The organism is Streptacidiphilus sp. ASG 303 (assembly GCF_020991365.1).
Taxonomy (GTDB): Bacteria; Actinomycetota; Actinomycetes; order Streptomycetales; family Streptomycetaceae; genus Peterkaempfera.
The window spans coordinates 57,672-154,466 of record NZ_JAJLRA010000014.1 but is presented as its reverse complement, the minus strand read 5'-3'; the positions used below and the strand labels follow the sequence as shown (position 1 = coordinate 154,466).

Annotated in this window: 85 protein-coding genes and 1 pseudogene (1 of these 86 cut by a window edge); 59 read left to right on the top strand and 27 right to left on the bottom strand. The window is 77.9% G+C overall.

Annotation, left to right across the window (positions count from 1 at the left end; all coding sequences use genetic code 11):
* Positions 1 to 352: 352 nt before the first annotated feature.
* The 6 genes from LO771_RS18925 (at position 353) to paaE (ending at position 5,153) form a co-directional block, all read left to right on the top strand.
* A complete protein-coding gene (locus LO771_RS18925; RefSeq protein ID WP_230654022.1) occupies positions 353 to 898 on the top strand; it encodes a MarR family winged helix-turn-helix transcriptional regulator in 546 nt (181 codons plus the stop codon).
* A 311-nt stretch (positions 899 to 1,209) separates the two neighbouring features.
* On the top strand, positions 1,210 to 2,286 hold the full coding sequence (paaA, locus tag LO771_RS18920) for a 1,2-phenylacetyl-CoA epoxidase subunit PaaA (protein WP_230654020.1): 1,077 nt from the start codon (positions 1,210 to 1,212) through the stop codon (positions 2,284 to 2,286).
* Positions 2,283 to 2,585, top strand: coding sequence for a 1,2-phenylacetyl-CoA epoxidase subunit PaaB (gene paaB / locus LO771_RS18915; RefSeq protein ID WP_230654018.1), 303 nt, complete (start codon positions 2,283 to 2,285; stop codon positions 2,583 to 2,585). The genes paaA and paaB overlap by 4 nt, the downstream gene beginning before the upstream one ends.
* Positions 2,586 to 2,641: 56 nt before the next feature.
* The gene (gene paaC, locus LO771_RS18910; protein ID WP_230654016.1) at positions 2,642 to 3,532 is read left to right on the top strand and encodes a 1,2-phenylacetyl-CoA epoxidase subunit PaaC; all 891 of its coding nucleotides are present in this window, start codon (positions 2,642 to 2,644) and stop codon (positions 3,530 to 3,532) included.
* Positions 3,526 to 4,050, top strand: coding sequence for a 1,2-phenylacetyl-CoA epoxidase subunit PaaD (gene paaD, locus LO771_RS18905; RefSeq protein ID WP_374228196.1), 525 nt, complete (start codon positions 3,526 to 3,528; stop codon positions 4,048 to 4,050). The genes paaC and paaD overlap by 7 nt, the downstream gene beginning before the upstream one ends.
* Positions 4,050 to 5,153 carry a 1,2-phenylacetyl-CoA epoxidase subunit PaaE gene (gene paaE, locus LO771_RS18900; RefSeq protein ID WP_230654012.1) on the top strand — a complete coding sequence of 368 codons (1,104 nt, stop codon included), beginning with the start codon at positions 4,050 to 4,052 and terminating at the stop codon, positions 5,151 to 5,153. The genes paaD and paaE overlap by 1 nt, the downstream gene beginning before the upstream one ends.
* A gap of 96 nt (positions 5,154 to 5,249) precedes the next feature.
* On the opposite strand, the gene LO771_RS18895 is transcribed toward paaE, so the two are convergent.
* Entirely contained in the window at positions 5,250 to 6,332 is a 1,083-nt protein-coding gene (locus LO771_RS18895; RefSeq protein WP_230654051.1) for an FAD-dependent oxidoreductase, read from the bottom strand.
* Positions 6,333 to 6,504: 172 nt separating this feature from the next.
* Here LO771_RS18895 and LO771_RS18890 point away from each other — a divergent pair, with 172 nt between their 5' ends.
* On the top strand, positions 6,505 to 7,092 hold the full coding sequence (locus LO771_RS18890; protein ID WP_230654010.1) for a TetR/AcrR family transcriptional regulator: 588 nt from the start codon (positions 6,505 to 6,507) through the stop codon (positions 7,090 to 7,092).
* Between the two features lie 61 nt (positions 7,093 to 7,153).
* Here the strand turns inward: LO771_RS18890 and LO771_RS18885 are convergent, their stop codons facing one another.
* The gene (locus LO771_RS18885) at positions 7,154 to 7,633 is read right to left on the bottom strand and encodes an Lrp/AsnC family transcriptional regulator (protein ID WP_230654008.1); all 480 of its coding nucleotides are present in this window, start codon (positions 7,631 to 7,633) and stop codon (positions 7,154 to 7,156) included.
* A 167-nt stretch (positions 7,634 to 7,800) separates the two neighbouring features.
* Between LO771_RS18885 and LO771_RS18880 the strand changes: the two genes are divergently transcribed.
* Entirely contained in the window at positions 7,801 to 9,090 is a 1,290-nt protein-coding gene (locus LO771_RS18880; RefSeq protein ID WP_230654007.1) for a PLP-dependent aspartate aminotransferase family protein, read from the top strand.
* Here the strand turns inward: LO771_RS18880 and LO771_RS18875 are convergent.
* Entirely contained in the window at positions 9,074 to 9,445 is a 372-nt protein-coding gene (locus LO771_RS18875) for a YbjQ family protein (protein WP_230654006.1), read from the bottom strand. The genes LO771_RS18880 and LO771_RS18875 overlap by 17 nt on opposite strands.
* A gap of 165 nt (positions 9,446 to 9,610) precedes the next feature.
* Between LO771_RS18875 and LO771_RS18870 the strand changes: the two genes are divergently transcribed.
* On the top strand, positions 9,611 to 10,081 hold the full coding sequence (locus LO771_RS18870; protein ID WP_230654005.1) for an SgcJ/EcaC family oxidoreductase: 471 nt from the start codon (positions 9,611 to 9,613) through the stop codon (positions 10,079 to 10,081).
* 54 nt (positions 10,082 to 10,135) lie between these two features.
* On the opposite strand, the gene LO771_RS18865 is transcribed toward LO771_RS18870, so the two are convergent.
* Positions 10,136 to 11,536, bottom strand: coding sequence for a C39 family peptidase (locus LO771_RS18865; protein ID WP_230654004.1), 1,401 nt, complete (start codon positions 11,534 to 11,536; stop codon positions 10,136 to 10,138).
* A 745-nt stretch (positions 11,537 to 12,281) separates the two neighbouring features.
* On the opposite strand from LO771_RS18865, the gene LO771_RS18860 reads away from it, so the two are divergent.
* Positions 12,282 to 14,252 carry a peptidoglycan recognition family protein gene (locus LO771_RS18860; RefSeq protein ID WP_230654003.1) on the top strand — a complete coding sequence of 657 codons (1,971 nt, stop codon included), beginning with the start codon at positions 12,282 to 12,284 and terminating at the stop codon, positions 14,250 to 14,252.
* Between the two features lie 112 nt (positions 14,253 to 14,364).
* On the opposite strand, the gene LO771_RS18855 is transcribed toward LO771_RS18860, so the two are convergent.
* Positions 14,365 to 15,804 carry a S9 family peptidase gene (locus LO771_RS18855; RefSeq protein ID WP_230654001.1) on the bottom strand — a complete coding sequence of 480 codons (1,440 nt, stop codon included), beginning with the start codon at positions 15,802 to 15,804 and terminating at the stop codon, positions 14,365 to 14,367.
* A 135-nt stretch (positions 15,805 to 15,939) separates the two neighbouring features.
* Between LO771_RS18855 and LO771_RS18850 the strand changes: the two genes are divergently transcribed.
* Positions 15,940 to 17,007: a helix-turn-helix domain-containing protein gene (locus tag LO771_RS18850; protein ID WP_230653999.1), complete on the top strand. Its 1,068-nt coding sequence runs from the start codon at positions 15,940 to 15,942 to the stop codon at positions 17,005 to 17,007.
* 26 nt (positions 17,008 to 17,033) lie between these two features.
* On the opposite strand, the gene LO771_RS18845 is transcribed toward LO771_RS18850, so the two are convergent.
* Entirely contained in the window at positions 17,034 to 17,684 is a 651-nt protein-coding gene (locus LO771_RS18845; RefSeq protein WP_230653997.1) for a helix-turn-helix domain-containing protein, read from the bottom strand.
* Between the two features lie 488 nt (positions 17,685 to 18,172).
* Between LO771_RS18845 and LO771_RS31385 the strand changes: the two genes are divergently transcribed.
* The 7 genes from LO771_RS31385 (at position 18,173) to LO771_RS18810 (ending at position 26,101) form a co-directional block, all read left to right on the top strand.
* Positions 18,173 to 19,048, top strand: a complete 876-nt coding sequence (locus tag LO771_RS31385) for a MurR/RpiR family transcriptional regulator (protein WP_230653995.1) — start codon at positions 18,173 to 18,175, stop codon at positions 19,046 to 19,048.
* Between the two features lie 190 nt (positions 19,049 to 19,238).
* On the top strand, positions 19,239 to 20,066 hold the full coding sequence (locus LO771_RS18835; RefSeq protein ID WP_230653994.1) for a M55 family metallopeptidase: 828 nt from the start codon (positions 19,239 to 19,241) through the stop codon (positions 20,064 to 20,066).
* Positions 20,059 to 21,321, top strand: coding sequence for a M20/M25/M40 family metallo-hydrolase (locus tag LO771_RS18830; RefSeq protein ID WP_230653992.1), 1,263 nt, complete (start codon positions 20,059 to 20,061; stop codon positions 21,319 to 21,321). Before LO771_RS18835 ends, LO771_RS18830 begins: the two co-directional genes overlap by 8 nt.
* A 308-nt stretch (positions 21,322 to 21,629) precedes the next feature.
* Complete coding sequence (locus LO771_RS18825) at positions 21,630 to 23,240, top strand: ABC transporter substrate-binding protein (RefSeq protein ID WP_230653990.1); 1,611 nt, start codon at positions 21,630 to 21,632, stop codon at positions 23,238 to 23,240.
* Positions 23,241 to 24,167 carry an ABC transporter permease gene (locus tag LO771_RS18820; protein ID WP_230653988.1) on the top strand — a complete coding sequence of 309 codons (927 nt, stop codon included), beginning with the start codon at positions 23,241 to 23,243 and terminating at the stop codon, positions 24,165 to 24,167.
* Positions 24,160 to 25,080, top strand: coding sequence for an ABC transporter permease (locus LO771_RS18815; protein WP_230653987.1), 921 nt, complete (start codon positions 24,160 to 24,162; stop codon positions 25,078 to 25,080). The genes LO771_RS18820 and LO771_RS18815 overlap by 8 nt, the downstream gene beginning before the upstream one ends.
* A 76-nt stretch (positions 25,081 to 25,156) precedes the next feature.
* Positions 25,157 to 26,101, top strand: coding sequence for a hypothetical protein (locus LO771_RS18810; RefSeq protein ID WP_230653986.1), 945 nt, complete (start codon positions 25,157 to 25,159; stop codon positions 26,099 to 26,101).
* Positions 26,102 to 26,202: 101 nt separating this feature from the next.
* Here the strand turns inward: LO771_RS18810 and LO771_RS18805 are convergent, their stop codons facing one another.
* Positions 26,203 to 26,634 (bottom strand): GNAT family N-acetyltransferase, encoded by a 432-nt coding sequence (locus LO771_RS18805; RefSeq protein ID WP_230653985.1) that lies wholly within the window; start codon positions 26,632 to 26,634, stop codon positions 26,203 to 26,205.
* Positions 26,635 to 26,666: 32 nt separating this feature from the next.
* Between LO771_RS18805 and LO771_RS18800 the strand changes: the two genes are divergently transcribed.
* From LO771_RS18800 to LO771_RS18790, 3 genes are all read left to right on the top strand, one after another.
* Positions 26,667 to 27,479, top strand: a complete 813-nt coding sequence (locus tag LO771_RS18800) for a peptidyl-tRNA hydrolase (protein WP_374228193.1) — start codon at positions 26,667 to 26,669, stop codon at positions 27,477 to 27,479.
* Between the two features lie 237 nt (positions 27,480 to 27,716).
* Positions 27,717 to 28,670 (top strand): GNAT family N-acetyltransferase, encoded by a 954-nt coding sequence (locus tag LO771_RS18795; protein WP_230653981.1) that lies wholly within the window; start codon positions 27,717 to 27,719, stop codon positions 28,668 to 28,670.
* A gap of 40 nt (positions 28,671 to 28,710) precedes the next feature.
* Positions 28,711 to 29,103: a RidA family protein gene (locus LO771_RS18790; RefSeq protein ID WP_230653979.1), complete on the top strand. Its 393-nt coding sequence runs from the start codon at positions 28,711 to 28,713 to the stop codon at positions 29,101 to 29,103.
* A gap of 123 nt (positions 29,104 to 29,226) precedes the next feature.
* Here the strand turns inward: LO771_RS18790 and LO771_RS18785 are convergent, their stop codons facing one another.
* Positions 29,227 to 29,751 carry an ArsR family transcriptional regulator gene (locus tag LO771_RS18785; protein WP_230653977.1) on the bottom strand — a complete coding sequence of 175 codons (525 nt, stop codon included), beginning with the start codon at positions 29,749 to 29,751 and terminating at the stop codon, positions 29,227 to 29,229.
* Positions 29,752 to 29,766: 15 nt separating this feature from the next.
* Complete coding sequence (locus LO771_RS18780) at positions 29,767 to 31,176, bottom strand: MFS transporter (protein WP_230653975.1); 1,410 nt, start codon at positions 31,174 to 31,176, stop codon at positions 29,767 to 29,769.
* 299 nt (positions 31,177 to 31,475) lie between these two features.
* Here LO771_RS18780 and LO771_RS18775 point away from each other — a divergent pair, with 299 nt between their 5' ends.
* Complete coding sequence (locus tag LO771_RS18775) at positions 31,476 to 33,521, top strand: ABC transporter ATP-binding protein (RefSeq protein WP_230653973.1); 2,046 nt, start codon at positions 31,476 to 31,478, stop codon at positions 33,519 to 33,521.
* A gap of 204 nt (positions 33,522 to 33,725) precedes the next feature.
* Positions 33,726 to 34,376 (top strand): maleylpyruvate isomerase N-terminal domain-containing protein, encoded by a 651-nt coding sequence (locus LO771_RS18770; protein ID WP_230653971.1) that lies wholly within the window; start codon positions 33,726 to 33,728, stop codon positions 34,374 to 34,376.
* A gap of 184 nt (positions 34,377 to 34,560) precedes the next feature.
* On the opposite strand, the gene LO771_RS18765 is transcribed toward LO771_RS18770, so the two are convergent.
* The 3 genes from LO771_RS18765 to LO771_RS18755 form a co-directional block, all read right to left on the bottom strand.
* Positions 34,561 to 35,259, bottom strand: a complete 699-nt coding sequence (locus LO771_RS18765) for an aspartate/glutamate racemase family protein (RefSeq protein ID WP_230653969.1) — start codon at positions 35,257 to 35,259, stop codon at positions 34,561 to 34,563.
* 216 nt (positions 35,260 to 35,475) lie between these two features.
* Complete coding sequence (locus LO771_RS18760; protein ID WP_230653968.1) at positions 35,476 to 35,949, bottom strand: VOC family protein; 474 nt, start codon at positions 35,947 to 35,949, stop codon at positions 35,476 to 35,478.
* Positions 35,950 to 36,142: 193 nt separating this feature from the next.
* Complete coding sequence (locus LO771_RS18755) at positions 36,143 to 36,499, bottom strand: DUF962 domain-containing protein (protein WP_230653966.1); 357 nt, start codon at positions 36,497 to 36,499, stop codon at positions 36,143 to 36,145.
* Positions 36,500 to 36,655: 156 nt separating this feature from the next.
* Between LO771_RS18755 and LO771_RS18750 the strand changes: the two genes are divergently transcribed.
* The 7 genes from LO771_RS18750 (at position 36,656) to LO771_RS18720 (ending at position 45,347) form a co-directional block, all read left to right on the top strand.
* Positions 36,656 to 37,930, top strand: a complete 1,275-nt coding sequence (locus tag LO771_RS18750; protein ID WP_230653964.1) for a CdaR family transcriptional regulator — start codon at positions 36,656 to 36,658, stop codon at positions 37,928 to 37,930.
* Positions 37,931 to 38,176: 246 nt separating this feature from the next.
* On the top strand, positions 38,177 to 39,184 hold the full coding sequence (locus LO771_RS18745; protein WP_230653962.1) for a lytic polysaccharide monooxygenase: 1,008 nt from the start codon (positions 38,177 to 38,179) through the stop codon (positions 39,182 to 39,184).
* Positions 39,185 to 39,751: 567 nt separating this feature from the next.
* Positions 39,752 to 40,528 (top strand): MHYT domain-containing protein, encoded by a 777-nt coding sequence (locus LO771_RS18740; RefSeq protein WP_230653960.1) that lies wholly within the window; start codon positions 39,752 to 39,754, stop codon positions 40,526 to 40,528.
* Positions 40,529 to 40,610: 82 nt separating this feature from the next.
* Entirely contained in the window at positions 40,611 to 43,772 is a 3,162-nt protein-coding gene (locus LO771_RS18735) for a nitrate- and nitrite sensing domain-containing protein (RefSeq protein WP_304944837.1), read from the top strand.
* On the top strand, positions 43,769 to 44,191 hold the full coding sequence (locus LO771_RS18730; RefSeq protein ID WP_230653958.1) for a roadblock/LC7 domain-containing protein: 423 nt from the start codon (positions 43,769 to 43,771) through the stop codon (positions 44,189 to 44,191). Before LO771_RS18735 ends, LO771_RS18730 begins: the two co-directional genes overlap by 4 nt.
* A gap of 189 nt (positions 44,192 to 44,380) precedes the next feature.
* Positions 44,381 to 44,710: a DUF742 domain-containing protein gene (locus tag LO771_RS18725; RefSeq protein WP_230654047.1), complete on the top strand. Its 330-nt coding sequence runs from the start codon at positions 44,381 to 44,383 to the stop codon at positions 44,708 to 44,710.
* Complete coding sequence (locus LO771_RS18720) at positions 44,691 to 45,347, top strand: ATP/GTP-binding protein (RefSeq protein ID WP_374228192.1); 657 nt, start codon at positions 44,691 to 44,693, stop codon at positions 45,345 to 45,347. The genes LO771_RS18725 and LO771_RS18720 overlap by 20 nt, the downstream gene beginning before the upstream one ends.
* A gap of 109 nt (positions 45,348 to 45,456) precedes the next feature.
* Here the strand turns inward: LO771_RS18720 and LO771_RS18715 are convergent, their stop codons facing one another.
* Positions 45,457 to 46,839, bottom strand: coding sequence for a cation:dicarboxylate symporter family transporter (locus LO771_RS18715; protein WP_230653956.1), 1,383 nt, complete (start codon positions 46,837 to 46,839; stop codon positions 45,457 to 45,459).
* 320 nt (positions 46,840 to 47,159) lie between these two features.
* On the opposite strand from LO771_RS18715, the gene LO771_RS18710 reads away from it, so the two are divergent.
* From LO771_RS18710 to LO771_RS18700, 3 genes are all read left to right on the top strand, one after another.
* Positions 47,160 to 49,055, top strand: coding sequence for a sensor histidine kinase (locus LO771_RS18710; RefSeq protein ID WP_230653954.1), 1,896 nt, complete (start codon positions 47,160 to 47,162; stop codon positions 49,053 to 49,055).
* Positions 49,052 to 49,801: a response regulator gene (locus LO771_RS18705; protein ID WP_230653952.1), complete on the top strand. Its 750-nt coding sequence runs from the start codon at positions 49,052 to 49,054 to the stop codon at positions 49,799 to 49,801. The genes LO771_RS18710 and LO771_RS18705 overlap by 4 nt, the downstream gene beginning before the upstream one ends.
* A gap of 175 nt (positions 49,802 to 49,976) precedes the next feature.
* The gene (locus tag LO771_RS18700; RefSeq protein WP_230653949.1) at positions 49,977 to 50,495 is read left to right on the top strand and encodes a pyridoxamine 5'-phosphate oxidase family protein; all 519 of its coding nucleotides are present in this window, start codon (positions 49,977 to 49,979) and stop codon (positions 50,493 to 50,495) included.
* Between the two features lie 166 nt (positions 50,496 to 50,661).
* Here LO771_RS18700 and LO771_RS31380 read toward each other — a convergent pair whose 3' ends face one another.
* Together LO771_RS31380 and LO771_RS18685 are read right to left on the bottom strand one after the other, a co-directional pair.
* Entirely contained in the window at positions 50,662 to 51,948 is a 1,287-nt protein-coding gene (locus LO771_RS31380; protein WP_308188942.1) for a methyltransferase domain-containing protein, read from the bottom strand.
* A 264-nt stretch (positions 51,949 to 52,212) separates the two neighbouring features.
* Positions 52,213 to 53,595, bottom strand: a complete 1,383-nt coding sequence (locus tag LO771_RS18685; RefSeq protein WP_230653948.1) for an FAD-dependent oxidoreductase — start codon at positions 53,593 to 53,595, stop codon at positions 52,213 to 52,215.
* Between the two features lie 125 nt (positions 53,596 to 53,720).
* Between LO771_RS18685 and LO771_RS18680 the strand changes: the two genes are divergently transcribed.
* Both LO771_RS18680 and LO771_RS18675 read left to right on the top strand, forming a co-directional pair.
* Entirely contained in the window at positions 53,721 to 54,074 is a 354-nt protein-coding gene (locus LO771_RS18680) for a helix-turn-helix transcriptional regulator (RefSeq protein WP_230653947.1), read from the top strand.
* Positions 54,075 to 54,120: 46 nt separating this feature from the next.
* On the top strand, positions 54,121 to 54,594 hold the full coding sequence (locus tag LO771_RS18675; RefSeq protein ID WP_230654041.1) for a GNAT family N-acetyltransferase: 474 nt from the start codon (positions 54,121 to 54,123) through the stop codon (positions 54,592 to 54,594).
* A gap of 67 nt (positions 54,595 to 54,661) precedes the next feature.
* Here LO771_RS18675 and LO771_RS18670 read toward each other — a convergent pair whose 3' ends face one another.
* The gene (locus tag LO771_RS18670; RefSeq protein WP_230653946.1) at positions 54,662 to 55,450 is read right to left on the bottom strand and encodes an aquaporin; all 789 of its coding nucleotides are present in this window, start codon (positions 55,448 to 55,450) and stop codon (positions 54,662 to 54,664) included.
* 65 nt (positions 55,451 to 55,515) lie between these two features.
* Positions 55,516 to 55,827 carry a helix-turn-helix transcriptional regulator gene (locus LO771_RS18665; protein ID WP_230653945.1) on the bottom strand — a complete coding sequence of 104 codons (312 nt, stop codon included), beginning with the start codon at positions 55,825 to 55,827 and terminating at the stop codon, positions 55,516 to 55,518.
* Between the two features lie 97 nt (positions 55,828 to 55,924).
* On the opposite strand from LO771_RS18665, the gene LO771_RS18660 reads away from it, so the two are divergent.
* Entirely contained in the window at positions 55,925 to 56,347 is a 423-nt protein-coding gene (locus LO771_RS18660) for an arsenate reductase ArsC (RefSeq protein WP_230653943.1), read from the top strand.
* A gap of 122 nt (positions 56,348 to 56,469) precedes the next feature.
* Here the strand turns inward: LO771_RS18660 and LO771_RS18655 are convergent, their stop codons facing one another.
* The 3 genes from LO771_RS18655 to LO771_RS18645 form a co-directional block, all read right to left on the bottom strand.
* Positions 56,470 to 57,069 carry a cation transporter gene (locus LO771_RS18655; RefSeq protein WP_230653941.1) on the bottom strand — a complete coding sequence of 200 codons (600 nt, stop codon included), beginning with the start codon at positions 57,067 to 57,069 and terminating at the stop codon, positions 56,470 to 56,472.
* 79 nt (positions 57,070 to 57,148) lie between these two features.
* A complete protein-coding gene (locus tag LO771_RS18650; protein ID WP_230653938.1) occupies positions 57,149 to 57,919 on the bottom strand; it encodes a hypothetical protein in 771 nt (256 codons plus the stop codon).
* Between the two features lie 165 nt (positions 57,920 to 58,084).
* Positions 58,085 to 59,221, bottom strand: coding sequence for a serine protease (locus LO771_RS18645; protein WP_230653935.1), 1,137 nt, complete (start codon positions 59,219 to 59,221; stop codon positions 58,085 to 58,087).
* Positions 59,222 to 59,854: 633 nt separating this feature from the next.
* On the opposite strand from LO771_RS18645, the gene LO771_RS18640 reads away from it, so the two are divergent.
* The 3 genes from LO771_RS18640 (at position 59,855) to LO771_RS18630 (ending at position 64,522) form a co-directional block, all read left to right on the top strand.
* On the top strand, positions 59,855 to 61,306 hold the full coding sequence (locus tag LO771_RS18640) for a diaminobutyrate--2-oxoglutarate transaminase family protein (RefSeq protein WP_230653934.1): 1,452 nt from the start codon (positions 59,855 to 59,857) through the stop codon (positions 61,304 to 61,306).
* 140 nt (positions 61,307 to 61,446) lie between these two features.
* Positions 61,447 to 63,000, top strand: a complete 1,554-nt coding sequence (locus LO771_RS18635) for a pyridoxal-dependent decarboxylase (RefSeq protein WP_230654039.1) — start codon at positions 61,447 to 61,449, stop codon at positions 62,998 to 63,000.
* 76 nt (positions 63,001 to 63,076) lie between these two features.
* On the top strand, positions 63,077 to 64,522 hold the full coding sequence (locus tag LO771_RS18630; protein WP_308188941.1) for a lysine N(6)-hydroxylase/L-ornithine N(5)-oxygenase family protein: 1,446 nt from the start codon (positions 63,077 to 63,079) through the stop codon (positions 64,520 to 64,522).
* A gap of 70 nt (positions 64,523 to 64,592) precedes the next feature.
* Here LO771_RS18630 and LO771_RS18625 read toward each other — a convergent pair whose 3' ends face one another.
* On the bottom strand, positions 64,593 to 65,396 hold the full coding sequence (locus LO771_RS18625) for an inositol monophosphatase (RefSeq protein WP_230653927.1): 804 nt from the start codon (positions 65,394 to 65,396) through the stop codon (positions 64,593 to 64,595).
* A gap of 204 nt (positions 65,397 to 65,600) precedes the next feature.
* On the opposite strand from LO771_RS18625, the gene LO771_RS18620 reads away from it, so the two are divergent.
* Positions 65,601 to 66,425 carry a hypothetical protein gene (locus LO771_RS18620; protein WP_308188940.1) on the top strand — a complete coding sequence of 275 codons (825 nt, stop codon included), beginning with the start codon at positions 65,601 to 65,603 and terminating at the stop codon, positions 66,423 to 66,425.
* Positions 66,426 to 66,504: 79 nt separating this feature from the next.
* Positions 66,505 to 66,777, top strand: a complete 273-nt coding sequence (locus LO771_RS18615; protein ID WP_230653925.1) for a hypothetical protein — start codon at positions 66,505 to 66,507, stop codon at positions 66,775 to 66,777.
* A 122-nt stretch (positions 66,778 to 66,899) separates the two neighbouring features.
* Here LO771_RS18615 and LO771_RS18610 read toward each other — a convergent pair whose 3' ends face one another.
* Both LO771_RS18610 and LO771_RS18605 read right to left on the bottom strand, forming a co-directional pair.
* The gene (locus tag LO771_RS18610) at positions 66,900 to 69,125 is read right to left on the bottom strand and encodes a prolyl oligopeptidase family protein (RefSeq protein ID WP_230653923.1); all 2,226 of its coding nucleotides are present in this window, start codon (positions 69,123 to 69,125) and stop codon (positions 66,900 to 66,902) included.
* Between the two features lie 99 nt (positions 69,126 to 69,224).
* Entirely contained in the window at positions 69,225 to 70,094 is an 870-nt protein-coding gene (locus LO771_RS18605; RefSeq protein WP_308188939.1) for a MerR family transcriptional regulator, read from the bottom strand.
* A gap of 99 nt (positions 70,095 to 70,193) precedes the next feature.
* On the opposite strand from LO771_RS18605, the gene LO771_RS18600 reads away from it, so the two are divergent.
* From LO771_RS18600 to LO771_RS18580, 5 genes are all read left to right on the top strand, one after another.
* Positions 70,194 to 71,789, top strand: coding sequence for an NAD(P)/FAD-dependent oxidoreductase (locus LO771_RS18600; protein ID WP_230653920.1), 1,596 nt, complete (start codon positions 70,194 to 70,196; stop codon positions 71,787 to 71,789).
* Positions 71,786 to 72,829, top strand: coding sequence for an alpha/beta fold hydrolase (locus LO771_RS18595; protein ID WP_230653917.1), 1,044 nt, complete (start codon positions 71,786 to 71,788; stop codon positions 72,827 to 72,829). The genes LO771_RS18600 and LO771_RS18595 overlap by 4 nt, the downstream gene beginning before the upstream one ends.
* Positions 72,826 to 73,719 (top strand): SDR family oxidoreductase, encoded by an 894-nt coding sequence (locus tag LO771_RS18590; protein WP_230653914.1) that lies wholly within the window; start codon positions 72,826 to 72,828, stop codon positions 73,717 to 73,719. The genes LO771_RS18595 and LO771_RS18590 overlap by 4 nt, the downstream gene beginning before the upstream one ends.
* Positions 73,720 to 73,843: 124 nt before the next feature.
* Positions 73,844 to 74,809: a prolyl aminopeptidase gene (gene pip, locus LO771_RS18585; RefSeq protein WP_230653911.1), complete on the top strand. Its 966-nt coding sequence runs from the start codon at positions 73,844 to 73,846 to the stop codon at positions 74,807 to 74,809.
* A 79-nt stretch (positions 74,810 to 74,888) separates the two neighbouring features.
* Positions 74,889 to 75,689: an ATP-grasp domain-containing protein gene (locus tag LO771_RS18580; protein ID WP_230653908.1), complete on the top strand. Its 801-nt coding sequence runs from the start codon at positions 74,889 to 74,891 to the stop codon at positions 75,687 to 75,689.
* A 24-nt stretch (positions 75,690 to 75,713) separates the two neighbouring features.
* Here the strand turns inward: LO771_RS18580 and LO771_RS18575 are convergent, their stop codons facing one another.
* The gene (locus LO771_RS18575; RefSeq protein ID WP_230653905.1) at positions 75,714 to 76,301 is read right to left on the bottom strand and encodes a YdeI family protein; all 588 of its coding nucleotides are present in this window, start codon (positions 76,299 to 76,301) and stop codon (positions 75,714 to 75,716) included.
* A gap of 567 nt (positions 76,302 to 76,868) precedes the next feature.
* Between LO771_RS18575 and LO771_RS31665 the strand changes: the two are divergent.
* The 6 genes and pseudogenes from LO771_RS31665 to LO771_RS18550 all read left to right on the top strand — a co-directional run.
* Positions 76,869 to 77,177 (top strand): annotated as a pseudogene (locus tag LO771_RS31665) (hypothetical protein); the annotation flags it as partial.
* A gap of 642 nt (positions 77,178 to 77,819) precedes the next feature.
* On the top strand, positions 77,820 to 78,386 hold the full coding sequence (locus LO771_RS18570; protein ID WP_230653903.1) for an RHS repeat-associated core domain-containing protein: 567 nt from the start codon (positions 77,820 to 77,822) through the stop codon (positions 78,384 to 78,386).
* Entirely contained in the window at positions 78,387 to 78,569 is a 183-nt protein-coding gene (locus tag LO771_RS18565; protein ID WP_230653901.1) for a hypothetical protein, read from the top strand.
* Positions 78,570 to 78,655: 86 nt separating this feature from the next.
* Positions 78,656 to 79,030, top strand: coding sequence for a hypothetical protein (locus LO771_RS18560; protein ID WP_230653898.1), 375 nt, complete (start codon positions 78,656 to 78,658; stop codon positions 79,028 to 79,030).
* A 462-nt stretch (positions 79,031 to 79,492) separates the two neighbouring features.
* Positions 79,493 to 80,266 (top strand): SDR family oxidoreductase, encoded by a 774-nt coding sequence (locus LO771_RS18555; RefSeq protein WP_230653896.1) that lies wholly within the window; start codon positions 79,493 to 79,495, stop codon positions 80,264 to 80,266.
* Positions 80,267 to 80,503: 237 nt separating this feature from the next.
* Positions 80,504 to 82,378, top strand: coding sequence for an ABC transporter ATP-binding protein (locus LO771_RS18550; protein ID WP_308188938.1), 1,875 nt, complete (start codon positions 80,504 to 80,506; stop codon positions 82,376 to 82,378).
* 19 nt (positions 82,379 to 82,397) lie between these two features.
* Here LO771_RS18550 and LO771_RS18545 read toward each other — a convergent pair whose 3' ends face one another.
* A complete protein-coding gene (locus tag LO771_RS18545; protein WP_230653893.1) occupies positions 82,398 to 82,751 on the bottom strand; it encodes an ArsC/Spx/MgsR family protein in 354 nt (117 codons plus the stop codon).
* 133 nt (positions 82,752 to 82,884) lie between these two features.
* Here LO771_RS18545 and LO771_RS18540 point away from each other — a divergent pair, with 133 nt between their 5' ends.
* From LO771_RS18540 to LO771_RS18520, 5 genes are all read left to right on the top strand, one after another.
* Entirely contained in the window at positions 82,885 to 85,233 is a 2,349-nt protein-coding gene (locus LO771_RS18540; protein ID WP_230653891.1) for an AMP-binding protein, read from the top strand.
* Positions 85,234 to 85,391: 158 nt separating this feature from the next.
* Positions 85,392 to 86,297: a TIGR02452 family protein gene (locus tag LO771_RS18535; RefSeq protein ID WP_230653889.1), complete on the top strand. Its 906-nt coding sequence runs from the start codon at positions 85,392 to 85,394 to the stop codon at positions 86,295 to 86,297.
* Positions 86,298 to 86,560: 263 nt separating this feature from the next.
* Positions 86,561 to 87,106: a PadR family transcriptional regulator gene (locus LO771_RS18530; RefSeq protein ID WP_230653885.1), complete on the top strand. Its 546-nt coding sequence runs from the start codon at positions 86,561 to 86,563 to the stop codon at positions 87,104 to 87,106.
* A gap of 56 nt (positions 87,107 to 87,162) precedes the next feature.
* A complete protein-coding gene (locus LO771_RS18525) occupies positions 87,163 to 88,884 on the top strand; it encodes an acyl-CoA dehydrogenase family protein (protein ID WP_230653882.1) in 1,722 nt (573 codons plus the stop codon).
* 118 nt (positions 88,885 to 89,002) lie between these two features.
* Positions 89,003 to 90,358, top strand: coding sequence for an amidase (locus LO771_RS18520; RefSeq protein WP_230653879.1), 1,356 nt, complete (start codon positions 89,003 to 89,005; stop codon positions 90,356 to 90,358).
* A gap of 42 nt (positions 90,359 to 90,400) precedes the next feature.
* Here the strand turns inward: LO771_RS18520 and fdhA are convergent, their stop codons facing one another.
* Positions 90,401 to 91,621, bottom strand: a complete 1,221-nt coding sequence (fdhA, locus tag LO771_RS18515) for a formaldehyde dehydrogenase, glutathione-independent (RefSeq protein ID WP_230653876.1) — start codon at positions 91,619 to 91,621, stop codon at positions 90,401 to 90,403.
* A 356-nt stretch (positions 91,622 to 91,977) separates the two neighbouring features.
* Here fdhA and LO771_RS18510 point away from each other — a divergent pair, with 356 nt between their 5' ends.
* Positions 91,978 to 92,529: a hypothetical protein gene (locus tag LO771_RS18510; RefSeq protein WP_230653873.1), complete on the top strand. Its 552-nt coding sequence runs from the start codon at positions 91,978 to 91,980 to the stop codon at positions 92,527 to 92,529.
* 141 nt (positions 92,530 to 92,670) lie between these two features.
* Here the strand turns inward: LO771_RS18510 and LO771_RS18505 are convergent, their stop codons facing one another.
* Positions 92,671 to 93,822: a DUF5925 domain-containing protein gene (locus tag LO771_RS18505; protein ID WP_230653870.1), complete on the bottom strand. Its 1,152-nt coding sequence runs from the start codon at positions 93,820 to 93,822 to the stop codon at positions 92,671 to 92,673.
* 699 nt (positions 93,823 to 94,521) lie between these two features.
* Between LO771_RS18505 and LO771_RS18500 the strand changes: the two genes are divergently transcribed.
* On the top strand, positions 94,522 to 96,795 hold the 5' portion of the coding sequence (locus LO771_RS18500; protein WP_230653867.1) for a molybdopterin-dependent oxidoreductase. 24 nt of this gene lie beyond the right edge of the window; only the first 2,274 of its 2,298 coding nucleotides appear in the window; the start codon lies at positions 94,522 to 94,524; its stop codon lies off the right edge, out of view.

Here is a 96,795-nt window from a genome sequence, read left to right as displayed (position 1 = left end):
GTGGTGGGCGGCGGGGCGGGCCGGGGCGGCGGAGGCGGTGGTGGCCGCGGTGGTGGCCGCGACGGCGGCGGCGCCCAGGGCGGCGGCGGTCAGGACGGCGCGGCGGTGCTTGACGGCGTTGATCATCGTCGTTCCTTCGGAAGGGTGCGGTCTCTCGGGCTCCCCGGCGGGGCGTCCTCCGGAAGGCTATGGCACAAGTTTCGTGCGTGCAAGTGCCTCGTGCACAAGTTAATCGTTGGCGGTAAGATTGCACTCGCTGGAACCTCGGAGGGCGGTGTCCCGCCCCCGGCGGCGCCGGCCCGGCCGCCGCCACCGGCCCCGGAGCCGCACCCCGACCGACCAGGAGGCCCCCATGGACCCCGCACCGCCCCCCGCCCCGGCGACCCCGGAGCAGCCCGACGAGGCGCACCCGGCCGGCCGCGCCGGCGACGGCGGGGACCCGCAGCCGTCCCTGCTCCTCAAGGACCAGTTCTGCTTCACCCTCTACGCCGCCTCGCGCGCCCTGACCGCGGCCTACCGCCCCCTGCTGGAGGACCTCGGCCTGACCTACCCCCAGTACCTGGTCATGCTCGCCCTGTGGGAGCACGGGGCGGTCCCCGTCAAGGACCTGGTCGACGCACTCGGCCTGGACTACGGAACCCTCACCCCCCTGCTCAAGCGGCTGGAGGCCAACCACCTCCTCACCCGCCGCCGCTCGGCCCGCGACGAGCGCCTCGTCGAGGTCGCCCCCACCCCCCGCGGCGTGGAGCTGCGCACCCGCGCCCTGGCCGTCCCCCCGGCGCTCGGGGACGCCATGCGGCTCGGCGCCGACGACATCGCCGCCGCCACCGCCGTCCTCGGCCGCATGACCGCCAATCTCGCCCGGTCCCCCCTGCCGGGGGCGGACGCCCCGCGCTAGCACCCCCGCGCCGGGCGCGGGAGCCCGCCCGGCCGGACCGCCGCCCGGCCTGCGGCGGTCACCGCCCGATGCCGGCCCGCCCTCGCCGAGGGGCCGGCCGCGCGGACCGTCCCCGCGGTGCGAGGGAGGCGGTACGTGGGCATCCCCCGTGTGCGTGCAGGCCGGGCCCGTCGGTCTCCCCGGTGCGGCGGCCCGCCGGGAGTACGGGTCACCCCCGCCTCCGGTGCCCCGTGTCCGCCCTCCCCTTGCCAGGAGAGCCGTCCACCCGCGAGACTGGCTACCGACCGAACGGTCAGTAGGGAGGTGGGCCCGTGTCCAGTACCGGTACCGCAGGCGCCGCGACCGCGGGCGCCGCAGCAGGCGCGGCGGCCGCCGCCGAGCCCGGCACCGACGCGCTCCGGCGGCACTTCGAGGAGGTCGTCGCGGCCGAGCAGCGGATCGAGCCGCGCGACTGGATGCCCGACGGCTACCGCGCGACGCTGATCCGGCAGATCGCCCAGCACGCGCACTCCGAGATCATCGGCATGCAGCCCGAGGGCAACTGGCTCACCCGCGCCCCCTCCCTGCGCCGCAAGGCGATCCTGCTGGCCAAGGTCCAGGACGAGGCCGGCCACGGCCTGTACCTGTACTCCGCCGCCGAGACCCTGGGCGCGGACCGGGCCGAGCTGACCGAGAAGCTGGTCAGCGGCCGGCAGAAGTACTCCTCGATCTTCAACTACCCCACGCTGACCTTCGCCGACGTCGGCGTGATCGGCTGGCTCGTGGACGGCGCCGCCATCTGCAACCAGGTGCCGCTGTGCCGCTGCTCCTACGGCCCCTACGCCCGCGCCATGGTCCGGGTCTGCAAGGAGGAGTCCTTCCACCAGCGGCAGGGCTACGAGCTGCTGATGACCATGATGCGCGGCACCGACGCCCAGCGCCGCATGGTCCAGGACGCCGTGGACCGCTGGTGGTGGCCGTCGCTGATGATGTTCGGGCCGCCGGACGCCGACTCGCCCAACACCGCGCAGTCCATGGCCTGGCGCATCAAGCGCCACACCAACGACGAGCTGCGCCAGCGCTTCGTCGACATGACCGTCCCCCAGGCGGAGCGGCTCGGCGTCACCCTGCCCGACCCCTGCCTGGAGTGGAACGAGGAGCGCGGCCACCACGACTTCGGCGAGCCCGACTGGGAGGAGCTCGGCCGGGTCATCCGCGGCCAGGGCCCGTGCAGCGCCGAGCGCGTCGAGCGCCGCCGCCGCGCCCACGAGGACGGCGCCTGGGTGCGCGAGGCCGCCGCCGCCCACGCCGCGAAGCAGGCCGCCCGCGCCGCGGCGGGCACCCCGGCGGCCCCGGCGCAGGACACCCCGGCGGCCCCGGCCGGGGCAGCACCAGGAGGAGCAGCATGAGCGACACGACCGCCCCCCGGGCCGACTGGCCGCTGTACGAGGTCTTCGTCCGCAGCAAGCGCGGGCTCAACCACGTCCACGTCGGCTCGCTGCACGCCGCCGACGACCGGATGGCCCTGCTGGCCGCCCGCGACCTCTACACCCGCCGCAACGAGGGCGTCTCCCTGTGGGTCGTGCCCTCCGCCGCCATCACCGCCTCCGCGCCGGACGAGAAGGACCCCTTCTTCGCCCCCAGCGGCGACAAGGTCTACCGCCACCCCACCTTCTACGACATCCCCGAGGACGTCCCCCACATCTAGGACGGCCCGGGAGCGTCCCGGACCACCCGGGACCACCCAGAGCAGAGGAGCGCCGCGTGAGCGACGACCACGTCTACCTGTCCCTGGCGGAGACGTCCCCGGAGGGGGAGGCCCGCTGGGCCTACGGCACCGGCTTCACCGACCCGCTGCACGGTGTGGACACCAGCCTGCCCGCCGGTGTGGACGGCGCGGACCTCGGTGCGTACTGCCTGATGCTGGGCGACGACGCGCTGGTCCTCGCCCAGCGGCTCACCGAGTGGTGCACCCGCGCCCCCGAGCTGGAGGACGAGGTCGCGCTCGCCAACACCGGCCTCGACCTGCTCGGCCAGGCCCGCCTGCTGCTCGCGCGCGCCGGGCAGGCCGACGGCAGCGGGCGGAGCGAGGACGACCTGGCGTTCCTCCGCGACGAGCACGAGTTCCGCAACGTCCGCCTGGTGGAGCTGCCCAACGGCGACTTCGCGCACTCCACCGCGCGCCTGCTGCTCTTCTCCTGCGCCCGCCTCGCACTCTTCCGCCGCCTCGCCTCCTCCGCCGACCCGGTGCTGGCCGCCGTCGCCGCCAAGGGCGCCAAGGAGCTCGCCTACCACCGCGAGTACGCCGCCGCCTGGACGGTGCGGCTCGGCGACGGCACCGAGCTGTCCCGCGAGCGCATGCGGCGCGGCCTGGAGCAGGTCGTGCCCTACCTGGACGAGCTCCTCACCCCGCACCCGGTGGAGCTGCGCCTGGCCGCGTCCGGCGCCGCCGTCGACCCGTCCGTGCTGCGCGCCGAGGTCGGGGAGGCGCTCGCCGAGGTCTGCGCCGCCGCCGGGCTCGACGTCCCGCAGGTCCCGCCGCTCGCCGCGGTCGGCGGCCGGGCCGGGCGCGACGGCGTCCACACCGAGGCCATGGGCCGGCTGCTCGCCGAGATGCAGTGCGTGGCCCGCGCCCACCCGGGAGCGGTCTGGTGACCGGCGCCGGCACGCAGGAGCGCCTGGCGGCGGCCGAGGCCGCCGCCGGGGCCGTCCGCGACCCCGAGCTGCCGGTGCTCACCCTCGCCGACCTCGGGGTCCTCGCGGGCGTCGAGGTCGACGACGCCGGCGCGGTGACCGCCTGGATCACCCCCACCTACTCCGGCTGCCCCGCGATGGCCGAGATGGCCTCCGACCTGGACGCGGCCCTGCGCGCGGCGGGCTTCGCCGACGTGCGGGTCCGCACCCGGCTGGACCCGCCGTGGAGCAGCGACCGGATCACCCCCGAGGGCCGCCGCCGCCTCGCCGAGGCCGGCATCGCCCCGCCCGGCCCGGCCCCGGCCCGCACCGCGGGCCCGGTGCCCGTGTCCCTGTCCGTGCGGCGCCCGGCGGTCGCCTGCCCCCGGTGCGGCGCGGCCGACACCGAGGAGCTGTCCCGCTTCGGCTCCACCTCCTGCAAGGCGCTGTGGCGCTGCCGCGCCTGCCTGGAGCCGTTCGAGTACGTCAAGGAGATCTGATGTCCGCTCCCGCCGCGCCCGCCCGGCCCGCCCGCCGGCGGCCCGCCTTCCACCCGCTGCGGATCACCGAGGTGGAGCGGCTGTGCGAGGACGCGGTCGCGGTCCGCTTCGAGGTGCCCGAGGAGCTGGCCGCCGACTACGCCTTCCGCCCGGGGCAGTGCGTGACGCTGCGCCGCACCGACGGCGGCCGCGACGAGCGGCGCTCGTACTCCGTCTGCTCCCCGGCGGGCGGCCCGCTGCGGATCGCCGCCCGGCTGGTGCCCGGCGGCCTGTTCTCCTCCTGGCTGGTGGACGGCGCCCGGCCCGGCGACACCGTCGACGTGCTGCCGCCCAGCGGCTCCTTCACCCCCGAGACCGGGCGGCCCGGCGTGCACGTGCTGCTCGCGGCGGGCTCCGGCATCACGCCGATGCTCTCCATCGCGGCCTCCGTGCTGGCCGCCGACGACTCCTCCGAGGTCGTGCTCCTGTACGGGAACCGGCACACCGGCACCGTGATGTTCGCCGACGAGCTGGCCGACCTCAAGGACCGCTTCCCGGCCCGCTTCCAGCTCCTGCACGTCCTCTCCCGCGAGGCGCGCGACGCCGAGCTGCTCACCGGCCGCCTCGACCGGGACCGGCTCGCGGCGCTGCTGGAGGCGTTCGTCGAGGTGCCCGCCGTCGACCACTGGTGGCTGTGCGGCCCGCACACGATGGTGGACGGCGCCCGGGAGCTGCTCGCCGCGCTCGGCGTGCCGGGGGACCGCGTCCACCGTGAGCTCTTCCACGCCGAGGACGAGCTGCCGCCCGAGCCGCCGGCCCGTACCGGCGACGGCGCCCCGGCCGGGCCGGTGAGCGAGGTGACCGTGGTCCTCGACGGCCGCGCCACGGAGCTGCGCCTGCCCCGCGACCGCACGCTGCTCGACGGGGCGCAGCGCTCCCGGCCCGACCTGCCCTTCGCCTGCAAGGGCGGGGTGTGCGGCACCTGCCGGGCGCTGGTGGTCGACGGCGAGGTGCGGATGCGGCGGAACTTCGCCCTGGAGGAGGCCGAGGTCGAGGCGGGCTACGTCCTCACCTGCCAGTCGCTGCCCGTCTCCGCGCGGGTGACGGTCGACTACGACCGCTGAGCGCCGGACCGGCCGCCGCAGGCCGGTCCGGCCGCGCCGGCCGGTGCGCGGCGGGTCCGGCCGCCCCCGCGGGTACCGCCGCCCCCGCCGGGCCGGTCACACCGCCACGGGCGCCCGCAGCAGTCCGTGCAGCTCACGGGCGGCGGCCCGCCCGGCCCGGGTGGCGCCGACGGTGCTGGCGGACGGCCCGTACCCGACCAGGTGCACCCGGGGGTCGGCCGCCGCCCGGGTGCCCTCCAGCCGGATGCCGCCGCCGGGCTCCCGCAGCCCCAGCGGGGCCAGGTGGCCGACGGCCGGGCGGAAGCCGGTCGCCCACACCACCGCGTCGACGTCCGCCGTGCGCCCGTCGGCCCAGGCCACGCCGGTCGCCGTCATCCGGTCGAACATCGGCTGCCGCTCCAGTGCGCCCAGCTCCCTGGCGCGCCGCAGCGCCGGACTGTCCGTCAGCCCGGTCACGCCCACGACGCTCCGGGCGGGCAGCCCCTCCCGCACCCGCTGCTCGACCAGGGCCACCGCCGCCCGCCCCGCCTCCGGGGTGAAGGGCCCGTCGCGGAAGACGGGCGGCCGCCGGGTCACCCAGAGGGTCTCCGCGACCGCCGCCGTCTCGGCCAGCACCTGCACCGCCGACGCCCCGCCGCCGACCACCGCCACCCGCAGGCCGCGGAAGTCCTCCGGGCCGCGGTACTCCGCGTAGTGCAGCAGGCGGCCCCGGAACAGCTCCGCGCCGGGGACGTACGGCACGAACGGCCGGGTCCAGGTGCCGGTGGCGTTCACCAGCGCCCGCGCCGACCAGGCGCCCGCGTCCGTCTCCACGAGCAGCCGGCCGCCGGGCCGCCCGCCGGGACCGGCCGTCCCGTCCGGCTCCGGCCGCACGGCCCGCACCCGCACCGGCCGCAGCACGGGCAGGCCGTGGGTGCGCTCGTACGCGGCGAAGTACTCCGGCACCGCCTCGCGCGCCGGGCGGTCCGGGGCGGAGGGCGGCAGCGGCAGGCCCGGCAGGTTGTGGAATCCGTGGACCGCCGCCATGGTGAGGCTGGGGGAGCGGTGGCGCCACGCCCCCCCGGGGGCGTCGTCGGCGTCCAGCACCACGAAGCCGTCCCCGGGCGCGAAGCCCCGCCGCAGCAGGTGGTACGCGGCCGACAGCCCGGCCTGCCCGGCGCCGACCACGACCACGTCCACCGGGGCGGCGGCGGCCGCCGCGGGGTCCGTCCCGTCGGAGCCCGCCCCGGCGGCGTCCGGCCGCGCGGGGGCCGTCCCGGGCCTGTTCTCTTCTGCGGAAGCGGTCACGCCCCTGCAACACCGGCGCCGGGCGGTGTCTTCCGTCCGCCCCCGGGGCGCCTATCCTGCGGGGATGCGCGAGACGAAGACCGGGCGGGGCGCCGGGCGTCCCAGGTCGGCGGCCAAGGACGAGGCGATCCTGCGGGCCGCCCTGGAACTCCTGGCCTCCCAGGGGTACGTCCGGATGACCCTCGACCAGGTCGCCGCCGCCGCCGGGGTGAGCAAGTCCACCATCCACCTGCGCTGGAGGACCAAGGCCGACCTGCTGACCGCGGCCCTCGCCGGCGCCCGGATGGCCGACGCGCCGCCGCCGCGCGGGGAAGTCCGCGAGGACCTGGTCGCCGTGCTGCGGGACTTCGCCGCGACCGTGGAGCGGGTCCGCGGCATGGCGCTCATCGGGACCTGCCTCGCCGAGGAGGCCCATACCCCCGAACTGCTCGCCCTGCTGCGCGAGCGCACCGTGCTGCCCCGCCGGGCGCTGCTGCGCGAGCTGCTGGAGCGGGCCCGGGACGCCGGCGCGGTCCGCGCCGACGCCGACCTCGAGGGCGCGGTATCCGCCCTCCTCGGCCCGTTCTACGCCGACTACCTCGCCGCGGGCCGCGCCCGCCCGGACTGGGCCGAGCACGCCGTCGACCTCGTCCTCGCCGCCCTGCGGCCCTGACCCCCGCACCCGGGGAGCGGCGGGCCGGGACGGGCGGGCGCGGCCCTGCTCCGGCGCGGCCCTACTCCACCGCGTCGGCCGCCGCGCCCCGGACCTGGCCGAAGATGAGGCTCGTCCGGGCCTGCTGCACCGCCGGATGGGCCGTGAGGTGCTGCAGGACGAAGTCGCGCAGCGCCGCCGTGTCCGCCGCCGCCACGTGCAGCAGGTAGTCGTCGGGCCCCGAGACGTGGAAGACGGCCAGCACGCCGGGCAGGGCGGGCGCGCCGCGGACGAAGGCGTCCACGTGCCGGGGCGCGTGCGAGTGCAGCCGCACCGCGATCATCGCCTGGACGCCCAGGCCCAGCGCCCCCGGGTCCACCTCCGTGCGGAAGCCCCGGATGACCCCGCGCTTGCACAGCGACCGGATCCGGGTCAGGCAGGTCGACGGCGCGATGCCGACCGCCTCCGCCACGGCCTTGTTCGGGGTGCGGGCGTTCTCGCTGAGCACCCGGAGGATGGCCCGGTCGACGGGGGCCAGCTCGGGGTGTCGTTCGTTCGGCACGGGCACGATGGTGACCCGGTGCACCGAAGAAGAGCAAGAGCCGGACGCCTTCTGCCGAACATCGTGCGGCGCGGTCCCGGGGAGGGCCGGAAGTCCTCCACCCTGTGAGGCGCGCCACCCGCGCCGGCCGCACCCCGCCGGCCGCGCCCCCACCGGGAGGACCCGCCATGCCGCAGCGCCGCCGCCCCGACACCGCCGCCGTCCACGCAGGCCGCACCGGCCTGCACGACGCGGGCGTCCACGTGCCGTCCATCGACCTCTCCACCACCAACCCGCTGCCCGGCGTCGGCCCCGGCGGCGATGCCTACGAGGTGCTGGCGACCGGCGGCCGCCCCGGCCCGGACCACAGCCACGTCTACCAGCGGCTGTGGAACCCCACCACCGCCCGCTTCGAGGACGCCCTCGCCGAGCTGGAGGAGCTGCCCGAGGCCGTCGCCTTCGCCTCCGGCATGGCCGCCCTCGCCGCCTGCCTCACCGCCGCCCGCGCCGCCGGGCAGGGCCACGTCGTCGCGGTCCGCCCCCTGTACGGCGGCACCGACCACCTCCTCGCCACCGGCCTGCTCGGCACCGGGGTCACCTGGGCCGAGCCGCACACCGTCGCCGCCGCGCTGCGCCCCGACACCGGCCTGGTCGTCCTGGAGACCCCCGCCAACCCCACCCTGGAACTGGTCGACATCGCCGCCGTCGCCGCGCAGTGCGACCGCCCCGGCGGCGGGCGCGTGCCGCTGCTGGTCGACAACACCTTCGCCACGCCCGTGCTGCAGAAGCCGGGCCGCCACGGCGCCGACCTCGTGCTGCACAGTGCCACGAAGTACCTCGGCGGCCACGGGGACGTCCTGGCCGGCGCCGTCGCCTGCGGCCCCGAGTGGGCCGCCCGCCTGCGCTCGGTGCGCGCCGTCACCGGCGGCATCCTGCACCCGCTCTCCGCCTACCTCCTCCACCGCGGCCTGCAGACCCTGCCGCTGCGGGTGCGCCACCAGAGCGCGGGCGCGCAGGTGCTCGCCGAGCGGCTCGCCGCCCTGCCCGGCGTGGTCCGGGTGCACTTCCCCGGACTGCCGGGCACCGACCCGGCGGGTGTGCTGGGCCGCCAGATGGAGCTGCCCGGCTCGGTCCTCGCCTTCTCCGTCGAGGGCGGCGCGGCTGCGGCCGGCCGGGTGGCGGCGGGCTGCCGCCTGGTCACCCACGCGGTCTCGCTCGGCGGCGTCTCCAGCCTCATCCAGGTCCCGGCCGCGCTCACCCACCGGCCGGTCGAGGCCGGGGCGCGGCCCGACCCGGGGCTGCTGCGCCTCTCGGTGGGCCTGGAGGACCCGCAGGACCTGCTGGACGACCTCGCGGCGGCCCTCGGCGCGGCCCTCGCGGCGGACGGCCCCGCCCCGGCGGCCGTCCCGGCCGTGCCGGCTCCGGCGGCGCCCGCCCCCGGGGCCGTCGCGCCCGACCTGGTCAGCTCGTCCGGCTGACCACCACGGCGGTGCCGTAGGCGCAGATCTCGGTCCCCAGGTCGGCCGCCTCGGTCACGTCGAACCGCATGGCCAGGACCGCGTTCGCACCCCGGGCGCGGGCCTGCTCCTCCAGCCTGGCCATGGCCTCGTTGCGGCTCTCCACCAGGGTCTTGGTCAGACCCCGCAGCTCGCCGCCGACCAGCGACTTGAGGCTCGCGCCGAGCTGGCTGCCGAGGTGCCGGGAGCGCACGGTGAGGCCGAACACCTCGCCCAGCACCCGGTCGACCCGGCAGCCCGGGATGCCGTTGGTCGTCACCACCAGCACGTCGGCCGACGGGCCCTGCCCGCCGCCGTACTCGTCGATGCTGCCCATACCGCCATCCTCGCCCCGCCCCGGCCGGCGCGCCCCCGGAGCGCTCCCCGGACCGCCCCCGGACCGCGTCCGGGGGCGGTCCGCGGGGCCCTGCGGCCCGCCACGCGCCGCAGCCAGGGCGGGGCTAGGCTGACCGGCAGGCGCACACCGCGAGGAGGACCGGCCATGGCCACCGACGAGGACGCCCGGGCGGTCCGCGAGCTCTACCGGGCGCTGCTGGAGGGCTGGGACGCGCGCGACGCGGACGCGATGGCCGCCCCCTTCGCCGAGGACGGCGAGGTGATCGGCTTCGACGGCAGCCGCCACTGCGGGCGGGCCGGGATCGCCGCCGACATGGCCCACCTCTTCGCCCACCACACCACGCCCTCCTACGTCGCCAAGGTGCGGGACGTGCGGCTGCTCGGCCCGGACACCGCGCTCCTCCACGCCGTCGCCGGGCTCGTCCCGGCGGGCGAGTCCGACCTCAAGCCGGAGCTCAACGCCCTCCAGACGGTCGTCGCCGCCCGGACCGGCGGGCAGTGGCGGATCGTGCTCCTGCAGAACACCCCCGCCCAGTTCCACGGCCGTCCCGAGCTGCGCGACGCGCTCACCGCCGAGCTGCGGGACCTGCTGCTGCCCTCGTACCGGGACGAGTGACGCCCGGCCCCGCACAGGGGGCCCGGCCCGCGGCGGAGGACGCCCGCGCGGACGTCAGCCGAGGCCGAGGCCGGCGGGCCACGGCACCTGCGGCGGCCTGGACAGGTAGACGACCCCGCCGGAGCCGCCGCGGACCTTCCCCGCGGCGTCGTACCGCTTCGTCCGGAGCCAGACGTTCTCGAACTGCCGCCTCCGGTACACGCGCCGCACGGCGGCGTCGTCCGGCGCGGCCGGGTCGTGGGCGACGACGTCGCCGTCGGCGGTGAAGCCGACCACGGCCATCAGGTGCCCGGCCGTGCCGTAGCCGGCGCCGTCCAGCTCCGCGGCGAGGAAGGACTGCGAGGTGATCACCGGGATGCCCGCGCGGACCAGCCGCTCGGCGTCGTTCAGCGACCGCAGCCGGGTGACCAGCGCGTCCAGGCCGCAGGACGCGGCGTAGGCGGCGTTGAAGGGCCAGTTGCCGCACCCGGCGTACTGGGCGTCGTAGGTCGAGCGGGCCGCGTGGCAGACGGACGGGTCGGCGTACGAGGGGTCCACCCAGGCCAGGTCGGCGGGGGAGGGGCGCCGGCCCCAGGACTCGACCACCATCTCGGAGGAGGTCGGGCTGCACCAGGCCTCGCCGCCGTTGTCGTACTGCGGGTACTGCCCCTTGTGGACCTCCTGGGAGTAGCGGGGCACCGCCAGCTCGACCGCGCGGCGCTCCAGCGGCGCGGACGCGGGCACGGTGAACCGGTCGGGGACGTCCGAGGCCAGGGCGCCGATCCGCCGCACCAGGGGCGTGGCGGCGCTGCCGGGCCTGCGGCGCAGGGTGGCCCGCAGCCGGTACGCGGTGAGGCGCAGGCCCGTCGACCGGTCGGTGATCCCCAGGGTGTCGGTGGAGACGCCGCTGCGCCCGTCGGACTGCCCGTCGACCGAGGTGCGGCGGATGTCGCCGTCGCCGGACGCCCAGCGGCCCATCACGTACCAGGGGGTGGTGCCGCCGCTGCCGTAGCGGCCCTGGAGCTCCACCTCGATCCAGGTGCCGGGCGGGGTGTCGGCGTTCCAGGAGGCGACGATCTCGCTCGCGCCGAAGCCGGGGCGGTGCTCGGGGGAGGTCCAGACCGCGTACTCCCAGTCGGCGGTGGTGCCGGTGTGCGGGTCGGTGTAGGGGGCGGTGCCGGCCGGGCGGTCCAGGACGATCCCGGGGAACCCCTCGCGGTGGACGTGCTCCACCCGCACGCCCGCCGAGGTGCCCGACTGCCAGTCGGCGCGCTTCGTCCAGGCGTGGTAGTCCACCGGGGCGTCCTCCGGGGTCCGCGGACGTGCGCCGGACCGCCCGGCCGGGGCGGGCCGGGCGGCGGCGGACGCGGGGCGGGCACCGCCGGCGGCGACGGCTGCGGCGAGCGCGCCGGCCAGGGCGGCGCGGCGGGTGAGCGGGGGCTGCTCCACGGGCGCTCCACGGGTGGGCGGGTTCATGACGGACCTTCACTCTCCCCGCCGACCGGCGCACTTGTCAGCCACTGCGGCCGCGTGTCCGCCCCCACCGAACACCGGACATCGGACGGCGCACGCGGCGCCGTGCGCCGTACCGGACGGCCGGGCGGCACGCCGCCGCCCGGCCCGTCCCCCGCCGGGCCGGACGGCCTCGCCTCGGGCCGGGCCGCGTCGGACCACCTCGGACCGCCTCGCGTCGGACAGGGCTGCGTCGTGCCGCCTCGCGTTGCACCGGGCCGGGCGGCCGGAGGGCGGGCCGCGGTCCCGGGTCCGCTGTCAGCGAACGGAGGCTGGCCCGGCCCGGGCGCCCGGCGGTACGGTCCTCCGGCCATGCGCATGCCATGCCGACCCCGGGGGACCGCCGTGCCCGCTCGCCGCCGCACCGCCCGCGCCGCCGTGCGCCGCCGTCCGGCCCCCGGCGCGGCGCGCGGCCCGTGCGGCGGGACGGTTCCCGGCCCCGGCCGCGCGGCGTGGTAAGTCGGCTCCGCGGGGCCGGGGGAGGAGCCTGCGGCCGCACGGTGAGGCGCGCCCCGCCGCCGACGCGCCCGTTCCCGCCGGCCCGGCGGCCCCGACCCGCGCCCCCGGCCCGGGGCGCCGTTCCGCCCCGGCCGACCGGGACGCGGGAGAGGATGCGGACCGCGCCTGCCCGCACCGCACCACCGCACCACCGTCCCGCGCCCCCCGCGTCCCCGGCACCACCACAGCTGTCGAACCGTCAGGAGAGCACATGCCCCTCGCCCGACCGGCCCGCCGCCACCGGCGCGCCCTGACCGCCGCGGCCGCCGCGGCGGCCCTGCTGCCCGCCGTCGGCGTCCTGCCGCAGGCCCACGCGGCGCAGGCCCCGGACGGCGGGTCCCCCGCCGCCCCGGCCGCCGCCGACCGGCAGGGCGCCTACCGCGCCGCCGCCGAGCGCTACGGCGTCCCGGAGGAGGTGCTCCTGGCCGTCTCCTACCTGGAGTCCCGCTGGGACACCCATGCGGGCCTGCCCAGCACCGACGCCGGCTACGGCCCCATGCACCTCACCGACGCCCCCGCCGCCCTCGCCTCCCTCCCGCGCCAGGCCGGCGACGGCGCGGGCGACCCGCGCGGCGACGACGCCCGCCCGTTCACGGCCGCCGCCCCGGTCCCCGCCGTGCCGGCCGCCGTCCCGGCCCGGCTGCGGACCGCGGAGCGGGCCGCCGCGCTCACCGGCCTCCCCGCGCAGACCCTGCGCACCGACCCGGCCGCCAACATCGCCGGCGGCGCCGCCCTCCTCGCCGACCTCCAGCGCGGGCTGCACCGCGCCCCGAGCGCCGACCCGGCCGACTGGTACGGCGCCGTCGCCGGCTACGCGGGCGACGACGACCCGGCGGCCGCCGGCCGGTTCGCCGACGACGTCTACGACGTGCTGCGCAGCGGCGCCGCCCGCACCACCGACGACGGGCAGCCGGTCGCCCTGGCCGCCACGCGGGTCCGGGCCGTCGGCACGCCCGCGCACAGCGACCCGCGGACCGAGTGCCCGCACGACCTCGGCTGCGCCTGGCTGCCCGCCCCCTACCAGCAGCTCTCCGACAACCCCACCGACTACGGCAACCACGACGTCGCCGACCGCCCGGCCACCGAGCACGTCGACTACATCGTCGTCCACGACACCGAGGCGAGCTGGGACACCACCCTCAAGCTCGTGCAGGACCCGTCCTACCTCGGCTGGCACTACAGCGTCCGCTCCGCCGACGGCCAGGTCGACCAGCACATCGCCACCAAGGACATCGGCTGGCACGCGGGCAACTGGGACGTCAACGCCCGGTCCGTCGGCATCGAGCACGAGGGCTTCCTCGCCGCGGGCGGCACCTGGTACACGGAGGCCATGTACCGCAGCTCGGCGCGGCTGGTCCGGTACCTCGCCCACCGCTACGACATCCCGCTCGACCGGCAGCACGTCCTCGGCCACGACAACGTCCCCGGGCCCACCGCCGCCACCACGGCGGGCATGCACCTCGACCCCGGCCCGTACTGGGACTGGGCCCACTACTTCGCGCTGCTCGGCCGGCCGCTGCACCCGACCGCCGGCCCGCGCTCCGGCCTCGTCGAGATCCTGCCCGACTACGCCGCCAACCGCCCCGCCTACACCGGCTGCACCGCCCCCGGCGAGCCGTGCCCGCCGCAGGGGTCCTCCGCCGTCACCCTGCACACCGCGCCCGCCGACGACGCCCCGCTCGTCACCGACATCGGCCGCAGCGCGAACCCCGCCACCGACGACGTGTACGACATGGGCGCCCGCGCCTCCACCGGCCAGCGGTACGCCGTCGCCGGGCGGCAGGGGGACTGGACCGCCGTCTGGTACCTCGGGCAGCGGGCCTGGTTCCACGACCCGGCGGACCGTCCCGCGGAGGTCCCCGTCCGGGGCGACGTGGTGACGCCCCGCGCGGGCCTCGCCGACATCCCCGTCTACGGCCGCGCCTACCCGGAGGCCGGGGCGTACCCGGCGGGCGTCCCGGTCCAGCCGGTCAGCCCCCTGAAGTACCGGCTGCCCGCGGGCCAGTCGTACGCGGTCGGGGGCTCCTTTCCCGGCCAGTACACCTGGTCCACCACCTTCGACCCCTCCACGCACCGGGTGGTGACCGGGACGACCCGGTACTACCAGATCCAGTTCGGCCACCGGATCGCCTTCGTCAAGGCCGACGACGTCGACCTGGTCCGCCTCCGGGACGCCGGGTAGCGGACGCGGCCGCCCCGGTCCGCCCGTGCTCGGCACGGGCGGACCGGGGCGGACGCGCGGACGGCCGCGCGGACCGGGCGGGCGCCACCCCCGTGGACGCCCGCCCGGCCGGTCACGGGAGGGGGAGGGGCAGGGGCGACCGGGGGAACGGGCCCGGCCGGTACTCCTCGAAGGCCGGCGCGACGTCCCGCACCCCGTCCTGGTAGTAGCTGGTCATCGCGTCGTACCCGGGGCCGAACCCGGCCGCCGCCGCGTTCAGCGAGGCCGCGTCGGACGGACCCCAGCTGCCCGTCGCCACGCGGTCCAGCAGGACCCGCAGCGCCGTCAGCTCCTCCGCCCCCGTGAAGAAGCAGTGGTTCCCCCGGGCCGTGTACAGCTGCCGCAGCAGCCCCGACCGGCCCTGCACCGCCGCCAGGTCCCCGTACCGGCGCTCGTTCTCCACCGGCGCCGTGACGTCGCCCGTGCTGTGCAGGGTCACCGTCGGCACCGCCACCCGGCCCGTCACCGACGCCTGCGCCGCCAGCCGGAGCACGGCCCCCGGGTCGGGGGAGACGCGGGGGGCCGCGGCGAGGGTGCCCAGGTCGGCGTCCAGGTCCAGGCCGGCCCGCCGGTAGGCCTCGTCCACGGCGGCGCGCCGCCCCGACCGGTCCAGCTGCGCCGCGTAGTCCACGCCCGCGTTCCAGGACGGGTTCCCGCCGACCAGCCGCTCCAGCTCCGCCCGGCCCGGCCCCCAGAGGAACGAGCCGTTCTGGTACAGGGTGGCCAGGACCTGACCCAGCACCTCCTCGTCCGGGTCGGCGGGGGCGGGCGCCAGCGAGTCCGCCCAGCCGGGCACGTCCGCCAGGGCCGCGGCGAGCGCGATCCTGGCCCGCCCCTGCGGCCCGGACCGGTAGGCGGTGCGCAGCAGGCCCAGCGCCCGGTCCAGGTTCGCCGCCGGGTCGGCGATGCGGGCCGTCCGCACGTCCGCGTCCGGCCACAGCAACGCCCCCAGCGCGAAGGCCATGTCCAGCTGGGCGTTGGCGCCGGCCACCGCGCCCGCCACCTCGCCGCACATCGGCAGCGCGCCCGCGAACCGCCGCGGGTGCCGCTCCGCGAGCACCGCCGTCAGCTGCCCGCCCAGCGAACGCCCCCACGCCACCGTGGAGCGGGGCGCCCCCACGTGCTCCCGGAACCAGTCCAGCAGGGCCAGCTGGCCGTCCGCCGCCTCCCGGGTCGCGAACGGCGCGTACGGGTACGAGGACCCGGCCAGGGCGTACCCGTGGTCCAGCAGCCAGGTCCGCACCTCCGGGTGCGCCGGGTCGGCGTCCTCCGGCGGGGGCGCCCCGCCGCCCTGCTCGTAGGCGTGGCTCCACAGCAGCAGCGTGCCGTTCCAGTGCTCCGGCACGTCGGCGAGGAACGGCACGCCCCCCGCCGTGCCGGTGAGGGTGCGCACCCCCTCCGCCGCCCCTGCCGTCCCGCCGTCCGCCGCCCGCGCCGCCGGGGCGCCCGTGCCGAGTGCCGCCGCGGCCAGCGCGGCGGCCGCCACCACTCCTGGTATCCGTCTCTTCCGCATGGCCGCAGGCTCGCCGCCCGGGACCGGCCGCCGCCAGCCTTTCGGCCTCCGCCGAAGGGCGGGAGGGGCGCCCGGGTCCCGAAAAGCCCGTCCCGGACGGCGACGCGCCCCCGCCGCTCCTGCCACGATGGCGGCATGCTGCGCATCCGCCTGGCCCCGGAGGACGTCGCCCGCCTGCGTCTCGCCCCCGCCGGGGTGGCCTCGCCCATCGAGGCCATGTACAGCGTCATCGCGCTGCGGGACGGCGCCGGGGGCCCGCAGGACCCGGGCGCCCGCGCGGACCTGCGCCGCTGGCGCGCCCGGATGCGGCCGCGCACCGGGCCCGGGACCGCGCCGCTGCTGGACCTCCTGGGGCCGGGCACCGCGGACCTGCCGGCCTTCCTGCTGCGGCGCACCGGGGACATGGACGCCTACCTGGACGCGGTGGCGTCCGCGCCCGCCGCCGACGTGGCCGACCAGGTCCGCGCCCTCTACGCGGGCCGCCGCCCCAGCCCCTACGTCCGCGACCTCGCCGGGGGCGACCGGGCGGCCCGCACCGCGCTCACCGCCGCCGTCGGCGCCTACTACCGCGGCTTCGCCGCCGACTGGCCCGCCCTGCGCGAGACCGCCGCCGCCGACCTCGCGGAGCGCTCCGCCCTGCTGGCCCGGGAGGGCGTGGGCGCCGTCCTGGACTCGCTGCACCCGGCGGTCCGCTGGCGCCCGCCCGTCCTGGAGATCCACCGCCCCGGACCGGACCGCGACCTCGACCCGGGGGGCCGGCCGGTCGTCCTGGTGCCCGCGCTCTTCCTGCGCGGCCGCCCCCGGGTGCTGGCCGAGCCGGACGGCCCCGTCTTCGTCACCTACCCCGCCCGCGGCGCCCTGCGGCCGGACCCCGGCGGCCCCCCGGGCCCCGCCCCGCAGCCCGACCCGCTGGCCGACGCCCTGGGCCGCACCCGCGCCGAGGCGCTGCGCGCCCTGCGGCACGGCCGCACCACCACCGAGCTCGCCGCCGTGCTCGCGGTCAGCCCCGCCTCGGCGTCCGAGCACGCCGCGGTCCTGCGCCGGGCCGGCCTGGCCGCCACCCGGCGCGAGGGCCGCTCGGTGCGGCACACGGCCACGCCGCTGGGCCTCGCCCTGCTGGGCGCGGACCCGTCCGCGGCCCTCCCGGGGCCGCGGCCCGCGTCCGGGCCTGCGTCCGGGCCTGCGTCCGGGGAGCGGCCGTGACGGGCGGCGTCCTTACCGGCGCAGCGTCAGATGACCAGCAGGAAGCGGGTGGTGCCGGTCTGCGCCGCTATCCGGTGCGGCACCCCGCCGTCGTAGTGCAGCGACTCGCCCGCGTGCAGCAGGCGGCTCTGCGACCCCACCTCCACCCGCACGGCGCCCGCCAGCACGTGGCAGAACTCCGCGCCCGCATGGCGCACCGCCCGCTCGTGGTGGCGGGGCGTGCCGTCACACAGCACCACCTCGAAGCGGTGGGCGCCCGGCGCGGTCAGCGGGTAGGTGCGGCCGGTGCCCGCGGGCCAGTTGGCCTTCGGGCGGGCCGGCCGGAGTGTGGTGACCGGGGGAGCGGCGTCGGCGGCGCCGTCCCCCGCGGCGGACGGCGCCGGACCGCCGAACAGGGCCGCCGGGGTGGCGCCCAGCGCCAGCGACAGCCGGGTCAGGGTGCCCAGCGTGGGGTTGGTGCGCCCGGACTCGACCTGGCTGAGGAAGCTCTTCGACAGCCCGGTGCGCCTGCCGACCGCCTCCAGGGTCAGCCCCAGCGAGCGGCGCCGGGCCCGGACGGCCGTGCCCACCTGCTCGGCGACGCGCCTCTCGGCCTCCTGCGCCGCCCCGTCCTGCGCCGTCCGGTCCTGCGCCGTCCGGTCCTGCGCCGCCCGGTCCTGAACGGGTCCGCCCTGCACCGCCCCGCCCCGGGCCCGGCCGTCCTGGCCGTCCTGGCCGTCCTGTGCGGCCCCTCCGGCCTGCGGCCCCCCGGCCGCCCGCGGCGGGACGGTCCCCCCGCCCGCCGGCCCCCGCACCGCCCGTGCCCCCGCCGTGCCGGTCGAACCCACAACGCCTCCCGCGGCCGCATCCGACGTCCTGTTCGCCGCCAGCAAACTACAGTGCGTCCACGGAGGGCATCCCTTGACGGGCAATTTCTCCGTGGGAAAACATCGGGCCCTGCAACGGCACCGGTACGGCGGCGCCGCCGCCGCACGCCGCCCCGCACACCGGGCAGCGCGGGGAGCAGACCGACGGGCGCGGGAGGCCACGTGCAGGCACACACGCCGCCGGTGCGGCGCGGCCGCCCGCCGGCCCCCGGCGGGGCCGCCCGGCAGCCGCGGCGCGGACGCGTCCCGGCCCCCGGCGCGGACCTCCCCGCCGCCCCCGTCCCCCGCCGGAGGAACCGGTGAACGGTCTCGCCTCGCAGTGGTCCGACCCCCGCCAGCTGATCCAGGACGCCGCCGACGCCCTCGGCGACGAGGGCCGCAGCCTCGCCCGGCTCCTCCTCGACGACTACCCCGCCTCCGCGCTGCGCCCCGCCGCGGAGCTGCTCCGCGCCTCCGGCCTGCCGTACCGGGCGCTCGCCGACCTGGCGGCCGCCGCCGGCTTCGACGGCCTCGCCGAGCTCCAGTGGCGGGTGCGCGAGGAGCAGGACCGGGAGCTGCGCACCCCCCGGCAGCGCTACACCGCCCGGATCGGCGCCGGCGGTGCGGGCCCCCTGGTGGAGCGTGCCGCCGGGCACGAGGCCGAGAACGTCCGCCGCACCCTGCGGGAACTGGCGGCCGGCGACGACCTGGAGCGGGCCGCGTCCGCCATCGCCGCCGCCCGCACCCGCTACCTGGTGGGCGAGCGCAAGTCGCACGCCTTCGCCCTGCTGCTGGCCGCCGACCTGTCGGCGGTCCTGCCGGACGTCCACGTCCTCGGCGACCGCGGGGGACGGGACGTGGACGCGCTGCTGGACGCCGGTCCCGCCGACGTCGCCGTCGCCTTCGGGATGCGCCGCTACAGCACCGGCACGCTGGACCTGGTGCGGGCGCTGCGCGGGCGGGGCGTCCCGGTGGTCGGCGTCACGGACGCGCCCGACAGCCCGCTGGCCGGGCTCAGCGACCACGTCCTGGTCGCGGCCACCGCCTCCACCTCCTTCACCGACTCGCCGACCGCGGTCGCCGCCACCGTGCACGCCCTGTCGCTGGTGGTCGCCGCGCGGACCAAGGGCGCCCGGCGCCGGCTGGCGCGCCGCGAGGAGGCCGCCCGCGCCCTGTCCGTCTACCGGGAGCCGTGACGCCGTGCCCGTGCCCGCGTCCGCACCGACGGCCGCGCCCGGCCCCGGCCGCCCGCGCCGCCGCCCCGGGCCCGCCCCCGTCCCCCCTTCCCGCGCCCGCCGTCCACCGGACGGGCGCACCCCCTGACCCCCGGCGGGCGCCGCGCCCGCCGGTCGGAGAACCTGCAGGCAGAGCTGAGGAGAGCAGCGGATGCGCATTCTGGTCTCGGCGGACATGGAGGGCGCCACCGGCGTCACCTGTCCGGAGGACGTCGCCCCGGGGAGCGAGCAGTGGCAGCGCTTCCGCCGGATGCTGACCTCCGACACCAACGCCGCCGTCGAGGGCTTCCTCGCCGCCGGCGCCGACGAGGTGCTGGTCAACGAGGCGCACTGCACCATGCGCAACATCCTGCTGGAGGAGCTGGACCCGCGCGCCGCCATGCTGACGGGACGCCACAAGCCGCTGGGCATGATGGAGGGCGTGCTGGAGGCCGACGCGGTGGCCTTCGTCGGCTACCACACCGGCGCCGGCGAGACCGGGGTGCTGGCCCACACCTACATGGCCACCGGCCTGCTCCAGCTGCGCATCAACGGCGAGCCCGCCTCCGAGGGCCGGCTCAACGCCCTGCTGGCCGCCGAGGCGGGCGTCCCGGTGGTGCTGGTCACCGGGGACGACCTCACCTGCAAGGAGGCGGCGGGCTGGGCCCCGCACGCCCGCACCGTCGCCGTGAAGACCTGCGTCAGCCGCTACGCCGCGGTCTGCCTGCCGCCGGTGCGCACCGCCGCGCTGATCCGGGAGGCGGCCGCCGCGTCCCTGGAGGCGGTGGGGCGCCCGCAGAGCGTGCCGCGCGGCCCCTGGCGCTTCGAGCTGGAGTTCGACGCGACCCAGCTGGCGGACGCCTGCACGGCGGTGCCCACGATCACCGCGACCGGGCCGCGCACCGTGGCCTTCACCAGCGACCGGATGTACGACGGCATGCGGTGCTTCCGTGCCCTCACCCACGTGGCGTCGGCGGCGCGGGAGCCCGACTTTGACTGAGTCCGCGGGCGGCGGGCCCGGGGCCGGTCCACCCGGTGCCGGGCCCGCCTCCGCCCCCACGCCCGTACGGTCCCGCGACAACGGGCCCGGGCGGACCCGTCCCGCGGGCGGCGGCCTCACCGCCCGGCTGCGGGCCGCCGCCCGCGCCCGGGAGGGCGGCATGCGGCGGCGGCTCGCCGAACTCGTCGCCCTGGAGTCGCCCTCCGGCGACGCCGCCCGCCTGGACCGGCTCGCCGCCGAGCTGGCCCGCGGCCTGGAGGCGTCCGGCGCCAAGGTCGAGCAGGTGCCCGGCGTGCACGGCGACCACCTGGTCGCCCGCCTGGACGGCCGGGCGGAGGCGGGCCACCTGCTGCTGCTGGCCCACCACGACACCGTCTGGCCGGCCGGCAGCCTCGCCGCCATGCCGTACCGCGAGCACCCCGACGGCACCGCCACCGGCGCCGGCGTCCTCGACATGAAGGGCGGCCTGGTGGTGCTGGAGACGGCCCTGGCGCTCCTCGCCGAACTGGCCGTGCCCTGCGCGGTGCCGGTGGTGGCCCTGGTCGTCTCCGACGAGGAGGTGGGCAGCCCCGACGGCGGCCGACTGGTCGCCGAGCACCTGGACGGGGCCCGCGCCGCCCTCGGCCTGGAGCCTCCGCACCCCGACGGCGCCCTGAAGACCGCCCGGCGCGGCTCCGCCCGGGTCCGGCTGGAGGTCGCCGGGCGCGAGTCCCACGCGGGCATCGCCCCGGAGGCGGGCGTCTCCGCCGTCGACGAGCTCACCGACCAGCTGCTGCTCCTGCGGCGGCGGATCGGCGAGCGTCCCGGCAACGCCTTCAACGTGGGCCGGATCTCCGGCGGCACCCGCGCCAACGTCGTCGCCGGGCACGCCGAGGCCGAGCTGGGGCTGCGGTTCACCGAGCCCGACGCCGAACGGGAGGCGCTGCGCCTGCTGGCGGCGCTGCCCCCGTACCGGTCCGGCGCCCGCATCCGGACGGAGGTCCTCTCCCGGCGGCCCGCCTGGCGGGCCTCCCCCGACACGGCGCTGCTGGACCACGTCCGGCGGACCGGCGCCGCCCAGGGCCTGCGGATCGCCGGGCGCCCCGCGGGAGGCTCCGGGGACGCCAACACGCCGGGCGCGGCCGGGGTCCCCACCCTCGACGGCCTCGGGCCGCCCGGCGGCGGCGCCCACGCCCGCACCGAGCACCTGCGCCTCGACGGGCTCGCCCCACGCGCCGCGCTGCTGGCCGCGCTGCTCGCCGCCCCGCCGCCGTGACGCCCCTCCCCGGCGGCGCGGCGGCGGGGCGCCCCCGCTGATCCGCCGTCCCGCTGATCCGCCGGTCCGTCAACCCGCCGCCCCGCTGATCCGCCGTCCCGCCGCCCCGCCGTCCGTCACCCGGCGGGGTGACGGACGGTCGGACGGACACGGCCGGGGGAGGGACGCGGGGCCCCGGAGCGCTTCCGCGGTGTTCGGTGAGGGAAAACATCGCCGACGAAGCGTTGCCCCGCCCCCGCGCCGGTGGTGTCCTGTGGCACCGGACCGGTTCGACGGTACGCGAACAAGCCGGACCCCGTGGAGGATGCATGACCAGGCTCGTCCGCCCCGCCCGCTGGGGCGCCGCCGCGCTCGCCGCGCTCCTCGCCTCGACCGCCTGCGGCGGCACGGGCGGCGGGGGCAGGGGGGACTCCGCGGCGCCGGACGGCTCCTACAGCGTCGCCCTCACCGAGCCCGACCACCTCACCCCGGGCAACACCACCAGCAGCTACTCCATCGACGTGCTCAACGGCGTCTTCGACACCCTCGTCACCCTCGACCCCGCCGACGGCCACCCCGTGATGCAGGCCGCGCAGTCCGTCACCTCCACCGACCAGCGCACCTGGACGGTGCGGCTGCGGCCCGGGCAGACCTTCCAGAACGGCGAGAAGGTCACCGCGCGGAGCTTCGTCGACGCCTGGAACGCCGCCGCCTACGGGCCCAACGGCTGGGCGAACAACTACTACTTCGCGAACGTCGAGGGCTACAAGGAGCTCAACCCGGAGGACGGCGGGCCCGCCCCGAGGACGAAGGCCCTCTCCGGCCTGAGGGTGGTCGACGACCTCACCTTCACGGTGCGGCTCACCGCGCCCTTCAGCCCGTTCCCGATGACGCTCGCCTACACCGGCTTCGCGCCGCTGCCCCGGGCCGCCTTCACCGACCCGAGGAGGTTCGACGTCCACCCGATCGGCAACGGCCCCTTCGCCATGGACGGCGACTGGCAGCACAACCAGCGGATCACGCTGAAGAAGTACGCCGGCTACAGGGGGCCCCGCCCGGCGAAGGGGGCCGGCGTGGTGTTCCGGATCTACGCGAGCAAGGACACCGCCTGGACCGACTTCCAGGCCGGCCGGGTCGACCTCGTGCTCAACGTGCCGCCCGCCCACCTCCCGCAGGCCCGGCGCCTGCTCGGCGACCGCCTCCGGGGCACCCCCAGCGGCACCATGGACTACCTCGGCTTCCCCGTCTACGACAAGCGGTTCGCCGACCCGCGGCTGCGGAAGGCCTTCTCCATGGCGATCGACCGCAGGGCCGTCGTCGACGCGGTCTTCAACGGCGCCTACCAGCCGATGGCCTCGCTCCTCGCCCCCAACGTCCCCGGCTACCGCAAGGACGCCTGCGGCGAGGCCTGCACCTACGACCCCGCGAAGGCGAAGCAGCTGCTCGCGCAGGCCGGGGGCTTCCACGGCCCGCTGGAGCTCTGGTTCTCCAACGCCGACTCCTCCTACGAGCAGTGGATGACCGCCGTCGCCAACCAGCTCCGGCAGAACCTCGGCATCGACCGGGTCGCCTTCCGCAAGGTGCCCGCCTCCGACTACCTCTCCGCCCTCTCCGGCAGGAAGGAGACCGGCCCCTACCGCAACAACTGGGTCATGGACTACCCGAGCGCCCAGGACTACCTCGAGTACATGTGGGGCGACGGCAACCGCATGGGCTGGCACAACCAGCGGTTCCTCGACCTGCTGAAGCGGGCGAACTCCGCCCCCGGCCTCGACGCCGCCACCCCGCTCTACCAGCAGGCCGAGGACATCGCCCTGGCCGAGCTGCCGATGGCGCCGCTGTGGAACTGGACCGACTACTCCGCCTGGTCCGAGCGGCTCCGGGGCGTCCGCCCCGACCCCTACGTCTCCCTCCGCCTCGACCAGATCACCGTCAAGTAGATGGGCCGGTACACCGCGCGCCGGCTGCTCCAGGCGGTACCCGTCTTCCTGGGCACCACCTTCCTCATCTACGCCCTGGTCTTCGCCCTGCCCGGCGACCCCGTCCGGGCGCTGGCCGGCGACAAGCCGGTCTCCCCGTCGGCGCTCGCCGCCCTCCACGCCCGCTACCACCTCGACGACCCGCTCGTGGTCCAGTACGGGAAGTACCTGGCCGGGCTGGTCCGCGGCGACCTCGGGGAGACCTTCACCGGGCAGCGCGTCTCCGACCTGCTCGCCGACCGCTGGACGGTGACCGCGCAGCTCGCGGTCACCGCGTGGGTCTTCGAGCTGGTCCTCGGCGTCACCCTCGGCGTCATCGCCGGGCTGCGGCGCGGGAAGGCCGTGGACACCGCGGTCCTCGCCGGCACCACGCTGGTGATCGCGGTGCCGGTCTTCGTGGTCGGGTACACCGCGCAGCTGCTGGTCGGACTGGAGTGGGGGCTGCTGCCCACCGCGGGCACCGAGGAGGGCTGGCCCACCTCCTACCTGCTGCCCGGCATGGTGCTGGGCTCCTTCGGCCTCGCGTACGTCGCCCGGCTCACCCGCACCACCCTGGTGGAGAACCTCCGCTCGGACTACGTCCGCACCGCCGCCGCCAAGGGCCTGGGCCGCACCCGGACCGTGGTGGTGCACACCCTGCGCAACTCGCTGATCCCGGTGGTCACCTACCTCGGCGTCGACTTCGGCGCGCTGATGGCGGGCGCGGTGGTGACCGAGGGCATCTTCAACCTGCCCGGCGTCGGCCAGCAGGTGTTCCAGTCCATCCAGCTGAAGGAGGGGCCGGTGGTGGTCGGCGCCACCACCGCGCTCGTGCTGGTCTTCCTGCTGGTGAACCTCGCCGTCGACCTGCTCTACGGAGTCCTGGACCCGAGGATCCGCCATGACTGAGCCCACCACCCTCGACCCGCCCGCCGCCCCGCTCCCGGAGGCGGCGGCGGACGGGGGCGTGCCGCCGGTGCGGCGGCGCGGCGGCGACGCCTGGTACGAGCTGCGCCGCAGGCCGCTGTTCTGGTGCTCGGCGGCGGTCCTGCTGCTGGCCGGGGTGATGGCCGCGGTGCCCTCGCTCTTCGCCCGGCTCGGCCCGAACGAGCAGTGCGACCTGCTGCGCGCCAAGCAGGGGCCGGCCGGCGGCCACCCCTTCGGCTGGGACGTGCAGGGCTGCGACTACTGGTCCCAGGTGGTCCACGGCGCGCGGCCCAGCCTGCTGGTGGGCACCGCCGTGACCCTCTTCGCGCTCGCGGTCTCGGTGGTGCTCGGCTCCCTCGCCGGGTACTTCGGCGGCGCCGTCGACGCCGTGCTCTCCCGGGTCACCGACGTCTTCTTCGGGCTGCCGTTCGTGCTCGGCGCCACCGTGGTCCTCACCGCCTTCCCCGGCCACGGGATCTGGGCGGTCACCCTGGTGCTGGTGGCGCTCGGCTGGACCACCATGACCAGGATCATGCGCTCCCAGGTCATCGCGGTCCGGGAGTCCGACCACGTGCTCGCGGCGCGGGCGCTGGGCGCCGGGCACCTGCGGGTGATGACCCGCCACATCCTGCCCAACGCCTTCGCCCCGGTCTTCGTGGTCGCCATGCTCAACGTCGGCAACGTCATCGCCGGCGAGGCCACCCTGGACTACCTGGGCGTCGGCCTGCAGTACCCCACGGTCTCCTGGGGGCTGCAGCTGAACATGGCGCAGGACTTCTACGCCGACCACCCGCACCTGCTGGTCTTCCCGGCGCTCTTCCTGTCGGTGACGGTGCTGAGCTTCCTGCTGCTGGGCGACGCGGTGCGCGACGCCCTGGACCCGCGGCTGAGGTGACCACCGGGGTGAATGGTTGATGTGATGAAACATTCACCCTATGCTCGGTCGCACCCTCCCACCCAAGGAGCAGAGCGTGACCGAGCCGACCACCGCCCCCGGCGGCCCCCGCACGGCCGGGCCCCGCCCGGACCGCCCCCGCCCCGCCGGGCTGCGCCTCGCCCGGTCGCTGCGGGACGTCCTGGAGCCGTACCACGTCGTCGCCATCCTCGCCCCGCAGGCGCACGCCCCCTTCCACGCCCACGGCATCACCCACCCCTGGGCCGTGTACTTCGCCGGGCGCACCGCCCCGATGGGCGCCGCGCCCGCCTCCGTGGTGGACGCCGTCTTCTACCACTTCCACCCCGCCCTGACCGGCCGCTCCATCCCCGGCGTGTGGGAGAAGGCCGCCCCCGAGAAGGTCCTCGCCGCCCGGCTCGCCGGCGCCGACGCGGCCCTGCGCGCCCTGCTCCCCGACGCCGTCGGCTCGCCCGAGGTGGCCGAGGCCGCCGACCTCGCCGCCGAGGCGGCCGCCGCCTGCACGCCCGCCGGGCGCCCCCTCGGCGCCGCCAACGCGGCCCTCCCGCTCCCCGACGAGCCCCACCTCAGGCTCTGGCAGGCCGCCACCACGCTGCGCGAGTGGCGCGGCGACGGGCACAACGCGGCCCTGCTCCGCTCCGGACTGGACGCGGTCGAGGCCCTGGTCGCCATCACGGCGGAGGGCGGGGAGGTCCGCGGCTCCATCCAGCCCCGGCGCGGCTGGTCCGACGCCGACTGGGAGGCCGCCGAGGGCCGCCTCGCCGCCCGCGGGCTGCTCGACGCCGACGGCGCGCTCACCGACGCCGGCCGCGCCCTGCGGCGCGAGGTCGAGGACCTCACCGACCACCTCGCCCTCGCCCCCTGGCAGGCCCTGGGCACCGAGCGGAGCGTCCGGCTGCGGGAACTGGTCCGGCCGCTCTCCGACCGCCTCGCGGACGCCATGAAGCTGCCCCGGCCCGAGCCCGAGCCCGAGCCCGAGCCCGGGCCCGAGTCCGCGGCCTGACCGGTCCGTCTGCCCCGGCCGTCCCCGTCCGAACGCCCCGTCCGGCGTTCGGGCGGGGGCGGCCGGGCGCGGGGCGTCCCGGGGGCGGAAGGGGCCGGGCCTCACGCCTCGCGGCCCAGCACCATCCACTTGTGCGGGTCCGGCAGCGGCCGGAACCCCACCTGCGCGTACACCCCGTGGGCGTCCCCCGTGGCCAGCAGCACCCGCCGCAGCCCGTACGGCGCCAGGTGGTCCCGCACCGCCGCGGCCAGCGCCACGCCGAGGCCCCGGCCCCGGTGCGCCCGGTCCACGTACACGTCGCACAGCCACGCGAAGGTCGCCAGGTCGGTCACCACCCGGGCGTAGCCGCACTGCGCGCCGGAGGCGTCGAAGACGCCGAAGTTCACCGACGCCGCCACCGACCGCTCCACCGTCCCCCGGCTGCGCCCCAGCGCCCAGTAGGCGTCCGTGGACAGCCAGCGGTGGACCGCGTCCACGTCGATCCTGGCCGGGTCGGTGTCGATCGCGTAGCCCTCGGGCACGGTGCCGGTCATGGCCGGTCAGCCTACCGGCGGGGGCTGCTGGCATGCTGGGAGCCGTGACCGACCCGTTCGACGCCCCCGATCCCGCGGCCTCCCGCGACGCCGCCCCCCAGTACGTGCTGCCGCTCGTCGTCCGCGTGGAGCGGGCAGCCCCGCCCGGACGCACCGACGCGATGGAGACCGCCGCCCGCGCCGTGCTCACCCTCCTCGCCGACCCCCGCTCAGCCGACGGCGGGGAGTGGGCGCAGGCGGTCGCGGCCTGGGAGGACGCCCGCATCCGCAAGGTGGTGCGGCGGGCCCGCGGCGCGGAGTGGCGGCGGGCGGAGGCGCTGCCCGGCATCACGGTGCACGGGAGCGGCGCGCCCGGGGCCGCGGGGTCCGGGGCCGCCGGGGCCGCGGCTGCCGGGGAGGCCGCCGCCGGGGAGGCGGCCGCCGCGCCCCGGCCCGCCGCCGAGGTCCGGGTGTACCCGCCGGTGCCGCTGGACGGCTGGCCCAAGGACCTCGCCCGGCTCCAGGTCTCCGGCACCGACCTGGACGACCCCGCCGAGCCGCCCGCGCCGGAGCCGGGCACGCCGGTCCTGTGGGTCAACCCGGACCTGGGCATGAGCGCGGGCAAGGCCATGGCGCAGGCCGGGCACGCCGCCCAGCTCGCCTGGTGGGAGCTGGACGCCGCCGAGCGCGCCGCCTGGGCGGAGCGCGGCTTCGCCCTGGCCGTGCGCACCGCCCCGGCGGCGGCCTGGGCGGAGCTGGCCGGCAGCGGCCTGCCGGTCGTCCGCGACGCGGGCTTCACCGAGATCGCCCCCGGCTCCTGCACGGTCGTGGCCGACCTGCCCGCCCTGCGGTCCGCCCGCCGCTAGGGCCCGGGCGCCGGCCCGGCGGTCCGGCGGTCCGGGCCGGAAAACCGGTTGCGGGCCGCTCCTGGCGGCCGGTACACCTGGGGCGCCGCGTCCCCTCCCGCCCGGGACGGGAGCGGCCCCGACCCGAGAGGAGGACGAGCCGATGACCCGCACGACCACCGCGCCCGCCCCCTTCCGGGGCGTCGGCCCCGGCTGAGCCCCGGACCGGCCGGGCGCACCCCCGCGACGGAGAGCGCCTTGACCGCAGCAGCACCGCACGACCTGACGATCCGTCCGATAGCCGGCCCCGGTGAACTGGACCTTTTCAACCGCCTGCCCCACCGCTTCAACGAGGAGTTCGCCGGCGACCTGGAGGACGGCCGCCGCCTGCCCGGCTGGATGTGGCTCGCCCTCGACGGCGGCCGCCCGGTGGCCCGCGCCGCCTGGTGGGGCCGCCGCCGCGGCGACGACCCCTTCCTCCTGGACGTCCTCGACCTCGACGACGCCCTCGACAGCCCCGCGCGGGTCGGCATCGGCGAGCGGCTGCTGCGCACCGCCGCGGCCGCCGTCCTCCCCGCCGGCACCCGCCCGCCCCCGTACAGCCGCCTCGCGCCGCCGGACTGGCGCGACCGCCCGGAGGTCCGGCGCGGCGTGGAGGACCGCACGGCGGCCGCCGCCCGCACCGGCGCCCGGATGATGGTGGAGCGGCTGCGCCTGGAGTGGCGTCCCGGCACGCCCGTGCCCCCGCCCACCGGGCGGCTCTCCTTCCGGCCCGCCGCCGGACGGGAGGAGCTGGTCGGCCTGATGACCCGGGTGCTGGAGGGCACCCTCGACGCCTACAGCCGCGACGACCTGGCCCGGATGACGCCGGAGCAGGCCGCCGCCGGGCACTACGACGGGGAGTTCGCGGGCTTCCGCAGCCCCCGGGAGTGGTGGCGCGTCGCCGAGCTGCCCGGCGGGGAGCCGGTCGGCTTCGTCGTCGCGGCCCGCAACGCCTACAACCCGGTCATCGCCTACCTCGGCGTGCTGCCCGAGCACCGCGGCCGCGGCTGGATCGACGAGGTCCTGGCCGAGGGCACCCGCGTCCTGGCCGCCGAGGGCGTCCCGCGCATCCGCGCGGCGACCGACACCACGAACACGCCGATGGCCGCCGCCTTCCGCCGGGCCGGGTACACCGTCTCCGAGCACACCCTGGAGATGGTCTGGCCCTGACGCCCGTCCCGCGGGTGCGGCGGTGTGTGAGCATGGCGGCATGAACCGTGTTCGACAGACAGTCAGTTCCGGGTCTCCGCTCGAACCGCGCATCGGGTTCTCCCGGGCGGTCCGCAGAGGGGCGCACGTCGCGGTCGCCGGGACCGCTCCCCTCGGGGACGACGGGACGACCGTGGGGCGGGGCGACGTCCACGCCCAGACCGTCCGGTGCCTGGACATCGCCGAGGCCGCGCTGAAGGAGGCGGGTGCGTCGCTGGAGGACGTCGTGCGGACCCGCATCATGCTCACCGACGTGACCCGCTGGGAGGAGGCCGCGCGAGCGCACGGAGAGCGGTTCGCGTCGGTCCGGCCGGCCTGCACCTTCGTCGGGGTCTCACGCTTCATCGATCCCGCGTGGCTCGTCGAGGTGGAGGTCGACGCCGTCCTCGGCTGACGTCGTCCGGACGCGCCGGCCGCGGCCCCTCGCGGGCAGCCGCAGCCGGCACGGCGGCTTCGCGGCAGGCACCGCTCCCGCCGCCCCCGCGGGGCGGGGCGGCCGGGCCGGTCCTCCGCCGGGTCAGTCCTCCGCCGGGTCGGGCCGGTCCTCCCGCAGCGGGAACGCCGTCACCGTGGCCCCCACCCGGACCGTGCCGGGGGCGTGTGGGGGCTGCGCCGCGTCGTGCAGTTCGTCCAGCAGCGCGGCCAGGCGGCCGCGGACGTCCTCCCAGACCTCGGGCGCCACCCACAGCTCGGCGTCGGTGGTGACGCCGGGGCACCCCGGGAGGCGCCGCGCGGCCCGCTCCCGCAGGTTGTGCGCCAGCGCCTCGGCCAGCAGCGGGGCGCCCTCCTGCCGGTCGGAGAGCGGCGAGCCGTGCACGGCCCGGTACCGGCGCTCCCGGCCGCCGCGCCGCACCCGCACCTCGGCCAGCTCCACCTGGCCCGCCGCGTGCAGGGTGCGCAGGTGCTGGCTGGCGAGGGCGTGGGAGAGACCCAGTTCGCGGGCGAGTTCGGCGGCGGACATCGGCACGGTCCACAGCAGCGACATCATGCGCAGCCGCACCGGGTGGGCCAGGGCCCGCAGGACGGGATCGGTCGCACTCACAGGGGCAAGTAAAGCTCACGCCGGACCGGCGGCGGAGTGCCCGGCCCCCGTCCCGGCCGCCGCCCCCGTCCCGGCAGGCGTTCCCGCCGTCCCGTCCGTCCCGGCCGCCCGCACCGCACCGGCCCCCTCCCCGGGGCCGGCCGCCGCGGGCTCCCCGGCCGCGGGCCCCCCGGTCCCCGCCGGCTCCCCGGCGGGCATCCGCCGCACCGAGGGGAGGGCGAGCACGGCCGCGGTGGAGAGCGTCTGCCAGACGGCCCCGGCGGCGAGCACGGTCCCGATCCCGGCCTGCTCCGCCAGCGGCCCGGCGGCCGCCAGCCCCAGGGGACCGAGCGCGAACGCCCCGACGTACACGTAGGACATGACCCTCGACAGGGCCTCGGCCGGGACCTGCTGCTGCACCGTCGTCGTCCACAGGGTGCCGCCCACCGCGTTGGCCGCCCCCGCCGCCAGCGCGCCCGCGGCCAGGACCGGGAAGGGCGCGTGCAGCGCCAGGCAGGCGGAGGGCGCACCCCAGCCGAACGCGGCCGCGGTGGACACCGCCAGCGGCCGGGAGGGCCTGCGGCCCAGCATCGCCAGGCCCCCGACGGCCGAGCCCGCCCCGTACAGGGCCATGACCGCGCCCCACGCGCCGGCGCCGCCGTGGTCCGCCCGGGCCGCCGCCGGGCCCAGGACCAGGAAGGGCGCCCAGACGGCCAGGTTGAACAGGGCGCCCTGGACGGTGAGCGCCCACAGCCAGGTGCGGGAGCGGAAGAGGTCCCAGCCGTCCCGCAGGTCCTGCAGCACCCCGGTGCCGGCCTGCCGCGCGGTGCCGGGGATCCGCAGCAGGAGCAGGGAGGCGACGCTCACCAGGTGGCTGGCGGCGTCCACCGCGAGCACCGCCGCCGGACTCACCGCGGCGACCAGCAGCCCGGCGACCGCGGGGCCGCCGACCGTGGCGGCCGACCGGGCCAGCCCCAGCAGGGAGTTGGCGTCCTGCAGGGATCCGGCCGGGGCCAGCTCGGGGACCAGCCCCTCCAGCGAGGGGCTGAACAGCGCCTCGCCGATGCCGGAGGCCGCGCTCAGGGCCAGCAGCAGCCCCATCGGCGGGAACCCGCCGCCCAGGAACAGCGCGGCGATCCCGGCCTGGGCCCCCGCCCGGAGCAGGTCGGCGGCGAGCATCACCCGGCGGCGGGGCAGCCGGTCGCCGAGCAGGCCGCCGCCGAGCAGGCCCGCCACCAGGGGCAGGATCCGGGCCGTCATCACCGCGCCGAGGCCGGTGAGCGAGCCGCCGCCGTCCAGGACCGCGAAGGCCAGGGCCACCGACGCCATGGAGGTCCCGAACAGCGAGGTGGCGAAGCCCGCGTAGAAGACACGGAAGTCCCGGTGGGCGAGCACGGCCCACCGCCCCCGCCCCGCCCGGCGTCCGCGCTTTTCCGGCCCGCCCATGCGCTCCCCTTCCGCACGGAGGTCCCTCGGCCCCGTCGGCTCCGGCGGCCCCGTCCCGCGCCGATGGTGCCCGGTCCTCGACCCCCAAGTCAATGCTAGGGGGTCGAGGACGGGACCCGGGCCGGACCGGGGCGCGCGGGTGTGCGCGGGCGGTCCCGGGGCGCGCGGTGGGAGCGGGGGCCGCCGGCCGCGCCGGGGATCGGACGGATTGTCGGAGGGTGCCCGTACGCTGCCGGGCAGTGGCCATGCCGCGGTCCCCGGCGGGGAGGGGGAGCGCGGCCGACTCGGGGGAGGCAGCCATGGCGGACGTGCGGACGCGGGCCCGTGCGGGGGCGTGGACGCGGGTGCGGCCCGGTGCGCGGCGGCGGGGAGGGGACGGGCGGGAGCCCGGGCGGGAGGACGCCTCCGGCGGCAGCGAGGAGCTGCTGTTCGGCGGGCCCCTGCGGTACGCGGGCGGCTGGTCGCAGCACGAGCTGGCCTGGGTGGGCATGTCCTTCCTGGCCATGGCGCGCCGCCTGCCGCGCAGCGCCTGGCAGGCGTTCCGCCTCGCCTGGGAGGCCGACCGGCGCGCCCTGGCCTCCGTCCTCGCCGCCGAGCTCGGGCAGGGCGCGGCCCGGGCCTTCGGGCTGCTCGCCACCAACGGCGTGCTGGTGCAGCTGTTCGCCGCCGGGCCCACCCCGCAGCGGGTCCGCTCCGCGCTGCCCGCCCTGGCCTGGGTCGCCGCCGCCGGCGCGCTCGCCGCGCTGCTGGCCGCCTGGTCCACCGCCGCCACCGGCACCCTGCAGCCCAAGGTGGAGCGGCTCGCCACCGTCCGCTACCTGCGGCGTGCCGCGCGGGTGGAGCTGGAGGCGGTCGAGGACGCCGAGGTCCACCGGCTGCTGGCCTCCGCCCAGTACGGCGCCGAGGCCGCCCGTCGGATGGTCGGCTACAGCGTGGGCGTGCTCAACGCGGTGTTCGCGCTCGCCGCCGCGGGCGGCGTCCTCCTCGTGCTGCACCCGGTGCTGCTGCCGCTGCTGCTGCTCATCGCGCTGCCCCGCGGCTGGGCGTCGGTGCGCTCGGCGCGCCGCCGCTACGGGTCGTTCCTGGTGTGGCTGGAGCACGCCCGCGCCCGCCGCGTCCTCTCCGAGCTGATCACCGGCCGGGAGGCCGCCCAGGAGGTGCGGGTGCACGGGGCGGGCGCGTTCGTCCTCGACCACTACGAGCGGATGGCGGCGCGGGCCGAGGCCGAGCAGACCCGGCTCGCCCGCGCGGAGGCCGCCACCGAGGTGGCGGCCTCCGCGCTCGCCGGCGTCGCGGCCGGCGCCACCTACACCGCGCTCGGGCTGCTGCTGCTCTCCGGCGGCATGCCGCTGGCGGTCGCCGGCACCGCCGTGCTCGCCGTCCGCACGGGCACCGCCGACCTGGGTTCGCTGGTCATGCAGGTCAACTTCCTCTACGAGCAGGCGCTGTTCTTCCAGGACCTGGAGCGCGTCGTCGAGGAGGCCGGGCGCCGGGCCATCCCCGCGGGCGGGGCGGACGTGGCGGCCCGGCCGCAGCTCGTCCGGGTCGAACGGGTGGGCTTCCGGTACCCGGACCGCAGCGAACCGGCGCTCGACGGGGTGAGCATGACCCTGCGGCGCGGCGAGATCGTCGCCCTGGTCGGCGAGAACGGCTCCGGCAAGTCCACCCTCGCCAAGCTCCTCGCGGGCCTCCACCCGCCCACCGAGGGCCGGATCCTCTGGGACGGCGTCGACGCCGCCGACCTCGACCGCGACCAGCTCTTCGACCGCGTCGCCCTGGTCTCCCAGGACTTCCACCGCTGGCCGTTCACCGCCCGGGTCAACGTCACCATCGGCCGGCCCGGCGCCCCCGGCGGCGACGACCGCCTGGAGCACGCGGTCCGCCAGGCCGACGCCGGCCCCCTCCTGAAGGACCTGCCCGCGGGCTGGGACACCCTGCTCGCCCGCGAGTTCGCCGGCGGCGTGCAGCTGTCCGGCGGCCAGTGGCAGCGGCTCGGCCTGGCCCGCGCCCACTACCGGGCCGCGCCGCTGCTCATCTGCGACGAGCCCACCGCCGCCCTCGACCCGCGGGCCGAGATCGACGTCTTCGAGCGCATCCGCCGCCTCGCCGACGAGGGGCAGTCGATCGTCCTGATCACCCACCGGCTGGCCTCCGTCCGCCACGCCGACCGGATCTACGTGCTCTCCCGCGGCCGCCTGGTCGAGGAGGGCACCCACGCCGAACTCCTCGCCGCCGGAGGGCACTTCGCCGAGCTGTACGGCATGCAGGCCGACCAGTACCGGACCGGCGCACCGGGCCCGGGGGACGCGCCCCGGCCGGGCGCAGCGGGGGAGGGGAGGAGGTGAGCGCCGCCGACGGTCCGCGGCACGCGACGTGCAGGGGCCGCCCCGCCGGTCCGCGGGACCGGCCTGCTGCCGGCGCACCCCGGCGGTACGGCCCGGCGGCGCACCCCGGCGGTACGGCCCGGCCGGCCGCCGGGCCCGGCGCCTCCGGCACCCCGGCGGGAAAACGGTTCCCGGAGGCAGGGCCCGCCCTGGTACGGTCCCGCGATGGCCGAGACACACCGACCACCGACCGGGCCCGTCACCGCGGCCGACGTCCTGCACGCCGTCCGCCTCGCGGTCGCCGCCCTGGCCGGGGCGGACGCGCGGGACTGGCACACCCGGGCCGGATCCCTGGAGTGGGACTGCTGGGAGACCGCCGAGCACCTCGCCGACGACCTGCTCTCCTACGCCGTCCAGCTCGGGCCCGCCGAGCCGCCGCCGGACGCCCACGTCCCGCTCGCCTGGAGCCGCCGCAGACCCGGCGGACCGGCGAACGCCGTCTTCGCGGACCGCGACGCCGGCCCGACCGGCCTGCTCCAGGTGCTGGAGGCCTGCGGCGCCCTGCTGGCGGCCGTCGTCCGGGCCACGCCGCCGACGGTCCGCTCCCACCACGTCTTCGGCGCGGCCGACCCCGAGGGGTTCGCCGCGATGGGCGTCGTCGAGACCCTGGTGCACACCCACGACATCGCCGAGGGCCTGGGCGTCGGCTGGACGCCGCCCGCCGACCTCTGCGCACGGGCCCTGGCCAGGCTCTTCCCCGACGCCCCGGACGGTACCGACCCCTGGGCCGCCCTCCTGTGGTGCACCGGCCGCACGGAACTGCCTGGCCTGGGCCGCCGCAGCGAGTGGCGCTGGTACGGGGCGCCCCGCGGCTGACGGCGGTTCAGCGGGTCCGGCGCCGGAGGCGGAGCCGATCCGCGTGGGCGCAGGCCGCGGCCCGCAGCCGCGCGGCGGTCCGGGGGGAGGGCGCGGCACGGCCGGCCGCCTCGCGGGCCGCCGTCTCACGGGGACGCCCGCCGGTCCCCCCCGGTCTCCCCGGTTCCCCCGGTCCCGGCGGCCCCTACGGTCCGTCGGACAGCGCCCACGCCACGGCCGCCTCCGCGTGCAGCCGCGTGGTGGGGAACACCGGGAGCGGGCTGTCCTCCGGGCCGACGAGCAGCTCGATCTCGGTGCAGCCCAGCACGATCCCCTCGGCCCCGCCGTCGGCGAGGTCCCGCATGACCTCCCGGTAGGCGGCGCGGGACTCCTCCCGGACGATCCCCGCGCACAGCTCCTCGTAGATCACCCGGTGCACGGTCCTGCGCCCCTCCGCGTCCGGGACGCGCACCTCGATGCCGCGGGCCTCCAGGTGGCCGCGGTAGAAGTCCTGCTCCATGGTGAACGCGGTGCCCAGCAGGCCGACGCGGCGGATCCCCGCCGCCAGCACGGCGTCCGCCGTGGTGTCCGCCAGGTGCAGCAACGGCACCCCCACGGCCGCGGCCACCCGGTCGGCCACCTTGTGCATGGTGTTGGTGCAGATCAGCAGCAGCTCCGCACCCGCCGACTCCAGCGCCGCGGCCGCCCCGGCCAGGAGCTCCCCGGCCTCGTCCCAGCGCCCCTCGGCCTGCAGCCGCTCGACGTCCGCGAAGTCCAGGGAGTACACCACGCACCTGGCGGAGTGGAGGCCGCCCAGCCGCTCACGCGTGAGCCGGTTGACCAGCCGGTAGTACTCCGCGGTGGACTCCCAGCTCATGCCCCCGAGCAGTCCGATCGTCCTCACGGGCCCACTGTGCCACGGGCGGACCCGGCCCGGGGCCGCGTCGGGGCCGTGGAGGCCGTCGGGCGGGGCGGCGAGGAGCCCGAGCCGGATGCCGTCGGCCCGGAGCCCGGCGGACAGCCCGCCGGGCGGCCTGATCGGGCGTGGGATTCACGGCGGGGCGGTCACCCGGAGGCCGATCCCGGCGACGGCGGCTGTACCGGCGGTCCCCAGGCCGGGTCAGGCGTGGTGCCCGGTTCCGGACGGGAGTCCGGCGGCGCGCCGGAGGACCTCCTCCGCCGACGGGTCCTCCTGGTGGGTCAGGAAGATCCAGACGTGTCCGGACGGGTCGCGGAGGATCGCCGTCCGGTCGCCGTGGAACATGTCCGTCGGCGGCTGCAGCTGCTCCGCCCCTGCGCCCACGGCCCGCCGGCAGAGGGCGTCGACGTCCTCGACGAACACATGCAGGCCCACCGACGGACCGCCCCCGGCGCTCGGCGTCGTGAGGACTCCCCCCGCGTCGCCGACCATGACGACCGACTCCCCGACGGCGAACTCCGCGTGCATGACGCCGCCCTCCGGACCTGGGACGCGGAACAGCTCCCTGGCGCCGAACGCCTCCCGGTAGAAGCCGAGCGCGGCGTCCGCGTCGTCGACCATGACGTGGGGAACCGCCGCGTAGCGGTAGCGGTCGGGAACGACGTGGCTGCTCATGGCGGGTCTCCTCGGTTCGCGCCGTCGCGGGACGGTCCGACCGTAGGACCTCAAGCTCCCTTGAGGTCAACCCCCGGGCACCACCCGGCCGAACCCGGGACGCCGGACGCCGGACGCCGAGCACCCGACCGCGAGCCCCGGACCGCCGACGCCCGCTCCCGCCCGGAGCGGGCAGGAGCGGCCGGTCCGGCCGTCAGTGCTTCGAGGGGCCGCCGCCGATGCCGCGGCCGGCGATCAGCTCGCCGACCTCCTCGCACCAGAAGGCCAGCCCGCACAGCTGGAAGGAGACGAACCCCTTGGTCAGCGCCGGGTTGTTCTTCTCGAACAGCTTGTGCCCGGCGACCTGCAGCGCCCAGCTCGCCGCGAACAGGGGGACGCCCACCTTCGGCCGGGCGAACAGCAGCGGCAGCGACACCGCCACGCCCGGGATGCCCACCAGGTGCGTCATCCGGATGCCCCGGCTGGTGTGCTGCGACCGGTAGTACTCCATCTTCTCCGCGAACGGCGCCTCGCGCGGCGGGACCTCGGGCTCCACGTCGACGGTTGCCACGGGTGCTCCTTCCGGTAGGGGTCGGCAGGGGGGTCTTCCCGCCGCATACTGGCGCGGGTGACAATCCCCGACAACGTCCCTGCGCACGACGCGAGGACCGTGTTGTCAGCCGGTGACAAGCCGGGCGCCCCGGGGTGCCCGGCGGGGAGGGCCCGCATGGGGCACGAGGCGCGCGGACGGGTCCGGCGCGAGGTCATGGCCGACCCCGGCCCGCTGGTGGAGGCCCTGGTCGGCGCCGTCCGCTCCCAGGTGCCCGCCTACCGGGCCCTGGACGGCAGCAGGCTGCCCGAGGTGCGGGCCATCGCGGCCTGGGTCCTCGCCCGCAGCCTCGAACTCTGGGTCGACGGCGGCTGCTTCACGACCGCCGACCTCGCCCGGTTCCGCGGCATCGGTGCGGCCCGCGCCGCGGACGGGCGCCCCCTGCCCGCCGTGCTCCGCGCCTACCGGGTCGCCGCCACCGCCCTGCTGGAGCACCTGTCCGCGCGCACCGCCGGCCTGCTGGAGCCGGACGACGTCTTCGCCCTCGCCCGGCTGTGGCTCACCGCCCTCGACTCCCTCTCGGAGTCCCTGTACGCGGGCTACACCGCCGCCGCCGAACGGCTCTCCGGCGACCGCAACCGGGCCCTGCGCGACCTCCTCGACGACCTCGTCACCGGCCGCCACGCCTCGGCCGGCGCCGTCGCCGACCGCACCGCCCGGCTCGGCGTGCGGCTCCCCGACCCGTACCGCCTCCTCGTCGCCGAACCCGACCCCGGCGGACCCGACCCCGGCGGATCCCGAACCGGCGGCCCCGGCCCCGTCCGTGGGGCCGTCGCGCCGGAGGCGGCGGCCGCCGCCGCGGCAGCCGCCCTCGCCGACGCGATCACCGTCGCGCCCGCCGAGGCGCCCGCCGCCGGGCAGACCCCCGACGCCTGCTCCGTCCTGGTCACCGCCCGCGGCCCCCGCGCGGTCCTCCTGCTCCCCGCCGAGGCCGCCGGCGCGCTCCCCGACGCGCTCGCCGCCCTCCACTGGCGCGGCTGCGCCGTCACCGGCGAACCCGCCGAGGGCATCCCCGCGGCGTACCGGCTCGCCGCCGACGCCCTCGACACCGCCCCAGCCCACGCCTACGGCGCCACCCCCCTGCTCGGGGACGCCGACGCCCACGTCCTGGCCCTGCTGGCGGCGCGCCCCGGCGCCGCACCCGACCGCGTGGCCCGGGCCGTCCTCGGCCCGCTGCTGCGCCCGGACCGGCGCCACCTCGCCGAGGCCCTCGACGCCTACCTCGACACCGGGTCCGCCACCGCCGCAGCCGAGGCGCTCCACCTCCACCCGCAGACCCTCCGCTACCGGCTGCGCCGCATCCGCGAGCTCACCGGCCGCGACCCGCGCCGCCCCTGGCACCGCCTCACCTTCGACATCGCCCGCAACCTCGCCGGCCGGCCGCCCGGGTGACGCCGCCCCGCCGCCCCGCCGCCCGGTCCGGCCCCCGCCCCTCCGCCTCCTGCCCCTCTCCCCGGCCGTCCCGACCGGGAGACCCGTGAACCCTCCGGCGCCGCCCCGCGTACAGAGGGGCGGTGGTCGCCGGGCGGCGGCGCACCGCAACCGCGCCGCCGCCCGGGCCCGGCCCCGGCCGGTCCGCAGCGGTCCGGCCCGGACCCGCCCGCGCAGGCGGGCGGCGGACGGAAGGCGGTGCGCCCGGTGGCGGTGCGTCGGAGGACGACAGGAGCACTCGCCGGCGTCGCAGCGGTCCTGCTCGGCTGGGCGGCGGCGGGCCCCGCGGCCGCGCACGGCGCCATGGCCGACCCGCCGAGCAGGACCGTGGAGTGCGGCCCGGAGGGCGCCGCCGCCGCGGCCTCCCCGGCCTGCGCCGCCGCGGTGGCCGCGAGCGACCCGGGCGCCGTCCGGCGGTGGGACGATCTCCGCGTCGCCGGGGTGGCGGGCCGCGACCGGCAGCTGATCCCGGACGGCCGGCTGTGCAGCGGCGGCATCCCGGCCTACCACGGCCTCGACCTGGCCCGCGCCGACTGGCCCGCCGCACCCTTGACGTCCGGCGCGACCTTCACCTTCCGTTACCGCACCACCATCCCGCACCAGGGCGTCTTCCGGCTCTACCTCACCCGGGACGGCTGGGACCCGGCCCGGCCGCTGCGCTGGTCCGACCTGGACGCGCAGCCGTTCCTCCAGGCCGCCGACCCGCCGGTACGCGACGGCGCGTACGTGATGACCGGCCGCGTGCCGCAGGACCGGACGGGGCGGCACCTGGTCTACACCGTCTGGCAGACCACCAGCACGCCGGACACCTACTACTCCTGCTCCGACGTTGTCCTCCGGGCCTCCCGGGCCGCCGCCCCCGCCGCCCGGACGCACGCCACCCCGGGGAGCCGCGCGTCCACCGCCTCCACGGCGGTCCCGGCAGGCCCCGCTTCTCCGGCGGTCCCCGCCTCCCCGGCGGCCCCCGCCCCGCCGCCGTCCGCCGGCCGCACCTCCGCCCCCGCGGCGGCCGGGTCCCCGGCGCCCTCCGGGGCCGGCGGGCCCTCCGCGGATCCGCAGGCCGCGCCCGCCGCCGCCACCGCCCCGACCTCCGGGGGAGCGCCCCTGGCCGTCGGAGGTGCGGCCGCCGTCCTGCTCGCCGCGGTCGCCGCCGTCCTCGGTGCACGGCGCCGCCGCGGCCGCTCCGGCAGGCGCCCCCGCCGTCACGCCGCCTGATCCGCCGTCACGCGGCCCGACCGGCGGCCCGACCGGCGGCCCGTCCCGATCGGCGGCCCGTCCCGATCGGTGGTCCCGACCGTCGTGCCCGACTGCCCGACTGCCGCCGCACAGCCCTGCCGTCCGGCTCCGGCGCGGGCGTGCCCGCCGGGGACCGTGGACCGCGGCCCCTCCCCGCGCCGGCGGTCCGCGGATTCCGTCCGCGGAGTCCGGTCCGGCCCGCAGCGCACCCGGCCGGGGCGTCCTGCCCGGCAGCGCTGCCGCCCGGGCGCGTCCCTCGAACAGGCGCGGTGCCCCGGCACGTGCCCGGCGGTACCGCGGGCGGGCGCCGCGCGCAGGGCGGGCGCCGTGCGCAGGACGGGAGCCGTGCCGGGGGAGTGCCCGGCCGCGTCACGGCGGCGGGTGCCGCATCACCCCTGCGGCGTACGCCGCAGGGTCGCCCGTTCGCGCAGGACCCGTCCATTCGAGCACAACCCGCGCCGACCGGGGCCCACTTTCCGGAACCTCCCGTAACGGAACCGGGACGGTGAGTAGCGTCCCCGCCACCCGGTGAGTGAGGGAGGCCCCATGGGCGACATGAACCACTTCAGCTTCGGCTGGCTGACCCCCGTGATCTCGTACGTCATGGCGTGCGTCGGCTCGGCGCTCGGCCTGCGCTGCACCGTGCGGGCCCTGGCCGCCACGGGCAGCGCGCGCCGCAACTGGCTGGTCACCGGCGCCGTGGCGATCGGCTCCGGCATCTGGACCATGCACTTCGTCGCCATGCTGGGCTTCAGCGTCTCCGGCACCGAACTGCGGTACGACGTGCCGCTGACCGTGCTCAGCCTGGTGGTGGCGATGCTGGTGACGGGCCTCGGCGTGTTCGCCGTGGGGTACGGGCGCCACCGCAGCCGGTCGCTGGCGGTCGGGGGCCTCACCACCGGCGTCGGTGTCGCCTGCATGCACTACCTCGGGATGGCGGCGCTGCGGCTGCACGGCTCCGTCGGCTACGACCCGCCGCTGGTGGTGCTCTCGGTGCTGATCGCGGTCGTCGCCGCCACCGCCGCCCTGTGGGCCGCCCTCACCGTCCGGGGCGGCGCCGCGGCGGCGGGCGCCTCGCTCGTCATGGGCGTCGCGGTGAGCAGCATGCACTACACCGGCATGGCGGCCGTCCACATCCGGATGGACCCCGCGCGGGCCGCCCTGGGCGGCGCCACCGCCATGCAGTTCATCTTCCCGCTGGCGGTCGGCCTCGGCTCGTTCCTCTTCCTGACCTCGGCCTTCGTCGCGCTCTCGCCCACCGCGCGGGAGCGGGCCGCGTACGCGTCGGCGGACGGGCTGCGCGGCGACCCGGCCTCCGTCTGAGCGGTCCCCGCTCCGCCCCTCCCCGCACCACCGCCCCTCCCCGCCCCCCGGCAGGACCACCGCACACGGGATCGAGGAACCCATGCGACTTCCCCGCAGGCCGCCAGGCGGCTCCCCGGACGCCCCGCGCGCCGGCGCGCCGGCCCCCGACACCGGCGCGCCCGCCCGCCACGAGGGCCCCCGGAGGGCCGCCCGCACCCACCGCCGCGGCGCCCACGCCGGCCCGCGCGCGGCGGAGGAGCGGCCGGCGGCCCACGAGCGGCCCGCACACCAGCAGTCCGCACAGGACCGCCCCGCCCGCGAACGGTCCGCCCCCCGGGACACCGCACCGGCCGGGACCGCGCCCCCGCCCCGGCCGGTGCGGGCCGCCGCCCCGCGGGCGCCGCGCCCCCTCCTCCGCTCCCTGCGCCCCCGCTCCGTCCGCGCGAAGACGGTCGCCCTGCTGATGGTCCCGGTGGTCTCGCTGATGGCCCTGTGGGCCTTCGCCACCGTCAGCACCGCGCAGGACGTCTGGGACCTGCTGCGGCTCAAGGAGGTCCACCGCACCCTCCTCGACCCCGTCGAGGACACCGTCACCGCGCTCCAGGCCGAACGCGCCGCGGCGGGCCGCTACCTGGCCGCGCCCACCCCCGCCGCCCGTGCCGTCCTCCGCGGCCGGGCCGCGGCCACCGATCGCGCCGCCGCCCCGCTGGACCTCGGTCGCGACTACACCAGCGCCGACGCCGCCGGGCTCGGTGCGGACGCCGGCGCCCGGGTCTCCGCCCTCGTCACCCGGCTCCGGGGCCTGGCCGCGGTCCGCCGGGGCGTCGAGTCACGGCGGCTCGACTGGCCCGCCGCCTACCGTGCGTACGGCGACGCCGTGGACGGCGCCTTCGCCGTCACCGGCTCCCTGACGGGCCTCCAGGACCACGACGCGGCCTCCGACGCTCGGGTGCTGCTGGAGTTCTCCCGCGGCCGCGAGATGCTCGCCCGCGAGGACGCCCTGCTGGGCGCCGCCCACACCTCGGGCCGCCTCCCGGCCGCCGAGCAGCGGGAGTTCACCGGGGCCGCCCACACCCGCCGCGACCTCTACCTGCAGTCCGCCGCCGACCTCCGCCCCGCCGACCGCTCCGCCTGGCAGGCCGTCGCCGACTCCGCGGAGTGGAAGGCCCTCGCGTCCCTGGAGGACGCCGTCGCCGCCGCGCCCGCCGGACGGGCCGCCGCCGGCGCCGCCCCGGCCGCCCGGTGGGACGCCGCCGCGGGGACCGCCGCCCGGACCGTGCGCGCGGTGGAGGAGCAGGCCGGACGGGCCGCCGCGGGCCGTGCCGACCCGTACGTGATGGGCGTGTTCACCCGGTCCGGCGCGGCCGTCGCCCTCGGCCTGGTCGCCGTCCTCGCGTCGCTGCTGATCTCCGTGCAGGTGGGGCGGGCCCTGGTCGGCGAGCTCGTCGGCCTGCGCAACTCCGCCCTGGACCTGGCGGGCCGCCGCCTGCCGGCCGCCATGCGGCGGCTGCTGGCCGGGGAGGAGATCGACGTCGAGGCCGAGGCGCCGCTCTCCGCGGGCCGCGGCGACGACGAGATCGCCCAGGTCGCCGGCGCCCTGGAGACCGTGCACCGGGCCGCCCTCAAGGCCGCCGTCGAGCGCGCCGAGGTCCTGTCGGGCGTCTCGGGCGTCTTCGTCAACCTCGCTCGCCGCAGCCAGGTCCTGGTGCACCGTCAGCTCACCCTGCTGGACGCCATGGAGCGCCGCACCGAGGACCCGGCGGAGCTCGCCGACCTCTTCCGCCTCGACCACCTGACGACCCGCATGCGGCGCCACGCCGAGGGCCTGATCATCCTCTCCGGCGCCGCCCCCGGCCGCGCCTGGCGCAAGCCGGTCCCGATGCTCGACGTCGTCCGCGCGGCGGTCTCCGAGGTCGAGGACTACGCCCGGGTCGAGGTGCACCGCATGCCGCACGCCGCCGTCGCCGGGTCCGCGGTCGCCGACCTCACCCACCTCGTCGCCGAACTGGTGGAGAACGCCACCGCCTTCTCACCCCCGCACACGCGGGTCCACGTCCGCGGCGAGCAGGTCGGCAACGGCTACGTCCTGGAGGTCGAGGACCGCGGACTCGGCATGGGCGCCGAGGCCATGGCGGACGCCAACCGCCGTATCGCGGCCGCCGAACAGCTCGACCTCTTCGACAGCGACCGGCTGGGCCTCTACGTGGTCAGCCGCCTGGCCCGCCGGCACCAGGTCAAGGTGTCGCTGCGGCCCTCCGCCTACGGGGGGACCACGGCCGTGGTGCTGCTGCCGACGGCGCTGCTGGAGCAGGCCGCGGCCGGTCCGGCCCGGTCCGGCGGGGCGCGTCCGGGCGTCCGCCCCGCCCCCGGCGGCGCCGTCCGGCCCGCCGGCCCCGGTGCCGCTCCCGCGGGGCCGGTCCCCGTCCCGTCCGCCCCGCCCGGACCGGTCCGCCCCGCCGTCCCGGGCCCCGCCGGGCCCGCCGCGCACGAGCGGCCGGCCCACGAGCGGCCGGCCCACGGGCAGACCCCTGACGCGGCGCCCGCGCACGGGGAGCCGGCGCACGGGCCCGCCGCGCACGGGGAGCCCGTTCCGCAGCCGGCCGCACCCGGCGCCGCGGGGCCCGGCCCGCTCCCGTCCGGCCCGCCCCCCTCCGGTCCGGCCCCGTCCGGACCGCACGGCCCGCACGCCCCCGGGCAGCCCCTGCCCCTCCGGCCCGCGGCCGCCGCGCCGCGCCCCGCCGCCGGTGACTCCGGGCGGACGCCCCCGCCCCGCCGCCCCGCCCAGGGACCCCGGCCGCTGCCCCGGCAGACCGGCGTGCTGCGCCCGTTCGGTGCCGACGGCCGCAGCCCCGGGGTGCTGCGCCCCGTCCCCTTCCGGGCCGCCGACGGCGGTCCGCCCGGGTCCCCGGCGGCCCCCGCCGGACCACCGGACGCCACCCCGGGCGGGATTCCCGCCGGGACCCCCGGCGCAGCCCCTGCCGCGACCGCCCCCGCAACCGCCGCCGCGACCCCAGGCGGTGCCCCCGCAGCCGGTGCCTCGACAGGGCTGCCGCGGCGGGTCCGGCAGGCTAGTATCGCCCCTCAACTGCGGGAGGCACCGGCGCCCGTGGCGGGCCGTCGGCCCGCCCCCGCCGGACGCACCCCGGAGCAGGCCCGCGCGGCCATGTCCGCCTTCCAGAGCGGCTGGGCCCGCGGCACCGGCCGCCCCTCGCCCGCCCGCCGCTCCGCACCCGACCGGCCGTACGAAGGAGACGCAGGATGATCGGGACGACCCACAACTCCGGCGAGCTGAACTGGCTGCTGGACGAACTGGTGGACCGGGTGGCCGAGGTCCAGCACGCCGTGGTCCTCTCGGCGGACGGCCTCGCCATGGGGGCCTCGGCGGCCCTCGGCCGCGAGGGCGGCGAGCACCTTGCGGCGGTCGCCTCCGGCTTCCACAGCCTGGCCAAGGGCGCCGGGCGGCACTTCGGCGCCGGCGACGTGCGCCAGACCATGGTCGAGCTGGAGGGCGGCTTCCTCTTCGTCGCCGCGGCGGGGGAGGGCAGCTGCCTGGCCGTCTTCAGCTCCGCCGACGCCGACCTCGGCCTGGTCGCGTACGAGATGGCCCGCCTGGTCCGCAGGGTCGGCGAGCACCTGTACACGCCGCCGCGTGCCGCCGCCGGCAGCGGCGCGGCGGGCTGACCTGCGGTGCTGTTCCCGCCCGGCCCGCCGCCCGGCCCCCCGCGCGGGGAGCCGCCGGACCCCTCGTACGGGCCGCCGGCCGGCCCCCCGTACGAGGAGCCGCCCGACCCCGCCGCCCCGGCCGCCCGGCCGGGGTGGCCGGGGCGGCCGCGGCACCCGGCGCGCTGGTTCGACGACGACGCCGGACCGCTGGTCCGCCCGTACGCCGTCACCCGCGGCCGGACCGGCTCGGCCGACGGCGCCTTCGACCTGATCGCCCAGGTCGCCAGCGAGGTCCTGCCCCACGAGGACCCGCCGGTCGGGCCCGAGCAGGCGGCCATCCTCGACCTGTGCCGGTCCGGCCCGCTCTCGGTGGCGGAGGTCGCCGCCGGACTGGACCTGCCGCTCGGCGTGGTCCGGGTGCTGCTGGCCGACCTGCTGGACGCCGCGTACATCCGTGTCAGCCGGCCGCTGCCGCCCGCCCTGCTCCCCGACGAGCACATCCTCAGGGAAGTGATCAATGGACTCCGTGCGCTCTGAGAGATCCCCGCACGCCCCCGCCGCCGCACCGGAGGGGGGCGGCGGGGACGGCCAGGTGCTGGCGCTGAAGATCCTGGTGGCCGGCGGCTTCGGCGTCGGCAAGACCACCCTGGTCGGCGCGGTCAGCGAGATCCGGCCGCTGCGCACCGAGGAGCAGCTGACCGAGGCCGGTGCGGGCGTGGACGACCTGGACGGCGTGGAGCAGAAGACCACCACCACGGTCGCCATGGACTTCGGCCGGATCACCATCCGGGAGGGGCTGTCGGTCTACCTCTTCGGGACCCCCGGCCAGGACCGCTTCTGGTTCCTGTGGGACGAGCTCGCCCAGGGCGCCCTGGGGGCGGTCGTGCTCGCCGACACCCGGCGGCTGGACGACTGCTTCCCGGCGGTGGACTTCTTCGAGCGGCGCGGCATCCCGTTCGTGGTGGCGGTGAACCGTTTCACCGGCGCCCCCGACCACGCGGCGGAGGACGTGGCGCTCGCCCTCGACCTGGACCCGGGCACACCGGTGATGCTGTGCGACGCCCGCAGCCGGGCGTCCGGCAAGGAGGTCCTGATCCGGCTGGTGGAGCACGCCGGGCGGGTGCACGCCGCCCGCCTGCTGGAGACGTCCGGGAGCGGCCCCGCGGCCCGCTGACCCCGTCCCGCACGGGCGGCGGCCGCACGGGGGACGCAGCGGCCCCGCCCGGGGTCCGGGCGGGGCCGCTGCGGTCCGGGCGCGCCGCCCTGCGGCGCGGCGCGCAGGGCTACAACGCGGCGGGCTCGCCGTGCTGGGCCGGGACGGCGGCCTCCTCCGCGCCGGGGTGCGGCTCCCCGGCGTCGGCGCCGTCCTCGCGGAACGGCCGGTCGCCGGAGAGCACGGCCTCCAGCTGCTCGCGGTCCAGCTCCTTCGTCCAGTGGCCGATCAGGACGGTCGCCACGGCGTTGCCCGCGAAGTTGGTGAGCGCGCGGGCCTCCGACATGAAGCGGTCGATGCCGACGATCAGGCCGACGCCGTCCACCAGCTCCGGGCGGTGCGACTGCAGGCCGCCCGCCAGGGTGGCCATGCCGGCGCCGGTGACGCCGGCCGCGCCCTTGGAGGCGACGACCATGAAGAGGAGCAGCGAGACCTGCTGGCCGACGGAGAGCGGCCGGTCCATGGCCTCGGCGATGAAGAGCGCCGCCATGGTGAGGTAGATGGCGGTGCCGTCGAGGTTGAAGGAGTACCCGGTCGGCACGGTGATGCCGGCGACCGGACGGCTCACACCGAGGTGCTCCATCTTGGCGATGAGTCGGGGCAGGGCGCTCTCGGAGGAGGACGTGGAGAGGATGAGCAGGAACTCGCGGCCGAGGTAGCGGAGCAGCGCGAGGATGTTCACCCCGGCCGCCAGCCGCAGCAGGCCGCCGAGCACGACCAGGACGAAGAGCAGGCAGGTGGCGTAGAAGCCGAGCATGATCATCGCCAGGCTCTTCAGGGCGTCGACGCCCGTCGCCCCGACCACCGCGGCCATCGCGCCGAAGGCGCCGACCGGGGCCGCCCACATGATCATCTGCATGATGCGGAAGACCAGCCGCTCCAGGTGCTTCACCCCGCGCAGCACCGGCTCGCCCGCCGGGCCCAGCGCCTGGAGCGCGAAGCCGACCAGCAGGGCCACCAGCAGCGTCTGCAGCACCTCGCCCTCGGTGAGGGCCGAGACCAGCGAGGTGGGGATGATGCCGAGCAGGAAGTCGGTGGTGCCCTCCGCGGCACCGCCCGCCTGGGCCTGTCCCGCCTTGCCGATCGCCTCGGTGAGGTGCAGGCCGGAGCCGGGGTGGACCAGGTTGCCGACCACCAGGCCGATGGCCAGCGCCACGGTCGACATCACCATGAAGTAGCCGATGGCCAGGCCGCCGACGGCGCCGACCTTGGCGGCCTTCCGGACCGAGCCGATGCCCAGCACGATCGTGCAGAAGATCACCGGGCTGATCATCATCTTGATCAGGTTGACGAAGCCCGTGCCGAGCGGCTTCAGCTCCACGGCGACGCCCGGCGCGGTCAGCCCCAGCACGATGCCGGCGACCACGGCGGCGATGACCGCGAGGTAGAGGTAGTGGGTTCTGTCCCGGCGGCGGCCCGGTACGGGGCCCGCCTCGGGGGCGGCGGACGTCATGAGCGGCTCCTTCGGCCCGGCGGCAGCGGCGGGCTTCGACGGCGGCCCGGGTGGTGGGCCGCTCCGACTATGGGGGGCGGAGTGAGCCGGGTCACGTTTGCGTTCATAACGTTCACGCCCCGCCGCCCCGCCGCCCCGCTCCCGCGCGGCGTGCGGCAGGCCGCGCACCAGTGCGTGCCCGGACGTGCCCGGACGCACCCGCACGCACCCGCACGCACCCGCCCATGCCCGCACGCGTCGCCCGGCCGCCGGGCGGCCGCCGGGCGGGCCCGCCGAACCCGGGGACGGCCGCCGGCCCGGCCCGGGGCACACTGTGGGGCATGACCGCACGCCCCGCCCGCCCGCGCCGCGCCCCGCGCCGCCGAGCCCCGCGCCGCGGGCGCCCCCGCAGCCTCGCCGGGCAGCTCTTCGCGGTCCAGACCGTCATCGTCGCCGCCGTCGTCGCCGGCGGCGCGCTCCTCGCCTGGTTCAGCGCCGCCGCCCGCGCCGAGGACGCCGCCCGCCGCCAGGCCGTCTCCGCCGCCCGCGCCGTCGCCGACTCGCCCTCGGTCCTCGCCGCCGTCCGCGCCCCCGACCCCTCCGCGCTCCTCCAGCCGTACGCCGAGCGCGTCCGGCGCGACACGGGCGTCGACTTCGTCACCATCATGGACACCCGCGGCATCCGCTGGACCCACCCCGACCCGTCCCGGATCGGCGAGCCGTTCCTCGGCCACATCGACGGCGCCCTCGCCGGGGGCACGGTCCAGGAGACCTGGACCGGCACCCTCGGCCCCTCCGTCCGCGTCGTCACCCCTGTCCTCGACGGGCGCCACCGGGTCGTCGCCCTCGTCAGCGCCGGCATCACCGTCGGCTCCATCAGCGCCCGGCTGCGCCCCCTGCTCCTCGCCGTGGCCGCCGTCGCCGCGGCCGCCCTCGCCGCCGGCGGCCTCGCCACCTACGTGGCCAACGCCCGGCTGCGCCGCCACACCCACGGCATGGGCGCCGCCGAACTGGCGCGGATGTACGAGTACCACCAGGCCACCCTCCACTCCGTGCGCGAGGGCCTGCTCCTCCTCGACGGGGACCACCGGGTCGCCCTGTGCAACGACGCCGCCCGCGCCCTGCTCGCCCTCCCCGACGACGCCGAGGGCCTGCCCGTCGACCGGCTCGGCCTGCCCGCCCCGCTCACCGCGGCGCTCCTCGGCGCCCCGCCCCGCCGCGACGAGGTCCACCTCACCGCCGAGCGGGTGGTCGTGCTCAACACCTCCGCCATCGGCGACACCCCGGCCCCCGGTGACGCCGCCGGCGGCGCGACGGGTGACACGACCGGCGACGCGACCGCCGGCGGGGGCCGCGGGCTCGGCACCGTCGTCACCCTCCGCGACCACACCGAGCTGCAGGCGCTCAGCGGCGAACTCGACTCCGTCCGCGGCTTCGCCGAGTCCCTGCGCTCCCAGGCCCACGAGGCCGCCAACCGGCTGCACGCCGTGGTCTCGCTGATCGAACTGGGCCGCACCGACCAGGCCGTCGAGTTCGCCACCGCCGAACTCGCCCTCGCCCAGGAGCTCACCGACCGCGTCGTCGGCGCCGTCTCCGAACCCGTCCTCGCCGCCCTGCTCCTCGGCAAGGCCGCCCAGGCCGCCGAGCGCGGCGTCGACCTCGCCCTCACCGAGGACAGCCGCATCGACGACCGGGTCCTCCCCGACACCCTCCCCGCCCGCGACCTGGTCACCGTCCTCGGCAACCTCGTCGACAACGCGGTGGACGCCGCCGTCGAGGGCGCCGCCCGCCACCCGGGCCCGCCCGCCGTCACCGTCACCGCCCGCACCGAGGGCCCCGCCCTGCTCCTGCGGGTCGCCGACACCGGTCCCGGCCTCGACCCGGACGCCCTCCGGCGGGTCTTCGACCGGGGCTGGTCCACCAAGCACGACGCCGGGCCCTCCGGGGCCCGCGCCCACGGCCGCGGCCTCGGCCTCGCCCTGGTCGCCCAGGCCGCCCGGCGCAACGGCGGCACCGTCGAGGCCGGCGGCGGTGAGGACGGCGGCGCCGTCTTCACCGTGCGGCTGCCGCTGGCCCGCGGTCCGCGGCCCGCCGCGGCCAGAAGCGCCCCGGAAGCCGCCGCCCCGGAGGCCGCCGCCCCGCCGTCCGCCGCCCCGCCGTCCGCCGCCCCGCCGTCCGCCGCCCCGCCGTCCGCCGTCCCGCAGGCCGCCGCAGCGGGCGGGGCGGAGCAGCCGTGACGGCCCCGGGAGCGACCCCCGAAGCCGCGCCCGGCGGCAGGCGCGCCCTCGACGTGCTGGTCGTCGAGGACGACCCGGTCGCGGCGGCCGCCCACACCCTCCACGTCGGGCGCACGCCCGGCTTCCGACCCGTCGGCACCGTCCACACCGCGGCCGCCGCCCGCCTCCTCCTGGACCGGCGGCGCGACGAGGGCACCCCCGTCGACCTGCTGCTCCTCGACCTGTACCTGCCGGACGGCCACGGCCTCGGGCTCTGCCGCGCCCTGCGCGCCGCCGGGCACACCACCGACGTCATCGCCGTCACCTCGGCCCGCGACCTGGGCATGGTCCGGCAGGCGGTCTCCGCCGGGGTGGTGCAGTACCTGCTCAAGCCGTTCGGCGGCGCCGCGCTGCGCGACCGCCTGGAGCGGTACGCCCGCTTCCGCGACACCCTCGCCCGGCCGGGCGAGGCCGCCGGGCAGGACGAGGTCGACCAGGCCTTCGCCGCGCTGCGCACGCCCGAGCGGACCGGCCTGCCCAAGGGCCTCAGCGCGCCCACCCTCGACGCGGTCACCGCCGCGCTGCGGGACGCCGCCGAACCGCTCTCCGCCCGCACGGTCGCCGAGCAGGTCGGGGTCTCCCGGATCACCGCCCGCCGCTACCTGGAGCACCTGGCCGCCGCGGGCCTGGCCGCCCGTGAGCCCCGGTACGGCCAGGTCGGCCGCCCCGAACTCGGCTACCGCTGGCAGGGCGGCCCGGCCGTCTGACGGGCCGCCGGCCCCGCGTGGACGCGTCGGCCCCGCCGGGGCGTGCCCCAGGGGCGGACCGCCGCCGTGCCACGGCCCCGGAGCGGCCCGTGGAGGCCGGAGGTGCCGGCGGGCCGCGGCCGGAGCCGCCGCCGACCCGATGCCGGGGCGGGCCCGCCCCGGCTACAGTGGCCCGGTGCGTGAAACACCCGAGGAGCTCGCCGCACTCCAGGCCCTGCTCGACGCCTCCCTGTCCCGCTCCTCCGCCCACCTCCGCTCGATCACGGCCGGGCACACCCTGACCGCGGAGCAGCTCACCCGGGTCCTGACCGGCGTGTGCACGCTCGCCCTGTCCACCGTGACGGCGGGGGGCGAGCCGCGCATCAGCGGTGTGGACGGGCACTTCCTGCACGGCACGTGGTGCTTCGGCACGGCGCGCAGCGCCGCCAAGGCCCGCCACCTGGCCGCCCGCCCTGCCGCCAGCGTCGCGCACATGCGCGGCGAGGACCTGGGCGTGTTCACGCACGGCACGGTGGAGACCCTCAACCCCGAGGCCGGCGGGCCGGCTGCGGACTGGCCGGACCTGCTCGCGTACGTCAAGGGCGTCTACGGCGAGGACGCCTTCGACTGGGACGGCGACGTGGTCTTCTACCGGCTGCACCCGCACTGGATGACCGTCTACGCCCCCGACGCCGCGAGGCTCGCCGTCCAGTGACGGCAGGCGCACGGCCGCCCCGCGGCGGGCGGCGGCCCTGCCGTGTGCGCTGCCGCCGCCCGGCGCCCTCCGGGGCACCCGGTGCCCTGCGGGGCGGCCGGCGCCGCACCCCGCCGTGCGGCGCCCCCGGCGGTCCCCGCCACCGGGCCTCGGCGGCCGGCCCCGCTCAGGCCCGGCGGTCCGCCAGCACCAGGTAGCGGTCGTCCGCGTCCGTGTAGCGCGCGAGGTCCCAGCCGGCGGCGGCCAGCACCGGCCGCAGGTTGGGCTCGGCGCGCAGGTCGTCCGGGGTGAGGGCGCGCCCGTGGCGGGCCGCGAGCGCGGCCCGGCCGACCGGGTGGAACAGCGCCAGCCGCCCGCCGGGCCGGGTGACGCGGGCCAGTTCGGCCAGGGCGGCGGCCGGGTCCGGCAGGTGGGAGACGAGCCCGGCGCCGAAGACCGCGTCCAGGCGGGCGTCCGGCAGCGGGAGCCGGGCGCAGTCCGCCACCAGCAGCCCGGCCGTGCCGCCGCGGCCTGCGGCGGCCGCGGCGCGCAGCATCGCCGGGGTGAGGTCGGCGCCGAGGACCGTGCCGCCGTCGCCGACGGCGGCACGCAGCGCCGGCAGGGCGCGGCCGGTGCCGCAGCCCGCGTCGAGCACCGCCTGACCCTCCGTCAGGCCGAGTTCGGCGACGGCCTTCGCGTAGCGGGGGCCGTCGTCGGGGAAGCGCTCCTCCCAGTCCGCGGCGCGCGGGGTGAAGAACGCCCGGGTGCGCGTGTGCTCCGACCGTGCCGCCACCAGCGCGGCGAACCGGTCCAGCACCGCGTCCCGCCACGGGGCCAGCTCGGCCAGCCGCCGCGGCGCGGCCTCCAGTGCCGCCCCGCCGCCGTGGGCCCCCGGCTCCTCCGCGGCGAACACCTCCACGGTCTCCGCCACCGCCTCCAGGTGGAACTGCAGCCCCCACGCCGACGCGCCCACCCGGTACGCCTGCACCGGGTAGCGGTCGCCCGTGGCCAGCAGGACCGCGCCCGGCGGCAGCGCCACCGTGTCGCTGTGCCACTGCAGCACCCGGCGGTCGTCCGGTCCGGACCCGGCGAACAGCGGGTCGGACGCCGCCGCCGCGGTCGGCCGCACCGGCTCCCAGCCCACCTCCGGGCCCGCCTCCCCCCGCCGCGCGGCGCCGCCCGCGGCCTCCGCGAGCAGCTGCGCGCCCAGGCAGAGGCCGAGGACCGGCAGCTCGGCCGCGAGGGCCAGCCGCAGCAGCGCCAGCTCCGCCCGCCGGGAGGGGAAGCCCTCGTCGCGCCAGGCGTCCTGCGGACCGCCCATCACCACGAGCGCGTCGACGTCCAGCAGCTCGCCGGGCACCTCCTCGCCCAGGTGCGTGCGGCAGTGCCGCAGCTCCAGCCCGGCCCGCCGCAGCGCGTCGCCCGCCGCGTAGGGGCCCTCACCGGCCCCGTGCTCGACCACCAGCACCGCCACGGATCGCTCCCTCCGCCTGCATCCGACCGTGCCCGCATCGTACGGGCCGCCTGCCGGCCGGGGGCCGCCCGCCGCCGGCCCGCGGCCGTCTTCCGGCCGGCCTGTCCCGCCTCCACGGTCCCGGCCCGGGGAGCCGCCCCCGCCCGCAGGGCGTGCACGCACCCCGCGGGCCCCTCCCGCGGCCGCCGACCCGCCCGCCGCAGCCGCTGGCGCGGCCGCCGCGACCGGCAGCCCGGCTGCGGCGGCCGCCGTCCCGGGGCCGGGTCAGCAGCAGCCCCCGGCGCCCGGCGCCTCCTGGGGCGGGGCGCCGGTGCCGAGGGCGACCGGGACGGGGGCGGCGGCCGGGGCCGCGCAGCAGCCGCCGCCCGCGTCCTGCTGCGCGTCGGGCCGGTCGAAGAGGCCTGCGCCGCCGCACACGCCGGTCTCCGGCAGGGTGAGCTCGACGCGCTCGGCGGCCTCCCGGTCGCCGGCGAGGTGGGCGGCGACGGAGCGGACCTGCTCGTAGCCGGTCATGGCGAGGAAGGTCGGGGCACGGCCGTAGGACTTCATGCCGACCAGGTGGACGCCCCGCTCGGGGTGGGAGAGCTCGCCCGCGCCGTGCGGCGGGACGGTGCCGCAGGAGTGCCGGTTGGGGTCGATCAGCGGCGCGAGGGCGGCGGAGGCCTCGAGGCGCTCGTCCAGACCGAGCCGCAGCTCGGTCAGGAAGGACAGGTCGGGGCGCAGGCCGGTCAGGACGACGATCTCGTCCAGGTCCCCGGCGCGGCGGCCGTCCTCGGAGACGAGGGCGAGCCTGTCGCCGCTCCGCTCGACGGCGGCGGTGCGGAAGCCGGTCAGGGCGACGGCGTGGCCGCTCTCGACGGCGGCCCTGGCGGCGAGCCCGAGGGCGCCCCGGGCGGGGAGCTGGTCGGCGCTTCCGCCGCCGAAGGTCGAGCCGGTGATGCCGCGGCGCAGGACCCACACGGCGTGGGTGCCGCTCTCCTCCTCGGCCAGGCCGGCGAGTGCGGCCAGGGCGGTGAAGGCGGAGGCGCCGGAGCCGACGACGGCGGTGCGCCGGCCGGCGTACCGGGCGCGGACGGCGGGGTCCCCCAGGTCCGGGACGCGGTAGGAGATGCGGGCGGCGTGGGTCCTCTCGCCGACCGCGGGCAGGCCGTCGGCGCCGAGGGGGCCGGGGGTGGACCAGGTGCCGGAGGCGTCGACGACCGCGGCGGCGGTGATCCGCTCCTCGGTGCCGTCGGCGCGGGTGACGTGGACGGTGAAGGGCTGGTCCTCGCGGCCGGAGTCGACGACGCGGTCGCGGCCGGCGCGGGCGACGCCGGTGACCCGGGCGCCGCAGCGGACCCTGTCGCCGAGGGCGTCGGCGAGCGGCTGCAGGTACAGCTCCACCCAGTCGGCGCCGGTCGGGTAGGAGGCGGGGTCGGGGCGGGTCCAGCCGGTGGGGGCGAGGAGCTTCTCGGCGGCGGGGTCGACCAGTTCGGCCCAGGGGGAGAACAGCCGCACGTGGCCCCACGCGCGCACCGCGCTGCCGGCGGCCGGGCCCGCTTCGAGCACCAGGGCGGGCAGGCCGCGCCCGGTGAGGTGGGCGGCGGCGGCGAGCCCGACCGGGCCGGCGCCGATGACGAGGACGGGCAGGTCGGAGCCTTCGGGCATGGCGATGGTCCCCTTCGCGGTGGGCGGGGCGGCGGCACTCCCGCCCCCCGGCTGATTCGACAAGCGTCGATGTGCTGGCGGTCCCGACCTTGCCACCCGGGATCGACCGGTGTCAACATAGACACATGTCGAATCCGAAGGTGCCGGTCCTGGAGCCGGACGCCGCGCCGTGCTGCCCGCCGATCACCTCGGCCGAGCTGTCCGCCGAGGACGCGGTGCGGATGGCCGCGATGTTCAAGGCGCTGTCCGACCCGGTCCGGCTGCGGCTCTTCTCCAGGGTCGCCTCGCACCCCGGCGGGGAGGCGTGCGTGTGCGACATCCAGGACGTGGGGGTGTCCCAGCCGACCGTCTCCCACCACCTGAAGAAGCTCCGCGAGGCGGGCCTGCTCACCAGCGAGCGGCGCGGCACCTGGGTCTACTACCGGGTCGCACCCTCGGTGGTGGCCGGGATGGCCGCCCTGCTCGACCTGTCCCGCTGACCCGGAGGAGCACCCGGTGCCGCACGCCGCCGCCACCCTCGGCCCGATGGGGCCCGAGCACGCCGAGCAGGTCCTCGCGATCTACCGGGCGGGCATCGAGGAGGGCAACGCCACCTTCGAGACCGCCGCCCCGGCCTGGGACGCCTTCGACGCCGCCCGGCTCCCCGGCCACCGGCACGTCGCGCTGGGGGCGGCCGGCGAGGTGCTGGGCTGGGCCGCGGTGAGCGCGGTCTCCGCCCGGCCCGCGTACGCGGGCGTCGTCGAGCACTCCGTGTACGTGCACCCCGGCGCGCGCGGCCGCGGCGTCGCCGGCGCCCTGCTCCGGGAGCTGATCGCCTCGACCGAGGCGGCCGGGATCTGGACCATCCAGTCCGGGGTGTTCCCGGAGAACACCGCGAGCCTCGCCCTCCACGCCCGGGCGGGGTTCCGGGTGATCGGCACCCGCGAGCGTGTCGCCCGCCACCGCGGGACCTGGCGCGACGTGCTGCTGATCGAGCGCCGCAGCCCCGTCGTCGACTGACCCCGTGCGCACGCAGACGGCCCCGCCCCGTCCGGGGCGGGGCCGTCGGCGTGCGGCGGGGGTGCGGCTACTCGGCCGGGGCGGCCGCGCGGCGGCGGCCGAAGACCGGCGCGACCAGGAGCAGGCCGGCCGCCCCGCCGACCAGCTGCGCGGCGATGAAGCCGGGCAGCGAGCCCGGCGCGATGCCGGCGAAGGTGTCGGTGAACGCGCGGCCGATCGACACCGCCGGGTTGGCGAAGGAGGTGGAGGAGGTGAACCAGTACGCGGCGCCGATGTAGGAGGCGACCGCGACGGGTGCGAACCGGAGGTGGTCGGTCCTGGCCAGGCCGAGGACCAGCAGCACCAGGCCGGCGGTGGCGACGGCCTCGCCGAGCAGCAGGTGTCCGGCCGAGCGGTCGTGGGCCGACCACTCCACCAGCGCCCGGCCGAACATGGCGTCCGCCAGGACCGCCCCGCCGATCGCCCCCGCGACCTGCGCCGCGATGTAGGCGGCGACCTCGCGCGGGCCCGGGCCCCTCGGGTCCCTGCGGCCGGTCCACCACGCGGCGAGCGTGACGACCGGGTTGAAGTGCGCGCCCGATACCGGGCCGAGCAGCAGGATGAGCACGCCGAGGCCGAACACGGTGGCCAGCGAGTTGGCCAGCAGCTGCAGGCCGACGTCCCTGCTGAGCCCGGCGGCCTGGATGCCGGAGCCCACCACCACCGCGACCAGTGCGGCGGTGCCCACGAGCTCGGCCGCCACCCGGTTCGCCAGCGGGGCCGCCGGCGGCTCGGCGGCGCGGGGGTCCCCCCGGTCGGGGGCCGGGTCGGCCCCCGCCGCGGTGGTCTCGGGTACGGCCGCGTCTGTGGCGTTCATCAGGGCACTCCTGTGCGGGGGGCGGGGCGGGGCGGGGCGTGCCGCCGGGTCGGGACCGGGGTGGTTCAGCAGGACCGCCTGCGGCCGGCCGCGGAGGCCTCGCGGGCGGTGGCCGCCAGCCCGGCGAGCTCCGCCGCCAGGGCCGCGATGGCCTCGGGACGCAGCGAGTAGTAGGTGAAACGCCCGCAGGGCTCGGTGTCGACCAGGCCCGCGTCCCGCAGGGCCCTGAGGTGGTTGGACAGGTTGGTCTGCTTGGCGCCGGTCTCCTCCACCAGGTGCGTCGTGCACAGCGCCTCACGGGCGAGGAGCCGCACGATCTGCATCCGCAGCGGGTCGGCCAGCACCTTCAACACATCACCGTCGACTGACGTCACCATGGGCTGATACGTTACCGGGCGCCGGGCCCGCCTGGCGAGTCCCCTCCCCGGCCGCCCCCCGGGGCACTGAGCCGCACCCATCGAAGGAACCACGACGATGCCCGCTCCCGCCGCCTCCGTGCTGTTCGTCTGCATCCACAACGCCGGCCGCTCGCAGATGGCCGCCGGCTTCCTGCGCCACCTCGCCGGCGACCGCGTCGAGGTCCGCTCCGCCGGCTCGGCCCCCGGCGACCGGGTCAACCCGGCCGCCGTCGCCGCGATGGCCGAGCTGGGCATCGACATCTCCGACCGGATCCCGAGGATCCTCACCACCGAGGCCGTCCAGGCGTCCGACTACGTCATCACCATGGGCTGCGGCGACGCCTGCCCGTACTTCCCCGGCAGGAAGTACCTCGACTGGACGCTCGACGACCCGGCCGGCCGTGGAGTCGAGGCCGTCCGCCCGATCCGCGACGAGATCAGGGGCCTCGTCGAGGGCCTCGTCGCCGAGATCGACGCCCGGTCCGGGCAGGAGGGCTGACACCCCCGCGGCCGGCACCGCGCCGGCCCGCGCCGACGTCCGCTCCGCCGGCTCCGGGAGGGCCCGGCCCCCGGCGGCCGGCCGTGGGGGCCGGGAGCCGCGCCGCCGGCCGGCGGGAGCCCTCAGGGGCCGCCGAGGAGGACCTCCCCGGCCTCGCGCACCGCGTAGGCCACCAGGACGTACCCGGCCGCCGGGTCGGCCCACCACCAGCCGGCCAGGGAGTTGAGCACCAGGCCGGCCAGCACGGCGGCGGCCAGCAGGCCGTCGACCAGGGTGACCCGGCCCTCGGTCCTCAGCACCGGGTTGTCCAGCGCGCCGCCGATCCGGGCCTTGCCCGCGGCGAGCGCGAGCATCACCGCGGCGGTCACCGCGGTCCAGGCGATGCCCAGCGGCGAGGGGTGCGGGCGGAAGCCGGCGGCCAGCACCCAGGTGGACTGCACCAGCAGGTAGGCGGCCAGCAGCGCGAAGCCCCCGCCGATCAGCTTCAGTGCGCGCCTGCGGCGCTCCTCCCCGGTGCCGGACAGCTCCCAGACCACGACGGCGGAGGCGCCGATCTCGATCAGCGAGTCCAGGCCGAACCCGGCCAGGGCGACCGACCGCGCCGCGACCGCCGCGACGGCGAGCACCGCGATGCCGGCCACGTTCCAGCCGAGGGTGGCGTACTCCAGGGCGAGGCCGCGGCGGAGCAGGCTCCGGCGGGCGGTGTCATCGGTGCGGGCCACCGCGCGATTGTCCCAGAGCCCCGCCGGCCGCCCGCGGCCGGGCCGGGCGCCCTGCGGGGGGAGGCCGGGTGACGCCGCGTCAGCCGTGCTCGCGGGCCAGCCGGTCCAGGCCCTCCAGGAGGCCGGGGAGGGAGGGCCCGCGGCCCACGGGCAGCACCTGGCCGGGCTCCTCGTCGAGGAGGACGAAGGCGATGTCGTCCGTGCGGGCGACCAGGCTCCAGCCGGGCCCGTCGGCGCGGACGGTGCGGGCGCCGTCCGCGGCGGGGGCGGAGCGCACCCGGCCGGGCGGGGGTGGGTCCCCGAGGTAGGCGGCGGCCTCGCGGAGCACCCGGGCGACGCCCTCGTGCCCGGGGCCGCTCCCCGGTGCGGCGAACCGCACCCCGGCGTCGGTGGAGCCGCGCCAGGCGCGCCAGTCGCGGCCCACGTCGTCGGCGCCCATGCGCCGCTGGGCGGGCCCCCACGCCCCGGGGTCGGGCGGGGCCAGCAGCGGCCCGTCGGCGCCCTCCGGGTCGTGCGGCGCGGGCACGCCGGGGGCCTGCACGGCGAGGGCCAGCGGCCAGCCGGCCCGGGTCGCCACCACGGTCCGCTCCGGCGGGTCGAGGTCGTACTCCAGGCCGCAGTCCCAGGCCGCGACGGCGCAGCCGACGAGCGCCGCGTCGTGGGTGACCAGGGTCCAGCGGGCGCCGGCGGCGTCCTGCCCGAGGACGAGCCCGTACCCCGCCTCCCACGGCTCCAGGGCGAGCGCCCCGCAGGCGGCCGGGTAGTCGTCGGCGAGCACGCTCGGGAACTGCGCGGGGGTCAGCAGCAGCCCGGTGAGGACGTAGAACGCGTCCTCGTCGGCGGTCGTCACCACGGTCCTCCTCGGGGTGCGGGCGCGGCGCGGGCCGCCCGGTGCGCGCAGACTAGCCAGGCCGCGGCGCGGCGTCGAGAGGTGTACGGAGCAACCCGCCCGCCCCGGACGGGCCGCGCGGGTCCGGGGCGGGCGGGCCGGGACGGGGTCCGGCCGGGTCCCGGGTCAGTGCGTGGACACGTCGTCGTAGACGCGGGCCGCCGCGGTGCCCTGGTGGGTGCCGTAGAGCAGGCCGTTGGTCCAAGCCCCGGTGGAGTCGGTGTCGCGGTGGCTGCTGACGCCCACGATCCAGCCCCAGCCGCGGCCGAGCCCCAGGCCGGCGACCCAGGGGCCGCCGCTGCAGCCGTGGCCCATGTCGCACCGCAGGACCAGGGTGTCGTCGGCCGCGCCGACGGGGGAGACGGGCCCCTCGCAGTACCAGAGGTCCTGGCCGTCGAGGTCCGTCCGCCGGTAGCCGTCGAGCGGGTACCCGAAGGTGAACACGTCGGAGAAGGACGTGCCGCCGTCGAAGCGGATGCCCTGCGCGCCGACGGTGTCCTCCAGGTCGCCGCGGGCCGCCTGCGGGTAGAAGGCGAGGGCGGCGACGTCGTAGTGCCAGTCGCCGGTGTTCTGCCAGGCGGGCGTGGTGCCCGCGTACCGGAAGGTCCAGCGGCCGTACGGCTCCGTGCCGCCGCCCGCGTCCGGCACGAAGACGAAGTTGCGGTAGAAGGCGGCCTTCCCGCCGGCGCCCGGGTGGACGCAGTGGCCGGCGGTCCACACCGTGTCGCGGTTCTCGGCGCTGACGACGGCGGCGCTGCACCGGGCGTCCCCGACGGGGGTGGTGAAGTACAGCTGGCCGATGCTGCGGGCCGGCATCATTCCCTGGCCGCCCCAGCGGCGGGCGGTGGGCACCTGGAGCGGGCCGGTGGCGTTCTCCGGGCCGGAGCTGTCCCGCTGCACCTGCTCGGGGGCGCTGCCGGGGACGCTGCGGGGCGTCCCGGGCCTCTCCGGCTTCCCGGCGGTGGAGGGGGCCCCGGCGGCGCCCTTCGGCGCGTGCTGCGCCCGGGGCATCGGCATGGCCCTGGCGGCGCGCATCCGGGCCTTCGTCCAGTACGCGTCGATGCGTGCGGCCTCGGCCCGGCTCGCGGTGACGCCGGCCGAGGCGGTGGCGGTCGGCCGGGGGCGGGCGGCGTCGTGCGCGGGGCTGCCGGCGGCGGGGGCCGCGGCGGCCGCCGGGGCGAGGACGCCCGCGAGCAGCAGGGCCGCGGCGGCGAGCGGTGCGCGGGAGCGCAGCCGCCGGAGCGGCGGACGGTGGTCGGTCACGTCTCCTCCTCGGTTCCGCGGTGCCGCGCGGGCTCCGTACCGCGCCGCCGCCCCGCACGGAGGTCCGTGCGGGGCTGCGGGGCGGCGGCGCGGGACCTGCGCCGCGGCGCCGTCCCCCGGAGGACGTGCGGCCCGGGGTCGTGCGGGGCGGGACGCCCCGGCTGCCGGGCGGCTGTTCGAGTCACCTGCCGCCACCGTAGGGACGGGCCTCGGGGCCCGCCAGCACGTAGGGCCGAACGGGTGACACCCGCGGCCGCACCGGCCGCGTCCGGGCGGCCGGACGCGGGCCGTCCGGTGCCGGGCCGTGCCCCGGGCGGCGCGGGCGCGTTGGACAGGGTGCCGGACGTGCGGACCGGCGTCGGGAGTGCTGCCGGTCAAGGCGGTCGGGGGTGGGCCGGCGCACTCTCCGGCGGCCGGTCCCGCGTGGCGGAGGATCGGCCCGAGGAGGCGTCAATTAAGGTTAGCCTTACCTAAAGAGTGAACCCCGGGCGTCCCCGCCCGCGTATCCCCCGCCTCCCCGCGTACCCGCCCCGCCGTACCGGCCCCGCACCCCCCGCCGTCCGTCCCGCCCGACCGCACCACCCCGCACCCCCTCCAGCCGCCCGCCCGACCGCACCACCCCGGAGCCCCGCCATGACACCCGCCGTCGGCACCCCCCTCGACCGCCCCGTCCCCCCGGGCCGCTCCGCCCCGCCGCTCCCCGCCGGGGAGGCCGTGCTGCGCCGCCAGCGCGCCCGCGAGTCCTCCGCCCGCACCTACGCCCGCTCGTTCCCCATCGTCCCGGTGCGCGCCCAGGGCATGACCGTCGAGGGCGCCGACGGCCGCCGCTACCTCGACTGCCTCTCCGGCGCGGGCACCCTCGCCCTCGGCCACAACCACCCCGTGGTCCTCGAGGCCGTCCGGCGCACCCTCGACAGCGGCGCCCCGCTGCACGTCCTCGACCTCGCCACCGCGGAGAAGGACGACTTCACCACCGCCCTCTTCGAGACCCTGCCGCCCGCCTTCGCCGACCGGGCCCGCATCCACTTCTGCGGCCCCGCCGGCACCGACGCCGTCGAGGCGGCCCTCAAGCTCATGCAGACCGCGACCGGCCGCCGCGGCGTCCTCGCCTTCACCGGCGCCTACCACGGCATGACCGCCGGGGCGCTCGCCGCCACCGGCAGCACCGCGGTCAAGGAGCCGCTGCCGTCCTGCGGCGAGGTCACCCGCCTGCCCTACCCGTACTCCTACCGCTGCCCCTTCGGCGTCGGCGGCGAGCGCGGCGCCGAGCTCTCCGCCGTCTACACCGAGCGGCTGCTCGACGACCCCGGGGGCGGCGTCACCGCCCCCGCCGCGATGATCGTGGAGGCCGTGCAGGGCGAGGGCGGCGCCGTCCCCGCCCCCGACGCCTGGCTGCGCGAGATGCGCCGGATCACCGCCGAGCGCTCCGTCCCGCTGGTCCTCGACGAGGTGCAGACCGGCGTCGGACGCACCGGGGCCATGTGGGCGGTGGAGCACAGCGGCGTCGTCCCCGACGCGATGGTGCTCTCCAAGGCCATCGGCGGGTCGCTGCCGCTCGCGGTCGTCGTCTACCGCGAGGAGTACGACGGCTGGCTGCCCGGCGCCCACACGGGCACCTTCCGCGGCAACACCCTGGCGATGGCGGCCGGCGCGGCCACCCTGCGGTTCGTCGCCGCGGAGGGCCTGGCCCGCCGGGCCGCCGAGGTCGGCGCCCGCATGGCCGCGCGGCTCACCGCCCTGCGGACGGAGCTCCCGGCGATCGGCGACGTCCGGGGGCGCGGCCTCATGATCGGCGTCGAACTGGTCGACCCGGAGGGCGTCCCGGACCGCTGCGGCGCGCTGCCGCCCTCCCCCGCCCTGGCCGTCCGGGTGCGGGCCGCCTGCCTGGCGCGCGGCCTGATCGTCGAACTCGGCGGCCGCCACGACGCCGTCGTCCGGCTCCTGCCGCCCCTGACCATCACCGACGGGCAGGCCGAGGCCGTCCTCGACCGGCTCGCCGACGCCGTCGCCGAGGCCTCCGCCTCCGCCGGCACGGCCGCCGCCTCCGCAGGTACCGCCTCCGCCGACTCCCGGGAGCACGCGTGAACGCCGCCGTCCCCGCGGGCACCGCGCCCGCCCCCGCCGCTGCCCCGTCCGGCCCGTCCCCGTCCGGCCCGTCCCCGTCCGGCCCGTCCCCGTCCGCCCCGTCCCCGTCCGGCCCGTCCCTGTCCGACGCGGCCGCGTGCCTGGCCGGCGCCGCCCGGACCATCGCCCTCTCCGGCGGCGCCGAGGGGCCCCGGGCGCTGCGCCCGCTCCTGGAGACCGTCCTCGACGCGCTCGCCGACGGCGCCGCCCGGCGCGGCGGCCCGCTCCCCGCCGGCGCCCCGCAGGAGCTCGCCGCGCGGGTCGCCGACGAGTTCGCCACCGTGGCCGGCACCGGCGGACCCGAACCCCTCCACCGGCTCACCGCCCTCCTCGCCCACGGCAGCGCCGACCCCGCCGACCCCTCCTGCGCCGCCCACCTGCACTGCCCGCCGCTCGCCCTCGCCGTCGCCGCCGACCTCGCCGCGAGCGCCCTCAACCCCTCCCAGGACTCCTGGGACCAGGCCCCGGCCGCCACCGCCCTGGAGACGCTGCTCGTCCGGGACCTGGCCGCCCTGGTCGGGTACGACCCCGACGACGCCGCGGGCGTCCTCACCTCCGGGGGCAGCGAGTCCAACCTCATGGGCCTGATGCTCGCCCGCGACCACGTCCTCGGCGGAACCGGCGGCGGCACCCGGGACGGCAGCGCCGCCGGCAGCGCCGCCGGCGGCGGCCCGGGCCGGTCCGTCGAACGCGACGGCCTGCCCCCCGGCCGCACCCCGCGCATCCTCGCCTCCGCAGCCGCCCACTTCTCCGTGCAGCGCGCCGCCGCCCTCCTCGGCCTCGGCGAGCGCGCCGTCGTCCCCGTCCCCGTCGACCGCGGCCTGCGGATGGACGCCGACGCCCTCGGCGCCGCCCTGCGCGGCTGCGCGGACCGCGGCGAGACCCCCGTCGCCGTCGTCGCCACCGCGGGCACCACCGACACCGGCGCGGTCGACCCCCTGCACCGCGCCGCCGACCTCGCCGCCGCCCACGGCGCCTGGTTCCACGTCGACGCCGCCTACGGTGGAGGGGCCCTGCTCTCCGACCGCCTCGCCCCGCTCCTCGACGGCACCGCCCGCGCCGACTCCGTCGCCCTGGACTGGCACAAGCTCGGCTGGCAGCCCGCCGCTGCGGGCGTCTTCCTCGTCCGCCGCGCCGAGGCGTACGCGCCGCTGGCCCGCCGCGCCGCCTACCTCAACCCCGCCGACGACGAGGACGCCGGCTACCCCAGCCTCCTCGGCCTCTCGCTGCGCACCACCCGCCGCCCCGACGCGTTCAAGATCGCGGTGACGCTGCGCACCCTGGGCCGCGAGGGACTCGGCCGGCTCGTCGACGCCTGCCACGGCCTCGCCCGCCACGCCGCCGCCACCGCCGACGCCCACCCCCTGCTGGAACTCCACGCCCCTCCCGTCCTCACCACGGTCCTGTTCCACTACCGCCCGCAGCACCCGGGCCTGCACGGCCCCGCCGCCCGCGACGCCCTCAACGCCGCCCTGCGCCGCCGCCTGCTGCGGGAGGGGCGCGCCGTCGTCGGCCGCACCGAACTGCCCGGCGAGGGGCCCGGCCGGGTGCGGCTCAAGCTCACCCTGCTCAACCCGCACACCACCCCCGCCGACGTCGAGCGGCTGCTCCACGCCGTCGCCGCCGCCGGCCAGGCCGAGGAGGCCGCCGCGTGACCGCCCCCGCCCCGGCACCCCTGTCCGCCCGACCCGCCCCGGCACCCCTGCCCGCCACCCGCCCGGAGGCCCCCCGGTGACCCTGCCCCGCCCCGCCCCCGCCGCCGACGCCGTCCCCCGCCCGGCCCCCGCCGTGTCCCGCCCCGACGGTCCCGACGCCGGGGTCCTCGACCTCGTCGGCGTCGGCATCGGCCCGTTCAACCTCTCCCTCGCCGCCCTCGCCGACGCCGTGCCGGGCTTGCGCGCCCTCTTCCTCGACGCGAAACCCGCCTTCTCCTGGCACCCCGGCCTGCTCCTGGAGGGCACCACCCTCCAGGTGCCCTTCCTCGCCGACCTGGTCACCCTGGCCGACCCCACCAGCCGCTGGTCGTACCTCAACTACCTGCGCGCCCACGACCGGCTCTTCCCGTTCTTCTTCTCCGAGCGGTTCCACGTCCCGCGCCGCGAGTACGACCACTACTGCCGCTGGGTCGCCGGGCACCTCCCCTCCTGCCGCTTCGACGCCCCCGTCACCGCCCTGGAGTGGGACGACGCCGCCGGTGCCTTCGCCGTCGTCCACGGCGGCGCGGGCGGACCCCGCCGCGTCCTGGCCCGCCGGGTGGTGCTCGGGGTGGGCACCCGGCCCGTGGTGCCCGGACCGCTGCGGCACCTCCTTGAGCCCGGCCGGGTCCTGCACAGCGCCGACTACCTCGCCCACCGCGACGCCCTCGCCGCCGCGGACGACGTCACCGTGGTCGGCGCGGGCCAGTCCGGCGCCGAGGTGGTCCTCGACCTGCTGCGCCGCCAGGACGGCGACGGGCGCGGCGGGCCGTACGTGCGCTGGCTGGCCCGCACCGCGGCCTTCGCCCCGATGGAGTACTCCAAGATCGGGCTGGAGCACTTCACGCCCGACTACGTCGGCTGGTTCCGGCGGCTGCCCGGCGAGGTGCGCGACCGCATGGTCCGCGAGCAGTGGCAGCTGTACAAGGGCGTCAGCGGCGACACGCTCGGCGCGATCCACGACGAGCTGTACGAGCGCACCGTCGGCGGCGGCGCGCCCCGCGCCGCCCTGCACCCGGCCACCGAGGTCACCGCCGCCGAGCGGGACGGCGACGGCTACCGGCTGACCTGCCGCCACACCCGGCAGGACGCGGAGTCCGCCGTGCGGACCGGCCGGATCGTCCTCGCCACCGGGTACGCCGCCGTCCGGCCGCCCTTCCTGGAGCCGGTCGCCCACCTGGTGGACTGGGACGGGCAGGGCCGCTACCGGGTCGACGGCGACTACCAGGTCGCCCTGGACCCGCGGGTCACCGGCACCCTCTTCGTGCAGAACGCCGAGATGCACACCCACGGCGTCGGCGCCCCCGACCTCACCCTGGGCGCCTGGCGCGCCGCCGTCATCCTCAACGCCGCCGCCGGCCGGACCGTGCTGCGGCTGCCCGCCCGCACGGCCTGGACCACCTTCGGCGTGCCGGAGGACCGGCCCGCGGCCGCCGCCCCCGGGGGCGGGGAGCAGCGGATGCACGGCGCCGACCGGCGCTGAGGCGGGCCCCCCGGACGGGGGGGCGGGGCGGGGGGCCGCCCCGCCCGCCGTCCGGGGGCTGGTGCGCCGTTCAGGGCGCCATGCCGAGCAGCCGCTCGCGCACCTGCCGCCAGCAGTCCTCGTCGGCCGCCACCAGCAGCCCCTCCACGTTGCGGCCGGGCCGGTACGGATCCCCGTCCAGCCGGGCCGAGACGCCGCCCGCCTCGCGGACCAGCAGCGAACCCGGCGCATGGTCCCACGGCAGGGTCCGCCAGAAGAGCGTGAAGTCCTGCTCCCCGGCGGCGACCCGCGGGTACTCCACCCCCGCGGCCCCGCTGCCGCCCGTCACGGACGCGAACCCGCGGGCCCCCTCCGTCACCACGGCACGCATCTCCGGACCCAGGAAGCGGCCCAGCACCGCTCCCCGCCACCGCTCCGGCCCGTCCCCGGCGGGCGCCCGCCGCAGCCGCTCGCCGTCGCGCCAGGCGCCGCCGCCCTTCTCCGCCGCGTACCCGACGCCGCAGACCGGCTGCCATATCCAGGCCGCCACCGCCTCGCCGTCGCGGACCAGGGCGGCCATCACCGCGTAGTCCCCCTTGCCCGCGACGAAGTTGCCCGTGCCGTCGAGCGGGTCGACCAGCCACACCGCGGGCTCGGTCCGCACCGCCTCCACGAGCGAGGGGTCGGCCGAGACCGCCTCCTCGCCGACCACCGGCACCGGCAGCAGCCCGCGCAGCCGCTCGGCGATGATCAGCTCCGCCTCGCGGTCGGCGACGGTCACCAGCTCGCCCGGGGCCTTCTCCACCACGTCGCCGGCGGCGAGCGCCCGGAACCGCGGCTCGATCACCTCGGCCGCCGTCTCGGCGAGGATCTCCGCCACCTTCTCGAACACCACGCGCCCGCTCCTCTCGCTTCCCCCAACTCTCCCATGCCGGTGATCGCCGTGCCGGGCCGGGGACGCGCCCGCGGCCCGGCGCGGCGGACCGCACGCCACGGGCCGTCCGGCCGCCCCGGCCCGGCTCCGCCACCCGCCGGTTCCCGCCACCCGCCGGTCCGCGGTCCGGTTGCCCCCGGCGCCCGTGGCCGCCAGGATGGCGCGGTGCCCGACGCCCCCGCCCCCGAACCGGCCCCCGACCGCAGCCCGGCCCCCGCCCCCGAACCGGCCCCCGACCGCAGCCCGGCCCCCGACCGCAGCCCGGCCCCGGCCCGCAGCGCCCCCTCCGCGGCCGCCCTCGCCGCCGCCCGCGACAACGCCGGGTGGTGCCGCGCGCTGTGCCGCACCCACGGACTGCCGGGGGAGGAGACCGCCGACGCCTGGACCAGCCCCCGCCGCACCCCGCCGTACTACCCCGACGCCGTCACCCTGCGCCCCGGCGCCGACCCCGCCGCCCTGCTCGCCCGGATCGACCACGCGTCCCCCGGCTGCACGGTGAAGGACTCCTTCGCCGACCTGGACCTCGCCCCGGCCGGCTTCCGCGTCCTCTTCGATGCGCAGTGGATCCACCGCCCGCCCGGCGCACCCGTTCCCCCGGCCCCCGCGGACGGAGCGGTCTGGCGCGCCGTCAGGACGGCTGCCGGGCTGGAGGAGTGGCAGCGGGCGTGGGCCGCCCCCGACGGCCCGCCGGACCTCTTCCGCCCCGCCCTGCTCGACGACCCCGCCGTGCGGGTCCTCGCCGCGCACCGCGGCGGCCGCCTCGTCGCGGGTGCCGTCGCCCACCTCGGCGGCGCTGCGGCCGGCGTCTCCAACGTCTTCACCGCCCCGGACCACCCGGAGCCCGCCTGGCCCGGCCTGCTCGCGGTCCTCGCCGCCCGCCGGCCGACCCTGGCCGTCGTCGGGTACGAGCACGGCGGCGACTTGGACGGGGCGCTCCGCCACGGCTTCCGCGCCGCCGGTCCCCTCCGCGTCTGGATCCGCCCGGACTGACCGGCACCCCGACGCGCGGGGTTCACCCGCGTGCAAGGGGGCAGACGGCCCGCAGGGACGGCGGCACGGGGGTGGCGGCATGGAGCGGACCGTGCGCCGACGGCTGGAGGGCGTGGCGGCCGCGGCCTGGTCGGTGGTGTGCGTCCTGGACGTCGTGGGACTCGTCGGGGGACGCTCCGGCCCGCTGCAGTGGGCCGGCGCCGCCGGTGCCGGGATCGCGGCGGCGTGCTTCGCCGCGGCGGCCGTCCGGTCGGGGCGGCGGGACGGGCGCACCCCGCAGGAGGGGGCCCGCGGCGGCGGGCGGCAGGTGGACGCCCCGCCCCCGCCCCCGCCCTCCGGCGGCCCCCGCTGAGCGCCCAGCCCCGCTGAACGCCGAGCCCCGCTGAACGGGTCCTTCCCGGCTGTGCGCCACGGAGCGCGCCGGGCCCCCGCAGCGGCCGGCGGGGCCGCCGCGGGGGCGTACGGCAGGGGCTCCTACGGCGTCGCCTCCAGGTCCAGGCCGAGCCGGTCGGCCAGGAAGCAGAGGGTGTCGGCGGCGAGGCCGACCGTGCGGGAGACGGAGCGGGCGCCGTGGCCGACGTCCTTCTCGCGGCGCAGCAGCACCGGCCGCTCCGCCGGGTCGGCGGAGGTCGCCCACTGCAGGGCGGCGCAGAGCTTGCGGGCGTGCAGCGGGTCGACCCGGGTGTCCTGGTCGAAGACGGTGAAGAGCACCGCCGGGTACGCGGTGTCCTTCCGCACCCGGTGGTAGGGGGAGTACGCCAGCAGCCAGGCCAGCTGCTCCGGGTCGTCGGCGGTGCCGTACTCCTCGTTCCAGGTGCGGCCGAGGCCGAACCGCTCGTACCGGACCATGTCCAGCAGGGGCGCGGAGCAGACCGCGGCCGCGTACAGGTCGGGGCGCTGGGTGACGGCGGCGCCGACCAGCAGCCCGCCGTTGGAGCCGCCCGAGATCCCGAGGCCGCCGGGCTCGCAGACGCCGTTGTCGAGCAGCCACCGCGCGGCGGCGTGGAAGTCGTCGAAGACGTTCTGCTTGCTCCCCATCATCCCCGCGCGGTGCCACTCCTCGCCCTCCTCCAGCCCGCCGCGCAGGTTGGCGACCGCGTAGACGCCGCCCGCCTCCACCCAGGCGAGGATGTTCGCGGAGAAGCCGGGGGTCAGCGACACCTGGAAGCCGCCGTAGCCGTACAGCACCGTGGGGCGCGGGCCCGGAGGCAGGTCGGTGCGGGCGACGAGGAACATCCGCACCCCGGTCCCGTCCGCCGACGGGTACACGACCTGGCGGACCGCCACCGGCGGCAGCTCCACCCGGCCCGGCGCCTCCGCCCAGACGTCGACCGCGCCGGTGCGGCCGTCGTAGCGCAGCACCCGGTCGGGGGCGGTGTGGTCGCCGTAGCCGAACCACACCTCGTACCCGCCGCCCGGCACCAGCGGGTCCGACGGCGACAGGCTGCCGACGCTGCCGAGCCCCGGCAGCTCCACGGTGTGCAGCCGCTCCCCGGTGGCCAGGTCGTGCACGGCCAGTTCGGAGACGGCGTGCCGGCTGCGGCAGACCAGCAGCCGGGGCCGCCAGTCCGGGTCGCTCCCGTCGCCGTGCAGCACGGCGACGTCCTCCAGGACGGCCTCGGGGTCCTGCGGCACCAGGTCGGTGAGGAGCCGGTCCCACTCCTCCTGCGGCACGCCGTCCGGCCCGCCGGCCGCCGCGTACAGCTCCGCCGGGTCGCCGACCAGCACCCGGCCGCGCGGCGCGTCCGCGTCGGTGAAGACGTAGGCGCGGCCGTCGTGGCCGACGCCGAGCGAGGTCTGGTCGTCGCGGCCGGTGCGCAGCGGCCGCAGCGCGGGCCGCTCGGCCGGGGAGGCGTGCAGGTCGGCGAGGTACAGGTCGCTGCGCGGGGCGGTGCCCGCCGAGGCGCTGACGGTCAGCCAGCGGCCGTCGCGGCTGACCCGCACGTCGTAGTAGTTGGTGGCGGGCAGCCCGGCGCCGAAGACCTCCGGGTCCTCGTCGGGGTCGGTGCCCAGCCGGTGCAGGTGCACCCGGCGGTGGTACTGCTCCTCGCCCTCGGGCACCAGGTGGGGCGCGAGCCGCCGCACGTAGTAGAAGGCCTCGCCGCCCGGCAGCCAGGCGACGGGGGAGTAGCGGGTGCGGTCGATCGGGCCGTCGACGGCCTCGCCGGTGGCGGTGTCCAGCACCCGCAGCGCCGACTCCTCGGTGCCGCCCTCGGAGAGCTGGTACGCCAGCAGGCGCCCCTCGTGCGAGGGCGACCAGGCGTCGAGGGTGGTGGTGCCGGCCGGGTCCACCCGCATCGGGTCGACCAGGACCCGCTCCGCCGCGCCGCGCGGGCCGGGACCGCCGTCCCCGCCGGGGTCGGCGGTGAGCAGCACCGCGTGCTCCTGTCCGGGGGAGCGGCGGGTGAGGAAGCGGTGGCCGCCGCACCAGAACGGGCTGCCCTCGAAGCCGGCGCCGTTGAGCTCGGCGAGGCGGGCGGCGGTGCGCTCCCGGCCGCGCCAGCCCCGCCGGGCGGACTCCAGCAGGGCGTCCTGGGCCTCGGACCAGCGGCGGGTCTCCGGGCTGTCCGGGTCCTCCAGCCAGCGGTAGGGGTCCTCGACCCGGTGGCCGAAGAGGTCGTCGGCGGTGTCGGTGCGGCGGGCGGGCGGGTAGGGGCCGGCGGTGCCGGGGCGGGCGTCCTGGGCGGGCTGGGTCACCATGGCGGCAGCGTAGGCGATCCGGCGGCGGGGGGAGGGGCGCCCACGCGCCCGACCGCGGGAACGCGGCCGGGCGGGCCCGGGGCGTCCGGTCCGGGGTGTCTAGTCCGGGCCCGCCCCGGCGGCGCCCCGCCCGCCGTCCGTCCCGCCGCCGGGCCCGCCGTCCGTCCCGGGGTCGAGGCGGTGGCGGAGCACCTTCTCGTACTCCTCCCGGACCCGGCGGTCCATGGCCAGGGTGAACTGGGCGTCGGCGACCGCGCGGCCCAGCGGGCGGACCCGCAGCACGCTCTCGGTCAGCCGGTGCGCCTCGTCCGCGCTCGGGGTGCCGTCCTCCAGCCCGGCCAGCAGCCGCTCGCCCACCAGCCGGACGAAGAGGTCGGCGACCGCGTCCGCGTACTCCTGGGTGCGGCGGGCCACCTCCAGCACGCCGGCGAGCGGGACGCCCTCCCGGACGAGGGCGACGGTGGCGTCCAGCAGCCGCCGGCTGACGTGGGTGACGCCGTCGCGGTCGGCGGTGACGTAGCCGAGGCCCACGGAGGCGCGGACGGCCTCCGCGCCGGCCTCGCCGGGGAACGCGGCCTCCACCTCCTCCCAGGTCAGCCGGACCGGCACCTCGTCCGTCCAGGGGGCGGTGATGGCCCGCTCCAGGCCGATCAGCTCGGCGACGTGCCGGCCCTCCTCGCCGGCCGCGAGCAGCTCGGCGATGCCGCCGAGGGTGTGGCCGCGCTCCAGCAGGGCGGCGACGACGCGCAGCCGGTCGAGGTGCTCCTGGGTGTACCAGGCGATGCGGCCCTTGCGGCGGGGCGGGGGGAGCAGGCGGCGCTCGCGGTAGAAGCGCAGGGTGCGCACGGTGATGCCGGCCGCCTCGGCCAGCTCCTCCACGCGGTACTCGCGCGGCGGCTCCGGTGCGCCCTCCGGCGCGCCCTCCCGGGTCCCCTCGCCGCCCCCGACGGGGGATGTGTCCTGCGTCACAGGCTGTATTGGACCTTCCGTCAACAATGCGCTCGGTCTACGCTCCCCATCATGCCAGTGAACACTGGCGCGGTTCCCGAGCTCCCCGGAGGAGGCCCCATGGCATCCGCAGCAGAACCCGGCGCGGCCGCCCCCCACGTGCGCGTCGCCGTCATCGGATCCGGCTTCGGAGGCCTCGGCGCGGGGGTGCGGCTGCGCCGCGCCGGCATCACCGACTTCGTGATCCTGGAGCGCGCCGCCTCCGTGGGCGGCACCTGGCGCGACAACGACTACCCCGGCTGCGCCTGCGACGTCCCCTCCCACCTGTACTCCTTCTCCTTCGCGCCCAACCCCGAGTGGCCCCGCAGCTTCTCCGGCCAGCCCCACATCCGCGCCTACCTGGAGCGCGTCGCCGACACCTTCGGCCTCCGCCCCCACCTGCGCTTCCACGCCGAGGTCACCGCCGCCCGCTGGGACGCCCGCACCGCCCGCTGGCACCTCGCCACCACCGCCGGCGACTGGACCGCCGACGCGGTCGTCTCCGCCACCGGCCCCCTCTCCGACCCGCGGATCCCCGACATCAAGGGCCTCGACACCTTCCCCGGCCGGATCTTCCACTCCTCCCGGTGGGACCACGACTACGACCTCGACGGCAAGCGCCTCGCGGTCGTCGGCACCGGCGCCTCCGCCATCCAGATCATTCCCGCCGTCCAGCCCCGCGTGAAGCGCCTCACCGTCTTCCAGCGCACCCCCGCCTGGGTGCTGCCCCGCGCCGACCGCGAGATCTCCGCCGCCGAGAAGTGGCTGCACGCCAGGATGCCGCCGTCCGGCGCCCTGCGCCGCGCCCTCCTCTTCGCCGTCCGCGAGCTCCAGGTCGACGCCTTCGTCAACCGGCCCCGCCTGCTCGGCGCCGTCCAGGCCATGGCCGAGCGCCACCTGCGCCGCGCCGTCGCCGACCCGGAGCTGCGCGCCCGCCTCACCCCCGACTACCGCATCGGCTGCAAGCGCATCCTGCTGAGCAACACTTATTACCCGGCACTCGCCGCCCCCACCACCGACGTCGTCGCCTCCGGGCTCGCCGAGGTCCGCGGCTCCACCCTCGTCGCCGCCGACGGCACCGAGACCGAGGCCGACGCCGTCGTCTTCGGCACCGGCTTCCACGTCACCGACATGCCGATCGCCGACCGCGTCACCGGCGCCGCCGGCCGCACCCTCGCCGAGGAGTGGGACGGCACCATGGAGGCCCTGCGCGGCACCACCGTGCACGGCTTCCCCAACCTCTTCTTCGTCATCGGTCCCAACACCGGCCTCGGCAACAGCTCGATGATCCTCATGATCGAGTCGCAGCTGAACTACATCGTCGACGCCCTCACCCGCATCGACGCCCTCGGCGTCGCCGCGATCGACGCCCGGCCCGAGGCGCAGCGGCGGTGGAACGACGAGGTCCAGCGGCGGATGCGCTCCACCGTCTGGGCCACCGGCGGCTGCACCAGCTGGTACCTCGACGCGAACGGCCGCAACACCACCGTCTGGCCCGGCACCACCGGCCGGTTCCGCCGCGAGACCCGCCGCGTCGACCTCGCCGAGTACGACCTCGTCCCGCGCCCCGCCGCCCGCCGGCCCGTCCCCGCCGGAGCCGCCGCCTCCACCGCGTCCCCGGCGGGTCCCGCCGGTGCCGGGCCCGCCGCCCCGACCGCCGAGGAGTCCGCCCCGTGAGCCGCCCCCAGCTCCCCCGCGACTGCGTCCCGCCCGACCCGCGCCGCGAGCTGCGGGTCCGGTCCGCCGACGGCACGTGGCTCCACGCCGAGGTCCACGGCCCCGAGGACGCCCCCACCGTCGTCCTCGCCCACGGCTGGACCTGCTCCACCGCCTTCTGGGCCCCCGTCCTGCACCGCCTGGCCGCCGACCACCGCCTGGTGGCCTACGACCAGCGCGGCCACGGCCGCAGCGACGCCCCCGCCTCCCCGGCCGGGTACGGCACCGGCGCCCTCGCCGACGACCTGGAGGCCGTCGTCGAGGCCACCGTCGCCCACGGCTCGCGCGCCGTCCTCGCCGGGCACAGCATGGGCGGCATGACGGTGATGGCCGCCGCCGACCGGTCCGCCGTCCGCGACCGCACCGCCGCCGTCCTCCTCGCCAGCACCGGCAGCGGCTCCCTCCTCGCCGAACTGCTCGTCCTGCCGTTCGCCGGACGCGCCCCCCGGGCCCGGTTCGCCGCCCACCGCGCCCTGCTGGCCTCCCGCCTGCCGCTCGGCCCGGTCACCGGGCTGAGCCGCGCCGTCCTCAAGTACGCCGTCATGGGGCCGGCCGCCCCCGCCGATCGGGTCGAGGCCTGCGCCCGCATCGTGCACGCCTGCCCCCGCCGGGTCCGGGCCGCCTGGGCCCAGGTCCTCGGCACCCTCGACCTGCACGCCGAGGCCGGGCGGCTCGACGCCCCGACGGCCGTCCTCGTCGGCGCCGCCGACCGCCTCACCCCGCCCGTCCTCGCCCACCGCCTGCACGCCGTGCTGCCCCGGCCCGAGCGCCTCACCGAACTCCCCGGCACCGGCCACATGTCGCCCGTCGAGCGGCCCGACGCCGTCGCGGACGAGATCCGCCGCCTCGTCGCCGACCACCTGCACCGGCCTGCGGCCCCGCAGGGCACGGCCGCCCCGCAGGACACCGCCGTCCCGCAGGACACCGCCGAGCAGCCCGTCCCCACCGAGCAGCCCGTCCCCGCCGCCGCCCCGCACCAGCAGAGGAGCGCCACCGCATGACCCCCACCCCGCCGCTGTCCTCCCAGGTCGCCGTCGTCACCGGGGCCGCCCGCGGCGTCGGCGCCCTGCTCGCCCGCAGGCTCGCCGACCGCGGCGCCACCGTCGCCCTCGTCGGCCTCGAACCGGAGGAGCTGGCCCGCACCGCCGCCGCCTGCGGCCCCGGCGCCACCCACTGGGAGGCCGACGTCACCGACCTCGACGCCCTCACCGACGCCGCCCGCCGCATCCAGGCCCACCACGGACGCGTCGACACCGTCGTCGCCAACGCCGGCATCGCCCTCGGCGGCCCGCTCCTCGACTCCGACCACGCCGCGTTCAGCCGCGTCGTCGAGGTCAACCTGCTGGGCAGCGTCGCCACCGCCCGCGCCTTCCTCCCCGCCCTCACCGACTCCCGCGGCTACCTGCTCCAGATCGCCTCCCTCGCCGCCATCACCCCCGCTCCCCTGATGTCCGCGTACTGCGCCAGCAAGTCCGGCGTCGAGGCCTTCGCCCACTCCCTGCGCGCCGAGGTCGCCCACCGCGGGGTCCGGGTCGGCGTCGGGTACCTCAGCTGGACCGACACCGACATGGTCCGCGGCGCCGACGAGGACGAGGTGCTGCGGGAGATGCGCGCCCGCCTGCCCTGGCCCGCCAACCGGACCTACCCGCTGGAGCCCGCCGTCGACCGCCTCGTCGCCGGCGTCGCCCGCCGCTCCCCGCACGTCTACGCCCAGGGGTGGCTGCGCGGCATGCAGGCCGTGCGCGGCCTCGTCCCCTCGGTGATCGGGCGCCTCGGCCCGCGCGAGATCCGCCGCCTGGAGCCCCGCCTGCGCGCCACCGCCGCCCGCCGCCTCGGCCCGGTCGGCGCGGGCGGCGCGGCCGACACCGAGGCCCGCAAGGCCCGTTCCTGACGCCCCGTCGCGCGGCGGCGGCCGGTTCGGCCGCCGCCCTCCGGCCGCGGAATGCGGGTGCCGCGGCCCCCGCGGGTGAGTAGCCTCACGGGGCCGCTTCCCCCACGTGCACGAGGAGACCGCCGTGACCCCGCCGTTCCCGCCGATCGAACCGTACGACCGCGGCCTGCTCGACGTCGGCGACGGCAACCGGGTCTACTGGGAGACCAGCGGCAACCCCGACGGCAAGCCCGTGCTGTGCGTGCACGGCGGCCCCGGCGCCGGCGGGAGCCGGGGCAGCCGCAGGACGTTCGACCCCGAGGTCTTCCGGATCGTCCTCTTCGACCAGCGCGGCTGCGGCGAGAGCCTGCCCCACGCCTCCGACCCGGCCGTGGGCCTGGAGCACAACACCACCCACCACCTCGTCGCCGACATGGAGCGGCTGCGCGAGCACCTCGGCGTCGACCGCTGGATGCTGTACGGCGGCTCCTGGGGCTCGACGCTGATCCTCGCCTACGCCGAGCGGTACCCCGAGCGGGTCTCCGAGGCCGTGCTGGTCGGCGTCACCACGACCCGCCCTGAGGAGACCGACTGGCTCTACCGCGGCGTCGGCCGCCTGCTGCCCGGCCTCTGGGAGGCGTTCCGCGACGCTCTGCCGGAGGCCGACCGGGACGGGAACCTCGTCGCCGCCTACGACCGGCTGCTGAACAGCCCGGACGCCGCGGTCCGCGCCAAGGCGGTCCGGGACTGGGCCGCCTGGGAGGACGCCGTCATCGCCCACGAGGCCCTGGGCCGCCCCGGCGCCTACAGCGACCGGCCCGACGACGCCCTGACGGCCTTCGTCCGGATCTGCGCCCACTACTTCGCGCACGACGCCTGGCTGGAGGACGGGCAGCTGCTGCGCGACGCGCACCGGCTCGCCGGCATCCCGGCGGTGCTCGTCCACGGCCGCCTCGACCTGGGCAGCCCCCTGACGACCGCCTGGGAGCTGGCGAAGGCGTGGCCCGGCGCCGAACTGAAGGTCGTCGACGACTCCGGTCACACCGGCAGCCCCGCCATGCGCGACGCCATCGGCGAGGCGGTCGCGCGGTTCGGCCGCACCGGGCGCTGACCCGCGCCCTGCGGCCGGGGAGCCCGGGGACGGAAAACCGGTACCGCCACCCGGCGCCCGACCGGCACCATCACGGACCATGACCACCGGCCGCCTGCTGATCCTCGCCCCCCGCGTCACCGACACCCGGCTCCAGCTCGCCGCCGCCGCCCACCGGCGCGGCCTGCGGGCCGTGACCGCCCACGGCTGGCGGCGGCCCGAGGAGGCCGGACCCGGCACCCCCGCCCACCTCTACGGCGGCCCGCTGCTCGCCGACTCCGTCGGCGGCGCCCTCGGCCTCGTCCTGCTGGAGCCGCCCGCCGACTGGCTCGCGCGGCTCCCGCAGGAGCTGACGTGCCGCCGGGTGGAGGCGGTGACCCTGGCCGAGGCCCGCCGGCTGCGGCGGCCCGCCTTCGTCAAGCCGCCGGTCGACAAGCACTTCCCGGCGCGCATCCACACCGACGGCTCCCGGCTGCCCGGCCCCGACGCCCTGGACGACGACCTGCCGGTCCTGGTCAGCGACATCGTCCGCTTCGTCCGCGAGTACCGGCTCCTCGTCCTGGACGGCGCCGTCCGCACGGCGTCCCGCTACGCCGTCGGGCCCGCCCTGGACACCGCCCCGCTGGAGGAGGACCCGCACCACGCCGACGTCCTCGCCTTCGCCCGCGACCTGCTCACGGCGGCCGGCGGCTCCCTGCCGTCGGCCGCCGTGGTGGACGTCGGCCTGCTCGACGACGGCCGCTGGGCGGTGGTGGAGGCCAACCCGGCCTGGGCGAGCGGCGGCTACGCCTGCGACCCGGACCGGGTGCTGGACGTCGTGCTCCGCGCCGCCGGACCGGCCGCCGAGGCCGGTCCGTGCGACCTGCCCTTCGCCCGGCGGCTGCCCGAGGCGGTGGGCTGACCCTCCCCTCCGCCCGGCGGGCCGTCAGGACGTCTTCCGGGGGTGGATCGTCCTCCCCTCGGCCAGCATCGCCACGTACGTCTCGATCCGCCGCAGCCGGGTCTCCGGCCGCTTCGCCTCCTGGACGCGGTGCAGGACCGAGTAGCGGTTCCGGCCGTCCAGGGTGGCGAAGAACGCCGCGGCGTCGGGGTTGGCCGCCAGGGCCGCGGCCAGGTCGTCCGGCACGACGGCCGCGGCCTGCCCGTCGTACGCGGCGTCCCACCGGCCGTCCGCCCGGGCGCGTTCGACCTCGGCGAGCCCCGCCGGCCCCATCCGCCCCTGCGCGATCAGAGCCTCCGCCTTGGCGCGGTTCACCTTCGACCACCTGCTCCGCGGCCTGCGCGGGGTGAACCGCTGCAGCCAGTGCCGGTCGTCGAACGCCTCCTTCCGCCCGTCGATCCAGCCGTGGCAGAGCGCCACGTCGAGCGCCTGCGCGTAGTCCAGGGCGGCGACCCCCGGCTGCTTCTTCCGGAGCTTCAGCAGGATCCCGGGCGAGGAGGAGCAGTGGGCGCGGAGCCACTCCTCGAACTCCTCGGCGGACGCGAACTCGACGGTCTCCAGGTCATCGGCCATCCCCGCAGTGAACCACGCCCCACCGACATCCGTCCGTGACGCGGCGTCCCGTCACGCCGCTGCGGACGCGGCGCCCAGCCGGGCGGTCCCCCGGCGGCCCTTCCCGACAGCCCGGGGCCCTCCCGCCGCGGCCCTGACGGCCACTCCGTCTACCCGGACCTGCGGACCGCATGCTTATGCGGTTTGTCACGTCGCCGGAGTCGGGGAAAGGCGCGGCGGGATTGTGATGACCCTGACGCGGTTGGTTCGCCTACGAGCCATCAGGGCTGACGTGAACTCAACCATGTTCAGGGACATCGGTTTTCCTGCACATCAGGCCGTATCCGCAAGCCCGCCTCCCCGCACCGCGGGGCGGGCGCGGACGGTCACGCATCGCGGTGACGGCAGCGCTGGCGGCGGTCGGGGTGCTGGTGCCGCTCGCAGCGGTGCCCGCCGCCGCGGCGCCCGGAGGCCCGTCGCGACCTGCGGCGCCGGCGGTCCCCGCAGGGGTGAACCGCGCACCGTCGTTACGGCGACGACGCCCACGACCGCGTCACCAGTGTCGCCACCTCCGGCGGCACCAGGAACCTGCGCGTCGCCCGCACCTACGACGGCGACGGCAACCTGCTCACCCGGACCGACGCCTCCGGCACCATCACCCACACCTACGACGCACTCGGCCGCGAGGCCACCCGCACCCTCGCCGACGGCGCCGCCCACACCCTCGCCTACGACCCGGCGGGCAACCTGCAGACCGCCACCGACCCGAACGGCACCACCTCCTACGGGTACGACGCGGGCAACGAGCTCACCTCGCTCACCGACCCCACGGGCGGCAGGACCACCTTCGCCTACGACGAGGACGGCAACCGCAAGAGCACGAGCTACCCCGGCGGCACCACCCAGACCGCCGGATGGGACAACTCCGACCGTCCCACCTCGGTCAAGGCCACGACCGCCACGGCCACCTACGTCAACCACACCTTCGCCTACAGGCTGCCCGACGGCACCGACACCGAGCAGATCCAGTCCCGCACCGACCCCGGCACCGGATCGGTCCTCACCTACACCTACGACAGCCAGTCCCGCCTGACCTACGCGCGGGAGAAGGACGGCAGCGGCACCCGGACCGCCTCCTGGCTCTACTGCCACGACAAGGCCGGCAACCTCACCGACACCTCCCGCACGGCCGGCTCCTGCTCCGACAGCGGCCTGACCCACTACGGCTACAACACCGCCAACCAGATCACCCCCGTCAACGGCGACTCCACGGGCTGGTCCCACGACGCCGACGGCAATGAGACCGCCTCGGGCGGATCCGGCGCCCGCACCGGCGAGACCTACAACGACTTCAACCAGCTCACCGCCCTCACCACCGGCGGCACCACCCACCACTACACCTATGCGGGCACCGACTCCTCCGACCGCCTCACCGCCGACACCACCTCCGTCGACGAGGGACCGCTCGGCATCTCCACCACCACCACCGGCGGCGCGAGGACGGGATTCGTCCGCGACCCCGCGGGCACGCTCATCGGTGTGACGAGCGGCGGCAAGGCCTACTACTACCTGACGGACAACCAGGGGGCTCCGCTCGTCCTGGTCGACGGCGCCGGGACCAGGGCCGGCTCCTGGTCCTCCGGTCCGGTCGGCGACGCCCGCGGCACGGCGGGCGCCGGTGTTCCCCAGCCCTTCGGCTGCACCGGCGCCTACCTCGACGACACCGGCCTGTACAAGATGGGCGCCCGTTACTACGACCCCGCCACCGCCCGCTTCACCCAGCCCGACCCCTCGGGCAGGGAGACCAACACCTACCTCTACGCGGCGGGCGGCCCCGTCAACCGCATGGACCCCGACGGGACGTACTCCTGGTCCTCGGACCTCGCCGCAGCACTGACCGGCGGCGCCGGTCTCGTCGCAGGGTCGCTCCTGTTCGACAACCCGCTCGGTGCGGCCGTCGCGGGCGGAGCGATCGCCGGCTGCGCCGGTGCGGCCGTTGCCACGAGCCTGGGCGGCGGCACGGGCACCGAGGACCTGGAGTCCTGCGCCACCTGGGGTGCCGTCGGCGCCGTCGCAGGCGGCCTTCTCGCATGGATGGCGATGTAGATGAAGAAGTCCCGCACCACCCGCATCAGGCTGGCCCTGGCAGGGGTCACGGTTGCGACGGCGGCACTCGTGCTGGTGCTCCTCATGGGAGCCGACACAGTCGCCCTGTCCGTCGTCGTCGCCGTGCTCGTGCTCAACCTCGTTGCCCTGGTCAGGGCGGTCGCCGTGACGGGTGCGTCATAGGTGCGGCCTCGGCGGCTTGTGCCGGGGGGCACCGTCCCGGGCCGCAACCTGCGACACCGCTTCCCGACACGACTCCAGGAGGATCCGTGCTTCCTGACGCACTCCACGCCGACCTGCCCGACAGGATCGCCGCGCACGCGAGGGGGATGCTGCAAGCCGGCGAGGTCCTGAGGGCGGCGGCTCCGGCCAAGGTGGGCCGGCCCCGCATGCCGTACGCGCTCCTGCCCGCCACCTGCTACCTGGCGCTCACCGATCGGCGCCTCATCGGCTTCCTGGCCACCCCGGTCAAGGCGCTGCCCGGACGTGTCTGGTTCGAACGCCCGGTGTCGGAGGTGCGCCCCGCCTCCCGTCCCCGGCAGATCGAGGTCCTGATGGATGACGGACGCAAGAAGACCATGCACCTCAGCCCCACCCATCGCGAAGCCGCGGACAGCCTGCTGGAAGCCGTGGCCGGCCGCTGACCCGGCGGTGACGCCCCCCGTGCCGTCCGGTGCCGTCGGAGACCCGAACAGGTCTCCGGCGGCACCGGCGCGTCCTCCGTGTCCGGCGGGTCGGGCGGCGAGCGGCGGCAAGGGCCCGGGGCCTCGGCCGCCACGCACGCGTCGTGCCGGCGTCCGAGGCGCGCGGCCTGGAGTTCGACGGGGTCGTCGTCGTGGACCCCGAGGGGATCACCGCGGCCCGCCCCGGCGGGGAGAGGGACCTGTAAGTGGCCCTGACCCGGGCCACCAAGCGCCTCTGCACCGTCACCGTCCGGCCCGCCTGACGACCCGGCGCCCGCGGTGCCGCCGCGGGCGCACCCGGCGCGGCGGGCGTGCCCCCGGCGTCACGGGCGGAGCCCGTCCCCGGCCTGTCGCGCGGCGGCGGCCGGGGACGGGCTCCTCGTGGGGGCGCACCGCGGCGGCGCACCGGCTAACGTCGCCGGTATGACGACTTCTCTCATCACCGGCGCCACCGCCGGGATCGGCGCGGCCTTCGCGGAGCGGCTGGCGGCGGACGGGCACGACCTGGTGCTGGTCGCCCGGGACGGCAAGCGGCTGGAGGAGGCCGCCGCGCGGCTGCGTCAGGTGCGCGGCCGCGAGGTCGAGGTGCTGGTGGCGGACCTCGCCACCGAGGAGGGCATCACGGCCGTCGAGCGCAGGCTCGCCGACGCCGCCCGCCCGGTGGACGTGCTGGTGAACAACGCGGGCTTCGGCAACCGCGGCGCCTTCCTGGACGTGCCGCTCGCGGACGAGCTCACCATGCTCAAGGTCCACGTGGAGGCGGTGCTGCGCCTGACGACCGCCGCGCTGCCGGGGATGCGCGAGCGCCGCCGCGGCTGGGTGGTGAACGTGGCGTCGGTGGCGGCCTTCTTCCCGCGCGGCACGTACGGGGCCACCAAGGCGTGGGTGGTCAGCTTCACCCAGGGCGTGGCGCGCGACCTGGTGGGCTCGGGGGTGCGGCTGATGGCGCTCTGCCCGGGGTTCACGCGCACCGAGTTCCACGAGCGGGCGGGCATGGGCACCTCGAACATCCCCGGCTGGATGTGGCTCTCCGTCGACCAGGTCGTCCGCGAGGCGCTGCGCGACCTCGCCCGGGGGCGGACCCTCTCCGTCCCGGGCCTGCGGTACCGGGCGGTCGTGGGGCTCGGCCGGCTGGTGCCGCAGGGGATGCTCGGCGGGGCGTCGTCCCGGGCCGGGCGCCAGTACCGCACCGACTGAGCCGGCACCGCACCGGCAGGCCCGTGCGGGCCGGTCGCGCGGGCGGGCCCCGGTGCCGGACGTGGGGGAGCAGGGGCGCGGGCCCGGGCGCGAGCGCCGGTCCGGGGTGCGGCGGGCACTCCGGGGTGCGGAACGGGAATGACCGGGCTTACCGTTAGGTTCCCTAACAGTGAGCCTTGCTCGGTATGCTCGGCACCGCCCGCCCCGACCCGTCCCCGCACCCCGCCGGAGCCGCCCGTGAAACCCCAGGGAACCGACCCGACCCCGCCCACCCCCGCCCCCGCGCCCGGCGATGAGCGGCCGCCCGCCCAGGTGCGCCGCATCCTCGGCCTCTTCCGCCCCTACCGCGCCCGCCTCGCGGTCGTCGGCCTGCTGGTGGGGCTCTCCTCGCTGGTCTCGGTGGCCACCCCGTTCCTGCTGCGCGCGATGCTGGACACCGCCATACCCCAGGGCCGCACGGCCCTGCTCAGCCTGCTGGCCCTCGGGATGGTGGCCACCGCCGTCCTCACCAGCGTCCTCAACGTGCTGCAGACCCTGATCTCCACCACCGTCGGCCAGCGCGTCATGCACGACCTGCGCACCGCCGTCTACAGCCACCTGCAGCGCATGTCCCTGGCCTTCTTCACCCGCACCCGCACCGGCGAGGTGCAGTCGCGGATCGCCAACGACATCGGCGGCATGCAGTCCACCGTCACCTCCACCGCCACCTCGCTGGTCTCCAACCTGACCGGGGTGACCGCCACCGTGGCCGCCATGGTCGCCCTCGACTGGCGGCTGACCGTGGTCTCCCTGCTCCTGCTGCCGCTCTTCGTCCGGATCAGCCGGCGCGTCGGCAACGAGCGCAAGAGGATCACCGCGCAGCGGCAGAAGCAGCTCGCCGCCATGTCCGCCGCCGTCCAGGAGTCGCTCTCGGTCAGCGGCATCCTGCTGGGCCGCACCATGGGCCGGTCCGACTCGCTGTCGCGGGAGTTCGCGGCGCAGTCCGACGGCCTGGCCGACCTGGAGGTCCGTTCGAGCATGGCCGGGCGGTGGCGGATGTCGACCATCCAGATCGTCATGGCCGCGATGCCCGCCGTCGTCTACTGGGCGGCGGGCCTGGCCACCGCCGCCGGCAGCCCCGTCGTCTCGCTCGGCACCCTCGTCGCCTTCGTCTCGCTCCAGCAGGGCCTCTTCCGGCCCACGGTCTCCCTGCTCTCCACGGGCGTGCAGGTGCAGGCGTCCCTGGCGCTGTTCCAGCGCATCTTCGAGTACCTGGACCTGCCCGTCGACATCACCGAGCCCGCCGACCCGGTGCGGCCGGCCCGGATCCGCGGCGAGGTCCGCTTCGAGGACGTGCACTTCTCCTACGGCCCCGCCGCCGGGCGCCCCGCCCTCACCGGCATCGACCTCGCCGTGCCCGCGGGCGGCTCCCTCGCCGTCGTGGGGGAGACCGGCTCCGGCAAGACCACCCTCGGCATGCTGGTGCCGCGCCTGTACGACGTGACCGGCGGCCGGGTCGCCCTGGACGGCACCGACGTGCGCGACCTGTCCTTCGACACCCTGGCCGCGGCGGTGGGCGTGGTCTCCCAGGAGACGTACCTCTTCCACGCCTCCGTCGCCGACAACCTGCGCTTCGCCAAGCCCGGCGCCACCGACGCCGAACTCGTCGCCGCCGCCCGCGCCGCCCAGATCCACGACCGGATCGCCGCCCTGCCCGACGGCTACGACACCCTGGTCGGCGAGCGCGGCCACCGCTTCTCCGGCGGCGAGAAGCAGCGGCTCGCCATCGCCCGCACCCTGCTGCGCAACCCGCCCGTCCTCATCCTCGACGAGGCCACCAGCGCCCTCGACAACCGCACCGAGCACGCCGTGCAGCAGGCCGTCGACGCCCTCGCCGCGGACCGGACCACGATCACCATCGCCCACCGGCTCTCCACCGTCCGCGACGCCGACCAGATCGTCGTCCTCGACGGCGGCCGCATCGCCGAGCGCGGCACGCACGACGAGCTCGTCGCCCTCGGCGGCCGCTACGCCGCCCTGGTCGCCCGCGAGGACGCGGCCGGTCCGCCCGCTCCCGCCCGCACGCCCGCTCCCGCCCGCACGCCTGTGCCGGTGGAGGCCCCGGCCGGCTGAGCGCCCGCGTGCCGGTCCGTCAGAGCACCGAGCGGACCGCCTCCTCCGAGCGGCCCACCACCGCGCGGCCGTCGTCCGCGGTGATGATGGGCCGCTGGATGAGGGACGGGTGGGCCGCCAGCGCGGCGATCCACCGGGGCCGGTCCTCCGCGCCGCGCGGCCAGGAGGCCACGCCCAGCTCCGCCGCGGCGGGCTCGCCGGTGCGGGTGACGTCCCACGGCTCCAGGCCGAGCCGGTCCAGCACCGCGGCGATCTCCGCCTCGTCCGGCGGGTCCTCCAGGTACCGGCGGACGGTGTACTCCGCGCCGGCGCCGTCGAGCAGCTCCACGGCCGAGCGGCACTTCGAGCAGGCGGGGTTGAGCCAGATCTCCATGCGGACACCGTACGGGGCCGCCGCCCCGCCGAATCCGTCCGGTTCACCCTCTGGACTCCCGTACGCCCCCCTGCAACCATTCGCCACACCCCGGCAGGGAGTCAGGCCTCGGGCGACAGGGGGAGTGCCAGCGGTGGATGCGCGAGCGACCAGGGGGGACGGCGACTCTCCGGAGGACGGCCCGGGCGGTCCGGACGCCCACCGCCCCCTGCTGCCGACCCGGATCGTCGACGCGGACGTAGAGGAGGACGTGGACACCGACACGGACACGGACACCGCCACCGGTACGGACACCGGCACCGCCACCGGCACCGGCACGGACACCGGCACCGGCACCGGCACCGCCACCGGTACGGACGCGGGCCCGCCGGCCCGCCGCCCCGGGCCGTTCCGCGCCCCCGCGCTGATCCGTCCCCGGGAACGGGCCCCGCTGCGGCTCCCCGAAGCGCCGCCGGGCCCGAAAGCCCTGCCGGGCCGGGACGCGTCCCGCCGCCCGGACGGGAGCCCCGGGGGCCGGCCCGCGCGGCAGCCCGCCGGGCGGCCGGACGGGCACCCCGGCCCCCGCCCCGAGGCCCCGCCCGGCGTATCCGGCGCGTCCGGCCCGTCCGGCGCCCCCGGTCCTCCCGGTACCCTCGCCCCGCCCGACGGCCTCCGCCCGCCCGGCGCCCCCCATACGCCCCGGGCCCCCGGTCCTCCCGGCATCCCCGCCCCGCCCGACCGACCGCCGTCCACCCCCCGCCGCCGCGAGCGGCCCTGGCACCGCTTCTACGCCCACGGCGTCCCGCGCCGCGTCCACATCCCCGAGACCCCCGTCACCGGCCTGCTCGACGAGGCCGCCGCCCGCCACGGCCGCCGCACCGCCCTGGTCTTCTTCGGCCGCCGCACCAGCTTCCGCGCCCTGCACCGCGCCGTGGACCGCTTCGCCGCCGGCCTGCTGGAGCTGGGCGTCACCCGCGGCGACCGGGTGGCGGTGATCCTGCCCAACTGCCCGCAGTTCGTGGTCGCCTTCTACGCCGCCCAGCGCATCGGCGCCGTCGTCGTCCCCGCCAACCCCCTCTACACCGCCAGCGAGCTGCGCCACCAGCTCACCGACTCCGGCGCCGTGCTCGCCGTCGTCCACGACGGCGCCTACCCGACCGTCGCCTCCGTGCGGGGGGACACCGCCCTGCGGCACGTGGTCACCACCCGGCTCAGCGAGGAGTTCCCGCTCTGGCGGCGCCTGCTGCTGCGGCTCCCGCTCGCCCGCGCCCGGGCCGCGCAGGAGCGGCTGGGGCCGACGCCGCCGCCGGACGACGGCACGGTGCCGTTCGCGACCGTCGCCCGCACCCGCGCCCCCCGCGGCGGCGTGCCGCAGGCCGACGTCCACCCGCGGCGGGTCGCCGTGCTGCAGTACACCGGCGGCACCACCGGCACGCCCAAGGGCGCCATGATCACCCACCGCAACCTGGTCGCCAACGCCCACCAGGTGAAGTCCTGGTACCCGCAGCGGCGCGAGGGCCGCGAGACCGCCCTCGCCGTGCTGCCCTTCTTCCACGTGTACGGGATGACCCTCGGCCTCACCGTCGGCATCGCCGCGGGCAACCGCAGCGTGCTGCTCCCCTCCTTCGACGTGGACCTCGTCCTGCGCGCCGCCCGCCGCTACCGGCCCACCCTCTTCCCCGGCGTGCCGCCCATGTACGACCAGCTGCTGCGCCGCGGCCCCGGCGAGCTGAAGGCCCTGCGCTCGGTGCGGAGCTGCATCTCCGGCGCCATGCGCCTGCCGCCGGAGACGGTCGACCGCTTCGAGGGCGCCACCCGGGCGCAGCTGGTGGAGGGGTACGGGCTGACCGAGGCCGCCCCGGTGGTGCTCTGCAACCCGTTCAACGCCAACGCCCGCCCCGGCACGGTCGGCATCCCGCTCCCCGGCACCGAGGCGAAGATCGTGGACGAGAACGACCCCGGCCGCGAGCAGCCGCCCGGCGTGGCGGGGGAGCTGCTGGTGCGCGGCCCGCAGGTCTTCGCGGGGTACTGGCACGAACGCGAGGACTCCACCCGCATGCTCCACGACGGGTGGCTCTCCACCGGCGACATCGGGGTGATGAGCCCCGACGGCTACGTCACCGTCATCGACCGCAAGCGGGACGTCATCATCGCCAGCGGCTTCTCCATCTTCCCCGCCGAGATCGAGGAGGTGCTGCTCGGCCACCCGGCGGTGGCCGAGGCGGCGGTGATCGGCGTGCCCGACACCTACCGGGGCGAGACGGTCAAGGCGTGCGTGGTCCTGCGGCAGGGGGGCGTGCTGTCGGCGCAGGAGCTGGAGGCGTACTGCTCGGACCGGCTGACGGCGTACAAGGTCCCCAAGATCGTGGAGTTCCGGACCGACCCGCTGCCCCGCAACATGCTCGGCAAGGTGCTGCGGCGGCGGCTGCGGGAGGAGTCCGAGGCCCGCGCCGCCGGTACGGGCGGCGCCGCAGGGCCCGGCGGCGCGGCGGGCGGGGCCTGAGCGAGCCTGAGGGGCCCGGGGCCGGGGGAGAGGCCGGCGGCAGGGCGAAAACCCTTGGTCCCCGGCCGTCCCGGTCCGCCATCCTGGGGCCTGCCGGCCGTCCGCGCCGGCCACGCGCTGCGGAGGGGCCGTGCGGAGGGCCCACGGGGGGAGCGGCAGTGAGCGCACGGCTGCGCGGCATCGCGCGGGAGACGGCGGCCATCACCGCCGAGGGCCGCTACCGGGCGCCCGGGGGCGGCGTGGTCGACATCGGCCGGCAGGTCGCGGCCGCGGTCGCGGGCACCCGGCTGCACGGCCCCGGGCCGGTCGTCCCCGGGCCGGTCGTCCCCGGGCCGGTCGACCCCGGACCCGTCGCCCCCGGACCGGCCCCGGTTCCCGGCGTGCGGGAGCCCGCCGCGCCCCGCGTCCACGTGACCGGCGAGAGCAGCCTCCAGGCCGCCCGCCGGATGCTCACCGACTCCCCGGAGCCGGTCGCCGTCCTCGACTTCGCCTCGGCCCGCAACGCGGGCGGCGGCTTCCTCAACGGCGCCCAGGCCCAGGAGGAGGCGCTCTGCCGCGCCTCCGCGCTCCACGCCTGCCTGCGCGCCGTCCCGGAGTTCTACGCCGCCCACCGCGCCGACCCCAGCCCCCTCTACTCGGACCGCGTCCTCCACGCCCCCGCCGTGCCCGTCTTCCGCGACGACCGCGGTGCGCTCCTGGAGGAGCCGTACGCGGTGGACTTCCTGGTCGCCGCCGCACCCAACGCGGGCGCCGCCGCCGACCGCTCCCCCCGCCTCGCCGCCCGCGTCCCCGCCGTGCTGCGCACCCGGGCCGAACGCGCCCTGCAGACCGCCGCCGCCCACGGCCTGCGCCGACTGGTGCTGGGCGCCTGGGGCTGCGGCGTCTTCCGCAACGACCCCGCCCGCGTCGCGGAGGCGTTCCGGGTGCACCTGGCCCCCGGCGCGCCGCTCGCGGGCCGCTTCACCGAGGTCGTCTTCGCGGTCCTGGACCCCCGACCCGGCTCCCCGGTCCGCGAGGCCTTCCGCACGGCCTTCCCCGGTCCGCAGCAGCAGCCGACGCGCTGACACACCTCCGCCCGCACCCCGCTCGCACCCCGCCCGGCGGCCCGCAGCCACGTCCGGTCCCCGCGACCGGTCGGGCCGCGTCGTCGTCTGCCCCGCCGCCCCGCTGCCCCCGCCGCGGCGCCCCGCCGCCCCGCCGCCCCCGCCGCGGCGCCCCGCCGCCCCGCCGCCCCGCCGCCGCCCCGCCGGGCGGCACGCCGTGAGCTGCGTCTCAGTAGGTTACCGGCCGGTTGCTATGCAACGAGTTGCATAGCAGGATCACCGCCATGGCACTCGAGCACGCGATCCTCGTCTCCCTGCTGGAGAAGCCCGGCTCCGGCTACGAGCTCGCGAGCCGCTTCGACCGCTCCATCGGGCGCTTCTGGACCGCCACCCACCAGCAGATCTACCGCGTCCTCAAGCGCATGGAGGCGGACGGCTGGATCACCGCGGAGGAGGTCGCCCAGGAGGGGCGCCCCGACAAGCGGGTGTACTCCGCCGCCGCCCCCGGCCGCGACGCCCTCACGGCGTGGCTCCGCGCCCCCGTCGAGCCGGAGACCGTCCGCCACGAGCTGGCCGTGCGGATCCGCGGTGCCGCCTTCGACCCCGCCGGCACCGCCGGGCTGGCCGCCGAGGTCGAGCGCCACCGGGCCGCCCACGCCGCGCTCCTCGCCCGCTACCTCGCCGGCGAGCGGCGCGACTTCCCCGACCCGGACGTCCTCGACGCCGCGCAGGCCCTCCAGCACGTGGTGCTGCGCGGCGGCATCGAGTACGAGCGGATGACCGTCGCCTGGCTCGACGACGTGCTCGCCACCCTCCGGCGCCTGGGCTGACGCCCGGTCGGCCCTCCCGGAACACCACCCACCTCCCAGGAAGGGAAGCCCCTGCCATGGCGGACTCGCCGCTCCTCAACCCGCGCACCTACGACCCCGCCCACCTCGACCCCGAGTCGCGCCGCCTGCTGCGCGCCACGGTCGACTGGTTCGAGTCGCGCGGCAAGAAGGCACTGATCGACACCTCCATCGACCGGACCTGGTACGCGGACTTCCTGGAGTTCGCCGCCAAGGAGGGCCTGTTCGCCACGTTCCTCACCCCGGCCGCCGACGCCGCCGGCGACCCGGACAAGCGCTGGGACACCGCCCGCAACGCCGCCCTCAGCGAGGTCCTCGGCTTCTACGGCCTGGGCTACTGGTACACCTGGCAGGTCACCGTCCTCGGCCTCGGCCCGGTGTGGCAGAGCGCCAACCAGGCCGCCCGCGCCCGCGCCGCCGCCCTGCTCGACGAGGGCCACGTCATGGCGTTCGGCCTCTCCGAGCGCGCCCACGGCGCCGACATCTACTCCACCGACATGGTCCTCACCCCCGACGGCGAGGGCGGCTTCCGCGCCACCGGCTCCAAGTACTACATCGGCAACGGCAACGTCGCCGGCCTGGTCTCGGTCTTCGGCCGCCGCGCGGACGTCGAGGGCCCCGAGGGCTACGTCTTCTTCGCCGCCGACAGCCGCCACCCGGACTACCACCTCGTCAAGAACGTCGTGAACGCGCAGATGTACGTCAGCGAGTTCCGCCTGGAGGACTACCCGGTCCGCGCCGAGGACGTGCTGCACACCGGCCGCGCCGCCTTCGACGCGGCCCTGAACACCGTCAACGTCGGCAAGTTCAACCTCTGCACGGCCTCCGTCGGCATCTGCGAGCACGCGATGTACGAGGCCGTCACCCACGCCCACCAGCGGGTGCTGTACGGGAGGCGCGTCACCGACTTCCCGCACGTCCGCCGCGAGCTCGCCGACGCCTACGCCCGCCTGACGGCGATGAAGCTCTTCAGCGACCGCGCCGTCGACTACTTCCGCTCCGCCGGGCCCGACGACCGCCGGTACCTCCTCTTCAACCCGATGACCAAGATGAAGGTCACCACCGAGGGCGAGAAGGTCATCGACCTCCTGTGGGACGTCATCGCGGCCAAGGGCTTCGAGGCCGACACCTACTTCGAGAAGGCCGCCAAGGACATCCGCGGCCTGCCGAAGCTGGAGGGCACGGTCCACGTCAACCTCGCCCTGATCCTCAAGTTCATGGGCAACTACCTCTTCGCCCCGGCCGAGTACGCGCCCGTCCCCACCCGCCACGACGCGGCCGACGACGCGTTCCTCTTCGCCCAGGGCCCCGCCCGCGGCCTCGGCGCGATCCGCTTCCACGACTGGCGCACCGCCTACGACGCCCACGCGGACGTCCCCAACGTGGCCCGCTTCCGCGAGCAGGCCGACGGCCTCTGCGCGCTGCTGCTCTCCCACGCCCCCGACGAGGCCCAGCAGCAGGACCTCGACTTCCTGCTCGCCCTCGGCCAGCTCTTCGCGCTGGTCGTCTACGGCCAGCTGGTGCTGGAGCAGGCGGAGGCCACCGGCCTGGACCGCGACCTGCTGGACGAGGTCTTCGACGTGCTGGTCCGGGACTTCTCCGCGCACGCCACCGAGCTGCACGGCAAGGCGTCCGCCACCGAGGAGCAGGCCGCCTGGGCGCTGGCGCACGTCCGCCGCCCCGTCGCCGACGCCGGGCGGGCCGCCCGCGTCTGGGCCCGGGTCGAGGCGCTGGCGGGCGCCTACGAGATGCAGCCCTGACCTCCGCACGCCCCTCCGGACCGGCGCCCCTCCCGCGGGGGCGCCGGTCCCGGTAGGGTCGGCCGCCACGACCAGCGGCGCGCGCACCCCGCCGCGCGCCCCCGTCCCGGGAGGCCCTGTGAGCGGTTGGACCGGCCGTACCGCCGCGGACATCGCCGAGGCGGTGCGCCGAGGCGAGGTGACGCCCCGTCAGGTGGTCGCGGACCACCTGGAGCGGATCCGCCGCCTCGACGGACGCGTCAACGCCTTCCGCGCCGTCCTCGGCGAGGAGGCGCTCGCCGCCGCCGACGCCCTCGCCGCGCACCCCGGCCTCGCGGACCTGCCGCTGGCCGGCGTGCCCGTCGCGGTCAAGGACAACGTCGCCGTCGCCGGGCACGCCGTCCGCAACGGCAGTGCCGCCTCGCCCGCCGCACCCGCCGCCGCCGACCACGAGGCCGTCCGCCGCCTGCGCGCCGCCGGGGCCGTCGTCGTCGGCCTCACCCACGTGCCCGAGCTGTGCGTCTTCGGCACCACCGACGGCGACCACGGGATCACCCGCAACCCCCGGCGGCCCGACCGCAGCGCCGGCGGCTCCTCCGGCGGCAGCGCCGCGGCCGTCGCCGCCGGCTTCGCGCCGCTCGCGCTGGCCGCCGACGGCATGGGCTCCATCCGCATCCCCGCCGCCGCCTGCGGACTGCTCGGTCTCAAGCCCGGGCAGGGGGCCGTCCCCGCCGGCCTGGGGCCCAACGACTGGTACGGCATGGCCGTCAACGGCCCCCTCGCCACCACCGCCGCCGACCTGCGCCTCGCCTTCCGCGCCCTCGCCGGCGGACCGGACCCCGCGGCCCCGGCCGCCCCGCCCGCCGGTCCGCTGCGGATCGCCGTCTCCACCCGCAGCCCCTTCCCCGGCGTGCCCGTCGGCCGCGGCTGGGCCGCGGCCGCCCGCGACAGCGGCCGGCTGCTCGCCGGGGCGGGCCACCGGGTCGAGGCCGCGCACCCGCCCTACCCGGCCTGGCTCCCCGCCGCCGTCCTCGCCCGCTGGACCGCCGGGACCGCCGCCGACGCGGCCGCCTGCGACCCGGCCCGGCTCGCCCCCCGCACCCGCCGCCACGCCGCCGTCGGGCGCCTCGCGGCCCGCACCCCGCTGCTGCGCACCGACCACCGGGCCCTGCTGCGCGAGCGGCTGCGGCCCTTCTTCGACCGGCACGACGTGCTGCTCACCCCCGCCCTGGCCGGCCCCGTCCCCGCCGCCAGGGCCTGGAGCCGCCGCGGCTGGACCGCCAACCTCCTCACCAACACCCGCTTCTCGCCGTTCACCCCGGCCTGGAACCTGGCCGGCTGGCCCGCCCTCGCGGTCCCCGCCGGGAGCCGCGCGGACGGGCTGCCGTACGCGGTGCAGCTCGTCGCCCCGCCCGGCGGCGAGGAGGTCCTGCTCCGCCTCGCCGCGGAGCTGGAGGAGGCCCGCCCCTGGCCCCGGACGGCGCCGCTCGACTGAGGCGGTCGCCGCCCGGGGCGGACCGGGGCCCGCCCGGTCCGGTCAGGCGGCCGGGATCATCCCGTGCGGGTCCAGGACGTACTTGCGGGCGGCGCCCGCGTCGAACTCCCGGTAGCCGCGCGGCGCCTCCTCCAGCGGGATGGGCGTGGCGTTCACCGCGTCCGCGATGTGCACCTTCTCGTGCAGGATCGCCTGCATCAGCCGCCGGTGGTAGCGCATCACCGGGCACTGGCCGGTCGCGAACGACAGCGACTTCGCCCAGCCCAGCCCGATCCGGATGGAGAGCGACCCCTGCTGGGCGGCCTCGTCGGCGGCGCCCGGGTCGCCGGTGACGTACAGGCCCGGGATGCCGACCGCGCCGCCCGCCGCCGTGACGTCCATGACGGTGTTCAGCACCGTCGCCGGGCGCTCGGTGGCGGCCTCGCCGCCGTGGCCGCGGGCCTCGAAGCCGACCGCGTCCACCGCGCAGTCCACCTCGGGCACCCCCAGGATCTGCTCGATCTGGTCCCGCGGCTCGCCCTGGGAGATGTCGGCGGTCTCGCAGCCGAAGCTGCGGGCCTGCGCCAGCCGCTCCGGGTTGAGGTCGCCCACGATCACCACGGCCGCGCCGAGGAGCTGGGCCCCGGCCGCCGCCGCCAGTCCCACCGGGCCCGCCCCGGCGACGTACACGGTCGAGCCGACCGTGACGCCGGCGGTGACGCAGCCGTGGAAGCCGGTCGGGAAGATGTCCGAGAGCATCGTCAGGTCGCGGATCTTCTCCAGGGCCCGGTCGCGGTCCGGGAAGACCAGGACGTTCCAGTCGGCGTACGGCACCAGCACGTACTGCGCCTGGCCGCCGACCCAGCCGCCCATGTCCACGTAGCCGTAGGCGGAGCCCGGGCGGTCCGGGTTCACGTTCAGGCAGATGCCCGTCTTGCCCTCCTTGCAGTTGCGGCACCGGCCGCAGGCGATGTTGAAGGGCACCGAGACCAGGTCTCCGACCTTGACGAACTCCACGTCCCGGCCGGTCTCCACCACCTCGCCGGTGATCTCGTGCCCCAGCACCAGCCCGGGCGGGGCGGTGGTGCGGCCGCGCACCATGTGCTGGTCGCTGCCGCAGATGTTGGTGGCGACGCACTTCACGATGACGCCGTGGTGGCACTCGCGTCCCACGTTGGCCGGGTTCACGCCCGGCCCGTCCTTCAGCACGAAGCCCGGGTAGTCGGTGCTCTCGACCTCGACCCGGCCCGGCTCCTTGTACACGACCGCCTTGTTGCCCGGCATGGTTCGTCCTCCCGTGCCGCTCGTGGGCTGCTCGGACTCCCGTGCACCTCCCTCCGCTCCGTGCGGGCCGCGCCCCTCCGTCCGGAGCGGGCCCCTCCTTCCAGGGTGGCCCCGCCGGGCCGCGGCCGCAGGTCGCCGCCCGGCGCCGTTCACTGCCGTCCCCGCTGCCCGCCGCGGTGTGACACGGAGGCGACACACGGGTCACGCTGCGTACTTTTCCGGGGCGAGAGGTGTCATATCGGGCACGACGGGAAGGACGGACTGCGACCCGGGAGCGGCCCGGCCGCCCCGGGCCCGACACCGCCCGTCCCGGCACCGCCCGCCCCGACGCCGGGCGACGACCGACAGGAGGCACTGTGCCCCGTTCCCCCCAGCGCGCGGCCGCGGCCGCGGCGACCTCGCTCCTCCTGGCCTGCGGCCTCACCGCCGCCGCGACCACCGCCTCCGGCGCCCCCGCGCCGTCCCCGGCGGCAGCCGCACCGGGCTCGCAGGAGGCGCAGTCCTCGCCCGCGGGGGCCCCGACCGGCTTCGTCGACCTGCCCGCGCGGCCGGTCGCGGACGACGGCGCGGCCCACGAGCTCACCGTGCACTACCGGAACACGGGGACCGCCGCCCGCACCGTCGCCCCCCAGGTCCTCGTCGAGTCGCCCGACGCCGACCCGTACCTGGCCCCCTCCGACCTGCGGCTGGAGCGGTTCGACCCGGCGACCCGCACCTGGGCCCCCATGGCCCTGGGCACCCAGACCGGCACCCTGTACACCGCCATCCCCGCCGCCGGGCGGCGGCTGGCGCCGGGCGCGGACCTGGACGTCCGCTACCGCCTCACGGTCGAGCCCGCCGGCATGTCCGCCGCCCGCCACGCCGTGGTCCAGCCCCGGATCGTGCTCTTCGGTTCCGCCGCGGCCTGAGCCCGGCGGGCGCCGCCCGGCAGCCCACCCGCCGCCGCCCGCACCCGGAGGCACGGCGGGGGAGGCCCGGCGGGCGCAGCCCCTCGGGAGCGGCCCCCGGACCCCGGCCGGAGCCGGCCGGGAGGGCGTGCCGCCGGAGGGTCAGAGGTACAGCCCGTCCGAGGCCGGGGCCGGCGACGGCAGCAGGGGCGAGCGGCCCCGCCGCAGGGCGTACAGCTCCGCCAGCGTCGACGGGCCGGGCGCGTCGCCGCCGCCACCGCCCCCGTCCGCCAGCCACCGCGCCGACTCCTCCCCGGTCAGCGGGCCCACCTCGACCCGCGCCAGGCAGCGGCCCGGCCGCACCACGGCGGGGTGCAGCCGCTCCACGTCCTCGTTGGTGGTGATGGCCACCAGGACGTTGCGCCCCTGCCCCAGCAGGCCGTCGGTGAGGTTCAGCAGCCGGGACAGCGCCTGTCCGGTGGCCCGCTTGGCGCCGCCGCGGATCAGCTCGTCGCAGTCCTCCAGGAGCAGCATCCGCCACCGCTGCGCGTCGTCCTCGTCGCCGTCGTCGTCCTGCGTGGCCAGCGCCACCTGGAGCAGGTAGCCGGGGTCCGAGAAGAGCTGCTCCGGGTCCAGCACGCAGTCGACCCGGCACCAGTCGCGCCACGACCGGGCCAGCGTGCGCAGCACCGAGGTCTTGCCGGTGCCCGGCGGCCCGTGGAGCAGGAGCAGCCGCCCGGTGACCTCCTCGGGGCGGACCCTCATGAGCGCGTCGAAGCAGGCGGCCACCGGCGCGGTGTAGTTGCCGTGCACCTCGGACCAGGTCTCGGCGCTGATCCGCCGGGTGGTCCGGCTCGGGCCGTGGCCGGTGAGGTGCCAGAAGCCCATGAGGACCACGTCCTCCTCCGCCGGGGGCGGCTCCTCCGCGCCGTCGACGGCCTGGGCGAGGACCCGTTCGGCCAGGTCGTCCGCCACGGCGGTCACGGTGACGTCCGCGTGCCGGCCGCCGCCGTGGCCGGTCCAGCGGTTCACCTTCACCGTCCACCCGTCGCCCTCGGCGAGCAGTGCGGACCGGTTCTTCTCCCGGGAGGACCGGACCACCCGGCCGCCGGGCGGCAGCAGCGTGGCGTCCCCCTTCACCCGCTGGAGGGAGGTGGAGCGGCACCAGGGCTGCTCGCCGGAGGTGAAGCGGGCCAGGGCGAGGGCGTCGACCACGTCGAAGGGGGAGTCGCTGTCGTCCAGCTGCACCTGCATCGGCAGCGCGCGGTGGACCTCGGCGGCGGGGGCTCCGTTCGCGGAGTGCTCTGCGGACATGGCGCCATGATCCGGCACCCGCAGGCCCCTGCCCACCGCTTTTCCCACTTCGCCACCCCGCCGGACCGGCGGACGGCGGCGCGGCCCGGCGGGTGCGCCGGGCCGGCGTGCGCCGGGGGACCGCCCCGGCAGGCGCGGCCGCGCGCCGCCCCCCGTCCCGGACGGGCCGGGCCGCACCCGGGGCGCGGCGCAGGAGGGCCCCGGGCAGGGGCGGCGGGACGTCCGGCGGGAAAGGCGGCGGGACATCCGGCGGGACATCCGGCGGGAGGGGAGAGGAGGGGAGCGTACGACCGCCGGTGCCGCACCAGTGCGGGGTGCGACACCGGCGACCGTGCTTGGCGGTCCGGCCGACCCTCAACGGCCGACCGCCGGTCCGTACGCCACCGGGAGTCCGGCCCCCGCAGCGTCGGGGGGGCCACACAGCGACTCGAGGTCGGCGTCGGATGTCTCTGCAGCGCCGGAGGTGCACGGATACCGTGCGACGACGGCTTCACCCTTCGAACGAAGGTCGGCCGGGTCCTTGCCCTGCAGCGCTCACGCATATATTGCTTTCAGGTTTCCCGCACGTCAATCCCATCGGTGTGTTCACTTCCTGAATTCACCGTGACGCAGTGTGGGGATCCGTGTGCGCAGCGGCTGTCGACTGAGCGCTTGCTCACCCCTGTTGCGCCCGCCCGCCCGGCGGCTACGCTCGCGGCCATGACGGAGCCCCTCCCCGGCGCGCCCCGCGTCGCCCACCGCACCTGCCCGCTCTGCGAGGCCACCTGCGGCCTCACGGTGACCGTGGACGGGCCCTCCGGGGCCGTCCGGGTGCGCGGCGACGACCAGGACCCCTTCAGCCGCGGCTACCTCTGCCCCAAGGGCGTCGCCCTCGGCGAGCTCCACACCGACCCCGACCGCCTGCGCGCCCCCCTGGTGCGGCGCGGCACCGAGTGGACCGAGGTGGGCTGGGACGAGGCGTTCGACGAGGCCGGCCGCCTCCTCGCCCCCCTGCTGCGCGACCACGGCCGCGACAGCGTCGGCATCTACCTCGGCAACCCGGTCGTCCACAACCACGCCCTCTCCCTCTACGCCCCCGTGCTGGTCCACGCCCTCGGCACCGGGTACCGCTTCAGCGCCTCCACCGTCGACCAGATGCCCAAGCAGGTCGCCTGCGGCCTGATGTACGGCACCGAGCTGTCGGTCACCGTCCCCGACGTCGACCGCACCGACTACCTGCTCGTCCTCGGCGCCAACCCGCTGGTCTCCAACGGCAGCCTCCTCACCGCCCCCGACCTGCCCGGACGGCTGCGCGCCCTGCGCCGCCGCGGCGGCCGCCTGGTCGTGGTGGACCCGCGCCGCACCCGCACCGCCGAGGCCGCCGACGAGCACCTGCCGATCCGGCCCGGCACCGACGCCCTGCTGCTGGCCGGGATCGCCCGCACCCTCCTCGCCGAGGGCCTGGCCGACCCCGGCCCGGCCGCGCCGCACCTCAACGGCCTGGACGAGCTGCGCGCCGCCCTGGACCCCTTCACCCCCGAGGCCGTCGCCGCCGCCACCCGCGTCCCCGCCGCGACCGTGCGCCGCCTCGCCCGCGAGCTGGCCGCCGCGCCCAGCGCCGCCGTCTACGGCCGCATCGGGACCACCACCACCGCCTTCGGCACCGCCGCCAGCTGGCTGGTGGACGTCGTCAACGCCCTCACGGGCAACCTCGACCGCCCCGGCGGCGTCCTGTGGCCCGAGCCCGCCGCCGGCTCCCCGAACACGGCGGGCGAGCCGGGACGCGGACGGGGCGTGCGCATCCCCGGCTCGCGCCGCACCCGGGTCCGCGGCCTGCCGAGCGTCTTCGGCGAGTTCCCCGCCGCCGCCCTCGCCGAGGAGATCGACACGCCCGGCCCCGGCGGCGAGCGCCTGCGCGGCCTGGTCACCGTCGCCGGCAACCCCGTGCTCTCCACCCCCGACGGCGCCCGCCTCGCCGCCGCCCTCGGCTCCCTCGACGCCGTGGTCAGCGTCGACCCGTACCTCAACGAGACCACCCGCCACGCCCACGTGGTCCTGCCCGGCCCCTCCCCGCTGGCCCGCAGCCACTACGACCTGGTCTTCACCGGCTTCGCCGTCCGCAACACCGCCAAGTACTCCCCGCCGACCCTGGACCGCGCGGAGGGGGAGCCCGACGAGTCCGAGATCCTGCTGCGGCTCGCCTGCGCGGCCCTCGGCGGCGGCGTCACGCCCGACGAGCTGGACGACCTCACCGCCGCCGCGACCGCCCGCCGCATCTGCGCCGACCCCTCCTCGCCGGCCCACGGCCGGGACCCGCTGGAGCTGCTGGCCGCCGTCGGCCACCGCCGCCGCCAGGACCGCCTCCTCGACCTGATGCTGCGCGGCGGCCCCTACGGCGACGGCTTCGGCGCCAAGCCCGACGGCCTCACCCTCGACGCCCTGGAGCAGGCCCCCCACGGCCTCGACCTCGGCCCGCTGCGCCCCCGCCTGCCCGGCGTGCTGCGCACCCCCAGCGGCCGGGTCGAGCTCGCCCCGCCGCAGCTCCTCGCCGAGGCGCGCCGCCTCGCGGACCACCTGGCGGAGCTCACCGCCGCCCCCGGCGGCGGACTGCTGCTGGTCGGCCGCCGCCAGCTGCGCTCCAACAACTCCTGGATGCACAACCTGCCGCTGCTGGCCGGCGGCTCCAACCGCTGCACCCTCCAGCTCCACCCCGCCGACGCCGCACGCCTCGGCGTGGCCGACGGGCGGCCGGTCCTGCTGCGCTCGCGCACCGGGGAGCTGCACGCCACCGCCGAGGTCACCGACTCCGTCGCCGAGGGCGTGGTGAGCCTGCCGCACGGCTGGGGCCACGACGACCCCGGCGTCCGCGCCTCGGTCGCCGCCCGCCGCCCCGGCGTCAACAGCAACCTGCTCACCGACGCGTCACCCCTCGACCCCCTGTCCGGTACCGCCGTCCTCAACGGCATCCCGGTCGAGGTCGTGGCGACACGCCCG

What these genes read in the sequence shown, in the direction of transcription:
- LO771_RS18925 (WP_230654022.1), top strand. Translation starts at nt 353, where the DNA reads ATGGACCCCGCACCGCCCCCCGCCCCGGCGACCCCGGAGCAGCCCGAC.
- paaB (WP_230654018.1), top strand. Translation starts at nt 2,283, where the DNA reads ATGAGCGACACGACCGCCCCCCGGGCCGACTGGCCGCTGTACGAGGTC.
- paaE (WP_230654012.1), top strand. Translation starts at nt 4,050, where the DNA reads ATGTCCGCTCCCGCCGCGCCCGCCCGGCCCGCCCGCCGGCGGCCCGCC.
- LO771_RS18890 (WP_230654010.1), top strand. Translation starts at nt 6,505, where the DNA reads ATGCGCGAGACGAAGACCGGGCGGGGCGCCGGGCGTCCCAGGTCGGCG.
- LO771_RS18880 (WP_230654007.1), top strand. Translation starts at nt 7,801, where the DNA reads ATGCCGCAGCGCCGCCGCCCCGACACCGCCGCCGTCCACGCAGGCCGC.
- LO771_RS18875 (WP_230654006.1), bottom strand. Translation starts at nt 9,445, where the DNA reads ATGGGCAGCATCGACGAGTACGGCGGCGGGCAGGGCCCGTCGGCCGAC.
- LO771_RS18870 (WP_230654005.1), top strand. Translation starts at nt 9,611, where the DNA reads ATGGCCACCGACGAGGACGCCCGGGCGGTCCGCGAGCTCTACCGGGCG.
- LO771_RS18865 (WP_230654004.1), bottom strand. Translation starts at nt 11,536, where the DNA reads ATGAACCCGCCCACCCGTGGAGCGCCCGTGGAGCAGCCCCCGCTCACC.
- LO771_RS18860 (WP_230654003.1), top strand. Translation starts at nt 12,282, where the DNA reads ATGCCCCTCGCCCGACCGGCCCGCCGCCACCGGCGCGCCCTGACCGCC.
- LO771_RS18855 (WP_230654001.1), bottom strand. Translation starts at nt 15,804, where the DNA reads ATGCGGAAGAGACGGATACCAGGAGTGGTGGCGGCCGCCGCGCTGGCC.
- LO771_RS18850 (WP_230653999.1), top strand. Translation starts at nt 15,940, where the DNA reads ATGCTGCGCATCCGCCTGGCCCCGGAGGACGTCGCCCGCCTGCGTCTC.
- LO771_RS18835 (WP_230653994.1), top strand. Translation starts at nt 19,239, where the DNA reads ATGCGCATTCTGGTCTCGGCGGACATGGAGGGCGCCACCGGCGTCACC.
- LO771_RS18825 (WP_230653990.1), top strand. Translation starts at nt 21,630, where the DNA reads ATGACCAGGCTCGTCCGCCCCGCCCGCTGGGGCGCCGCCGCGCTCGCC.
- LO771_RS18820 (WP_230653988.1), top strand. Translation starts at nt 23,241, where the DNA reads ATGGGCCGGTACACCGCGCGCCGGCTGCTCCAGGCGGTACCCGTCTTC.
- LO771_RS18815 (WP_230653987.1), top strand. Translation starts at nt 24,160, where the DNA reads ATGACTGAGCCCACCACCCTCGACCCGCCCGCCGCCCCGCTCCCGGAG.
- LO771_RS18805 (WP_230653985.1), bottom strand. Translation starts at nt 26,634, where the DNA reads ATGACCGGCACCGTGCCCGAGGGCTACGCGATCGACACCGACCCGGCC.
- LO771_RS18800 (WP_374228193.1), top strand. Translation starts at nt 26,667, where the DNA reads ATGCTGGGAGCCGTGACCGACCCGTTCGACGCCCCCGATCCCGCGGCC.
- LO771_RS18790 (WP_230653979.1), top strand. Translation starts at nt 28,711, where the DNA reads ATGAACCGTGTTCGACAGACAGTCAGTTCCGGGTCTCCGCTCGAACCG.
- LO771_RS18780 (WP_230653975.1), bottom strand. Translation starts at nt 31,176, where the DNA reads ATGGGCGGGCCGGAAAAGCGCGGACGCCGGGCGGGGCGGGGGCGGTGG.
- LO771_RS18775 (WP_230653973.1), top strand. Translation starts at nt 31,476, where the DNA reads ATGGCGGACGTGCGGACGCGGGCCCGTGCGGGGGCGTGGACGCGGGTG.
- LO771_RS18770 (WP_230653971.1), top strand. Translation starts at nt 33,726, where the DNA reads ATGGCCGAGACACACCGACCACCGACCGGGCCCGTCACCGCGGCCGAC.
- LO771_RS18760 (WP_230653968.1), bottom strand. Translation starts at nt 35,949, where the DNA reads ATGAGCAGCCACGTCGTTCCCGACCGCTACCGCTACGCGGCGGTTCCC.
- LO771_RS18750 (WP_230653964.1), top strand. Translation starts at nt 36,656, where the DNA reads ATGGGGCACGAGGCGCGCGGACGGGTCCGGCGCGAGGTCATGGCCGAC.
- LO771_RS18740 (WP_230653960.1), top strand. Translation starts at nt 39,752, where the DNA reads ATGGGCGACATGAACCACTTCAGCTTCGGCTGGCTGACCCCCGTGATC.
- LO771_RS18735 (WP_304944837.1), top strand. Translation starts at nt 40,611, where the DNA reads ATGCGACTTCCCCGCAGGCCGCCAGGCGGCTCCCCGGACGCCCCGCGC.
- LO771_RS18730 (WP_230653958.1), top strand. Translation starts at nt 43,769, where the DNA reads ATGATCGGGACGACCCACAACTCCGGCGAGCTGAACTGGCTGCTGGAC.
- LO771_RS18720 (WP_374228192.1), top strand. Translation starts at nt 44,691, where the DNA reads ATGGACTCCGTGCGCTCTGAGAGATCCCCGCACGCCCCCGCCGCCGCA.
- LO771_RS18715 (WP_230653956.1), bottom strand. Translation starts at nt 46,839, where the DNA reads ATGACGTCCGCCGCCCCCGAGGCGGGCCCCGTACCGGGCCGCCGCCGG.
- LO771_RS18710 (WP_230653954.1), top strand. Translation starts at nt 47,160, where the DNA reads ATGACCGCACGCCCCGCCCGCCCGCGCCGCGCCCCGCGCCGCCGAGCC.
- LO771_RS18685 (WP_230653948.1), bottom strand. Translation starts at nt 53,595, where the DNA reads ATGCCCGAAGGCTCCGACCTGCCCGTCCTCGTCATCGGCGCCGGCCCG.
- LO771_RS18680 (WP_230653947.1), top strand. Translation starts at nt 53,721, where the DNA reads ATGTCGAATCCGAAGGTGCCGGTCCTGGAGCCGGACGCCGCGCCGTGC.
- LO771_RS18675 (WP_230654041.1), top strand. Translation starts at nt 54,121, where the DNA reads ATGGGGCCCGAGCACGCCGAGCAGGTCCTCGCGATCTACCGGGCGGGC.
- LO771_RS18670 (WP_230653946.1), bottom strand. Translation starts at nt 55,450, where the DNA reads ATGAACGCCACAGACGCGGCCGTACCCGAGACCACCGCGGCGGGGGCC.
- LO771_RS18665 (WP_230653945.1), bottom strand. Translation starts at nt 55,827, where the DNA reads ATGGTGACGTCAGTCGACGGTGATGTGTTGAAGGTGCTGGCCGACCCG.
- LO771_RS18660 (WP_230653943.1), top strand. Translation starts at nt 55,925, where the DNA reads ATGCCCGCTCCCGCCGCCTCCGTGCTGTTCGTCTGCATCCACAACGCC.
- LO771_RS18640 (WP_230653934.1), top strand. Translation starts at nt 59,855, where the DNA reads ATGACACCCGCCGTCGGCACCCCCCTCGACCGCCCCGTCCCCCCGGGC.
- LO771_RS18615 (WP_230653925.1), top strand. Translation starts at nt 66,505, where the DNA reads ATGGAGCGGACCGTGCGCCGACGGCTGGAGGGCGTGGCGGCCGCGGCC.
- LO771_RS18610 (WP_230653923.1), bottom strand. Translation starts at nt 69,125, where the DNA reads ATGGTGACCCAGCCCGCCCAGGACGCCCGCCCCGGCACCGCCGGCCCC.
- LO771_RS18600 (WP_230653920.1), top strand. Translation starts at nt 70,194, where the DNA reads ATGGCATCCGCAGCAGAACCCGGCGCGGCCGCCCCCCACGTGCGCGTC.
- LO771_RS18590 (WP_230653914.1), top strand. Translation starts at nt 72,826, where the DNA reads ATGACCCCCACCCCGCCGCTGTCCTCCCAGGTCGCCGTCGTCACCGGG.
- LO771_RS18580 (WP_230653908.1), top strand. Translation starts at nt 74,889, where the DNA reads ATGACCACCGGCCGCCTGCTGATCCTCGCCCCCCGCGTCACCGACACC.
- LO771_RS18575 (WP_230653905.1), bottom strand. Translation starts at nt 76,301, where the DNA reads ATGGCCGATGACCTGGAGACCGTCGAGTTCGCGTCCGCCGAGGAGTTC.
- LO771_RS18565 (WP_230653901.1), top strand. Translation starts at nt 78,387, where the DNA reads ATGAAGAAGTCCCGCACCACCCGCATCAGGCTGGCCCTGGCAGGGGTC.
- LO771_RS18555 (WP_230653896.1), top strand. Translation starts at nt 79,493, where the DNA reads ATGACGACTTCTCTCATCACCGGCGCCACCGCCGGGATCGGCGCGGCC.
- LO771_RS18545 (WP_230653893.1), bottom strand. Translation starts at nt 82,751, where the DNA reads ATGGAGATCTGGCTCAACCCCGCCTGCTCGAAGTGCCGCTCGGCCGTG.
- LO771_RS18530 (WP_230653885.1), top strand. Translation starts at nt 86,561, where the DNA reads ATGGCACTCGAGCACGCGATCCTCGTCTCCCTGCTGGAGAAGCCCGGC.
- LO771_RS18525 (WP_230653882.1), top strand. Translation starts at nt 87,163, where the DNA reads ATGGCGGACTCGCCGCTCCTCAACCCGCGCACCTACGACCCCGCCCAC.
- fdhA (WP_230653876.1), bottom strand. Translation starts at nt 91,621, where the DNA reads ATGCCGGGCAACAAGGCGGTCGTGTACAAGGAGCCGGGCCGGGTCGAG.
- LO771_RS18505 (WP_230653870.1), bottom strand. Translation starts at nt 93,822, where the DNA reads ATGTCCGCAGAGCACTCCGCGAACGGAGCCCCCGCCGCCGAGGTCCAC.